The organism is Chryseobacterium sp. B21-037 (genome assembly GCF_028570785.1).
Taxonomy (GTDB): domain Bacteria; phylum Bacteroidota; class Bacteroidia; order Flavobacteriales; family Weeksellaceae; genus Chryseobacterium; species Chryseobacterium proteolyticum.
The window spans coordinates 4,727,670-4,843,012 of the sequence record NZ_JALGCB010000001.1; the positions used below are offsets into that span (position 1 = coordinate 4,727,670).

Consider the following 115,343-nt stretch of genomic DNA (forward strand, 5'->3'; position numbering starts at 1 on the left):
TGTAAAAGATACACCAACGATTTTCTGTTCGGATTCATTTGTAGCCTCGTTTTTCTGGCAAGGCTGGATCATATTTTTATCATTATTCCTTTAGGCTTTCTTTATTGGAAACACCGGGACTGGAATTTTCAAAGCATTTCTAAAGTAATTTTAGGATTTTTAATTTTGGCGGGACCTTATTTATTTTCCAATCAGTATTTGTTCGGAGATATGGTTCCTGTCAGTGGCAGAATAAAAAGTTCCTTTCCTAAAGCTAATCTGGATGATCCTTTTGGTTTACTCCCTGATTTATTCTTATTTGTGGGTTCCGCATATTTGATATTTTTGATTTTTACTAAAAATATACACTACCGCTCTGTCAAAATTTTATTTATTAGCGGAAGCTTTATTCATTTATTGTATAATGTATTTTTCCAGTCATATACAGGACAGTGGTATTTTGTATCACAATTTATTTTTTGTGGCTTTTTTATCAATGATATTGTTGAAAAATTTCAATTGAGAATAGTACCTGCGAGATCCAAGTTTATAATTTATTCTTTGGGTTCAACATTTTTCTTATGTACAATCGGGATTTTGAAGCTCAAGACCAACCTAAGCATATTTCATAACGTTTTTGATAACAAGTCAAAATTTGAAAAGAAAACAAAGGATATGGTAAAGAATTTGGCAGAAGATCTGGTTAACGTAGTTCCCCGAAAGTCTCGAATATATGTTTATGATTTTCCGGGTAAATTTGCTTTTTACTCCGATTTTAATTTTATACCGGCAGATGCTTTGGTAGCCAACTCTACTTTTTTTAATGAAATAAATACGCTCCGTTTTAAAGATTATCTCAAAAAAATAAAATTAACTATATGCTCTTTCCCAGTCAACTGGAAAAAGGAAGGAACTCAATCACTTTTATGGGCATGGATGTTAAAAAGAAAAATAATCGTAATATGTTTTACTTTAGGAATACTTTAAGTAAAAAGATCATAGACAGTCTTGATGAAAATGAGTTAATTAAAGTGAAAACCTATTTAAATCCTGCAAAGACCTGGCAGGCGCAGTATGACTCGGTGACAATTTACAAGCTAAAAGAAAAATAACGAGAATAAAAAAGCTTTCAGGAATAACCCTGAAAGCTTTTTTTTATTTTTTCCTAAAGAAACTTTTATTTTTTGGCTTTTTGAAACCAATGTCTTTCTTCTGAGTAGGTTTAGGTTTTCCCTGTCCCGGATTCATAGGTTTATTATTTGAATCCCTTTTTTGTGCAACCAGGTTTTCGGTGTGGAACGGGTGGTCTTTAACCACTGGAATTTTAAGTCCGATAAGTTTTTCCGTATTTCTAAGGTTCAGCAAATCCAGACCATCTACAAAAGATAAAGAAGTCCCTTCCGAACCCGCTCTTCCTGTTCTTCCGATTCTGTGAACATAGGTTTCGGAAACATCAGAAAGCTCGTAATTAATTACATATTTCAGCTCATCAATATCAATTCCTCTTGCTGCAATATCTGTAGCAACCAATACTCTGGTTTTTCCGGATTTGAAGTTGTTTAGCGCATTTTGACGTGCATTTTGAGATTTATTCCCATGAATCGCTTCCGTTGAAATGCCATTTTTTTGTAATGTTCTTGCAATCTTATCAGCTCCGTGCTTGGTTCTTGAAAAAACCAAAACAGATTCAGAGATATGATTTTTAAGAATATGTGTAAGTAATCCCAATTTATCTTCTTTCTGAACAAAATAGACAGATTGTTTAATGGTTTCAGCTGTCGAAGAAACAGGCGTTACTTCTACCTGTACCGGATTGCTGAGGATGGAATTGGCAAGCTTTTGTATTTCAGGAGGCATAGTTGCAGAGAAAAATAAAGTTTGCCTTCTCTGTGGTAAAAGCTTAATAATTCTTTTAACGTCATGTACAAATCCCATATCCAGCATTCTGTCAGCTTCATCCAGAACAAATATCTCCAGGTTTTTAAGACTGATAATTCCTTGTGCAATGAAGTCAAGGAGTCTCCCCGGTGTTGCTACAAGAATGTCTACTCCTTTTCTTAAAGCTGCTTCTTGTGAGCCCTGTTTTACACCTCCGAAAATAACTAATTTTCTTAATGGAAGATTTCTTCCGTAAGCATTAAAGCTTTCTTCAATCTGAATAGCCAGTTCCCTTGTAGGCGTTAAAACCAAAGCTTTGATCTGATTAGTCTTTGGACGTTCTGAAAGGTTCTGGAGAATGGGAATAGCAAAAGCTGCAGTTTTACCGGTTCCGGTTTGCGCCGTTCCCAGTAGATCTTTTTTCTCTAAAATAGAGGGAATAGCCTTTTGCTGTATAGGAGTTGGTTTTTCATAACCTTCCTGTTGAAGCGCATCTAAAATGGGCTTGATGATTTTTAAATCTGTAAATAACAAAATATATTGCGTATTAAAAATAATGCGGTCGAAGTAGTATACTTCATCATTTTTAGCGAATCTGCTAAAATTGATTAACAGAATTTTTAAGTAAAATTAATTACCGAAAGGGCTGAGAATGCCGCGAAATATGCTACAAAGGTAGTTAAAATATTTGAAGTTTATTATTTTACTTCCATACCTGCGCAATTAAGGTCTGTTATCGATATTTTTAATCTTTGAAATGTACAGAAATAGGATCAACGAGTATCAGATGATCGGGGGACTTAATGTTTTATCTTCTTCCATTCCTGATTGAATCTTAGGTCGAACAGGGTTTTATAAAGAGTTGTTAATCCATAACTTCCAACTAAACCATAATCTTTAATCTTTTTGATCTTCCCGTTGTCATAGGTAATTGTTAAAGTTGACAACTGATCATCGGTCCAACTTACGGAATAATCATCTTGAAGCTCCGGAAAATTAATATAGCCAAGAATTGTTTCAATTTTTTGAAAATCCGATGCTTTTATTTGGGTTGTAAATTTTCCTTCACCTTTTTCAAAAGTTTTACGGGATTTCCTTTCTATTTTTTCAAAGGAATCATTACGGTTGATAAAATTGTAAGTCTTGGCAATAAATTGAGAGGTGCCGTTTTTACTCAATTCAAGCGTAAACACCGGACAGGTTCCAAAACAGGGCTCTGTTTCAAAAAATATTTTTTCAATAGTATACTTTTGAGGTTCCGGATTATACTCTACGAAATTATCAAATTTATAAGTCAGAATCTTATTGACGATTTTGTGGTAAAAATTGTATTTCTCAGAATTAAAATCTTCGGTAACTTCATCGTAGAAAACAGAGATATAATCTTTGCCATTTATGGTAGACAATTTCGGGATTACAAAATCAAAATGATTCAGAAGTAAACTCTTGGTCATATACTTATTGTCTATATCAAAAATAACCTTTACAACTGCACTACAACTGCCTCTGGATGATTGACAGCTGTTGTCATCCCCGATAAATAATAAATCCGTTTTCCCATTATGATCAAAGTCTCCTTTATAAAAACTTTTGTCAACACCCAGACTATCAGCAGTCCTTTTTATAAGGGGTGACAAATTATCATCTTCAAAGCTCCTGATCGTTTTTAACGTAAACTCAGATAAAAAATCATCTTTTGATTGTGAACATGACCGTATAAAATTGACAGCCTCAATGTCTGTTTTGAGGCTGTCAATTTTTGATAAAGTCTTACTGCTTTGTGAAAAACAAAATTGGTAAAATAAAACTAATATGAAGAACAGTGTTCTATCCATGTAGTTTTTTCCAGATAACATCCTTAAGTTCCGTAAGTCCTTCACCGGTTACACCCGAGAAGAACAGCGGCTGCCTGTTTTCAGGAAATTCTGCTGAAATTTCTTTTTTCAGTTCATCGTCCAGAAGGTCTGCTTTTGAAATGGAAATAATAAAGTCTTTATCCAATAATTCCGGATTGTATTCTTTAAGCTCATTTTCAAGAATTTTAAACTCCTGGAAATGATCTTCAGAATCTGCCGGAATAAGGAATAACAAAATTGAATTTCTCTCAATATGTCTTAGGAATCTATGGCCAAGGCCTTTTCCTTCAGCGGCTCCTTCTATAATCCCCGGAATATCAGCCATTACAAATGATTTGTAATTTCTGTAGTCTACGATTCCCAGGTTAGGCGTCAAAGTTGTAAATGCGTAATTGGCAATTTTAGGTTTTGCCGCGGATACGGAAGCCAACAATGTTGATTTTCCGGCATTCGGGAAACCTACAAGCCCTACGTCAGCTAAAATTTTAAGCTCAAAAACCACATAACCTTCCTGTCCCTCCATTCCCGGCTGTGCGTAACGTGGGGTCTGGTTTGTTGAAGATTTAAAGTGCTCGTTACCAAGTCCTCCTTTTCCTCCTTCCATCAGGATGATTTCCTGACCATCTTCTAAAATTTCACCGATGATTTCACCCTCTTCATTTTTGGCAATGGTTCCGATAGGCACCTCTATATAAACATCGGCACCATAAGCTCCTGTTAACTGATTTTTTCCTCCGTTTTCTCCACGCTCCGCTTTCACGTGACGGGTATAACGGAGTGGTAGTAAAGTCCATTCCTGAGCATTCCCCTTCATAATAACGTGGCCTCCACGACCTCCGTCTCCACCATCAGGGCCACCTTTAGGAATGTATTTTTCACGGCGAAGATGCGCAGAACCTGCACCTCCATGACCGCTTTTACAATGAATCTTTACGTAATCTACAAAATTTGACATAATTTTAATTCAAGGTTTAATGTGTAAGGTCCAAAGTTTAAACCTTGAATATTTAACTTTGAACCTTGAATCAAAAATTTATTTTTGAATTTTTTCTACTTCAGCAAACAATTTCTCAGAAATCTCATTGATCTCACCAACTCCGTTTACCTCTACATATTTTCCTTGTTGCTTATATAATTCAGCTACTTCAGCTGTTTTCGCATAATATTCTTTAATCCTGTTCTGGATGATTTCTTCGTTGCTGTCATCAGATCTTCCACTGGTTTCTCCTCTTTTCAGCAATCTTTCAACCAAAATTTTATCTTCAACGATTAATGAAAGACAAACATCAATCTCGTCATTCAGTTCCTCTTTAACGATTTTTTCCAAAGCCGCTGTCTGTACTGCTGTTCTTGGATATCCATCGAAAATAAACCCTGCCGCATCGGTTGGTTTTCTCAATTCGTCCACCAACATGTCGATTGTCACCTGGTCCGGAACCAATTCTCCCTTATCGATGTAAGATTTAGCTAATTTCCCAAGTTCCGTGTCATTCTTCATATTGAATCTGAATAGATCACCTGTAGAGATTTGCTTTAAGTTAAATTTTTCGATGAGATTCTGAGCTTGTGTTCCTTTTCCACTTCCTGGAGGCCCGAACAGAACAATGTTTATCATTTTTATTTAATTAGATATTTTAAGTTTAAATTTCAGGTTTTGAAATTAATGGTTGATTTTACCTTCTTCTAACTGATATAAATCCGAAAGATTTCTTCCCAGTTCATCGTAATCTAATCCGTAACCCAGAACAAATTTATTTGGAATTTCCTTTCCAATATAATCCAGTTTAAAATCCTTCTTGTAAACCTCAGGTTTTAGTAAGAAAGAAGCCAGTTTTACAGATTTTGGTCGTTGTGTTTCTTTGAAATATTTGAAAAGGCTTTCAACAGTATTTCCTGTATCTACGATATCTTCAACCAGAATAATATGACGGTCCTTAACATCTTTCGTCAGCTCCATCTTCTGGTAAACAATTCCCGTAGATTCCGTTCCTACATAAGAACTCATCTGGATAAAAGCAATCTCACAGTTTCCCGGATAATGCTTTAAAAGATCTGAGAAGAACATGATAACTCCGTTCAAAACTCCTATGAAGACAGGAACTTCATCTTTGTAATCCTCATAAATTTTCAGCGCTGTCGCTTTTACTATTTCCTGAATTTCCGCGTCCTTTAGATAAGGAACAAAAGTTTTGTCGTGAACTTTAATGCTTTCCATAAAAAATTTAGTAGTTGGCAAAGTTACGGATTTTTGATTTTTGATTAAAATGTTTTTATGTTTAATCTATTATTTGCATTATATTTGCATACACAAAACCTAAAAATACGCTCATGTAGGATATAATTTCTTTCAGATTTGATCAGATGATAATCCCCTTGGATTATTGATGTTTAACTTTAATTAGAAAGAAATCATGATTTTTCTACAAAATATATCCTATAGGTTTCCCAACAGAGACCTGCTTTTTAATCATATCAATGTAACGATCCCAACATCTTCAAAACGGCTTTGGTCGGAAGTAATGGCATGGGAAAATCTACCCTGCTTAAAATTATAGCAAATGAAATCCAACCTTTGGAAGGGAACTTACATATTGAAGGAAATTTATATTACGTTCCGCAAATGTTTGGAAACTTTAATCATCTTACCATTGCAGAAAGCCTGAAAATTGACCAAAAACTAAATGCTTTACAGAAGATTAGCAGTGGCGAAGTAGACGACATTTATTTTGATATTCTCAACGATGATTGGGATATTGAAGATCGTTGCCAAATGGCTTTACAATACTGGCAGCTTGAGAACCTGGATTTAAATCAAAAACTAGAGGGCCTGAGCGGAGGACAGAAGACAAAAGTCTTTCTTGCAGGTTTACAGATTCATCAGCCGGATATCATTTTGCTGGATGAACCCACTAACCACCTCGATCTTGAAGGACGGAGTCTTTTATATGACTATATTGCGAAAACAAGTGCTACAATAGTTATTGTGAGTCACGACAGAACTTTATTAAATCTGGTTGATACGATTTACGAATTGAGCAATCAAGGCATTTCAACGTATGGTGGGAATTTTGATTTTTATGTTGAACAAAAGGAAATAGAGGAGGAGGCATTGCATCATGACATTCATGCCAAGGAGCGGGCTTTGAAAAAGGCAAAGGAAAAAGAAAGGGAGACCTTGGAAAGGAAACAAAAATTAGATGCCCGGGGAAAGAAAAAGCAGGAAAAATCAGGAGTTGCAAGAATTATGATGAATACCCTCCGGAATAATGCCGAAAAGAATACCTCCAAACTCAAGAATATTCACGCTGAAAAGATTAGTGATCTTTCCGCAGGACTTAGGGGATTGCGTTCATCTGTGAAAAATACAGAACAAATGAAAGTAAATTTCAACGATTCTGATCTTCACACAGGGAAAATTCTTATGACAGCGGATGATATTAATTTCAGATATCATGAAAAACTCTTATGGGCTAAAAATCTGGATCTCGAAATCAGAAGCGGAGATCGTATTTGTGTGAAAGGACCGAACGGCTCCGGAAAAACGACTTTAATTAAACTTTTAATTGGTGATTTGGATGCTTCCATTGGAACTATTTCAAGAACTGATTTTAATAGTATTTATATTGATCAGGAATATTCGTTAATTGCTCAGGAAGCAACCATTTATGAATTTGCCCAAAGGTTTAATGATAATGCGTTACAGGAGTCCGAAGTAAAAACCATATTGTCCAGATTTTTATTTGGAAAAGAAACATGGGATAAAAAAGGAGAAATGTTAAGTGGAGGAGAGCGCCTTAGACTTTTATTGTGTGGGCTTTCAATCAGTAATAGGGCTCCCGATATCATTGTTCTCGATGAGCCCACAAATAATCTGGATTTGCAAAATGTAGAGATTCTTACCAACTCCATTAAAGATTATAAGGGGACGTTATTAGTGATTTCTCATGATGAAATCTTCCTGGATGAGATTGGTATAGAAAGTGAAATTGTGCTGGATTAATACAGCGATAAGTATTTTAAAAATGATACTTTTTAAGTTGCGGGGATTTTAGGGTCGATAATATTTTGGAATAATCATTCCGAAGGAGTCTAACTGTTAAATGTGAATAATGGCTTTGGAATCCTTCGGAATGATAATTTAGCACCTATTTTATTTCAATTTTCGGTAATTGATAATTTCCAACTACTTCTATTAATTTGGAAGAGTTATTTTTCAAATTATTGAAGAAACTTTCTATGTTTTCTTTATATCCCCTTTCACTAACGCCGAAAAGTAGGACTCCTTTACTTTTATTGTTTGAAATAAGTTTATAACGGTAAACATTTCTTTCTGCGATGAGTATTTCTTTCCCATCTTTCGAATTCTCAGTAATGAGAAAATCTAAGATATATTCTTCGCCGTTTTCATAGATTTTGTAATTGACGACCGGATTGGATTTTTTCAGGTTCTCAAGTTCTGTTACTTTTCGATTAATTACATCTTCAATTTTAAGAGTTCCCTGAATATAATCGATCATAACTAATGTGCCGTATTTTTCGATTTTCTCGGTTGGGCTTAGGTATTCTTGTTTGTAATAATTCTCATTAGGATGAGAGCTCCAGATTAGATTATAGAATGTATTATCAATTTTAATAGGTCCGGGAATACTCAGATACTCATTAATTTTATTTTGTGCGTCTAAAGAAAGAGAAGAGTATAGAAACAGGATAATAAGAAGGAGTGATTTTTTAGGCATGTTTGCTTTTAATTTTGTGTTGGTATTGATGATCAAATATACAATAATCAAAATACCTAAAATGAAAGAGTTATAAGAATATTTGTTACAAAAGTTTCTCAATCCACTTGTAAATATCATCCAGAACCTCTTTCCGGATTTCCTCATTCATAATTTCATGCCTCATTTCAGGATAGATACTGTAATCCACCTTAATGAATCCATTCTGTTTTAAATTATTTACTGTTTGCATAACTCCTTTTCCAAAATTCCCGATAGGATCGTTTTTTCCACTAACAAATAAAAAAGGGAAGGATTTGGAAATGGGATTTGCCCAGTTTCTTTTGGTTGCTTTTTTATACAGTTTGAATAATGCATAAAATGCATTGTTGGTAAAAGGAATTCCAGAAAGTTCATCCTGAGTAAAAGCATCTCTATTGGCTTCATTGAGGCTTAGCCAGCTTGTGTCGCCAAAATTTTTATCTTTTCTGAAATGGTTGTTGTTTACGAAATTAAAAAGTGAATTGAAAAATGTTTTTTGTTTAGGTGCTATTTTATTGGCGATTGAAAAATAGGTATTCAAAAGACTGATACCCGCTAAAGTACCTCCGGTGCCAACGATGATAGCTCCTGTAAGCCGGGTGCTAATTCTTTGAAGAAGACACCGTGTAACAAAAGAACCCATCGAATGACCGAGGACAAAATGTGGTACATCAGGATATTGATAGCTTAGGTGATCACTCATCATTTCCGCATCATCGATCAATTTTTTATCCGGTCGGTTCAATTGAAAAAATCCGATATCTTTTTTTTCTTTCACTGATTTTCCATGTCCCAGATGATCGTAAGTGATTACAGCTAATCCGTGACCGGCAAAATATTCTGCTATTTCATTATATCTTCCGCTATGTTCCTGCATTCCATGGATAATTAAAAGACTTGCCTTTATCTCATTCTTCTCAGGGGTAAATACATTGTAAAAAAGTTGAGGCTGATCGCTGGTATTTTTAGACAAGTATCCTGTTTGATGTAATGTTCTCATATCATAAACTATCTTTATTATTCTCAAACGCTACTCAAATATACACATAAATAAAAGATTTTTGGTTTGATGATAGATCAATGATGTCGTAAAAAATGCTTGTAATTCTATGATTTTAAACTAGAATGAAAATAAATTTTCCACATAATTTGCCCACCCTATTTTTTCAGAGTAATTTTGCATGAATCTAAAAACAATAGTAAAATATGTCAACTTACGTAGTTGTAGGTCTTCAGTACGGAGATGAAGGTAAAGGGAAAATCACGGATGTTTTATCCGCTAAATCGGATTATGTAGTACGTTTCCAGGGTGGAGACAATGCAGGTCATACGGTTTATGTGGGTGATGAAAAATTTGTTTTACACCTTCTTCCTTCAGGAGTTTTGCAGTGCAAAGGAAAATGCATCATTGCCAATGGAGTAGTGGTGAATCCTAAATCTTTCATCAAAGAAGTTAGCCAGATTGAGAGCAAAGGTTTAAGAACCGACCATATCTTTATCAGCAGAAGAGCGCATGTGATCATGCCTTACCACATTCTTTTGGATACTTACCGTGAAGAAGAGCATGGAGGAACTCAGATCGGGACCACTAAAAAAGGAATCGGACCTTGTTACGAAGATAAAATTGCAAGAGTTGGAATCAGAATGATAGATCTTCTGAATCCTGAGATTTTAAGAGAGAAAATAGAGAAAAACCTTAAAATTAAAAATTCTCTTTTTGAAAAATACTACGGAAAACCGACTTTAGACGTAGAAGAAATTTACAACGAATTTTTAGAGATAGGAAAACAGCTTCAGGACAGAATTGTAGATACAGAAGTTGAATTGAATGAAGCGATCAGAGATGGTAAAAACGTTCTTTTTGAAGGGGCTCAGGCATTGATGTTGGATATTGATTTCGGAACGTATCCATACGTTACTTCATCTTCTCCATCTACAGGAGGAGTTTGTACGGGAGCCGGTGTTCCGCCAACTTCACTTCAGAATCTTATTGGAGTTGCCAAAGCATACTGCACAAGGGTTGGAAACGGACCTTTCCCATCTGAATTGGATAACGAATTAGGAGAAAAAATCAGACAGATCGGTGGTGAATTCGGAGCGACTACCGGAAGACCAAGAAGAACCGGATGGTTGGATCTTGTTTCGTTGAAACATGCTTGTATGATCAATGGTATCAATAACCTTGTAATTACTAAACTTGACGTTCTTACAGGAATTGAAAACCTAAAAATTGTAACTCAGTATAAAACAGAAGATGGTAAAGTAATCGATTACTTCACTTCTTCTACAGAAAAATTATACAATTATGAGCCTATCTACCAGGATTTACCGGGATGGAGTGAAGATCTTACGAAGGTAAGAAGCTATGATGAACTTCCTGATAACGCTCAGAAATATATCGAATTTATCGAGCAGTATTTAGGAATCAATGTGTACTTGGTTTCTGTTGGACCGGAAAGAAGTCAGAACATTATCAGAAAAGAATTATTCTAATACTATAGAATATCATTTATAAAAAAAAGAGACTGTCACATGTGATGGTCTCTTTTTTTTGTGATCCATAAGGTTTATTCTTGTCTCTGTGAGGATTATTTGTGGTAAAATAATTTGTCACTCCATGTATTGTTGTTACATTTTGAATGTTAACTTAAATTATATATTGAAAAAAACTCCCACAGATTTCATCAATTAATCCGAATTTTTTTCTGTGAGAGTTTCAATTGCAGAACAAAGGGAACTTTTGAAATCGGTGTACTGCTTTTAACCATCTAATTCAAATATTTTGCATAAGCCTTAGCAAGCTTTTCATCGTATTTATTCTGCTTATAACCCGTACCATTATAGCCTTTTGCAAAATTGCCCCAGTTTTTATTTCTTAAGTGAACCAAAAGTCCATTTTTTTCTAAAAACTTTCCAAAAGCTTTCAGGTGTTCTCCTTCATTGATCTCCATTTTGGACACAAAATCATTAACATCGGTATAACCTAAATTTTTAGCATGGAATCCCATGATCTGAAAGCTTCCCCAGGATGCTGAAGATAATGCGGCGTCTTTAAATTTAACATCAGTCCCTAAACTTATAGCCTCATTTAATCGGTCATATTCTCTCACCCCACCCAGGTAATAGGTTCTGGTCCATTTAGGATAAAGAATGTCTTTACTTGAGTCGTTGTAATAAGAGTTTGGATTAATTCCTCGCTTTTCGAGTTCATTCCAGAAAATATGCCCTTCAAAAAGAATCTTAGGTTTATTGTTGATTAAAAAACCTTTTCCACTGCTTTCAATTTCATTAACGGCTTTTACAGCTGCTAATTCAAGATCGTACTGATCAGCAAAAGAGATAAGGTCACTTTCTTTAAGGAATTTATCCGTTGAGATAATCGGATTAGAATTTTTCTGCAATAATACTGCCCATGTTTTTATTCCGACAATTCCGTCTATTACTAAAGCATTTTTGCTTTGGAAATCTTTAACTGCCGCATCTACTTCCAGGCTGAAAGAATCTGAAATTTTAATAGGATATCCCAACTTATAAAGAAGCTCACATAATGTGAGAACTTCAGGCGCTTTCGTATTGTATTTTAAGAGTTTCATGGTGTTTTTTTGTTTATTAAAGATTAAACTATTTTTGAGTAGGGTTCGTCCATATATTCACAAAAGTTAGCTAACGGGAATCTTTGGCATCTTCTCACAAATCATTCCGATCAAGAAAAATGACTTGAATTTAACTTCCTCTCTCTGAAGTTTGTATTCTAAATTAATAGGAGTTGTACTTGTTACACTGAAGTTTTGGTTCAAAACTGAGTAATCATCTATTCTCAGCTCAATACTGTATTCGCCTAATGCGATAACCTGATTGACAATTCCTGCTTCGTTTGTTTCTATTTCATAAATCCTGCTGTTGTTGGTTCCTTTAATGGAGATTGAACATTTATAAACAGGATCGTTATTGATTTTATCCAGGACCCTGAATTGTATATTCGCTCCTGATGATGGAACCTGGATAGGGTATTTTATGGGGACAAAGATTCCTGTATTTCTAATGGGGATTACAGGTTTTACTGGTGGAGCCGGAGTTATGGGTTGTGGTGTTGAAACGGGAGTAACCGGTCTTACATTCCTTACACTATTGAGAACATTCATATTAATTCTGTTGAATGCAGGGATCGGATGTACTTTGGCTGTTTCCGCAACAGGTTCAGATTCAGGTTTTGTTATGAATTCTGTGGCAGTAATCTTTGAGTTTTCATAAAGGGCTGTTTTTCTGGTTAAGTTGCTGAGCTGGTCGGATTTAATGGTTTTTACATTTGTAATGGCCTTTAAGAACTTTTGATTATTGTTTTTATTGACAAAAAGCTGCTGCTTCATGATCAGAGGACCAAAATAAATAAGTTGATCCGGGTTGTTGATTGCATCATTTGTAATTGAAGGATCTAAAATTATTTTCAGATTCTTTATTAAAATCATGGTCTTGGGAAAAGCGGGTAGTTTAAAATCACTGGAAATTGTTTGTCCGTCCGATATTTTTTTTGGCTCATTCCATTCAAATAGTTGCGAAAGCATAAAGTTTTTGCTGAACCAGTTTCTTTTTAAATGCACAAAAGAATAATCCAGTTCGACCGCCTGAATAACGCCCTCGTCATAGTCAATCGAAAGAATTTCTGAGGGGAGGTTTTCGTGGGAGCTTTTTGCTTCCGTATATAAGGTTTCGAGTTCCTTTTTTTCAATTCTTATATTGTTCCATCCTGATTCATTTTCCATGAAATCATACGGGATAAAATTAATATCATGAATAGAGGCATTAGTGATTACGTCGGTTTTCTCAGCAGCTTCAAAGGTGTTTTTAGCATTTTGGGCCATTGCGAGATAGACATCTGCATCAGAAGCTTTGTTGATTCTTGTCAATTCCTTATCGATGTTATCTTTATTTCCTTTTATTTTCCAATCTGAAAAGGCGATCTCTTTTGTTCCGTTTAAATGAGTAAGCTGATCATTCCAATTGTTTCTTTCCTCATCGCTGTCCAGATCGTCAAAAAGCTCGAGATGAGCTGTGATCTTATCAATTACCTGCTCATGAGCCAGCCTGTATTTTTTGTAAGCCTTAAATTCTTTAGTGTCATTCTTTTTAGCATCGAAAAGGATGGAACTTTCAATTGCCAGTGTCTTATCAAGGCTTTCTTCAAGATTTTTTAAATTGTTTTTATCTAGAATATCACGATAAATGTCAAACAGGGAATTGTTAGGATTCAGGTCCCAGAACTGAGAAGATATAGGAACTGAATTAAGTTCGTAGGCCATATTCTGCTTTTTAATGATAGAAAGGGCTTTTTTCTGATCATCGTTGAGCTGGTTTTGTGGCTTTAAAAGCTCAAGTTCTTCATTTTCATATACCCTGAGGGAAGGACATATCATGGGAAGGTCATTTTCCATCGAGCTTTGGGATAGATAAGTGTTTTTAAGTTTCTGGTAGACGGCAATAAAATATTTCATGGCATTAGTTTTTGTTTTTTAAATAACCGACAGAAAAAATCTGCCGGCTATTCTTGATGAGAAGGGTATTATGATTTTCCGTCAGTCCATTTTTTGATCTCCGGATTTGGATCCGGTGATTTCGGAATGACATGGCATTTATAACCGATAATGTAGATTCCGTCAGAATTCAGTTTCTTTCCATTCCATTTGGCATTGGATTGTACATCCTGGTTATCGTAACTGTAGCTTCCGCCGAAAACGAACGGTCCTATTCCAACAGCAGCCCCCGCACTGACAGAGTTTTTAACATCCGTAAAAGCAGTACTGTTGTTTGTAAAATCAAGGCAAACGTCTTTGGCAATGATAAGCTCGGTAATGATAGAAGGCATTAACCCTTTTCCTTTTCCATCGCTGATGACATCGCCACTTAAAGTTTGAGGAGATTGTTCATGTAGTTTCCAGTATTTGGATTCAATAAAGTTTTGATTAAGCCATCCTCTTTCCACTCTTACTTTTCCAAGCTTGAAAGAGACCTTCATATTCGTATAATCTGTATTGATCTTTGTTTTTTCGTGCTTTCCGCCACCTTTTGCACCAATAGAGAAAATGCCCATGCTAAATCCTGCGGCTGCACCCCAGTTGTGAACTGATTTTGAATAATCATAATTAGATTCACCTTCTACGATGGTAACTGTGGGCCATCCTTTAGACTCTTTTAATGCATTAGCGGCAACCGGAACGGATGGTGAATAATTTGTATAGTCCAGAACCCTTGTTCTCTGACTGTTTCTGAACTCAGACTCCATCCTTTTTTTGATGACGAGCATGTTTTTCTGCTCTACCTCACTTAAATAATTTTGTATTTTCTCGACGGCTTCTTTGTATCCAAGAGATTGCCACGCTTTAAGGGATGCATCTTCTCTTTTTTTCATGTTCTTGCCATCGATCGATAATTTGGCCATTGCTTCCGCATCTCCGTTATCGGCAGCAGTTCTGATTTCATTATTGGCGTCTACGATATCGTAATATTTCATCTGATATTCTACATATTTAGAATACATCGGAGAAACGAAAGTGTGGAAGATCTCAGGTTTGTTTGTGTCGTCTATAGGTGAATTAGGATCAAAGTCTGTGTTTTTTACCTTCTTAATTTTGAAAAGCTTATCCCTTAACGTATTCAGCTTTTTTTCTACTTTTTCATCAAATTGAGTATCAACGACTACGGACCATTGCAAAAGATCTTCATATACTTTAGATACTCTTTTCTGGGAATCGTTCATAATGCTCATGATCGACATTACCCTTCCGTTGCCTGAACTGGTAAGCGGAGGAAGCTGAGAAGGAATGACATCCACCATTGCAGCAAATTGCTCCATTTGAAGATATTTTCTGAATTTACTGTTTGACAGGGCGTTCTGGTAAGCCTCCATGTCAATTTTCGGATTTCCGTTAGCATCCAGGATAGGTTCTCCTTTAGCGTCCAGCATTGGTTTTGGTGACGGGGCGTCCCCAAATAGTCCGTTGAGTGCGTAATCAAAGGTGTCTTCCGATAGAGTAATCCCTACCGGGTCAAATGAAATGAAATCATTAGGTCCCAGAGAGTCCGGGTCTCCACCATTGGTTACGGTGTCATACACTTGTTTTAAAAGCATGCTCATTAATGAGTTTGATTTTGCTTCTTGAGTTAAAGTTGGCATAATTATTAAGTTTTTGTTTTTTTGCTTACTCTTTTCGGTTTTCAGCATCCCCGGTTTGGTATGGTACAAATGTATTTTGACTCTGGGTTCAATATCTCAGTATTTTTCCTGTTTTAAGATGTGGTTTTTACTATTTTTAAAATATTAATGAATTTAATTAGTTAAAAATATAATATTGTTGAATAATTTCAATATCTATAATGGTATTTTTAATGCTTTACTATTGCTTGCATAGTTAATTTTATTGACTGTCATAAATTTTTTTAAAATATTAATGTTTTGTCAATAAAATGGCAAATGTTTTGATGGTGTAACATTACTTATCGATAAGTGCTATAAAAACTAATAATCAGATTTTTTATTAACCGTTTAAATCTTTTAAGTGATGAAACACCTACACACTAATCAGGAATTTCGCTTCAATGAAGTTCTTTTCGAGCATCGTAACAAGGAATATGGCGCTTATGTTTTGAGAAATGAGTCCGATAAAATACTAACAAAGGCACTGTTTGTAGGTGTAAGTTTGTTGGCTGCGGTTTCCATTACTCCACTGATCATTTCAGCATTTAGTAACAGCACTCCGGTACATGTGCCTGTTGATGGGCCGCCAGTAGTTATTAAACTCAAAGACCCCGCTACTCCTGAACAAACTCCACCAGTGCAGATCGTTAAACCTGTAACCCCTCCAAACACTAAACAGTATGATAGCCAGATACCAACACCAGCAGCGCATGCAATAGAGCCTGTAAAAGTTGAAAAGCCTGCCGATGCAGCTCCGGGTTTGGTTAATAATCTTGATGGGGAGTCGATCAAAAATACTTATATACCGCCGGCACCCCATATCGGAACAGGTCCTGCTGCTCCGCCGGCAAACCCACAGCCTGTACAACCTGCAAATCCCGGGAATTCTATAGTGGGTGCAGAAGCGCTTAGTGTTGAAGCTAATTTCGTAGGTGGAATCGATTCCTTCAGAAATAAAGTAATGAATAACTTTGATGGCTCCGGATTTGAGAGCGACGGAGTCGTGAAAACAACGATCACTTTTATTGTTGAAATTGATGGAACTATTTCCGGTATCAAAGCCAATGGAGGAAATGCAGATTTCAATAGTGAAGCAATCAGAACAGTAAAATCGATCAGAGGAAAATGGATTCCTGGAAAAAATAAAAAAGGTGAAGCCGTAAGAAGTTATTTCAAATTTCCGATTTCTATGAAGTTTGAATAATCTATATCAAACAAATCTTGACAGTTATCCACAAAATACTATTTTTTGTGGATAATTTTTTTTAGGGTTAATTTCCTTATTAACAATATTTTAACTCATTTTTACTTTTCATCATTCATTAAGAGCAAAGAAAAATGTGTATTTTTGAGGCTTAAAGTTCTAATAATGGGAAAAATCATAGGTATCGCTAATCAGAAAGGGGGAGTTGGAAAAACGACAACAGCTGTAAATCTTGCTGCGGCATTAGGGGTATTGGAAAAGAAAATATTAATCATCGATGCCGATCCTCAGGCTAATGCTACTTCAGGATTGGGTGTGGAAGATGTCCAGTATTCTACGTACAATCTTTTAGAACACAGTGTGGATACTGCCACTTGTATTAAAAAGACAGCAACACCAAATCTAGATATCGTACCGTCTCATATAGACCTTGTAGCAGCTGAAATTGAATTGGTAGACAAGGAAGATCGTGAGTATATGCTGAAAAAAGCATTGGAAAGCGTAAAAAATGAGTATGATTTTATCATTATTGACTGTGCTCCGAGTTTGGGATTGATTACTGTAAATGCGCTTACAGCTGCTGATTCTGTAATCATTCCGATCCAATGTGAATATTTTGCATTGGAAGGTTTAGGAAAACTTTTGAATACCATCAAAAATGTTCAAAAGATTCATAACAAAGATCTGGACATTGAAGGTTTACTTCTAACGATGTATGATAGCAGGTTAAGATTATCCAATCAGGTGGTGGAAGAAGTAAATGCACACTTCCCGGAAATGGTTTTTGAAACCATCATCAGCAGAAATGTGAGATTAAGTGAAGCACCAAGTTTCGGAGAAAGCATCCTGAATTATGATGCCGAAAGTAAAGGAGCAATTCAGTATATTCAGTTAGCAGAAGAAGTTCTGTTGAAAAATGAAAATTTAGTAAAGAATTAATTAAGAGTAAATAATAGATAATTGCAATGTGGAGCAGCTGATCTTGGTTGTAATTGTCATCATTTATCAAAAATATCTATGAAGGACAAAAAAAGAGCTATGGGACGTGGTTTGGGTGCTATTTTAAGTGCTGAATCCAAAGCTACAGTGAACTCTGCTACTGATGAGGGAGCGGATAAGTTTGTTGGAAATATCGTAGAAGTAGCGATTGAAGATATTTATCCCAACCCAACCCAGCCAAGAACTTATTTTGACGAAAAAGCACTCAATGAACTCGCTCAGTCTATAGAAAATTTAGGGGTGATCCAACCGATCACTCTTAGAAAAGAAGGCGAGAGATTTGAAATTATATCAGGGGAAAGACGTTTCAGAGCGAGTAAAATTGCCGGACTAACTTCTGTTCCTGCTTATATCCGTTTGGTAAACGATCAGGAGCTTTTAGAAATGGCTCTTGTTGAAAATATCCAGAGGGAAGATCTTGATTCTATTGAGATTGCATTGACGTATCAAAGACTTTTGGACGAAATCGGAATGACTCAGGAAAACCTTAGCCAGAGAGTAGGAAAAGACAGAAGTACGATTACCAATTCTATCAGGTTATTGAGACTAAGCCCGGATATTCAGAATGCTATCAGAAGTGGTGAGATTTCTGCAGGACATGGCCGTGCTATTATCAGTATGGAAAATGAGGAGCTACAACAAATTTTGTTTGACCTTATCATTAAAGAACAGTTGAATGTACGTCAGGCTGAACAGGCTGCTACAGCTTTAAAAAATCCAAAATCACCTGCTGCCAAAAAGGTAAAGGCTGAACTTTCCAATAACTATAAGAGAGCTCAGAAAACAATTGCTGACATTTTAGATGTAAAAGTGGAGATCAAAACCACCGGAAATGGTAAAAAAGGTAAAATTGTTCTTGACTTTAAGAATGAGGATGAATTGGAATATATTCTATCCCACATTAAATAAATGAAGAAATTATTGTTCACTTTTTTCTTGTGCCTGTATGCTGCTGCTTACTCACAAGTAAATCCTAATGATACCATTCGGGTAGAGCACTACCCGAAGGATAGTATCCCTGCCGCAAAGCCTCAAAAGTCTGAAGCTAAAGTGGTGGCTGATCTGGAAAAGGCCAACGGTCCCACAGCAAAAACATTAAAATTAAATCCAACAAAAGCGGGTTTATACTCGGCTGTTTTCCCTGGACTAGGGCAATTTTACAACAAAAAATACTGGAAAATTCCTATCGTTTGGGGTGCTGTAGGTACCGGAGTAGGAATAGCCATGTGGAATGATAAACAATACAAGAAGTACAGAGAGTACTATATTGCTAAATTGAACGGAACTCCTAATGAATTTATCGATAGTCGTCCATGGCTTGATAAAGTTGCACTGGCGAACGTTCAGGACAGAGCGAAAAGACAAAGGGACTATGCAATCGCAATTACCGGGCTGATCTATATCCTGAGTATAGTAGATGCTGTTGTAGATGCACACCTTTATGAAAGCCGCCATGACCCTGATTTAACTTTTAAACCTACAGTTATTCAGGACCAGTTTAGTATCGAACCTCCAAAGACCGGATTAAGTCTGAGTTACAGGTTCTAGATCGTAAGTAGGTATATCTAAAATAAATTACATGAAAATAGCATTAGTTGGATATGGAAAAATGGGCAAGATCATTGATGAGATTGCAACAAATAGAGGACATGAAGTAGTTGCCCGCCTTAAAGAAACTCCAACTGCTGAAAACCTTAATAATCCAGATGTTGTTATCGAGTTTTCGTTACCTGAAGTAGCTTTTAATAATATAAAAGCATGTCTGGAAAATAAAATTCCAGTGATTTGCGGTACAACAGGATGGTTAGAGAAAAAGGCTGAAGTAGAAAGAATTGCGGTGGAAAATCAGACGGCATTTTTATATGGTTCCAATTTTAGTTTAGGCGTTAATTTATTCTTTGCTTTAAATGAAAAGCTGGCTGATCTGATGAAAAATGTTAACGAATATTCTTGTCAGTTGGAAGAAATTCACCACATTCATAAACTGGATGCTCCAAGCGGAACGGCAATTTCTCTGGCCGAAGGAATATTTAGAAATAATCCCAAATTTGATGCCTGGAAGCTTGAAGAAACTCAGGGGAATCAGCTGGGTATTTTCGCTATTCGTGAAGATGAAGTTCCGGGAACGCACAGTGTCTTTTACAGGAGTGAAGTGGATGAAATTGAAATAAAGCATACCGCATTTAACAGAAACGGTTTTGCATTAGGGGCCGTAGTAGCTGCGGAATGGATTAAAGACAAGAAAGGAAACTTTACAATGAAAGATGTTTTAGGGCTTTAACTTGTAACAAATGCTCCAAATAGTAAACTAATAAAAACAGTTGCTCAACACAAATCAATAGAATAAGGCACGAAATTTATGAATTATTTTTTAACTTATACAGTATACGTTCTCATTTTATCCGTATTAATGGGGATTTCAACATGGAAGCTGTTCAAAAAATTAGGGTATAGCCCTTTATTTGCTTTTATACCTTTTTACAATTATTTTATTGTTTTAAAAGAGACCAAACACCCTAGATGGTGGGCTATTTTATCCTATTTGCCGATCGTAGGTCCGATTATGATGTCGGTTTTTCATATTTATCTTATGAAAAAGTTTGGAAAAAATCTTTTCCAGCACCAGCTTCTAACTGTTATTTTGCCGTTCATTTACATGGCTACGGTCAATTATTCTAAAGATACAGAAGTAGAAGACGAAAATGAGCTATTCCTGACGGATGAAGAGAAAAATGCCAAAAAGAAAGATTCCTTCATCGGTTCAGTGACTTTTGCTGTTGTATTTGCAACGATTATTCACGTTTTTGTAACACAACCTTTCGGTATTCCTACAGGATCAATGGAAAGAACCCTTTTAGTAGGAGATTTCCTTTTTGTAAATAAATGGAGCTATGGGTACAGGTTGCCGATGCGTCCGCTTGCAATTCCTTTCTTACAGGGAACAATCTTTGATTCCGGAGAAAAAGGAAACCCGAAGGATGATCCCAAATCTTATGTTGATGGAGTGACGCTACCTTACGCCAGAATAATGCAATTCAGCAAACCTCAGAAAAATGATGTCCTTGTTTTCAACTATCCTCAGGATTCAGTGCATACAGCTATTGACAGGAAAGACCCTTATGTAAAAAGATGTGTGGCAACTGCCGGCGATACTTTTGAAATGAGAGCTGGAAGACTTTTTGTAAACGGAAAACCAGAAACGGTGTTAGGGGATCAGGAAGTTCAGCACGCATATACAGTTAACACAGGTACTCAATTGGATATTCCAGGATTATACAATACGTATGGATTCTTACCGGTACGGGAAATGCAGACGGATAAAGGATTTGTATACATGTTCCAGGGATTAACCGATAAAACGGCTAAAGAGATCAAAGCATTGCCGAACGTAATTGATATGGAAGAAAGTATTTTTCCTAAAGACTCAGCTACGGTTCAGCACAAGCTTAACGCCGACAGAACGGCTTACACAAAAAGTATCGATACCACTCAATCTATATTTCCTATCAATAAGCCTTGGAATCAGGACTGGTACGGACCTCTTAGAATACCTAAGAAAGGTGATGTGGTCGCAATTAATAAAGAAACGCTTCCGATGTATCAGTGGATTATTTCGGAGTATGAACACAATAGCCTGGAAAATAAAGACGGAAAAATTTTAATCAATGGTAAGGAAGCCAATCAGTATACAATACAACAGGATTATTATATGATGGTTGGAGATAACAGAGATGCTTCACTTGATGCAAGATTCTTTGGTTTTGTTCCTGAAGAAAATATTGTAGGAAAGCCAATGTTTACATGGATGAGTCTGCAAGGTGTTTTCAAAGATGCCAGCTCTACATATCAGGCGCCTTTCAAGATCCGTTGGGAGAGAATGTTTAAAGCTACAAATACAGGAGAAGCCAATAAAACTTCATACTGGTGGATTGCAGCGATGATTCTTATTCTATTCTTCGGATGGGACTATTTTGTTAAACTATTCAGAAAGAAAAAAACTGAGGAGGATTTATAAAGTAAAATAAATTTTAAAATAGAATGAAGTATTTGAAAAAATACTTCATTTTTGTATTATGAATATGAAGAATGTATTATTACCGGTGTTTTATTTACCACCGATTTCCTGGTTTTCAGTGTTTTTAGATCCTGAAAATGAGGTTACTTTTGAACAATTCGAAAATTTTCCCAAACAGACGTACCGAAACCGGGCGAATATTTATGGGGCAAACGGAAAACTTTCTTTGATCATCCCGATCAGTCATACGGGTAAAAGACAATTCAAAGAAATAGAGATCTCCAACAGGGAAGATTGGAGAAAGCTCCACTGGAAATCTATCAAGACAGCTTATCAAAGTTCTCCTTATTTCGAATTTTATGAAGATAAACTGATCAGATTATTTGAATTAAAAGAAAACTATCTTTTGGATTTCAATCTTAAAGGTTTAGAGATCATACAACAAATCCTAAAAACGGAAAAGGCATACTCTTTGAATGAAGAGTATATCAAAAATCCTGAAGAAGTAAATTTCAGAGAAAAATTTTCTGCAAAATTTGCTTCCGAATATAAAATGGATGATTACTATCAGACATTTTCTGATAAAATGGGATTTTTAAGTGATCTGTCAATTTTGGACCTTATTTGTAACAAAGGGCCTGAATCTTTGACTTATATAAAAAATATTAAACAATCATACTAGTATGAAAAAGGTATTATTAGCTGCTGTCTTTTTAGCAGGCTTTAATTCTGCTTTTGCACAGGAAGCACAGGCGAAGAGCGTTGACCCGAAAGAAAATAAAGATTTAATGACCTGGTACCATAAAGATTTTGGAACAACCAAAGTATATGGTGTCAATACAGAAAATGCATATAAATATTTAGAATCTAAAGGTCTGAAGCCTAAGACTGTTGTTGTAGGTGTTCTGGACAGTGGAGTGCAGGTGGATCATCCGGGACTGATCAAAAATATCTGGTCAAACCCGAATGAAGTTCCGGGTAACGGAAAAGATGATGACGGTAATGGCTATATCGATGATGTTCACGGATGGAATTTTATCGGAGGAAAGAATGGTGATGTAGACGTGGATAATATGGAGGTGACAAGGGTCGTAGCTAAATATAAGCCTGTATTCGAAGGAGATGATTCTACTAAGAATAAAGCCAATCAAGCTAAAATGCCTGAAGAGTTTGCCATGTATATGAAGGCTAAAGAACTTTTCACAAAGAAAAGTGTTGAAGCTAAGCAAAGTCTCCAGCAATACACAATGATCAATGATCTGATTCCGAACATGATTAAATTGTTAGGAGGGAAATCAGTGACTTCTGAAAATATTGCTGCTATAAAGGCTCCAACAGAACAAAAAGATGCAATTGCACTTAATATTCTGACTCAGGTTGCCCATAGTCCTGAATTTGCAGGGAAATCTTCTGCAGATTTCGAAACTTCAATGAAGAAAGAAATGAAAGGCGCTATCGATCATTTTGCTCCTGCAGCAAAACAATATGATCTAAGCTATGATACAAGAGCCGAAATTGTTGGAGATAACTATGATGATTATTCTCAAAAAAATTACGGTAATAATCATTATCAGGGGCCTGATGCAGAACACGGGACTCACGTTGCGGGTATTATTGCTGGATTACCTCAGGGGAAAGAAGTTCAGTACGGGGTAGCTTCAAGAGTAGCAAAAATTATGTCCGTGAGAACTGTTCCTAATGGAGATGAGAGAGATAAGGATGTTGCTAACGCCATCAGATATGCTGTAGATAATGGAGCTAAAGTATTAAATATGAGCTTTGGAAAACCAGTGTCTCCCGGTAAAAATGTTGTTTGGGATGCATTCAAATATGCCGAAGATAAAGGAGTTCTCCTTGTAAAGGCAGCCGGAAATGAAAATGAAGATGTTGCTGAGCATCTTGCATATCCTACCAACTTTAAAAATATTACAGACGAAAAACCTTTCGTAAATAACGTGATTGTTGTTGGAGCAAGTACTAATAGAAACAATGAGTTGAGAGCGAGCTTCTCTAACTTTAACAAGAAAATGGTAAATGTTTTTGCTCCGGGTGAAGAGATTTATTCTACGGTTCCAACGAGTGAATATGAATATCTTCAGGGAACTTCAATGGCATCACCTGTTGTTGCCGGTGCTGCTGCGGTTTTATTAGCGTATATGCCTAATTTAAGACCTGACCAGATTATTGAAGCTCTTGTAAAGTCAAGTAATCCAAGTACGGAAAATGGATTTGCCGACCTTTCTCAAGCCGGAGGTGTTATCGATCTAAAGAAGGCTGCTGAATATGCTTATACTAACTTCTATAACGGTAAGGCATCAGCTGTAAAAAAGGCTACGAAATCCGTAAAAAAGGCCGTTAAAAAATAATATATTTCACTGTATTACAGTGTATGTGATAAAAAGTCCGAATTTTTCGGACTTTTTTGTTTTTATTTTTCAATTTTGGCACGGTTTTTTGTAACTTTAATGTAACAAAAAATAAACGACAAAATGAAAAAGTTACTACTTGCAGGAATGTTGGGAACATCACTTTTTGCAGTGTCTTGTTCCTCAGTGAAAAATGCACAAACATCACAAAACCAAAAATCTGATTTTTTAAAGATTAAAGGAGATTGGGAGATTGTTAGTATCGATTATGATAAAGGATTTAAAATTAAACCGTTTGATGAAGGAGCAGATGCACAATGTTTCGTAGGAAGTCATTGGAGATTGATTCCCAATAACTACACAGGATCTTATACCTTAAATGGAGGTGGAAGTTGCCCTAGCATTACACAGCCAATTAAATTTGAAGTTAAAGGTGGAAATACTTTTATGTTTAAGAAAATTGCTGAAGGAACAAAAGCTAAACAAAATACGGTTGGTTATTCTTTAAATTTGATCAACCAATCTACAGATCAGTTTTCACTTGAACAAAACGTTCCATTTGATGGAAGCACAGTGAGAGTGGTATACAATTTCCAAAGAACTGGAATGAAATAATTTATAACAAGAAAAAATTAAAAAGATGAAATTTAATAAAACATATATCGCAGGTATTTTCCTATCATCAACTTTATTATTGACAAGTTGTGAAGCAGTTCAGAATTCTAACCACCAGCAAAGAGGTACAGCAGTAGGTGTTGCATCGGGAGCTGTACTTGGAGGTATCTTAGGTAATAACGTAGGTAAAGGAGGAAACGGAGCATTAGGAGCAGTATTGGGAGGTATTATTGGAGGTGTTGCAGGTAATGTTATCGGTAACAAAATGGATAAGCAGGCTAAAGAAATTAAAGAAACTTTACCTGGTGCTGAAGTAGAAAGAGTAGGAGATGGTATTAAAGTGACGATGAACGAAAGTATAGTAAACTTTGCATTCGATTCATCTAACCTTACCTCTGTAGCTCAGACCAACCTTGATAAATTAGCTCAGGTATTGGCCAATAACCCTGACACGAACATCAATATCTATGGACACACAGATAGCGTTGGTAAAGATGCTTATAATATGGCCCTTTCTCAGAGAAGAGCAGATGCGGTTAAAGCATATTTAGCAGGTAAAGGAATCGCTTCAGGAAGAATGTTTACGAAAGGAGAAGGTAAAAATATGCCTGTAGCTAGCAATGATACGGAAGAAGGAAGAGCAAAAAACAGAAGGGTAGAGTTTGCCATTACAGCCAATGAAAAAATGATTAATGAAGCCAAACAAGGCAAGTAATTAATTTAATATATAAATATTTTCTTAAAAGACCGCCACGGCGGTTTTTTTTGTACTTTTATGCTACTCATCTTGAAATTACTATTTTTGCAATTGAAATAACATAAATGAAGAAATATCTTAAACTGCTGCGTGTAGAACAATGGGTAAAAAATTTATTTGTTTTTGTGCCATTATTTTTTTCCGGCAATATCAAAAACCTTGATCTGCTTACCAAGAGTATTTTTGCTTTTGTTATCTTTTCGCTTGCTGCCAGCATGGTTTATATTCTGAATGATTACAATGATATAGAGGCAGATCGCAGGCATCCTGAAAAAAGAAGAAGACCGCTGGCGAGTGGTGCTATCTCTAAATCAAAAGCTATAGGAATTTTAATAGGACTCGCAATTACAGATATTTTCCTTGTTCTTTTTGCTCAGTTCTATTTCGAGCAACTTCTCTGGAAATTTGCAACCATTATTGCATTTTACTTTGTGATGAATCTTGCTTATACATTCAGGTTGAAGCATGTTCCTATTATTGATATTTTTATCATAGCCACAGGGTTTGTATTAAGGGTTCTTGCAGGAGGTTACATTACCGGAATAAGTATTTCACAATGGGCTATACTGCTTACATTTGTTCTGGCATTGGTATTGGCAATAGGAAAAAGAAGAGGTGAATTAATCAATGCGCAGGTTTCGGGTAAGACAAGACGTGCTCTGGATGGTTATAACGTACAGTTTGCCGATATAGCACTGTCTATTTCTGTTACATTAGCCATTATGTGTTATTTAATGTTTACCCTGTCACCAGAGGTGCAGGCAAAATTTCATGAAAGGGTTTTTTATACCGTTATTTTTGTAGTATTTGCCTTTCTCAGATACCTGCAGCAGACTCTAGTGTATAACAGAACGGAATCCCCTACAAAAATAGTGTACAGGGACAGGTATATACAGGTTACCTTACTATTATGGGTTGCAACATTTTTAATTCAAATTTATTTTAAAAAATGAAGCCGAATTTCATACAAAAAGTTACCAATTGGGGCAATTTTCCTGTAGTGGAAAAAGAAATGAAGTCTGAAGACAGCTTCAGAAATATAAGGGAATTTGTATTGAACCATAATGAAGTGATCGCAAGAGGGAATGGGAGATGTTATGGAGATGCTTCATTAGGGGAACATATATTTTCGACAAAAAAACTCAATAAATTTATCAGCTTTGACCGGTTGAATGGTATTATAGAATGTGAATCCGGAGTGCTGCTTTCAGATGTTTTGGAAATAGCTGTTCCGCAAGGATACTTTCTTTATGTAACTCCGGGAACCAAGTTTGTTACTGTTGGAGGCGCCATCGCATCAGATGTACATGGTAAAAACCATCATTCAGAAGGTTGTTTTTCAGAATATGTCATTGAGTTTAAACTCATGAATGAAAATGGGGAGATCATAACATGTTCAAGAGAGACGAATTCAGATAAATTCTGGGCAACTATCGGCGGAATGGGACTTACGGGCATCATTCTGACGGCAAAGTTTAAGCTTAAAAATATAGAATCAGCTTATATTCGCCAGGAAAGTATTAAAGCTGAAAACCTTGATGAAATATTCAGGCTTTTTGAAGAAAGTGAAAACTGGACATATACTGTTGCCTGGATCGATTGCTTACAAAAGGGTAAAAATATTGGAAGGAGCATTTTGATGAGGGGAGAACATGCTTTTCAGCATGAACTTCCTCAGAATATGGCAAAAAGTCCTCTACGGCTAAAGAAAAAGTTTCAACCAACTGTCCCTTTTTATTTTCCGGGCTTTGTCCTGAATGCTTTAACGGTAAAAATATTTAATCTGCTGTATTATAAAAAGCAGTCTAAAAAAGAAGTTAAAAGCTTTATAGATTATGAAACATACTTTTACCCTCTGGATTTTGTTACCGATTGGAATAAAATTTATGGTAAATCAGGTTTTATCCAATATCAGATGGTAATTCCTAAAGACTCCGGAAAGGAGGGGATGAAGAAGATCCTGGAAACCATTGCCAATAGCGGAAATGGATCCTTTCTGGCTGTTTTAAAACTCTTTGGAAAGAATAACGAGGAAGCTTACAACTCATTTCCTATAGAAGGGTACACTTTGGCACTTGATTTTAAAGTAAATTCGAAACTTAAAAAGCTGGTAAAACAGCTTGATGATATTGTTCAGGAATTCGGAGGTAGAATTTATTTGACCAAAGACAGCATGAGTAAATCTTCTTTGACGAATTACCTTAAAAATATTCAAAATCCTAAATTTGTGTCGTTACAGCACAAAAGAATCATAAATAATAATTCATAAATGATAGTTCTGGGAAGTACCTCTGAAGTAGCACAAGCCTTTGTTGAAAAGGCTCTGCAGGAAGGTGAAAAATATGAGAAAATCTATCTTCTGACCTCAAATAAGGAAACCACGGAAAGGTTCGCAAGACATATTGATGTTAAATTTCTGCAACAGGCTGAGGTGATTGAGTTGGATTTAATGAAAGAAATAGATTACACCCGATTTGATCATGTCAATTCAAATGTATTATTTTGTGCAACGGGATATTTAGGAGATGGAACAGAAGAAGGTTTGTATGATAATAAAAATACGGAAAGAATAATTAATATCAATTATTCAAAACTGGTTCCTGTGATGAATTATTTTGCCCAGAAATTTGAAAGCAGAAGATCAGGTACAATCATAGGATTGTCATCTGTGGCAGGAGATCGAGGGAGGCAGAGTAACTTCATTTATGGAAGTGCAAAAGCAGCTTTTACAGCCTATTTAAGCGGGCTACGGAATTATCTGTTTGATAAGAAAGTGCATGTGCTGACGATTAAACCAGGGTTTATGGAAACTAAAATGACAGAAGGGCTTCCGTTAAATCCAAGGTTAACGGCCAAGCCAAAACAGGCTGCAGCTTCCATTTACAATGCGTATAAAAAACAAAAAAATGTAGCTTATGTATTGCCTGTCTGGGGAATTATTATGATGATGATCAGGAATATTCCTGAATTTGTATTTAAAAAATTAAAGCTCTGATAAAATGAAAAAATTGTATTGTTTTGATTTTGATGGAACGATTACCTATAAGGATACAATGTTTATGTATCTGAAATTTTATGATTCTACGAAATACCATATACAATTTTTGAGACATGTTCCTCTGTTTATTTTATTGAAATTAAAACTGGCGGAAACGGAAAAGGTCAAAAAAAGCTTCATCGGTTCAATACTGAAAGGACAATCACAAGAAAAAATAGAACGAAAATCGAGACAGTTTTTTGAGCAGCACTATCCTAAGATTGTGCGTGAAAATGCACTCGACTTTATTAAAAATATAGATCGTAATAATACTCAGAGTCTATTAGTTACGGCTTCTCTGGATATCTGGGTAAAACCATTTGCAGAGGAATTGAAAATGCAGCTGGTTTCCACGCGTGCAGAGTTTAAAAACGGTATTTTTACAGGGAATTTTATAGGGAAAAACTGTAACGGAAAAGAAAAACTCATAAGAATCCAGGAGCAGATCAACAATTCAAAATACGATAAAATAATCGCTTTTGGCGATACTTCAGGAGATAAGCAAATGCTGAAATGGGCAAATGAAGGACATTACCAATTTTTTCACTAATTTTGGGAGGTAAAAATGTAACAATGAATAAACTGTTTATTTGGTTCCTTGCTTTTTTCATGAGCTGTACAAGTGCACCGTCTTCAGTATCTAATGATACACAAAAAGGAGGTGAAATCCTTGTTTCTGAATCTCAGGGTGGCACTGAAACCGCTGGCTTCAAAATTCTTAAAAGTGAAGAAGAGCTTCAGAAAATTATAAAAGGTAATTCCAGCCTTGCTGAACTAGGACAGGATGCAGCAATTAAATACCCTGCCTTTCCAAAAAATCAAAAAGCTGTTTTATACAACCTTGGAACTTTTAGGTCAGGAGACCATAAGATCAGTGAGATAAAAAGTCTTTCTGTGAAGGATAATATTTTGTATGTAGAAGTTCCACAGCGTGAGTCCGGAGGAATGGAGATCCAGGTGATATCCAATCCTTGGGTGGTTTTTACAGTTCCTTCCAATTATCAATTCAATTCCGTCGTATTAAAATATTCAAAATAAAATGAATAAAGTATATTTAGATAACGCAGCAACAACACCCCTTTCAGAAGAAGTTATTGATGCAATGGTAGGTACCATGAAGGTAAACTTTGGAAATCCTTCTTCTACACATAGCTTTGGGCAGGAAGCTAAAATCCTGATCGAAAATGTGAGAAGGCAGGTGGCTGATTATCTACATGTAACGCCCGCTGAGATTATTTTTACATCATGTGGGACAGAGTCCAACAATATGATCATTAAATCCAGTGTGGAACACCTTGGAGTACAAAGAATCATCAGCTCTCCACTGGAACACAAATGTGTTTCAGAGAGTATAATCGATATGAAGGCAAGAAAAGGGGTAGAGGTCGTTTATATCCGTCCGAATGAAAAAGGAGATATCGATCTTAATAAATTGGAAGAACTTTTAAAGGCATCAGATAAAAAGACCCTTGTAAGCTTAATGCATGCCAATAATGAGATCGGAAATATTACCAACCTTAAAAAGATGGCTGAGATATGCAAAGCAAATAATGCACTTCTGCATTCTGATACTGTTCAGACCATGGCGCATATCGATCTTGATTTCTCTGACATTCCGGTAGATTTTGCTTCATGCAGTGCACATAAGTTCCATGGACCAAAAGGAGTAGGTTTTGCCTTTATCAGGAAAGCGACAGGCCTTAAGGGGATTATCACAGGAGGACCTCAGGAAAGAAGTCTGAGAGCCGGTACTGAGAATGTTGCAGGTATTGTGGGGCTTGGAAAAGCTTTAGAGCTTTCTCTTAATCATATGGAAGCATACACCCATCATATTAAGGAAATAAAAAATTATACCATTGAAAGATTATCTGCTGAAATAGCAGGGATTAAGTTCAATGGAAGAAGTGCTGAAACTGAAAATAGTTTATACACTGTTTTAAGTGCCCTTTTACCATATAAAAATCCGCTAATAGGTTTGCAGTTGGATATGAAAGGGATCGCCATTTCTCAGGGTAGTGCTTGCTCGTCAGGAGCATCAAAACCTTCAATGGTTATGATGATGGTTCTATCAGAAGATGAAATGGATAATTGTACACCTTTACGTATTTCATTTAGCCATATGACCACAAAAGCGGATATTGATGTTTTCGTAAATGCCCTGAAAGAAATTTCAGATGATTTGGTTATAGAAAAAACAAATGTTCAGCATAGATAACCTTATTGCTGAAAAGTAGTAATTTTGATGATCCAATTAAGGATTAAAAAAACAATAGAATATTAATTTAAATAAAATAAAAAAAATGGCTTTAGAAATTACGGATAGCTCATTTCAGGAAACGGTTTTGAAATCTGATAAACCAGTATTGGTAGACTTTTGGGCGGTATGGTGTGGACCTTGTAGAACACTGGGACCAATCATTGAAGAAGTAGCAACAGATTTTGAAGGAAAAGCTGTAGTAGGAAAAGTAGATGTAGACAACAACCAGGAAATCTCTATGCAGTATGGCATCAGAAATATCCCTACAGTTCTTATTTTTAAGAATGGTGAAGTTGTTGATAAATTAGTTGGAGTAACACCAAAAGAAGTGATCGCAGAAAAATTAAGCGCACACTTATAAAAAAAATAACTTTGATAATGAATGCCTTCCGCTTTTGGGAGGCATTTTTTTAACAAATAATTTGCAGGTAATTAAAAAAGGTGTAATTTTGCAATCACAAAAAAGAAACAAGTTCTTTAACAAAATTTGATCCGGTAGTTCAGTTGGTTAGAATGCCGCCCTGTCACGGCGGAGGTCGCGGGTTCGAGTCCCGTCCGGATCGCAATCAAATTTATTTGAAATTATAGAACTACTGATCCGGTAGTTCAGCTGGTTAGAATGCCGCCCTGTCACGGCGGAGGTCGCGGGTTCGAGTCCCGTCCGGATCGCAATCAAATTTATTTGAAATTATAGAACTACTGATCCGGTAGTTCAGCTGGTTAGAATGCCGCCCTGTCACGGCGGAGGTCGCGGGTTCGAGTCCCGTCCGGATCGCAATATAAAATGCTGTAATATTATTTACAGCATTTTTTGTTTTTAAAGTAAATATAATCGGAAAGATTTCCTTTTTACTTTTGATTTACTATATAGATATTTGTGGTTGGCATAAAGAAAGAATGTGAGCTTATAATGGAGTTCTACAACACAAAAACTACTTCCCTGTCAATAATCAGAAATTTCATCTTTTGTGATAGATTGATCATGCTATCTAAGTATAATTACTTTTTAATTTATCCTTACTCGAAGTAATATCAAATATACATGAGCATTTTTTACTTTTCTTTTTAAAGGATAGTATTAGCATAAATTTCAGCCTTACTTTATGTATGTAAAGTTTTTTTATCATTCAATTCCGTTTATAAAGAATCATGTAAATGAAATCTATTTTATACGATGTGAAAACATAAAATATTGAAATAAATCAGAGATAAGTAACAGTTTCTTTTGAACTTTATGCTTTAAAAAGCAAAATACATATTTTAAACTCCTTCCTAATTATATTATTAGTTTGTGTTTGTAAATTATTGATAATTATATGATTAAATCTCGATTGCATTATCCGTACGTATAAATTTCTTATAATAACTTACCCCAGATTTATAAATCTAGATATGCTTTAGTTGTTAACTGTGTAAAGCTAATGCATCTTTGCTCTACAGATAGAAGAAGTGTGAACATATCTACTAACGTTTTATTTCATGGTAAGGAAAAGTAGAAGTATTGCAAATGTCTTTTTCTGTTATTTCATGTCCCTTATAGTTTTCAAGAAAAATTTAAGTTAACAGGTGTGACTTGAAAGGAGAAGATGTAAAATGATTATAATTATATAGAAATGAATTTCATGAAAGGATGGTATGTTATTTATACCAAATCACGTTACGAAAAAAAAACTGCTCAAATCCTAACTGAGCAAAATTTCAAAGTGTATTTACCTCTCAATAAAACAATCTCTCAATGGAGTGATCGTAAAAAGAAGGTTGAAAAACCGCTTTTTAGTTCTTACGTTTTTATTTATTTAGAAACAATAAAAGATTACTTACGAGCTCTTGCGATTGAAGGTGTGGTCATATTTATCAAGTTTGGAAATCGACTGGTTCGTGTTCTTGATGAAGAAATAGATAGAATAAGAGTATTTCTTAATGAATTCTCAGATGTTGAACTTAGAAATTCATTAGATATTAAAGTTGGTGAGAAGAGGAGAATCGCTTCAGGGCCTTTTGAAAATTATGACTGTGAAATAATAAAAATAGATAACAAGAAAAAAATCTGTGTAAGAATTGAATCATTAAAGTATAGTATTTTAGCTGAAATGCATTCTTATCATTTAATTTAAGATCTATAATGGAGTTATAAGGATATTAGCTTAATTATTAGAGAAATAAAATATATTGTATGGTATATTCTTATACTATACAATGTATTTATATAATGTTATCCTTTTGTTAGTTACTTTCCACCATTTGCCTTAAGGTCAGCTTTACAATTATTATCCAATTGAGGAACATTTCCATTTATAATAAAGCCTAAAATATCTGTGGTTTCAGAAGCGTAGTACATCAGACAATTTTGATTATTACAATGGTTTCCATTGGAAGAATCTTTGTGATCTGTCTGCATCGGTGATCCTAGATTTACTAATCCCATCAAATGTCCCAGTTCATGCTCAAGCACTGTAGCTTCAAGTTTTGTTCTGCTGGTCTGCCCAAATCCTCCGGAATTTTCCTGAATTGTTTTTCCGAATAAAGCAATTGAAGTATTGCGGTATGCAATTCCTAACGTATTAGAATTGCCGCTATATTTCCCGTTGGTATATAGAATGTTTACTGCAAGAGTTGATCCGTTGGTAAATACAGTTCGGTTTGTATTCTCAATTTGTCTTATATCATCCGCAGATAAAGTGGAGGAGGACGTTCCCGGAATTTCTCTTTGAATAACGGTTATACCACCATCTTTGCGGAGAAAAGTGGATAGGAAGTTTTTCACATGATCAACAGCTTGCGAATTCGGGGCATATCCCGGCATATACTGAATTTCGATCAATAATGAATTATACCGGTTATTGCTTAATAGGTCGTTGGCTGACGCGCCAACAGGACGCGTGTGGTTGTAATCTGATGATCCATTGCTGAATTCATTATCTCTGCTACAGGATATTAGTAAAAATAAGTTTTGTGGTAGCAATATCACAGTAATGTATTTGTTTTATATCTGTTTTTATGTTGAATTCATTTCTCAAACCCGGCGGGTTTGTTTTTATTAATGAAAACAAATTGATTTTTCATAGATAATGATAGTGTCAGTCAGCTTTTATACTGATACTTTAATCGTTCTTAACCGTATTTTTACGATATTTTTAACCATCATTATGATTATTCCGTTTTAGGTCTGATATTTGTACTGAGTAGCAAAACTAATCGACCTTTTAAATTTATGAACGTAATTGTGAAAAAATCTTTTTTATACAGTCTTATACTGGTTTTATTTTTAGTATCATGTAAAAAGGAAATTGAAAAAATAAATGATACTTTAGGAACCGATACAACTACCACAGAAAGTCCAACGGAAAAAACTGATTCAATAAAAAAAGATTCAGTGGTTAAAAAGGAATCTGTACCTCCGGCAATGCAGGAAACCGGCTTTTATAATGCTTTTGTACTTCCAAAAGATAAAAAGCTTAGAGATTCTGTATATGCTGCATTCAGCAAAAAATATAATGAAAGAGAACGGTATGCTATTTTAGCACTGAACAGATTGGATTCTAAAAATAAATGGAATTCTGATACATTGGTAGTTCCGACCAAAATAGATACCACACTGATGGCTTATTCACCTTTTCCAATGCAATTGGATGTATTGAGTAATGTAAAGAAATTTGTTATTTTTTCTTATCCGATTCAGGCGTATGGAGTGTATTCCAACGGGAGTCTTGTAAAGTGGGGACCAACCAGTATGGGAAAAAAAACCGCACAGACCACAAGAGGATTAACTTTTGCCAACTGGAAAAAGAAGCTTTCCATTTCGACGGTTAGTAGTGAATGGAAATTACCTTATAATTTCAATATTTTTAACACAGGAGGAATCGGATGGCATCAATATGACCTACCCGGCTATCCGGCATCGCATTCGTGTCTACGGCTATTGAAAAATGATGCCCAATGGTTATATTCTTATGCAGATACCTGGATCCTGAATCCGGGAGGAGCCACCACTAAAGCAAAAGGAACTGCAGTAATGGTTTTTGGTGATTACAAATGGGGGCACAGGAAACCGTGGAGAAATCTGTTGGATGATCCTAATGCAAATAATATTTCTGTAGAAGAAATGAATAAGCTCATAGAGCCCCATATTGAAAAAATAATAAAAGAGCAGGAGAACAGGGAAAAAGTAGCAGATTCTATCAAGGCAGCGAAGGCTGTTGAGATTCAGGAACCTGCAGTGAAGCCCCAAGTGCTTGCACCTTAAGACTTCTTTTCAAATTGTAAAGTAGATTCTTCTGCAAATTTTCTGAGCTTCTGCATTTCATCTTTAGCTTTACTTTGTCCGAATCTGGCCGCAGCATATGTTGCGGCAATACAAAGCAACATGATAAACGAGGCATTGAGTGCCCAAGGAAATTCATTGCTTTTGATTTGTTTTTCTACATAGTACATGGTGAAAAAGGTCATCCATAAAATCGAAAAAGAGAAATAGAGAAACATAAAGAAGGTCCACACAGCCGAGCTTGGCCCGAATACTCCACGGATCACAATATCATCATCTTCTGCCTCCACGCGAAGAGAAAGTCTGGGTTTCCAGTAATTATCATAAGGTGTTTCTACACAGATGGTAGCTACCTCCTTATTGACATTGCCGGAAAATTCTCCTTTGTGTTCCTTGAGGTATTTGTTAAGGTTTTCAGCATATTCTTCCTTACTGAGATGGGTAAACATTTTAAACCTCGGTCGTGTGCGTATCTTATCTAATGTGGTTTCTTCTGTTTTCATATTATTCCTGATAGGGGATTGGGTCTTCCAGAGTAAAGCTCAGTGTAAGTTCCTGGTCTTTCCTTTTTATAAGCATGGTAATGGTTTTTCCTTCTTCAGATTTCATCAGTTCCATAATGTATTCCAAAGTCATGTCAAGGGTTTTTCTACCATTGATTGTAATAATCCGATCGTCTTTTTTTAGTCCTGCTCTATCTGCGGGAGAATCTTTACGTACACCTGCAATAGAAAATAAAGGCTTTAGTACAAATTTGTACTGTAAGTTATTATTAATCACCTCGATTTCATTACTTGCCTTTTTTGCACCGGTTTCAAGGGCTACAAAATCTTTTTCCCAGGATAATCCATCCTGTTGAAAATCAAGACCACTCATATTAAAATGGAAGGGGTCGTCATAATTTTTATTTTTCTTTAAGTAGATTTTCTGGTTAGGATAATCAAAAATGATAGTAAATCGGCGGAGAATTTCTCCTCCCACTGAACCCCTTCTGTTTTCAACAAGATTTACATGCTGAATAGAAAACTCATCCGGCATCGCGGTAAGAGGTTTTTCAAATTTAAAATCCCCCAGATAAAAGTTATGAATACGGCTTCTTTTTCCGTATACATCTCCGTTAAATCCTCTGCCTAAAAAATCATCAATATTAGGACGGTTGTACACAAAATTCTTTATAAGAGTAGGAAAGAGCCATATAGGATCGCTGTTTCCTAAGTCTATAAGAAGTTTGGATGTCTTCTTTTCATTGGTCATTTCAACCTCTGCTTCAATATACGGTTTATTTTTTTCAATAGAAATGGGAAACTCCTCAAATCTTTTGGTTTTTTTCCTAAGCAGTTCAATATCGTTGTAGATGGTAATCTTTTTGGAAACGTAATCTATAGAAACAGCATGATCTTTAAAAAAATGATATCCTATGATCCCGTTAACAGGGATTCCTACATGAGAAGAAATATTAAATTCCTGATTAACGATAATAAAAAGGCTCAGAGATTTATTGATGAAATTTTTTCCTATTGTACCTGTATTATTATCGGAACGAAATCCATCTATACTTGCGTTCCCACCCAAACCTGAAAATTTGATCTTTTCAAGTGTTGTTAGTTTTACTTCTTTGTTTTCGAGGCTGAAAATTGATGTTTCAGCAACTCCTGTATCTAACAAAAAGGTTAGATCTGCTCCATTAATATTGACCGGAATGAAAATCAGATTATTAATCAGCTTAAATGGAACTACCGTCTTTTTAGCATCTTTAATCTCAAAAGAGTTCTGAGCATTGATAAAAATGCTAATCAATAAAAGCCAGATAAAACATCGATATTTCATTTACTGAATATAAGCAATTTATCGCTATGTAAAATAAAAAACATTCTCTATTTTGAGAATGTTTATGTAATTTTTAATGTTTTGTCTGATATGTTTTATTATCCGTAAATTATTTCGAAAAGAAATCCATAAGGTCAATATAATTTTTTTGATTTACTCCATGTCCACTCATGTATTCTCTGAAAGTAAAATAACAACTCAATTCATACAGCAGATCTGCAGCCTTTCTTCCCCATTCTAATGGAATTACAGCATCATCGGTTCCATGGGATACAAAAAATCTAAGCTTTTCCAATTTCTTTTTATCTCTAACGATATCACCTAAGATTTTCTCTTCAGGATAGCTGCTCAAACACGCCACATAATTAAATAAATCAGGATATTGTAATGCCAGGGCATAGCATAAAATTCCACCCTGACTGAAGCCGCATAAATGGGCCCTGCTTTCAGTAATTCCGTATTGATTAATTATTTTTAGAATATTCTTCAGAACACTGTTCAGAGATTCTTTTGCCTGATGGACATCTATAAAGTTTTCTGGATTATTAAAATCAATGTCATACCATGAATATCCCTCGAATTGAGTATTCTTTGGAGCCCTGAAACTAACGATGATCCAGTCGGCGGGGAGGGTTTCCCTGAAACTAAAAAGATCCTGTTCATTGCTTCCATAACCATGAAGCATAAAAAGTATTGGAGTAGAAGAAGTAATATTTTCTGGTTCTCTTACAATATAATCTAAATTCATACTACAAAGATAAGTAATAAATCAAATTGCTAAATTTTTATGTTTTGAATAATCACGGCTTTAATTTTAACTATAAAATATGAATAATGCTTAAAATCAGACATAAATATTATTTTTATTGATTTGATATTGTTTGGAAATCTTTATTGGAAATTTTTCATAAAAGTTATTTTTATATTGATAAAAAACCTATATTTGAAACATTAAAAAATCTATTTGGAGAAATGAAGCAATTTTACAAATCAAAAAGTTTATTAAGACTTTCTTTTTTATTCATCGTATTATTTTCGGTAATTTCTATATTAAATTCTTGTAAAAAAGATGATGACGATGAAGACTTTAAAGATCATATCGTACAATTTGAAGTAAAGGGGAGTACAGGTGTTATTTCAAAAACCATCGTTACTCAGGTTGGAACTACGGTAAATAATATGTATAATACTACATTGACTCCAATTACCCTTCCTTGGTCAAGCGGCGAATTTTTGTTAACTCCAGCCAGGCCCAGTTAAATCTTTCAGCTAATGCCACGATGCCTGACGATGATTCTAAACTCATTGTGAACATTTGGATTGATGGAGAAGTGGCAAAGAGTGATACCGTTGTTGGTAAAGGTGTTTTAAGTGCTGCTGTTTTTCACAGCTTCTTGGAATTATAAAAATCAAATTTACAAATAAAGAACAAACCGCTTATTTTTAGGCGGTTTTCTTATTTTCAGATAATATTTTTTGTAGCTCTGTTAAACACTACGTGCATGTTGGGAATTAGTATTTTTTATTACAGAATATTTGATTTGGATAAAAAAATATTATAAGTAAACTACAACATTGAGCTCTTTATTGTTGAAGAAAAATGGGTATCAAACTTTTTATTGCGGTGAAAGAATATAAAATTAAAGAGCAAAACCATATTTAAATTTAACCTTTTATAGAATAAAAATTTCTTTCTAAGTATTACGATTACTGAGCATAATCATATTCTAATTTTGGCAGAAAAAAAAAGAATTTGTTATATTGGTCAGATAATCAATAAAATATAATCCCATTAAAAACGTATAAAATTAATTCAAAAATAAAACAAGATGAAAAAAAAACTATTTTTAGTAGGAAGCTTTTGTATATTTAATATCACAATTGCTCAAGTAGGGATTAATACTTCCAATCCTCAAGCAATTCTCCATGTTGATGGTGGGAAAGATAACGAAAAGACTGGTGTTCCTACTGTTACTCAGCAAGCTAATGATTTTGTAATAACTTCCGGAGGAAATGTAGGTGTGGCTACTATTACACCAGATCCGTCTGCTGATCTTACATTAGCGAGTGATAATAAAGGTTTTTTAGTAAATAGGGTAGCTCTTAAATCAACAACAGACGCTACTACCATTTTAAATCCTGCAACAGGTCTATTGGTGTACAATACAGGTGCAGGGGACCTAAAAAGAGCTGGGTTTTATTATAATTCAAATACACCTGGAGCTCCGGTTTGGTCTTACTTTCAACCCCAAACCAATACAAGCGGCAGTGAAGTGAAAAAAATAATTTTTACGAAAACGGCACCTTGTACAGCTGCTTTAACAGATGGGGCAGTAGAAATTGATCAATTTAAATTTTATTTTAGAAGTAGAAATGGAGACAATGTAGGAGGTTGTAAACCTTATTTGGCGCTAACAGATAACCCAGGCAATGACAAGATATTATTTTTAGGAATCAATCAACAATATGCAGGTGGTGGTTTTGAATATGATAATAAATCAATTACTTACACTAATACAAATTTTTCAACAGGCCAATTCTTAGACAAATCTAATACGGATTCGATTGCCAATAGCGAATTAAATATCATCCACATTGTAGATGCTTCTGTGAATAAGTATTATCGCGTTACATTTTATATCTCGGGCGGAGGCAATACTTATACTTATATGATTATTGCAGAGGGTTTTTAATAAAACACGCATATACATAATGTAAAGTTAAAAAAGACTATCTTGAGAAAGATAGTCTTTTTATATATTTATATATGATTTTGAATTATACTACTTTTACAATAAAATAACTCTTTTTACCTTTTTGCAGTAATAAAAATTTACCATCGATCAGGTCACTTTCGTTTGCTGTAAAAGTATCATTTATTTTTTGCTTGTTTACGGAAATTGAATTTCCTTTGATCTCTCTTTGGGCCTCACTTTTTGATTTTAAAAATCCTGATTTTTCTGAAAGAAGATCAATAATGTTGATTCCCAATACATCTGCTTTTGCTACTTCTTTTTGTGGAACTCCGTCAAAAACTTCAAGGAAAATTTCCTCATCCAGACTTACTAAATCTTCAGCAGTGGAGCGGCCGAAAAGAATTTCTGAAGCCTTTAAAGCCTTTTCATATTCTTCTCTTCCATGAACCCATACGGTTACTTCTTCAGCTAATTTCTTTTGAAGCTTTCTTTCATGTGGAGCTGTTTTGTGCTCTTCTATTAATGCTTCAATTTCTTCTTTACCCAGGAATGTATAAAATTTAATAAATCTTTCGGCATCAGCATCGGTTGCATTCAGCCAGAATTGGTAGAATTTATACGGTGATGTTTTCTTCTTATCTAACCAGTAATTTTCACCACTCTCGGATTTTCCGAATTTGGAGCCATCTGCTTTCGTGATCAAAGGAACCGTTAATGCAAAAGCTTCTCCTTGTGCCTTTCTGCGGATCAGTTCTGTCCCTGTAGTGATATTTCCCCACTGATCAGAACCTCCCATTTGTAACTTTACATTATTATTCTGGTACAAGTGCAGGAAATCATACCCCTGAATCAGCTGATAAGTAAATTCAGTAAAACTCATTCCTTCAGCTCCGGCTTCCCCTGAGAATCTCTTCTTTACGGAATCTTTAGCCATCATATAGTTTACAGTGATGTTTTTTCCCACATTTTTGGCAAAGTCTAAAAACGAGATGTTTTTCATCCAGTCGTAATTGTTTACCAACTCAGCCTTATTGGCTCCATCTCCATCAAAATTCAGAAACTGAGAAAGCTGATTTTTCAAACAGTCGACATAATGTAAAAGTGTTTCCTCATCCAGAAGATTTCTCTCCGCAGACTTTCCTGAAGGATCGCCGATCATCCCGGTAGCACCTCCTACTAATGCAATAGGCTTGTGGCCATGCTGTTGAAAATGAGCTAAAATTTTAATTTGAATAAGACTTCCAATATGCAAAGAATCAGCAGTTGGATCAAAACCGATATACGCAGTAGTTACCTCTTTATTCAGTTGTTCATCGGTTCCTGGCATCATATCAGCAAAAAGACCACGCCATTTTAATTCTTCAATAAAGGAATTCATATTATAATTTTTCTTTAAAATTTAACTGTGCAAAGATAGTAAATTCAGAAGTACGGATGGTAAAGTGTGAGGGCTAAAAAGCGAAAAGCCAAAAAACTGAAAGACAAGAATCCCATACTATATGGGTCAATTTACCTTTCATGATTTCATGATCACGGCATAATCATTTTATCATGTAAAAGCTGTCCAGGTAACTGTTTTACGAATCCTGGATTTTGCGATTTTGCCATTCAGCCATATTGTCATTTCCCCGAAAATAAATTATATTTGTTACTAATGAACGACGAACAGTTATTTTCACTTATTCAGAAAGCTAAAGAAAAAGACCAGAAGGCCCAGACAAAACTCATTAATGTTTTTTGGGTGGATGTCTTTTCTTTTGTGATGAAAAAAGTCCGTGACGAAAATGATACAGATGAAATTACGGTCAATGTTTTTTCAAAGGTGTTATCTAAACTGGATATGTACGATCCTCATTTTCAGTTTAAAACATGGATACTGACAATTGCTCAGAATACGGTTATTGATTTTTGGAGGAAGAGAAGCCGTGAAAATCAGGATCCGACAGAAAACCTGGATGAAGTGAAGAACCAGTTTGCCAAATCTCCGGAAGAACTGATGATTTCTGACGAAGAGCAAAAGAAAATCATTAAAACAATTGAATCCTTAGATGCCAATTATCAGGATATCATAAAACTTAGATTTTTTGAAGAGAAAAGCATAAAAGAAATAGCTGAAGAGTTGGGAATTTCTGTTGCAAATACCAAAGTAAGGGTAATGCGTGCTAAAAAAGTCCTGGCTGAGCTTCTCAAAAACAATGAGTTTGATGAGGATTGATAAGCCTTAAGCATTAAAATATCTCAGAAGTTTCAAAAGATATGACTACAAATGAAACTCAGCTTTTGTTTTTGGAAACTTAAAGGTTCTTTCTTCTGAATTTCTGTTTTGTAAATTAATCTTCCAGTCTTTTTTTATGACGGTTTCTTTTTCAGATTTTCCGTTGTCTGGGTTATCTTTACCTTCTACTTCTTTAGAATATACCAACTGTCCGGTGGAAAGGTTATAATCAATATCCGCCCAATAGTCTCCCGGTCTTCCGTAGCTAAGGGAATAACCAATCAGTTCGAAATGTCCGTTCTGAAAACGGTATTTATCCGTGTATCCCCATTTCCAGCTGCTTCCACCAGCCTGAGTAATTTCTAAAATTCCTTTTTTAATGGCCATACTCTGATAAGGATCTCCCATCATTCCTCCATGATTGCTTTCGAGGATGGCTTTTCTTGATTTTTCTAAAATGCCCCACTTACCATTTGTTTTTTTTAGAATCTGGATTTCACGGATATTTCCCATATCCGTAGTATCTTTCGTATTGTAGATAATTACTTTTTCTGGGATTTTATCGCCGTCAAGATCGCCATCTACGGTTTCTATAATCTCAGATCCCACAGGTTGAAATTCTTTTTGGGCAGAGCAAATGATACTGAAGAATAGAGATAAAAGGAAGAAGGTTGTTTTCATGGAAAAAATTTGGTGATCTAAATTACAATTATATTTTTAATTATGTGTTCCATCAATTTCTGCATTAGATGGTTTCCATTAAAAATTCCTTAACTTTGAAGTTCAATTTTAGAAATGGAAAATTTAGTTCAAGACACTACCGTTCAAAAACCAAAGTGGATTCGTGTAAAACTGCCTACCGGAAAGAATTACAGAGAACTGAGAACCTTGGTTGATAAATATAAATTAAATACAATTTGCCAGAGCGGGAGCTGCCCGAATATGGGGGAATGTTGGGGTGAGGGAACTGCAACTTTCATGATTCTGGGGAATATCTGTACGCGGAGCTGTGGATTTTGTGGTGTAAAAACCGGAAAACCTATGGATGTAAACTGGGATGAACCCGAGAAGGTAGCACGTTCGATCAAATTAATGAAAATTAAGCACGCAGTACTTACTTCAGTGGACCGCGATGATCTGAAGGATATGGGATCCATTCTGTGGGGGGAAACTGTAAATGCGGTACGAAGAATTTCTCCGGGAACTACAATGGAAACATTGATTCCTGATTTCCAGGGAATAACAAAGCACCTTGATCGATTGGTGGATGTTGCTCCGGAAGTGATTTCTCATAACATGGAAACAGTAAAACGTTTAACAAGGGAAGTGAGAATTCAGGCGAAATATGAAAGAAGCCTTGAAGTATTAAGATACCTGAAAGAAGCAGGACAGAGAAGAACCAAAACGGGTGTTATGCTTGGTTTGGGAGAAACAAGAGATGAAGTTTTCCAGACGATTGAGGACATCAGAAATGCAAACGTGGATGTGATTACCTTGGGGCAGTATCTTCAGCCTACTAAAAAACATCTTCCTGTAAAAAAATTCATTACACCGGAAGAATTTGATGAATTCGGTGATTTTGCAAGAAGTTTAGGTTTCAGACATGTTGAAAGTTCACCACTTGTAAGAAGTTCTTATCACGCAGAAAAACATATTCACTAAAAATACAAATCGCTCCAACACGGAGCGATTTTTTTTATTAGAAAAGGGCAGTTGATATGTAAATCAGCAAAACTCAATTTAGCTATTTAGCCTTCATCATCCCTCAATTTTAGCCAAATGCTTTTTCCTGAACTCTGATGGTGTTTCACCTACATGCTGTTTGAATAGCTTATTAAAATACGACAGACTTTCAAAACCTACCTGGAAACAAACTTCCGTTACGGACGAATCCTTTAACAAAAATATCTTTGCCTGATTGATCCTGTAGTTGTTTACAAAATCAGTAAATGTCATATTGGTTTGCTTTTTAAAATACCGGCAGAAAGCCGCAGTACTCAGGTTTACTGTTGCTGCAATGTGATTGACATTCGTTTTTTTATCATAGTTTTCATGAATGTAATCGTAAATTGTTCCCATTCTTATTTTATCGTTAAGAAACCATTTGATCCGGGTATCTTCGTTATTCAGTTCTTTTACTTCATTTGAGTTGGCAAGGATCTGTAGGATTTCAATTAATCCGATGAGGGAATCAAAATTTCCTGTAGTCATGAGGCTATGCATTTTTTCAACGACGATCCGCTTTGTGTCTCCGGAGAAAGATAGTCCAAGATAGGAACGTTCCAGAAGATGTCTGATATCGTCAAATTCGGGAACCGGATCAATAATATCCTGTAAAAAATTTTCTCTCATCTGGAGAACCATCTGTCTGCACTCTGTTTGGATTTTGTAATCGAAGTTGAGATGTGGAACATTAGAGCCAATCAGTAAAAGGTCACTATTAGTAAAACCGGAAATATCTTTTCCTATATGGCGGATTCCATTTATGGCTTCAACATAAACCAATTCTATTTCAGGATGATAATGCCAGAAAAAGCAGTCTTTCAAGGAAGGAGAAAAAAGCTTGAATGATTTTCCTTTTTCGAAGTCAATAATTTCTTTCTGGATTTTCATTTGGTTCTATCTTGATTACTTTGAGATTTAAAATTAAATAAAAAGGTCAATACGGAGCAAATTTTTATCATTTGAGTGGAAGCAGAATTGAAAATTTCTATCGATTTTTGCACTTTCAAATAATAGGATTGCTTTTACTATCTCTAAAACAAAGAAGCAATTGAAAGAAACAAAATGATATGGGAATGATAGATAAGAGGATTATACCACTGGCCATTGGTGGTTTGGGGATTGGAACAACAGAATTCACCATTATGGGCTTACTGCCCGATATTGCTAAAACTTTACAGGTAAGTATTCCCGAAGCCGGGCATCTTATTTCTGCATATGCACTAGGAGTCGTTATTGGGGCTCCGATATTAATCGGTTACTCTGTGAAGTTTCCACCTAAAAAAGTATTGATTGTTTTAATGATGATTTTTACTTTGTTTAACGGTTTATCAGCGATAGCACCAGATTACACATCAATGCTCATTATCCGGTTTTTGTCTGGCCTGCCACATGGAGCATTTTTCGGAGTAGGGACCGTAGTGGCATCTCGGCTGGCAGGAAAAGGCAAGGAGGCATTCTATATTTCTTTAATGTTCACCGGGCTTACTATAGCGAACCTGGCAATGGTGCCCCTGGTCACTTATATAGGACATACCTTCCACTGGAGATGGTATTTCGTGATTGTCGCGGTAATTGGATTATTTGCCTTATTGTTTTTAAAGTTCTGGCTTCCTACCATGGAAACAAAGCAGGATACACACTTTCTGGAGGAATTAAAATTTCTAAAAAATAAACAATCCTGGCTGGTATTATTAATTACCGCAATAGGATTTGGCGGACTATTTACCTGGTTTAGTTATATTACACCACTAATGACCATCATTGCGGGCATTAAGGCAAGTCAGATGGCATATGTTATGATTTTGGCGGGAGCAGGAATGGTAGTGGGAAATCTGGCTGGAGGTTTTTTATCAGATAAATTAGGGCCCGAAAAAACATGTTCTCTTTTATTACTTCTGATGATGTCGTCATTGGCAGGTGTATTTTTCTTTTCAGAAAACAGTATTATTGCTCTGGTACTTACTTTTGTATGTGGTGCGTTATCAATGTCTGTGGCTGCCCCGATTAATATTATGATGATGAAAGCCGCTCCAAGAAGCGAAATGATGGCTGCGGCCTTTATGCAGGCTGCTTTTAATATTGCCAATGCAATGGGAGCATTTTTAGGTGGAATTCCTTTAGAACATGGATTTTCGTTTAAATATCCTTCTTTGGTGGGTGTCGGAATGACGTTTATAGGACTGATGATCAGTATACGGTATATGTATTTATACAGATCTTCAAAACTTATAACAGAAGAAATAACAGTGGAATGTATTCCGGGAGATCAATAAAAAAAAGAGGCATTTGCCTCTTTTTTTAATCCTTTATGCTTCAACTTCATTACCGTTCTTACACCAGTAAAGGGCATTGTATACATTTTCTTTAGGAAAAGACTTGAATTCACCGGGCATCAGGACACTGAATATATCGGTGAAATTCTGAACACCTGTGCTATCCGTCACAATAGCTGTACGATTCCATTTAGCAAGGTTTTTTAGTCCCAAAAGTGCGTCTTGTAACCATGCTCCCATGGTAAAATTCTCCAGATCCGTATCTAAATACAACAAATAATTAAGTTCATCAAACTGATCGACCTTTTGTTTTACATGGGGAATAACAAGGTTTTCAAAGTCCTCTCGGGTCACTTCTCCCGTTGCGCTGAACGCCGCAACATTCTCCGGGGCATCTGGAATAATAGTAATCATAGTATATTTTTTATGGTTTGGTGGTATTTCACCAACAATAATTACACCAATAATCGTCCGAAAATCGTTAAAATACTCACAAATATTAGTATTTTAGTTTAAAATATTAATATGGATTTAAAATCGAATGAACCATTTTGGTTATTAAAGAATGGATTGACAGCCTCTTATCCTTCTTTAAAATCAGATGAAGAATGTGATGTATTGATTATCGGGGGTGGAATAACGGGAAGTCTGATTGCCCACCAGATGGTAAAAGATGGATACAGGACGATCCTTATTGATAAACGGGAGATTTGTAACGGAAGCACCTCAGCCACTACTTCTATGCTGCAATATGAAATTGATATTCCACTTTTTAAACTGATTGATCAGATCGGGGAAAAAGGAGCTGTTGAAAGCTACAAAGCCTGTTCAGATGCTATTGATATAATAGAACAGCTTACAAAAGAATTAAAATCAAAGGCCGGTTTTAAAAGAAAAAGATCTCTGTATTATGCGTCAAGAAAAAAAGATATACAGTGGTTGCAGCAGGAATTTGAAGCCAGAAAAAAATACGGATTCGAAGTGGAATGGCTTGATGCTGAAGAAATTCAAAAAGAATTCGGATTTCAAAATACATTTGGAGGAATTGTTTCTAAGCAGGGAGCAAGCGTAGATGCATTCAAATTGGCCCATGAATTATTGGAATTTAATCATAAGAAAGGACTTCTTGTATTTGATAAGACAGAGATGAAAGCGGCAAAGAGTTACAGAGGATATAATCTTGTAAGCACAATAAACGGACCTCAGATCAAAGCTAAAAAGATCATTTATTGTATAGGCTATGAGAGTAAAAGTCTGATCAAAGAAAATTTTGTGGATCTCAAAAGCACATATGCTCTAGTTTCCGAGATTGATGATGATAAATTTAAAAATATCTCCAGTACACTGGTCTGGAATACAGATGAACCTTATATGTATATGAGGACTACTGATGACGGAAGGTTACTGATCGGAGGAGGGGATGAGGATTTTTATGACGCGAAAAAGCGGGATGCATTGCTGGATAAAAAAGAAAAACAGATTCTGAAAACATTAAAAAAGATCAGGCCCGATTACCATTTTTATACAGATTTTGTATGGGCTGGAACCTTCGGGGAAACTAAAGACGGGTTACCTTATATAGGTGAACATGAGAAATTCAATAATTCCTATTTTGTGCTTGGTTTTGGTGGAAACGGGATTACTTTTTCAGTTACAGGAATGGAAATGACATCCCTTTTTATGAAAAATAAAAAACATCCCTTATCGAGATATTTTAAGTTTGAAAGATAAAACCAGATGGTTATGAAACATCATCCACCTGGTTTTATCATTACTATATTGGTGGCTTCCAAGCTGCCAATATTATATAGTATATCCGCTTTTTCTGGCCAATTCCAAGATTGAAGTTTCGATAGCTTTGCCCAGATCATCAGAGTCTGCATTTCCTCTTTTTTTCATTTCGTTATCGATATAGTCCTGTCTTTTTTTGGATAGCCCCTCAATTTCTTTTTGAATCTTTTCCCGTTCGGCAGATTTCTCCGTTACCAGCCTTTTTACTTCATCTTTAGTTTTGCCTTTTAATTCAGCGGGGAGTTCACTTTCTTTAACAGTTGTTATAAAGTTGACATCCTTTTCCGCTTTGTCTACGAGGTCCCAGTGATCATTCTTATATGCATTCTTTTTACTTTTGGCTACCGTTCTTTCCACCGCATTGGAAACAGACTGAACTGCTGCATTTTTATCCTGCATGATCTGTTTGCTCTTGGATTCGGAACCATGGCTTCCGTAATATACATAAGTGTCATTGAGTTTCGTGTTATACTCTGAAATTTTAGCATCATATGGTGTTTCCACATAGATTACCTTTCTGTCACTATCGATATTAAAGTACTTTCCATCACCTGTAACAGCTCCATTTTGCCAGAATGACTGGATGCCTTCATTTCTGTCACCACAAAATATAGTATTCGTATAGATTTTTTTTGCCTTAGCAGATGAAATAACTTCCTTGTAGTTAATTCTTCCCTGATCAAACGGCTCATTACCGGCAATGTAGATAAGTTTCATACTTTTATCATTTTTATCCCAGTTCAGATTCATAGCCGCATCCCGGATCACGGCACCGCAGTATTCACTTCCACCATTGGTTCTTAATCCGAATAATTTTTCTGAAACCAGATCCAGATCCTGTGTTAGGGGAGTTACCTGGCGGATGAAATTTTCATCGCGAATTCCGTCATTGCCATATTCGTATAATGCAATTTCTATTTGTGGTGCTTTTCCTTCATACTTTAGTGTAGTCAGTGTATTTACAATATTCCAGAGTCTGGATTTAGCCTGATCGATTAATCCGTCCATGCTGTTCGAAGTATCCAGTAAGAGGGCAACCTGAATTTTGTTATCCCCTGATGATGGTTGTGCAGTATACAAAGAAGGTCTTTGTCTTGTAATGTGCTCAATTACCGAAGGATTGCTTTTTCCCATACAACCTGTCTCTGTAAGGCTATTAGAACTTAAAAAAGCAGCACCTATACTCAATGTTAAAATTTTTAAAGTTGTCATTATTTATATTTTTAATTGGTTTATTTTCTGTACTATCGAATCTGCAATGTTTTGGTATTTTAAAGGAAAAATTGATGACTCCTTAGTTTGAACAAAGGCAGCTGCGGAGAGCTGCCTTTAAGTATTTTAAAGTATCTCGTATCTGGTTTTAATGCTGTATTTCAATTTGATATTTTCAATATTGTCAAATGAATAATCAACTCCTGCATCAGCTTCCATTTGTACATTACTGGATTTTCTCATGTAGGCGGACATTGGCATAATAGTGTCACTTGTATAATCCTCGATCTCTGTAATTTCTAAAGGAGCTCCGGTTTTTTTACCCATGCTTTCCAGTAAATAATCCGCTTTTTCTTTAGCTGCCTTTAATGCATTTATTTTTACGGTTTTTCTGAAATCTGCAATTTTGGTATTTTTTACCTCTGCAATATTCAGGCTGCTTACCCACTTTTGATTTAGCCCTTCGAATACCTTACTGAGGTTGGTCTTAGCATTTACTTTAAACTGAAAACTTTTGGTGAACTTGGTTGTTTTTGAGTAAAGATTCTGATACATTGATTTGAAGGTGATATCCTCATTCTTTACCTCATTGCTTATTAAAGTTTCAAATAATTTCTTTTCATTGTCTGCCAGTTCATTTTTGTTATCGGCCTTTATTCCGATGTTGAAGATGATTTCGTCAGGCTCTACTTCCATTTCAGCAACTCCCGTTACCTCAATTGCATTTTTCTTTACTTCCTGTGCGTTTATTAAACTTCCTGCTGTAAGGAATCCGATTAATAAAAAATGTCTCAATTTCATAATTTCTTGTTTTAAATTCTGAAGTAAAATTAGCTCGATTGTAAACCTGAAATGGAGAGACTTGGTGAAATGAAGTTTTCACTTGGTGAAATGACAAAAAAAAGACAGTTCACTCGAACTGTCTTTTTATTATAGGTATTTAAATTCTTTTTAAGGCAAGAAAAAGACCTTTGAAATCTTATTGTCTTTTATTTCATAGATGGCAGTTGCTTCTACTTTTCCGTTTTTCCTGATTCCTGAAACACTTTCTTTATCCACGACAAAATTCCCTTTGATTAGCCTATTGGTAATTTCACAATGAAGATCCGGTAATTTGTCAAACATAGCGCTGTAGGTTTTTCTCATGGCATCTTTTCCCTTGCTTATTAATTTATCAGGGAAAGTATAGAGTTCGACATCGTCGGCATAAGGTTCTAGAAATGCATCTATATTTCTGGCATTGTATCCGTTTACCTGTTGCTGGACAAGGATTTCTGGGGTAATTTTTAAAATTTTATCAGGCTGTATTGGCTGTCCGTTTTTGAAAATCATTTCTATCTGGGTAAGATGATCCAGATTTTCAGTGGGATCTGCGCGTAAAAGAACCATATCTGCTACTTTACCGGTGTTTATACTTCCCGAAATATTTTCTTTATTAAAGATCTTGGCTGGATTAATTGTTGCAGACTGAATGATCTGCCAGTTGTTCATTCCACTTTCTTTCATTGCTTTTAGCTCGGCAAGAAAGGAAGTAGCATGTTGTGTGGCAATGTTTCCCGCATCTGTTCCCGCTGCAATGGTTACTCCTCCGTCCGAAAGTCTTTTTAGATTAATGATTCTTACAGAATCTTTCTTTCTGGCGTAAGCGTTCAGCTGAGGTAGGTTGAAACGCTTTTTCATCTTATTGATCGTTGTGGAGTCTGCAGAATCTGCTAAATGTTGAAGATCATAGATAGATCCTACTGTTTGTGGATTCGAATTCTCCAGTTCATAGGTATTGTATTTCTTTTTCTGGGCATAGGTTTTAAAGTAATTATCCATCACCGTGAGTGTCGGGCTGAGTACTACTTTTTTTGATTTAAGAAGTTTGATAAAGTCATCCGGTACAACTTCATCTTCCACATCATGCACTAAAAAGTCGGCTCCATTTTGTACGGCAATCTGTGCGGTAATTCTTTCCGTAGCATGTACTGCAACTTTAAGGTTGTTTTTGTGAGCTTCTTCAATAATAGTTTTAATAATAGGCTCATATTTTCTTGCCATGGCTTCTATTTCTTTCGGGTCTGCCATAACGATATACCATATTTTGATAAAGTCGGGTTTATACGGAAGTTGCTCCTGAACCATTTTGCATCCCTCTTCACTGGTTTTAACCAATTTGAAAGGCTCATTTTTATCCAGGTTTTTAAAAGCTTCGGGCTCGTAGGTTGTAATGAGTGGCCCTGTCATATAAACAGAAGGCAGAGTAGGATTTTTTGCAAATGAATCTCTTAATTTCAGAAAGTTGAAAGTAGCCCCGGCATCGATGACGGAAGTAATTCCATTTTTAAGATAACGCAGTAAAAAATCTTCCATATTCTGATGTACCCAATCTATTTCTTTTTCATAAGGGATCTGCTTTCTGAGATCAAATGCATCCGGTCTCGTATATAAGCCCCCGCTCTGGAAGAAATGAACGTGGGCATCCGTCATTCCCGGCATCAGAAATTTACCTTTTCCATCTATAACCGTCGCATTTTTAGGGATTGTTATTTTATGCCCCGGTTTGATTTCAGAGATCATGTTTTTTGTAACCACTACGGTTTGATTGGGAATCATTTTTTTATTCATCACATCCACAACCGTTACATTCTGAATGTAGGTTTGTGCATGAATTGTCTGGGTAAGAAAACACAGAAGGGACAGTAAATACAAATAGGTTTTCATGAGTTTCTTTTAAGAGATTTGTAATTCACAAATATATGAAAACAGGTGTATTGATTATTATTTCTTTTAAACTTGGTGAAATATACGTTTCACTTGGTGAATGGTAAGAGACGATACCTAAAGTTTTACTTACTTTGCATAATAGATTTGGATACAAGTGAAATTACTTTTTAAAATTATATTACTCATTACCTTGGCAATTGGAAGTTCTTCTTTTGCCCAGGATTCCATGAAGGTTTCTAAAGTACTTAAGTCTGCCTCCAAAATTAGAAAAGCGGTTGATAATAATGATAATAAAACGGTCGCGGATACCTATGTCGGTATGGCAAATGATTATTACGGGCAGGGAAATTATGCAAAAAGTGAAGAATACCTTATAAAAGCAAGGAATCTATACCAAAACCTAAACGATAAAAAGAACCTCGAATTTGTAACCCGAAAGCTCGCGCAGTCCCAGGAAAAACAAAATAAAATAAGTCCGGCCATCCTTAACTACGGCAGAGCAGCTGATATCAGCTACTCAAAGGAAAACAAAAGCATCAATACCAACGATGTTACCAGGCTCTCGTCACCTTCTAAGGAAGAGAGGGCGGAAGCGATCCAGAGCAATATTGATATCAGCAGGAAAGACAATGAAAAAGCAGATCTGGCAGCCAGTTACAGTCAGTTAGCTGATGTAAACATCCAGCAAAACGATATACCTAAAGCTGAAGCGAATCTTAAAAGTGCTTACACAATTTCCAAAAAGCAGATGGAACCTCAGCAGGCTCTGGAAATTAATCAGAAGCTGACCAATTTTTATGTTGAGAATAAAGATTTTGATAAAGCCATTGAAGCCAAGAAGAAAGTTTTGAAAGAGGACTTTGTAAAAGATAATTCTCAGAAAAAAGTAGAGCAGATCCAGGAGCTCGCTGATATTTATATAAAAAAAAATGACACAAAAAGTGCTATTGAAACATTGAAAAATGCCTACAATATTGCACTGGAAAAAGGACATACGCTGGAGGCCCAGAAAAGTGTAAAAAGATTGGACAGTTTGTACAGTGTTTCCGAAAATACGGGTGAATCGGTAAAGCTATACAGGGATTTTCTCGGACGATTACCTGATCTTGTTTCAAAGGACAGAAGTCTTGTTGATAATAAAATTCTTGAAGACACTGAACAAAGAATAGCACAATTAGAAAAAGAAAGGGAATTAAAAGATGAGCTGATCCGCAAAAAGAATGCATTTAATTATAGTCTTATAGGAGCCTTGGTTGTATTGGCAGGATTGGCAGGCTTCATTTTATGGACATTAAAGAAAGTTCAGATCAAAAATAAAAAAATAGCTTTACAATCCCTTCGCCGGGAAATGAATCCACATTTCATTTTCAACAGTTTAAATAGTGTGAATCAATTCATCGCCACGAATAATGAGTTGGAGGCGAATCAATACCTGACAAAATTTTCGAAACTGATGCGCGGTGTTATGGAAAACTCAGCAGAGGATTTTATTCCTTTCCAACAGGAGCTTGATCTGTTACAGAACTATCTGGCCCTGGAAAAAACACGGTTTGCAGATAAATTTGACTATGAAATCAAGGTGGATGAAAGCCTGAATTTACAGAGTCTACTGATACCCGGCATGCTGATCCAGCCTTTTTTGGAAAATGCGATATGGCATGGGCTACGGTATCGTCAGAACAAAGGATTTTTACAACTGAATTTTGAGAAGCAGGGTCAATATATGATAATAACCGTTGATGATAACGGAATAGGTATTGAAGAAAGTAAAAAATTGAAAACAGAACATCAAAAATCAAGGCAAGGAAGGGGGATGAAAAATACGATGGAAAGAATTACATTGTTAAATGACCTTTATAAACAGGACATCCACTGTGCCATAACGGATAAAAAGAATGAACAAGGTGTAACTGTACAGATCCGCTATAAATTATAACTTTTTCAGGATTATCTTATCTAATAGACGTTTGTATTTCAACTAAATATTATATTTTTACATGTAAACCGGACATTATCCGGATCTGTATCAATGAAAATAAAAGCTGTTATCATAGATGATGAGGTTATTGCAAGAGAGGTTCTAAGGAATTATCTTACAAAATATTGTCCTCAGGTAGAAATCCTCGGTGAAGCCGAAAATATAAAAGATGCCGTTCCTCTGATCGCTGAGAAGCTTCCGCAGCTTGTTTTTCTGGATGTGGAAATGCCATTCGGGAATGCTTTTGATGTCTTGGAAGCTACTAAGGATTACACCTATGAAACGATCTTTATAACTGCTTTTTCTCAATATTCCTTACAGGCTCTTAATAAGTCGGCCAGCTATTATATTTTAAAACCTATAGATATCCAGGAGCTGATTCTTGCCGTCAATAAAGTAGCAGAAAGCCTTGAAAAAAAGGAAGAGCTGAACCGGAATAAAATACTGTTGGAAAATCTCAAAGTAAAACCTGATAAGCAGCAACTTATCCTGCCGACATTACAGGGATTTGATGTTGTGAAAACTGAAGAAATAGTAAGACTGCAGGCAGATGGAAATTTTACCCTCGTTTATCTTACAGACGGAACCAAAAAGATGGTATGCAGATTTTTAAAACATTTTGATGATCTTCTTGAAGCTCCCTTTGTCAGAGTTCATCGTTCACATATCATCAATACAGGTTTTGTTAAATCATATCACAAAAGCGGGACTGTTACTTTATTGGATGATGCTGAGATTGAGGTTTCAGGGACATTCAAAGAAGCTTTTCTTAAAACCTTTTCTTAGCTTTATGTTAAGGGGAACCTAAAGGCATCATTTTTGGACTTTTTCATAACCACAAACTTATATTATTATGAAAAATTTTCAGAAAATAGTTATTCCTGTCTCGATAGGAGTTTTAGGATTTCTCATTTTTAATCAATGTTCTGTAAGGGTACCAAAAGGTGCTATGCCTGTCACCCGTTTTGATTCCGGAAGATACCTGGGAAAATGGTATGAAATTGCCCGCTTCGATTATAAGTTTGAGAAAGACATGGACAATGTTACGGCAACCTATTCCCAAAATCCCGATGGAAGCATCCGGGTAGATAATAAAGGGTATAATTATGTGAAAAAAGAATGGAAAGAGTCCATAGGAGAGGCAAGGTTTGTAAAAGATAAAACGGAAGCCCGCTTAAAAGTTTCTTTTTTTAAACCCATTTGGGCAGGCTATAATGTGATTGATATCGATGAAAACTATCAGTATGCCTTAGTAGCAGGAAACAGCTTAAAATACCTGTGGATATTATCCAGAACGACTGAAATTCCGGAAAGCATAAGATTACGGTTTTTAGAAAAAGCAAAGAGAATAGGATACAATACGGATGAATTGATCTGGGTGAAGCATAATTAGCAAAAAGGCTGATTTGCCTAGAAAGATTTCTATAATAAACATTGCCGAGGCCACAGATTTTTCCGTCATTTGTATTAGATTTTTTTTCAAGAATGTACAATATGGAAAATGCTGTTCTCATTACTATCGGAGACGAGATCCTTTCAGGAAATACAATAGATACCAATTCTAATTTTATTGCTACTGAACTTAAGAATATAGGGATAAAAGTTTCACAGATTTTCACGATTTCTGATGAAATTGAAACTATTAAGGATACTTTACATGCTGCTTTTGAGATAGGAGACCTTGTTATTACAACAGGTGGGCTGGGCCCTACAAGGGATGACAAAACTAAAAAAGCGCTTGCCGATTTTTTTAATGATGAAATAGCTCTGGATGAACCGACTTTCGAACATTTAAAAAAATATATGGAAAAAAGAGGCCGTCTGGAAATTCTGGAAAGAAACAGAGAACAGGCTTTTGTTCCTACTAAATCTACAGTTTTCCAGAATCAGTATGGGACTGCTCCATGTATGATGATGAAGTATGGTGATAAACTGAGCTTTAGTCTTCCCGGAGTGCCTTATGAAGTAAAGCCCCTGATCAAAGACCAGATTATTCCTTACCTAAAAAATACTTTTAGCTTACAATATATCACCACAAGAATTGTTTCCGTAGTAGGAATTCCTGAAAGTATTTTAGCGGATATCATTGAGGATTGGGAGCTTTCGTTACCTGAGAATCTGGCTTTATCCTATCTTCCGGTGGGAACCCGCGTGAAGCTTCGCCTTACAGCATCTGGACATGATGAAAATATTCTGAACAGACAACTTGAGGAAGAGATTCAAAAACTCTTTCCATTGGTAGGTGAAAATATTATCGCTACTACTGAGGACAAAATTGAGAAAATATTAGGGGAACTTTTGGGTGAGAAAAAACTTACGCTTTCCACGGCCGAAAGCTGTACGGGGGGAGAATTGGCAAAAATGATCACTTCGAATTCAGGAAGTTCCAAATATTTTATAGGTGGAATTGTTCCCTATGCAACAGAAAAAAAAGTTGAAATTTTAAAAGTTTCTCAAAGCACGGTGGACGAATTTACGGTTGTAAGTGAACAGGTAGCTGAAGAAATGGCAAAGGGATGTCAGCGCTTATTTGATACGGATATTTCCATTTCTACAACTGGAGTTGCCGGACCGGGAAAAGGAGAGGATGGAAAGGATGTAGGAACCGTTTTCTATACAATCAGGATTCATGATCAGGCTCAAAACTTCAAACTTTATATGCCACATCTGGAAAGACTTGACTTTATGAATTTCGTTTCACAGAAAATTATTCAGGATTTGGTGAGCTTGCTTGTAAATAATTAGTTAAACTTTTCTTTTTTTTAATTTTTTTTTAATTTTAAATACAACAGTTTTTCACACTTTTTGAATCTTCAGCCGAAAATATCAAAACGTGGAAAATTCAAAACAGGTTTTTCAAACAACTAATAAAAAACGCTGGAGAAATGTGCAGTGGGGATCCCGCATTTTTATCTTTGTCGGGATATTGCTTTTCCTGGCGTTGGCACTCATGATGAAACTGGATAAAAGTCCCAAAATCCCTTTTCATGAAGATTACAAAACCGTTATCACAGCAGGAAAGCCTTACCTTCAGGAGAATAGAATCTCAAAAGAATATAAGGGATTCAGAAGCTTTATTTCTGAAAAGACGATTCGTACCAATGTTTCCAAAATTGAGGAAGCAAAAGCAGAAAGATTAAAAAACCAAAACAGGAACTGGGCTCAATTTCCAGGAGGGATCCGTTCTGCTTTCTATGTAGCCTGGGACCCTCAATCCCTCATGTCCCTGAAAAGGAATGTTAAGCACATCAATTTGGTCTTTCCGGAATGGTTTTTCCTTGATCCTAAAACAGGAAATCTGAAAACCAATATCGATCCTGAAGGATATAAGGTTATAAAAAGAACGGGAGTTGCTGCGATGCCGATTCTCAGTAATAACTCAGACAGAGAATTCCGTGCTGAGGGTTTGGCAAAAGTACTTAACGATCCGTTAAGAAGAACCAAACTGATCCGGAAGCTTGCGGAGGAATGCGTAAAGTTTCATTTCAAAGGAATCAATATTGACTTCGAGGACATGAATTTGAATTCTGATGAAAATCTTATTGCTTTTATGAAAGAGCTTTCAGATAATTTTAAACAGAATAAGCTACTGGTGACCATGGATATTATGACGGATAATGACGATTATAATATTCAAAAATTAAATCCTTACGTAGACTATTTTGTGTTGATGGCATACGATGAATATTCAGCTTCGGGGGATGCAGGACCTATCTCTTCTCAAAAATGGATTGAAGCGCAAACCGGGAAAATTTTAAAGAAAACAACGGCAAACAAGATTATTCTAGGTCTTGGGGCTTATGGATATGACTGGAGCTCAAATCCGGATGATAATATTTCGGTTTCCTATATGCAGGCTATTACTAAGGCCAGTGCAAGTAAATCGGTTATCAATTTTGATGACAATACTTTTAATCTCAACTATTCATACACAGATTTTAAGAATAATACCCATACGGTATTTTTTAATGATGCGGCATCGATTTTTAATACTATGCGCTTTTCTTCGGAATATCCTTTGGCGGGAACAGCACTTTGGAGATTGGGAAGCGAGGACAGCAGAATCTGGAATTTTTATGATAAAGATCTCACTTTTGCCGGCCTGCCTAAGCTTGATCTTAAAAAACTGGAGAATGTAAAAGGCCAGACCATGGTAGATTATATCGGAGATGGTGAAGTACTGGATGTCCTGAATACACCCCATGACGGGAAAATAGCTCTTGAAATAGATCCTAAAGAAAAAATTATTACGGATGAGAACTATATCACGTATCCAAGTTCTTATGAAGTGAAAAAATATGGTTGGGCACCACAGAAAGAACTGGTACTGACATTTGATGATGGTCCGGATGAAACGTATACTCCTCAGGTCCTTGATATCTTATCAAAATATCACGTTCCGGCTGCATTCTTTTTAATCGGCCTGAATGCTGAGAAAAATCTTCCTCTGGTAAAAAGAATCTACAGAGAGGGACATGAAATAGGAAACCATACTTTCACTCATGAAAATGTGGCCAAAGTAAGTCCGGAGAGGGCTTTATTAGAGATGAAACTGACGAGGCTCTTATTTGAATGCATAACCGGTCATAGCACGATCCTGTTCAGAGCACCTTATAATGCAGATTCCGAGCCTACAACCTCTGAAGAGATTATTCCCGTTGCCCTGGCCAGACAGCAGAATTATCTCGATATCGGTGAAAGTATAGATCCCGAAGACTGGCAACCTGGTATTAAAGCAGATGAGATCGTAAAACGTGTAATGCAGGGTATCAAGCAGGAGAGAGGAAATATTATTCTACTGCATGATGCTGGAGGAGACACAAGAGAAGAGACGATCAAAGCTCTGAAAATTTTAATTCCTACTTTGCAGAAGCAAGGTTATCATTTCACGAATCTGGCAAGCATTTTACATAAAAGTAAAAATGAGCTGATGCCTGCGGTTCCAAAAACCAAGTCGTATTACATTATGCAGCTGAATCTTGTATTAGCGACTGTAATTTATGGGATTAGTCATTTTCTGGTGGCTTTATTTACCATCTTCATTATTTTAGGAATTATCCGTTTGTTATTTATGGTGTACTGGGCAATTAAAGAAAAAGGAAAAGAGAAAAAGCTTTCAAATTTTCCCGTATTGGATACCTATCCTAAAGTATCTATTATTGTTCCTGCCTATAATGAGGAAGTTAATATTGTATCCTCTTTGCATAATTTATTAAAACAGTCCTATCCTAATTTTGATGTTATTCTTGTAGATGACGGAAGTAAAGATCTCACTTATACAAAGGCCAGGGAAGCATTTTCTGAACATCCTAAACTCAAGATTTTCACGAAAGCTAACGGAGGAAAAGCAACCGCTTTAAATTTTGGGATTTCACAAACTGATGCTGAATATGTTGTTTGTATCGATGCCGATACCAAACTGCAACAAGATGCTGTGAAGTTTTTGATTGCAAGGTTTTTGAATGCCTCTGCTGAAGAGAAGATTGCAGCAGTTGCGGGAAATGTAAAAGTTGGAAATCAGGTCAACTGGCTTACAAATTGGCAGGCTATAGAATATACAACCAGCCAGAATTTTGACAGGTTAGCTTATGCGAATATTAATGCAATTACAGTAATCCCGGGAGCAATCGGAGCGTTTAGGAGATCCGTAATTGATGAGGTAGGTGGATATTCTTCGGATACACTGGCTGAAGATTGTGATATTACGGTAAAAATTCTTAGAGAAGGATATACTGTGGCTAATGAAAACAATGCTGTTGCCGTAACAGAAGCTCCGGAGACGGTAAAACAGTTTTTAAAACAACGTTTCCGATGGACCTATGGAATTATGCAGATGTTCTGGAAGCAAAAACAAACCTTCTTAAACCCTAAATATAAAGGACTGGGACTTTGGGCAATGCCAAATATTTTATTGTTTCAATATATTATTCCGTTCTTTTCACCTTTTGCAGATGTCATTATGTTTTTTGGGATCTTATTTGGAAACGGAGAAAAAATATTTATATACTATTTACTTTTTCTTTTGGTTGATGCTTCCCTTGCAATCATTGCGTTTTTGATGCAAAAAGAAAAGCTGATCAATCTCGTGTATGTGATTCCGCAAAGATTCGGATACAGATGGCTGATGTATATTGTATTGTTCAGAAGCCTGAGAAGGGCCCTGAAAGGAGAAATGCAGTCCTGGGGATTTCTGAAAAGGACAGGGAATGTAAAGGAGATAACAACTTCTTAATATTTGTTTAAATTTGTTTTTGTAAACGTAACATATGTTACAATATAAAGACATATTATATAAATTGTTATTATAATGAAAAAACTAACGCTTTCTTTGTTTTTACTAGCGGGAATTTGCTCACAGAATACAGTGAATGCTCAGGCTAAAACAACTAAAACAGTAATGAGTACAACGGATAAAGGTTTAGACCTTAGTTTAATGGACAAATCTGTACGTCCACAGGATGATTTTTACAACTACGTGAGTGGAACGTGGATGAAAACGGCCAAAATTCCAGCTGATAAACCAACATGGGGAAGCTTCAATAAACTGGCAGATGATACTGACAATAATTCAATGACGATTTTGAATTCTCTTTTGAAGGATAAATTTGCAGAGGGAAGTGAAGGTAAAAAAATCCAGGATCTGTATGCTACTTATATGAACATGCAGAAGAGAAATGCTGATGGTATCAAACCTATCCAGGCTAACCTTAGTAAAATCGATGCTATTAAAAACCTTGCCGATCTGCAGAATTACCTGATCTCTGTAACTAAAGAAGGAGAGAATGTGTTATACGGATGGGGCGTAGATGCTGACCTTAAGGATTCTAAAATGAATGCGATCTATCTTGGCGATGCATCTCTTGGTTTAGGAAGAGATTATTATCAGAAAGTAAATGAAAAAAATACGGAAGCGATTGCTGAATACCAAAAGTATGTGGCTTCTATGTTAAAAGAATTAGGGTACAAAAATGCTGATGAAGCTGCAAAAGGAATTGTTGATTACGAAAAAAGCATTGCTAAAACTTATCTGACAAACGAGCAGATCCGTGATTCCAATCTTCAATATAATCCGAAGACGATGTCTGAACTTTCTGCTTTAGTAAAAAATGTTGATCTACCGGCTTACCTTAAAAAAGTTGGAGTAAATTCAGATAAAGTAATCATTGGAGAACTGGGTTATTATAAAAACTTCGACCAATTGGTAAATGCTAATAATCTTCCGGTTATCAAGGATTATCTGAAATTCCACCTGATCAACGGAAGCGCATCTTATCTGAGTGAAAACCTTGGGAACATGAGATTTGCTTTCTATGGAAAATACCTTAGAGGTCAGCAGGAACAGAGAGCTTTAAACAAAAGAGGATATGAGCTGATCAACAGTTCTCTGGGCGAAGCTTTCGGTAAATTATATGTTGAGAAATATTTCCCGGCTGAAGCTAAAGCTCAGATGGTTGAATTGATCGATTATTTAAAGAAAAGCTTTGTGGTTCACATCAACAATTTAACATGGATGTCTTCTACAACAAAAGAAAAAGCATTAAACAAGCTTAATAAATTCACTGTAAAAGTTGCTTATCCGGATAAATGGAAAGATTATTCCAAATTGGTTATCACTCCAGAATCAAAAGGAGGTACTTTATACCAAAACCTTCAGAATGTTTCAGAATGGCAGTATAATAAAGATTTAGCTAAAATTGGAAAACCGGTTGATAAAACTGAATGGGGAATGACTCCACAAACGGTAAATGCATATTATAATCCGGTAAATAACGAGATTGTATTCCCTGCAGCTATTCTTCAGCCGCCGTTCTTTAATCCTCAGGCTGATGCTGCTGTGAACTTCGGTGGAATCGGAGCTGTTATCGGTCATGAAATGAGCCACGGATTTGATGATTCAGGAGCTCAGTTTGATGCAGACGGAAACCTGGTAGACTGGTGGACACCTGAAGATAAAACGAACTTTGAAAAAGCAACAAAAGCCCTTGCTGCCCAATATGATAAATATGAGCCGGTAAAAGGAACTTTCGTAAACGGAACCTTTACAAATGGTGAAAATATCGCAGATTTAGGAGGTGTAAATATCGCTTATGATGCATTACAAATGTATTTGAAAGATAAAGGAAATCCTGGAGTGATCAGCGGATACACACAGGATCAAAGATTCTTCTTAAGCTGGGCAACAGTATGGAGAACATTATCAAGTGAAAAGTACATGATCAATCAGGTGAAAACAGACCCGCATTCTCCTGGATATTTCAGAAGCTTCGGTCCGTTAACGAACGTTGACGCATTCTATAAAGCATTTGATGTAAAACAGGGAGACAAACTGTATAAAGCTCCTCAGGACAGAATCAAAATCTGGTAATAATAAATGAAGCCGCTCAGAAATGAGCGGCTTTTATTTACTTGCTGAGCAAATCATGTACAGTAGTTGGTAAATCTCAATCGGAAGAAATGGGTCTATACTTTTATTTCAATAATCGGTATTTTTTCTCTAATTTCAAATCCTGGAGCTTATACTCTCTTAACCTGATTGCCATATTCCTCAACTTTTAACAATTTCTCAATTCTACCATCTTACATAATGAAAATTCGTATATTTGGTAAGTTTGTGTAAAATCAAAAAACGATCTTTAATGAAAAAGCTAAATATTGGGATACTTGCCTTTTCGGGTATGGTATTTTTAAATTCTTGCGGAACAGCAAAAACTGCAGAAAAAACTACTAAAACAGAAACTCCGGTGGCAACTACACAACCCGTAAAAGAAGAGGTGAAAGAAGAAGGGATTACCCTTTCTTACATGGATAAAAGTGTTCGTCCTCAGGATGATTTCTTTAATTACGTGAACGGAAATTGGGTGAAAAATACACAGATTCCGTCTGATAAAGCAAGCTGGGGTTCCTTCAATGCATTGAGGGAAAATGTGGATGATGCTTCCCTTGATATTTTGAATAAAATCTTATCTGAAAAATATTCTGATGGTTCGGAAGGGCAAAAAATACAGAATTTGTATGCATCTTTTATGGATGTAAACAAAAGAAATGCTGATGGATTAGCTCCTATTAAAGGTGATCTGGCTAAAATTGATGCCATTAAAAACCTTAATGATCTACAAAAATATCTTTTGGATGCGACAAGATTAGGTGACAATTCGTTCTATGGATGGAGAGTAGGTGCAGATATGAAGAATTCTAAAATGAATGCTGTTTATCTTGGTGGACCGGATCTCGGATTAGGAAGAGATTATTATCAAAAAGTAAATGAAGCCAATACCAAAACTTTGGGTGAGTATACTACTTATGTAGGAAAGCTATTCGGAGTATTAGGATATAAAAACTCTACCCAGGCTGCAGAAAATGTGGTTGCCTTTGAAAAACAATTGGCAAACTACCTTTTAACCCTGGAGCAGAACAGGGATGCCAATTTAAGATATAATCCTAAAAATGTTTCTGAGCTATCAGGATTGGTTAAAAATGTAAACCTGGCTAAATATCTTGCAGATGCCGGAGTAAAAACAGATAAAGTTATTGTAGGTGAATTGAAATATTATCAGAATATGGATCAGTTCATCACACAGAAGAATCTTCCATTATTGAAAGACTATTTAAAATATCATGTCATTAATGGTAATGCAAGCAACCTCGATGATGGTCTGGAGCAAATCCGTTTTGATTTCTACTCCAAATATCTTCAGGGTCAAAAAGAACAACGTCCGATGAATAAAAGAGGGCTAAGCCTGGTGAATGGCGTTCTTGGTGAAGCTTTTGGAAAATTATATGTTGAGAAATACTTTACTCCTGAAGCAAAAGAGCAGATGGAAACTTATATTGATTACATTCTGAAATCGTTCAAGACGCATATCAATGAAATGGATTGGATGTCTCCGGAAACAAAAGTTAAAGCGCAGGAAAAACTTTCTAAGTTCACCGTAAAAATTGCTTATCCGGATAAGTGGAAAGATTATTCTGCATTGAAAGTAGAAGCACCATCTAAGGGAGCAACGTTATATTCTAACTTACAGAATGTTGCCGCTTGGCAATACCAGAGAAGTCTGGAAAAAGTAGGCAAGCCTGTTGATAAAACTGAGTGGGGAATGACTCCACAAACGGTAAATGCGTATTATAGCGGTTCAAATAATGAGATTGTATTCCCTGCCGCTATTCTTCAGCCTCCTTTCTATAACCCTAAAGCGGATGCTGCCGTTAACTTTGGTGGAATAGGAGCTGTTATCGGCCACGAAATTTCTCATGGTTTTGATGATAGTGGTTCCCGATTCGATGGAGATGGAAATCTGAATAACTGGTGGACAGATGCCGACCGTAAAAACTTTGATGCAAAAGTAGGACAGCTTGCAGCTCAGTATAACGGATATGAGCCTGTAAAGGGAAGTTTTGTAAACGGTAAGTTTACAAGCGGTGAAAACATTGGCGATCTTGGTGGAGTGGCGGTAGCATATGATGCATTGCAGATGTACCTTAAAGATCATGGAAATCCGGGATTAATCAGTGGATTTACCCAAGATCAGAGATTCTTCATGAGCTGGGCAACAGTTTGGAGAACTAAGTCTACGGATCAGTATATGGTAAATCAGGTGAAGACCGATCCGCATTCTCCTGGATATTTCAGAGCCTTTGGCCCATTGGTGAATCAGGATGCATTTATCAAAGCATTTGATATAAAACCTGGAGATAAGCTGTACAAAGCACCTCAGGATCGTATAAAAATTTGGTAATTCAACCGAAAATTGTTAGAAAAGAAAAAATCCGTCTCTCACATTAGTGGGGACGGATTTTCTTTAATATGCATTTTTATAATTCCGGATCACAAACTTTATTCCGGTTTCTATAATGTCTCCCATGGTTTTACAATATTTGAAATTTACATCGTAAGTGAGTTTTTGCAAAGCCGTCTTTAGTTCTGTAACATTGGCTTCCGGTGCGAGATCTTCTTTTTTCATAATAGAAATGAGTTCATCAAATCTGTTTTTACTGCTGGTTACCCTTTTTACAATTTGTGAACGTACTTCTTTACGGTACTGTTCTATGGAACTGGGTTTCAGTTTTTCCAGTACCATATTGACCATTTGACTGTTTTCTTTAAAATATTGGGGGAGGTATACCTTCAGATTTCCTTCATAAGTTTGTTGGTCAAAGTCAATGGGGCGGATTCTGTAAATAACCTGGTCAAAATCATGTATTGGAATAATGACATAGTTATAAGAGCGCATGTCACCAAGGAGCCCAATAAGACAGCGTTCATTGAATTTTACAAACTCCTTGGAGATCTGAGCTTTTTCGGGCTCCGTACAATTGGGTAAGTGCTTCTTAATAAAAACATCACCGGGAATTCCTAAAATATGCTCTTCTATTAAAGTGTTTTTGTAAATCAGAAAGTTAATTCGATTAGGAGAAAGCAGATCCTCAAGCTCCAGTCCATAAATACGGGAAGCATCTGCCTGCTTAATATAAAAGTTAGTGTAATTGTCATTCAGAATATTTCTCACCCGGATTCGAAAAGGTTTAGAATTTCCGAAGGTGCAAAAGTCGATTGTATCCACTTTCAGGTAGGGTAAAGTAGCCTCATCTCCGTCAGAATGAAGAAGAGTATAGATCTTGTTTAGATTAGCTTCTATTTCTTTAAACTCATGTTCAGAATACAATACCCCAAGCCACAAAGTATCTTTACCATCATTATCCAGGATACTTACGCTGTCACTAAATCTCAGGAGGTCTTCATACAGAAAATGAATCTTGGTTATTCTGTTGTGTTTTTTCAGATATTGCTGTAATGCTTCTGAAACAGGAAATATTGGTTTTCTAAACGCTATCTTTACATCTTTCATAATTCTGTTTCTTTGTTTAAATATAAAGAATATTTTTTTCAGTATTTTTTTCAGATATAAGAAGAATTTTTATTTTGTCCCGGATTTAACATCTTTGCATAAGAGCAAAGTACACCAGGATTTTATTTTACCTCTTTATAGCTTATTTTTATTTATTTTTCATAGTTTAGTGAGGTGAAAATGACATATTTAAGTGTCACAGACCAAATAGGATTAAATAATGTAAGAAAAATCTTAACAAAATTTTGTATGTTGGAGTTTTTTTTTAAATTTAAACATTGGATTGGCGACTTATTCGATTCGTCGGGTAAAGCCGGTTCTAACCAAAATCAAAAATCTCAAAATAATAATAATATGGCAATGTTTAATTATGGTGTTGGCGGAAACGAGATAAAAGTAGACGCTAATGAGGCTATTCAGGAAATCCAAGAGAATAAGTCATTAATTGTAAGCCAGCTTACTACCGATGAATCTTATACCCCTGAAATTGTAACAGGATTAAAGACTGTGGATGACGTCTTCAAACATTTTCAACCTTCGATAAGTGTACAACATGAAACGGAAGATGGTAGTGTAATCAATGAAGAATTCCGTTTTCAAAATCTGGGAGACTTCACTCCTAAAAGCCTTACGCAAAAATCAGATTATTTACAGCAACTTAGTATGGAACAGGAACAATATAATAAAATTGTCCGCCAGCTAAAAACCAATAAGGTTCTACGCAGTATGCTGGAAAATGAGCAGACAAGAGCTGCATTTGTGGAAGTGTTGAAAGAAGTGGCACAAGAACTTGAAAAATAACCTAAAGACTTTACATTAAATCATGGATAGTAAATTACAGGCAGCTGAAAGCCAACAACAAGGCCAGCAGCAACATTCGGGACAACCGAAAGGTAATCCCCTTGCCGAACTCAATAAAATTGGTGGTTTCGGTTTTGTAGAATCTGTTGTTGACGGCATCGCCAACATGAATCCTACCAGAAAAGCAAGAAAAGAAATATTTCTCACCGATAATAATAAAGGAGATGAAAGAAAAGAATTGCTACAGAAGATTAATCTTTGGGTAAGCCTTCTGGAAGGGAACGAATCTGCAGATAAAATGGCAGAAGTGTGCAAAAATAAAGCACAACAGGCAGAAAATAGTTTAAAAACAAATTTAAAGAACACTCTGGATACGGTTCGTCAGTTAGAAACATCTTATCGTACAGTAGCACAGTTCTATAAAAATACCGAACTTGATAAGGTTGATAATGTAAGTATTGTGAATGCAAGCTTAGATCAACTATCGGATCTTGATAATCCGCTTTTCATCGATGCTATTGCTGAAGAATTCAAGAGTTATTATGATCGTCTGGATCTTAGAGACAATTATTCCCTTTTAGCCATTCCTGGTTATTTAGGATCAAATAAAGTAGTCGAAAAATGGGCAAAGATCTGTAATGAGAACAAAGTAATGTTGGTTACCGATTTTGCTAATCTTGACAAACCGGATGACGTAGTGGATTTATTTCATTCTGCGAACCTTACCGGTGGAGAACTTCACAGAAGTAATGTAATCATGACCTGCAACTGGCTTGTAGGACGTGGAAGAGCTGAAGAAGTGGGTGAAGAAGAAAATGTGGAACTTCCACCTTCTACTTCATTGGCCGGTAAAATCCATAAAACATTAATGTCTCAGGTAGCGGCCGGTAAGAAACATGGTAACATCAACGAAGTAGATGCCGTAAAATTCGAATTGAAGAAGAGTGAAATTTCTCAGTTGGAAAAAATGGGATTGGTCCCAATGGTTAATGAATATGGCAAGATCATGGCCTTCTCTGCAAAAACGTTGTTTACAGGAGATAATATCGGTCTTCAAACCTATTCCGTAGTTCGTGTATTCGATTATGTAACCAAAGTTTTGCTGGATTTCCTTAACAGAAGAGCATTTGAAAACTGGACCGCTAAAAATGAAGATGATCTGAGAAGACAGATTGTAACCTTCCTTGATGGTATCAAAGGTCCGGATAAACTGATTGAAAAATTCAAGATCGTTCGTTTCGAACAGGATAAAGTAAATAAAGACAGGGTATGGCTTGATATCCGTTTAACGCCTTATTTCCCAACAAAGAGTTTCGTTATTAAATTGGACGGACATAAAGGGGATGATGGTAACGAATGGGAGTCTCAATATACTCAGGACTAATATATCCTTACCAAATAATAAAAACCGATGCAATTTTACATCGGTTTTTTTCTACCAAATTTATATGAAAATTAATATGTTTACATCCAGGTTTGCCTATTGCATACCCGTTTTCCTGATGCTTTTTATAGGCTGCGAGAAGAAATATCAAAGCCCGAATTACTATAAAAAAGATCTTTTTGAAGATGAGAGACAGGAAGGGAAAGCTTATATTATGAATAAAGAAGAATGTATCGACGGTAGTGATATGGTTCTTGTCAGTTCAGATATAAAGCTCGTAGACAGCTCATCCGGTCGCGGGAGACCTATTTTTATTTACAGACTTACTTCCGGTGAGATAGAAAAAACGACAAGAGACTCTGTGGTCACCTATCCGTTCCAGTTTCTATCCAACCAGAGGCTAAAGCTTAAAAAAGATTCCATGTATGTTTTTCTGAAAAAACTTAACGGATACCGTTTTATTGCAGAAGAGAAAAAGCTTAAGTATCAATGGCTGAAATCCGCTCCAGTATATACCGTAGGTACAGAAAGTAAATAGTTCTATCTTTGCAAATGCTTTTATTTATTTCATATCCTATTTGTGAAATGATGTAAAAGGCAGGTTGAATTATTTAAACAGAGTCACTTTTTGGAAAAGAATTTTAAGGATTCGGACTTTCTTCATGTCGGAAACAAGCTGTTAGGATGGTACAAGGAAAATGCCAGAGATTTACCATTCAGAAAAACAAAAGATCCATATAAAATATGGATCTGCGAAATTGTTTTTCAGCAAACCAGAATTGCTCAGGGGCTTAACCATTATAATAATTTTATCAGACGATTTCCGGATGTGAAATCCCTGGCGTCAGCAGAAGAAGATGAAGTCTTGCTTCACTGGAAAGGCTTGGGGTATTATTCCAGAGCAATCAATATCCATAAGGCAGCCCAACAGATCATGACAGATTTTGATGGTATTTTTCCTGCCCGGTATGAGGATATATTACGGCTAAAAGGAGTGGGGAAGTATACTGCAGCTGCAGTTTCGAGCATTTGTTTTAACGGACGCATGCCTGCCGTTGATGGGAATTTCTACAGGGTATTAAGTCGTGTTTTCGCAGATGATTTTGATATTTCAGGTTCAAAGGCCTTTGCTTATTTTTCTGAATTGGCGTCATTAGTTATGCCGGAGAATGTAGGAGATTTTAATCAGGCCATGATGGATCTGGGATCTGAAATCTGTAAGCCCAAAAATCCTCTGTGTGAAAAATGTCCTTTAGAAGATGATTGCCTGGCCTTTGCTTTGAACAAGGTTTCAGAGTTTCCGGTTAAAACAAAAAAAGTAAAAACAGAAGACCTTCATCTGCAGTATTATTTTATTCATTACAAAGGCCAATTTGTGATCCAACAAAGAAAAGATGATTTTATCTGGAAGAAACTTTTTGAATTTCCGTCCTCTCTTCCTAAGGATTTCAAGATATTTATAAAAAACCTTAAAACAGTTCAACATAAGCTCACCCATAAGAATCTTACCATAGATATTTATAATGTTGAAATCCCTTCAAAAGCTATCTGGGAGGATTTTACAGTAAATAATCTATATATTGTAACGGACTACCGGGGATCACAGGATAAATCTTTTCCCAAGCCTCTGGAAAGCTATATCCAAAACTCGTTGAAAGACTGAAATTTGTCTTCCTAAATCTGAAATCTAATTTGTACTTTTGCAAAATGATTAAAAAAGTCATTTTTATATTTGCTTCATTGCTTTTAATTTCATGTGGAAAAGATCCAATCCCAAAACCATACGGAGAACTGCGTTTGGAATATCCCACACCAAAATATCAAAAATTTGATCCTGACTGTGCTTATAGTTTTGAATACTCGGATTTTGCAATGATCACAAATGCTAAAAGGCCTTGCTGGTACTATCTGAATTATCCTAAAATGAAGGCTAAGGTTTTTGTTACCTATTATCCGATTCAGAATGATTTTGCCGATCATATCAAAGAAGCTGAAAAGATGGTGTATGAGCACACCATTAAGGCCAGTGCCATTGACACTAAGTCTTTTGAATATCCCGAAAAGAAAGTCTACGGGAATTTTTACGAATTAAAGGGGCAGAGTGCTTCCAATCTTCAATTTTACATTACAGACAGTACAAAACACTTTGTAACTGCTTATCTATACTTTAATACAAGACCGAAACCGGATTCATTGGCTCCTGCAGTAAATTATATCAAGAATGATATGAAGCATCTGCTGGATACTTTCGAATGGAAAAAATAAATCAGTTTAAAATACATTGAAAAATATATGAAACTTTTAGTTGTTGGAAGTGTTGCATTTGATGCAATTGAAACACCGTTTGGTAAGACAGATAAAATTTTGGGAGGTGCCGCTACTTATATCGGGATCACTTCATCTATCTTAGGCGTAAAATCAGGGATTGTTTCTGTTGTTGGAGGGGATTTTCCACAAGAGCATCTTGATATGTTTACCGACAGGGATGTAAATATCGAAGGAATTGAGATCGTGAAAGAAGGAAAAACATTTTTCTGGTCAGGAAAGTATCATAATGATTTAAATACAAGAGATACCTTAGCTACAGAAGTAAATGTTCTGGAAAATTTTGATCCGAAAATCCCGGATTCTATGCAGGATGCAGAGATTTTGTTGTTAGGAAACCTTCATCCGGGGGTACAGCTGTCCGTTCTGGAAAAAATGAATGAACGTCCAAAGCTTGTTGTCCTGGATACCATGAATTTCTGGATGGATACTGCGATGGATATTTTAATGGATATGATCGCCAAAACAGATGTGATTACCATCAATGACGAAGAAGCCAGACAGCTTTCAGGAGAATACTCTTTAGTAAAAGCGGCAAAAAAGATCCTTAAAATGGGACCTAAATATGTGATCATTAAAAAAGGGGAACACGGAGCATTACTGTTCAATGAAACTCAGGTGTTCGCTATTCCGGCCCTTCCGTTAGAAGATGTTTTTGATCCGACCGGAGCAGGAGATACTTTTGCAGGTGGTTTTGCTGCCTATTTAGCCAAGAAACAGAAAATCGATTTTGAAACGATGAAATCAGCATTGATCGTTGGTTCAGCAATGGCCTCGTTTACTGTAGAGAAGTTCGGGACCGAAAGAATTGAAGAAGTAAGTGAATCGGATATGTTCAGCAGACTGAGACAATTCAAAGAATTAACAACATTTGACGTTGAACTACAATAAATAGATGTTTTTAAGAAATATTTATAATAAAAAATTTAGTGTAATTCGTTAAGAATTCTAAATTTGCAACTTGTTTAAAATACTAAAATGATAAATAAACTAAAGATCACTTTTCTTTTTGGAGTTTTTGTGATGCTGTTTGCTACTAACATGAAGGCCCAGTTAAAACAAGGGGACCTGGTGGATGGTATTGCTGCTGTAATCGGAGATGAAATTGTGTTAGAGTCTGACGTTAATGAACAGATGAATTATGCAAAACAGCAGGGCGCTTCCAACACAGATAAGTGTGAGTTTTTGGAGAATCTGATCAACAATAAACTTCTTGTATTCGAAGCAAAAAAGGATACCTTGATTGAAAACAGATCGGCTGCTATTAAAACTCAGGCTAATGCAAAGTACAGCCAGTTACTTTCCCAATTTCCTGACGAAAAATCAATGTTAGCCGCCTACAAGTTCAGAACTGCTTACGAAATGAAGAATGCTATCGAAAAGATAGACACGGATACCTATTACGGGCAGGCAAAATATCAGAGAGTTACTGATAAGGCCGATGTTACGCCAAATGAAGTAACCGATTTTTATAATATGTATAAAGCTCAGTTACCTGAAATTAAGGATGAAGTAACTTTAGCGCAGATCATGATGTATCCTAAACTTACGGAAGCCCATAAAGATGAGCTGATCAATAAGTTAAAAAAGATTAAACAGGATATTGCAGGTGGAGAATCATTTGAAAGCCAGGCGAGAATCTATTCTGAGGATCCGGGTTCTGCATCTACTGGAGGTTTAATGAAAAATATCTCTAAAGGACAGATGGTAAAACCATTCGAAGCGGCTGCACTAAACCTTCAGGAAGGGGAAATTTCAGACCCTGTAGAATCAGAATTTGGGTACCATATCATTCAATTGGTGAAAAAATCAGGAAAGATATATGATGCAAGACATATCCTTTTGATGGCTACTCCTACTGAAGACGAAATTAAAACAGCTAAAAAGAAATTAGACAGTATTAAAACCCTTATTACAGAAGGAAAAATTACATTTAAAGATGCTGCCTTTAAATATTCAGATGATAAAAGAACAAAATTCAATGGTGGGGTAATTTCCGGATCTGATGGTTCTAATAAGATCGAAAGAGAAACTATTCCGGGAACTATCAGCTATGAATTGGCAGGTCTTAATAAGGATGATATTACCAGTGCTTTTGATGATGAAGACGAGAGAAAAAGAAAAGTAGTGAAAATTGTGAAGATCGAAGATGTGATTCCTTCTCACCAGATCACTCTGGAAACCGATTATGACAGAATAAAGCAAATGGCACTTAATAAGAAGCGAAATGAAATGGTTGAAAAATTTGTGAACTCCAAATTACCAACAACATTTATATCGATAGACAGCCGTTACGATTCCTGCAAGTTTAAAGGAAACTGGAAAAAAGAGGCTTTAAAGAAATAATAGAAAAACCTTCAGATCATCTGAAGGTTTTTTTTATAGATGGCATCCGGGATAATTAAAATTAAAAAGAAAATTTATCTGAATATTCTTCAAATAGAAAGGGATGAAATTTTTGTTTTTTAGTATTTTTACAGCATGAGTAATTTTATAGATTTTAGTGCGGCTAAAAAAATTTATGGGATGGAATCAGAACAAAACAGGATTACCAGACTTTTTGATATAAAATATCCGATCATTCAGGCAGGAATGATATGGCATTCCGGATGGAGACTTGCTTCAGCAGTTTCCAATTGCGGAGGGCTGGGATTAATCGGTGCAGGAAGTATGTACCCCGATATTTTAAGAGAGAATATTCAGAAATGCAAAGCAGCTACAGACAAGCCTTTTGGCGTAAATGTACCTATGCTTTATCCTAATATCGAGGAAATTATTCAAATCATTTTGGAAGAAGGAGTGAAGATTGTTTTTACCTCAGCAGGAAATCCTAAAACCTATACAGAAACTTTACAGAAAGAAGGTATTAAGGTGGCTCATGTTGTTTCGTCTACAAAATTTGCCATTAAATGTGAAGATGCGGGAGTAGATGCTGTGGTAGCGGAAGGCTTTGAAGCAGGAGGACATAACGGAAGAGATGAAACTACGACCTTCTGCCTTATCCCTAATGTAAAGCAACACATTTCTAAGCCCTTAATTGCAGCTGGAGGGATTGCTTTAGGTTCTCAGATAAAAGCGGCTATGATTTTGGGAGCAGATGGTGTACAAATAGGGTCCCGGTTTGCGGCAACCCATGAAGCCAGCGCCCACGAAAACTGGAAAAAGAAAATTACAGAGCTGAATGAAGGAGATACTCATCTTACCTTAAAAGAACTGGCTCCGGTAAGGATGGTTAAAAATAAATTCTTCAATGAGCTAGAAAATATTTATCAGTCCGGGAGAGATGCGGAAGCTTTAGCGGCGTCTTTGGGTAGGGCAAGAGCAAAAAAGGGGATGTTCGAAGGAGATCTGGAAGATGGAGAACTGGAAATAGGACAAGTGTCTGCATTGATCAATGACATCCTACCTGTTGAAACTGTTTTTGCTAACCTTCTGAATGAATTTGAAGAGGTAAAAATGCCTAAATTTTAATGAAGCAATAACTTGAATGTCGGTTAATTTAGCAAAACCCCAAATAAAAAATCTTTATATAGAATACGATAATTCACTGGGCAACAGGCCTACATTGGTTTTTCTTCACGACTCCCTTGGATGCACCCAATTATGGAGGGATTTTCCCCAAAAACTTTCCGAAGCTTCCCAATGTAATGTTCTGGTTTATGATCGTTTAGGATATGGTAAATCAGGTCCGATGCTTACATACGAAAGACCCGATAATTATATGGAGTTGGAAGCAGATCTTCTGAATGAGTTGTTGCAGGAGCTTAACATCAAAGATGCTATTTTATTCGGGCACAGTGACGGAGGAACCATAGCTCTTATCACTGCCGGTAAATATCCCGAAAGAATAAAAGCCGTTATTTGTGAAGCAGGACATATTTTCGTTGAAGATGTTACGCTGAAAGGAGTGTACGATGCATGGGAAGCTTATAAAACTACGAATCTTCCTGAGCGCCTGCAAAAATACCACGGAGATAAAGTAGAAATGCTTTTCAAGGCCTGGACAGAAACCTGGACTCGGGAGGGATACAGAAATTGGAACATCGAGTATATATTGAAAGATATTATATGTCCATTACTATTTATTCAGGGAGATGCTGATGAATATGGAACTTTAGATCAGGTAGAAAAAACAGTAGGACAGATGAGCGGATTCTCAGAGAAATATATTATACCAGGGGTAGGACATACACCACACAAAGAAGTACCTGAAATTATATTGGAGAAGGCGAAAGAGTTCATAGAGAAACACATTTAATAAGGTTGGTCTATAAATTTGTTAATTCATACTCTATATTTTTTCTGGCCTGATGTTCATATTTATTCTTAAAATAGTCAGTTTTAAAAATATAATCCGACTCCAGAAAATGCAGAAGTACTTTTCTTCTGCCAGGTTTATATAGAAAGTCAGGATAGATAGAGTATTCTCTTCTGATCATTTTAGTATATTCCAGATAGGTTTGAGGGTCTTGTCCTAAAATCGATAAGTCAGCGTCTAAAAGATAGTTGGTGTCATTATCTGGGGATTTTTGATGCAGTTGAGTTGCCAGAATCTGTTGAAATATATTATCTACGGACTTTTTATCTACCTTAATTTCACTAAGCCTTATTTTCGCCAATTCAGCACTTTTTTTCTCATTAGCTTTTGAGGAAGCATCATAAATAATATCGTGATAAAATACTGCAAAACTTATCACCTGAAAATCTGAAATATCACTTTTTATCTTTTCTAGCTCCGAAAATAAAGCAGTCAGATGTTCCAGATTGTGATAAAATCTTCCTTTTTGGGAGTATTGGGTCTGTATTTCCTGCCACAATTTATTAATGAAATACTGGTCCTGTGTGTAAGGAAGGAGATTCTGAGCTAATCTTTCTTTCAGATTCATATTATTAAAAGGGATAAAAAAAGGAACTTAAAAAGTTCCTTGATTTGCTTCGATTGTTGCTTTCAGGTCTGCCCAGCCACCGCCGTTATAACCGTCCTTTAATCCCTGGGAATTTAAATATTCCAACGCTTTTCCGCTTCTGTTTCCACTTCTGCAGAAAATTACAACTGGTTTTTCTATCGATAGAATTTCTTCTTTTCTATCTTCAACTTCACCTAATGGAATATTTTGAGCTCCTTCTATATTACCATCCATTTCCAGTTCCATTGGTTCGCGAACATCTATTAATTGATAATTTCCGGATTTTAATACATCTGCTAATGACATAATTGTAAATATTTAGTGTTAAAAGTATAAAATGGCTGTCTGAAATATTTCACACACCCAAACTCCAACAAATTTATAAAATAATCTTAGTTTTGCAATGGGAAATCATGAATTCAACTGCTGAAAAATATTCTGAACTGATAAAGTCCAAGGCACAACGTTTTGGATTTCAGAATTGTGGTATCTCCAAAGCTGATTTCCTCGAAGAAGATGCCCGTCATCTGGAGAAATGGTTAAAGAATAACTTCCATGGGGAAATGAAATACATGGAAAACCATTTTGATAAAAGATTAGATCCCCGATTACTGGTAGAAGGCTCGAAGTCAGTGATTTCATTATCCTATAACTATTTCCCTGAAGAGAAACTTTCAACGCTGGAAAACTACAAGATCTCAAAGTATGCATACGCCGAAGATTATCACGAGGTAATTAAGGAAATTCTTCGTGAAATGGTGACTGAGCTGCAGGAGGAGATCGGGGAATTCGGATTCAGGGTTTTTGTAGATTCTGCTCCCGTACTTGAAAGAAGCTGGGCCCGGAAATCCGGAATTGGATGGGTAGGGAAAAACGCCAATCTGATCACGAAACAAAACGGCTCCTTTTATTTTTTAGCGGAGATTATTTGCGATCTTGAGCTGATTGCAGATCACGAAACCACCAACCATTGCGGTACCTGCAGAAAATGTATCGATGCTTGTCCTACAGATGCTATCATCTCGGATAAAATCGTTGATGGAAGCAAATGTATTTCATATGCTACCATTGAATTGAAAAGTGAAATTCCCGATTATTTCAGGGATAAAATGCAGGATTGGATGTTTGGCTGTGATATCTGTCAGGATGTTTGTCCTTGGAACCGGTTTTCAGTTCCGAACATGCAGAGCAAATTCAAGCCTAACGATAGCCTTAAAAATTTTAAGAAAGGTGAATGGAAAGAGCTTACGCAGGAATTATTCTCTGAAATCTTCAGGAAATCGCCTGTAAAAAGAACAAAATATGCAGGCCTGAAACGAAATATTGAGTTTTTGGAAAAAGGTAGTGATCCAGAATCTTAAAAAAGAAGCCTACCTTTCGGTAAGCTTCCCTAAGAAAAAATTAAATTGGTATATATTATTTTTTTATAATATCGGGGGGTGCAACAGGATTCTGATCCCATCCGCCACCAAGTGCCCTGTAAATGGCAACACTTGCTTTTAACTGATTCACTTTCTTTTCAACAAGTTCAAACTTGGATTCCAGCGCATCCCGTTGGGTCAGGAGGACCTCCATATAATCTGCACGGGCATATTTAAAAAGATCATTGGAAATATCAATGGACTTTGTTAAGGCATTTACTTCCTGATTTTTAATGTCAAAACTATTTTCCAGATTATGAATCTTTGATAATTGGTTGGCTACCTCAATATAAGCACCCAGTATAGTTTGCTCATAATGGTAAACAGCCTGCACCTGTTTTGCATTGGCATTATAATAAGCTGCCTTTATTGCATTTCTATTGATCAGTGGGGCAGTAAGCTCTCCTGCAAGAGAATACAGAAAGGACTGAGGCTTGACAATGTACAGAGGGTTAAAAGCCTGAAATCCTACTCCCGCAGCAATATCAAGAGAAGGATAAAACCTTGCTTTTGCTGATTTTATATCCAGCTTTGATGCAGCAAGCTCATATTCAGCCTGTTTAATGTCAGGTCTGTTTTCCAGTAGCTCTGAAGGAATTCCTGTATATACCGGTTGTGGAACGAGGGTGTCAAAAGTATTGCGGGTTCTTTCCACAGGCTGTGGAAATCTTCCGACAAGGTAGTTGATCCTGTTCTCTGTTTCCACAATTTTCTGCCTGATATCGTACTGCATTCCCTGGGTTTTTAATACCTGAGCCTGAAAACGTTGTACGGCAAGTTCATTGGAACGGGCAAATTTTTTGAGATCTCTTACAACCTCTAAAGCATCATTCTGAATCTTTATATTCTGCTGTAGGATATCCAGTTCATTATCCAGAGCCAGCAGTTCATAGTAAGAATCAGCAATTTCAGCAATAAGATTCGTGGTCATAAAATTCTTTCCCTCTACACCTGCAAGGTACCTCTGTACCTGAGCTCTTGTGGCATTGTGCAGTTTACCCCAGATATCAGTTTCCCATTTTGCCTGGGCTCCTACGGCAAAATCAAATAAAGGATCCGGCATTTCTCTGCCCGGTTCAATTTCAGTATTCGCTTCCATTGCGCCGATATTAGTGTATCTGCTTACTTTATCCATACCGGCTCCGGCTTTCAAACCTACTGACGGCAAATACTCTCCCTTACGGGCCTTGATCTCATTTTTGGAAATTTCTATTTCCTGGAGAACAATATTCAGCTCCTGGTTATTCTTAAGAGCTTCATTGATCAGTGCCTGGAGATTTGGATCACTGAAATATTCATTCCATTTGATCTTTCCTGTATTGGAAGAACTATTATCATCAGTTCCGTATTGTTCAGGAACTGTTTTATTTTCGGCACGCTGTTCTATTTCTATAGGTTTGCAGGCAGCAAGGCTCAATAGGACCAGTGCGATCCCTGCATATTGATATATTTTATTCTTATTCATAGTGTATCATATCTTCGCTTAGCGGTGATTCATCTTCGTCTTTGATCATTTTTTTGCCATCAGACCATTTGGCAAAAATGTAATAGAGGCCAGGAATAATGATGACTCCTAAAATAGTTCCCACGAGCATTCCTCCTAATGCAGAAGCTCCAATGGTGTGATTTCCGATCGCTCCGGCACCTCCTGCAAAAATTAAAGGAACAAGACCTGCAATAAATGCAAAAGAAGTCATCAGGATCGGACGGAACCTGATCCTTGCACCTTCCACGGCTGCTTCAAATATGGAATCCCCTGACTGTCGCCGCTGTACGGCAAACTCAACGATTAATACTGCATTTTTACCCAGAAGACCTATTACCATGATCAGTCCTACCTGAGCATAGATGTCATTTTCCAGACCCATTGCCTTAAGGAGAAGGAAAGATCCGAATACCCCCACAGGAAGCGAAAATAAGACAGCGAATGGAATGACAAAGCTTTCATACTGCGCCGCAAGTACGAGGTATACGAATACAAGAACAACCAGGAATACATAGATGGCTTCATTTCCGCGTTGTGCTTCATCATAAGACAATCCTTCCCAGGCTACTTTGTATCCGTGAGGTAAAGTTTTAATTGCTGTTTCATTAATCGCATTAATTGCATCGGCAGTTGTATACCCGGCAGCCGGTAACCCCCGGATCGCAGCAGAATTATACATGTTGTAGCGGGTAATTTCATTAGGCCCCTGTGTTTTTTTCAGCGTCATAAATGCTGAATAAGGAACCATTTCATCACGGTCATTCTTTACATAGAGCTTCATGATATCCGAAGGAAGTCTTCTGAATTCAGGAGAAGATTGTACATATACTTTAAAGAACTGCCCGAATCTGATAAATCCTTGCTCATAGGTACTTCCGATCAGGATATTCAGGTTGTCCATCGCCTTACCGATAGAAACCCCTTTCTGCATGGCGGCATTATTATCAAAAACAAGCTCATATTGCGGATAATTGGCTGCAAAAAAGGTGAATACCCCTGTTAATTCCTTGCGCTTTTTAAGGTTGGCAATAAATTCCTTGTTTACCTTATCGAAATCCTGATAATCTGTGGTTCTGTTCAGATCCAGCAGTCTCATGGAAAATCCTCCTGAAGATCCAAATCCGGGAACAGCCGGTGGTTCAAAAAACTCAATGGTTGCTCCGAGATCTTTTGATTTTTCTTCAAGTTCTTTCATGATTTCTTTTACAGAATGGTCACGGGCACTCCAGGTTTTAAGGTTAATCAGACAAGTTCCGGCATTAGAACCACGCCCTTCCGTCATAATTTCGTAACCCGCCAGTGAGGATACGGATTCTACACCGTCCACACCCTGACAGATCTTCTGTAATGCTCTGGAAACCTTATTGGTCTGTTCCAATGTAGAACCCGGAGGTGTCTGAATAATGGCATAAATCGTTCCCTGGTCTTCATTGGGGATGAAGCCTCCCGGAAGCGTTTTGTTGATGATAAAAATTCCGGCTGAAAATAAAATCAGGATTCCCCAGGTTACCACTTTTCTGTTAACGATTTTTCTCAGAAGCAATGCATACTTACCGGTTACTTTATCAAAACCTTTATTAAATGCATCCAGTGATTTTGTAAAGAGATTGGCTTTTTTAGGTTTTCCATGATTGTTTTTCAGCAGCATTGCCGCTAAAACAGGCGTTAATGTAAGGGCAACTACAGCAGAAATCACGATGGAACTCGCCATTGTAATTGAAAACTGACGATAAAAGGTTCCTACCGGCCCTGTCATAAATGAAATAGGGACAAATACTGCCACCATTACAGCAGTAATTGCGATAATAGCGCCTGCAATTTCAGCCATTACTTCTTTCACAGCTTTATAAGGTGAAATGTTGCTTTCTTCCATCTTGGCGTGTACAGCCTCAATAACCACAATCGCATTATCCACAACGATACCGATAGCTAGAACAAGGGCAAATAAGGTTACCAGATTTATGGATAGGCCAAAAAGCTGAATAACAAAGAACGTTCCTACTAAAGAGACGGGAACGGCAATGATTGGGATCAATGTTGACCTCCAGTCTCCAAGGAAGATGAAAACTACAATGGCTACAAGAATAAAGGCATCCCTCAATGTGTGGACCACCTGTTCGATGGAAGCATCCAGAAACTGGGATACGTCATAGCTGATCTTGTAATCTACTCCTGGTGGGAAGCTACCTTTCATTTCCTCAAGCTTTGCTTTCACATCTTTTATTACGTCATTCGCGTTACTTCCATAATTCTGCTTCAGGACTATAGAAGCAGAAGGATGTCCGTCGAGATTGGAATAAATATCAAAGAATTCGCTTCCCAGTTCTACCTTAGCTACGTCTTTAAGCTTAATATTTTCCCCCTCAGCATTGGAACGGACAATGATGTTCTCATACTCTTCAGGTTTGTTATATTGTCCTTTATAGGTAAGAACATATTCAAGGGACTGCGCTGCAATTCCTGAGCTCTGACCGATTCTTCCGGGACGCCCGATGATGCTTTGCTCACCAATAGCCTTCATTACCTCATCCACAGAAATAGAATAAGCACGCATACGATCGGGATTCAGCCAGATTCGCATTGCATATCTTCGGCTTCCCAGGATCTGTGATTTTGCAATACCGTGAATACGGTTGATTTCAGGAATGATGTTTACGGTTGCATAGTTGTAAAGGAATTTTTCATCCATGCTCTTGTTGGTGCTGTATAAATTGACATACATCAACATACTGGGCTGAATGGGATTTACTACAACCCCCTCTTTCTGTACAAGTTCAGGTAAAAGGGGCATCACCTGGTCTACTCTCGTTTTTACAAGAACAACGGCAGCATTGGGATCTGTTCCGGGATCAAAAACAACGTTTACCGTAGCTTCTCCGGCACTGGTCGCATCGGTGGTGATGTAACGCATTCCCTGTACTCCATTGATGGCATTTTCAATGGTAATCAATGAGGATTTCACCAGTACATCGGCACTCGCACCCGGATAAGCAATGGATACGGCAACCGTAGTAGGTGCGATTTTTGGAAATTGTTCGGTAGGAAGCTGTTTAATGGCCAATCCACCGACAAAGAGGATGATGACCGATATTACGATTGCGAATACCGGCCGGTGTATTACTTTTTTAAACATAATTCTGCTTTTTAATTACTCAGCATAGAGATCCAGGTTCGACATCACTTTTTCAGGCTTCTGATAGCGGGTGGAAATTTTTTGATTTTCCTGTACCATTCGAAGCCCGTCCAAAAGAATTCTTTCATCTTTTCCAAGTCCTGACGCCACTACATAAATATGTGGTAATTCAGCAGCAATTTTTATTTCCCGTGCTTTTACTTTGTTGTCTTTGTTGATTACATATACATATTTCTTTTCCAGCTCTTCAAAAGTTGCTTTCTGAGGAATCAGCATAGCGTTGGCATAGGGAGCTGTAATCTGTATATTTCCGGTTTCCCCATATCTGAGAAGACCCTTAGGGTTAGAAAAAGTTGCTCTATATGCAATATTTCCTGTTTCATTATCAAAATCAGACTCGATGGTTTCCACAATACCATCCTGGCTGAATGTTTTTCCATTGGCCATTTTTAAACGGACATGCATAGGATCATTGTCCTTTCTGTCACTCATCTGATTCAGGTATTCAGCCTCCGGAACATTGAAGTATACCCACATCTTGCTGTTATCCGAAAGTTCTGTGATCAGCTCGCCTTCGTCTACCAGACTTCCTTTCCGTACATGCAGACGGCCTACAATTCCGTTAAAAGGAGCCCTGATCTCAGTAAATTTCAGGTGTGTATTCATTGACGAAAGCTCAGCCTGGGCTTTTTCATATTTCGCCTTAGCCATTGCCATTTCCTGTGGAGCTACAATATCTTTATCTGAAAGATTTTTAGTGTTCTGGTATTCTATCTGAGCATATTTTGCTTCTGCCTTTGCCCTGTTAACATCAGATTCATAAAGGTTGGGCATAATTTTAAATAGCAGTTGTCCCTTTTTTACATATTGACCTTCATCTACATATAAGGTCTGGATATAACCTTTTTCCTGAGCACGGAGTTCTATATGGTTAATGGATCGGATTTGTGCTACATAATCTTTGTCGATTAAAGTATCTTTCACTAGCGGGCTTGTTACATTGAAAACCGCAGCTTCTGCTTTTTCTTTTTTCTCTGATTGACAGCTTATGCATAGCAAAATAATGCACAGGTTTATATACATGAGACTTTTCTTGACCATGATAATCATTTTATAGTAAATTTTTTTAATTGAAAAAATAAGGTTGCAGGCTCTCAGTATGAGAACCTATAAATTTTCCGTAAAAATATACTAAGATCACAGCCGGATGACCCTGTACTGGATGTACAGGTCATCATTGAAATATTTTAGATGTTCTGAATTAGCAAGTGAAACAGCACTCTGTCTGTTATGGAATTTCGTAACGAAATCAGGTTTCAGATGTCCGATGTCAGTCCCTAAACAGATTGGAGGTCCCGTAAAACCGGATGTCTCTACATTATCATCGTTTTCATTATCGCTTTCGGAAAGGTTTGCTCTAAGCTTATGGTAGGGCAGGTGTGAAACAACATATTGATCATGAAGTTCATGGTCCCTTAGAAAAGCATAAGAATGTTTTATATTGTTTTCCGAAGAATCATCACTTACGGATTTTGAATTGAAGTTGACATCAAAATCGGGATACTCCGGTATCTGACCAGAGTACAAACCTAAAACAGTGAGTAGTGCAAATAAAAAGGTAAACAAATATTGATGAAATCTTCCCCGCATCCAATGACAAAGGTAACTAAACTTGAAAATTGAAACAAAACGTGGGGATTAAAAATGTGTTAAAAAAATGATAAAAATGTAAAATATAATTACAATAAATGCCTGATTGCAAGTTCTTGATGAGAATGTATCCAAAAAAAAGGGGAGATTGAAGGGGATATGGTGGTGAGAAACTGAAAAATTGAGTTTCGTATGAGGAGTTAAGCGTTAAATTTTTGGTGATAAACCCTCGTTTGGAATTTCTGCTGTTCCAAATTAAAGAGGGTAGTCGACCATTCCTTAAATTTAGCGGTTTAAGGAGGCAAAGATTTTGTGAATAAAAATTCTCTGAAAAGCCTTTCCTAAAAAGAAAAATTGACTTTCAAAAAGATAAAATCTTTTAGAAAATCAACGTTTTTTTGTATTCTTTTCGGAGCTGTTTTTACTCTTATTTTAAATCTTTTTGGGATTTAGTGTTTTTACGCATATTTGTGACTATTTCATACTTAAATGTACTGATTTTTCCGATTAAAACAAATATTTTTGTTATAAATTAAAAATTAATTTTACGTAACCTTATAAGACATATCTGTGAAAAAAATACTTATTATCGTTTTAAAAGCTTTAGGAATCATCCTCGGGATCGTTGCTCTTTATGTTGTTCTTGCCCTGTTAGTCCCGTTTATCGGGGTTTCAGCGAAGGATGACGGTGAAAAGAAAGAGATTCCAATTTATATTTATACCAATGGAGTACACACGGATATTGTAATGCAGGTAAAAAACGATCTGCAGGACTGGAGTACAAAAGTTCCTTTCTCCAATACCACTTCAAAGAGAACTGATTATCAATATATAGGAATCGGATGGGGAGATAAAGGTTTCTACCTGGACACTCCGACATGGGCTGATTTAAAATTTTCAACAGCTTTCAAAGCTGCTTTCTGGTTAAGTGAATCTGCAATGCACTGTACTTATTATAGTACGATGAAAGAAGGAGAAGACTGTAAAATGATTATGATCAGCAGGTCCCAGTATAAAAAATTAGTTGAATTCGTAGAAGCCAAATTCGATAGAGATAAGAATGGTAATTTTATTCTCATCCCGACAAATGCTGTGTATGCTGATAATGATGCCTTTTATGATGCTAAGGGAAGCTACAATTTCACGTATACCTGTAACACCTGGACAAATGATGCCCTAAAAGCTGCGGGACAAAAAGCAGCCCTGTGGACGGCTACAGATTTTGGAATATTCAGGCATTATAAATAATTTTTAGTCAGAAAAAATATAATCCCTTAACTGATGATAACTGAAATTGAACAACAGACCCTGGACATTGATTGGTTTCTCACGGATGGCAAATACATTGGATTTATGGCTTCTGCAGGAGGAAAGTTACCTGATTCTGTAGCTAAATCAGCAGAAAATCATAAGAAATTAGTACATTATTTCAGGAATTTGCCTGTAGTATCAGATTTTACAATTAATCCCGAATTAAACTCGGTCTTAATTGAAATATATCGTAGTAAAGCAGATGAAAGATATCTTGAAGATTACATTTCAATGGCAAAAAAAGGTTTGTATTCATTTGATAAAAGTAACTTTAATCATTTTCTTGATGGTAACTACCACCTGGTAGCGAGCCCTGTGAATCCTCTAACATTAGAAGATTTACCTGTGGATATATCGGAGATCCTTATAGAGACCCAATTTCAGGATAAAATAAACCAAATGCTGAAAATGGACATCTCAAGTTTATAAAATTGGAATTTTCCAAAATTAACTTTTCAGATGCCTCATTGAACATTTTTCCACCATTCGTTAAACTTCTGATTTGTTTGGTCTAAATGAACTAATTCGCCGATCATAGGAGTTGCTAATCGATAAGTTTGGTTCTTAGAAAGAGCAGTGATTTTTTCCAAAGGTTCTTTCCAGGGATGGTTGGCCAGGGTGAATTTAGAATTATGCACGGGTAATAAATTTTGGGCACCCAGCTCTTTTGTTCCCAAAGCAACTTCTTCCGGAAGCTCATGTACCGATTGCCATGCTTTATTATATTGCCCACATTCCATAATGGCCCAATCAATTTTTCCGTATTTTGAACCTATAGATTTAAATCTATCATCACGACCTCCGTCTCCGCTGTAGTACACTTTCATAGAAGGTGTCTGAATCAGGAAAGAAAGCCATAATGCCTGTCCGCTTCTGAATCCTCTTCCGGAATCATGATGTGTAGATTCCGTAAATATGATAAATTCTGGCTTTACGTTTACGGATTCGTACCAGTCTTTTTCTATAATCTGATCGGGTGTATATCCCCAGCGTTCAAAATGAGCTCCGTTCCCTAAACCACAGACTACATGTTTTGTCTTTTTTTGCAGTTCTTTTACGGTTTCGTAATCCAGATGATCATAATGATCATGCGATAAAAGTAGGTAGTCGATTTCAGGCAGGTCTGCTACCGTATAAATATCACTTCCTTTATAAGCCGTAACACTTCCAGGGATAGGGGAGGCTTTTCCACTGAATACAGGATCAACAAGGATCTTTACGCCATCGAGCTGAAGAAAAAATGAAGAATGCCCAAACCATACATACGCGTTATCATGAATATTCAGTGCTTTTAAATTGGTCTTTATGGATGGTAGCGAATCTACGGGGCTTCGGTGTGGAAATTTTGTAAACAGGGTTTCGTACAATACACCCGGCATCGAGTAGCCTTTAGTAAGCGTTGGCCTCTCCACAATATTCCTGAATCTGCCATCTTTATAATGGGAAGAAGCTTTTATCAGTTCAAGACGTTTACCCTCCGGCAGGGCTCCGAATTCCTCCCGCCTCATATAGAAAAAGGTAATGATACCAAGAACAGTGATAATGAGGACCAGCAGGATCAATATTTTCCGGAATACTTTTACAATTCTTTTCAAGGTGATTGATTTTTTACTTCAAAATGTTTTTAGATGTCCAGATCACCCGGAACATCAGTGATGTGTTTTTATTACATAAAGATAATACTTCCCAATAAAGTAATGATGGGTTTATTATTTATAGGACGATCGACTTTGGATTATACTTTATCTGGATTTATTTGAAATAAAAAAAAGACCCCAAATGGGGCCTTCTGTGTGATTTGATATTATCTTATCGGAAAATATCTGGAAAACTATGCAAGTTTTACGTTTACTGCGTTTAATCCTTTTTCACTTTTTTGTACTTCAAAAGTTACTTTATCGTTTTCACGAATAATTCTTGTGCTTAACCCTGAAGCGTGTACAAAGATATCCTGTCCTCCGTCTGCTGGAGAAATAAATCCGAAACCTTTTGTTTCGTTAAAAAATTTTACTGTGCCTTCTTGCATTGTAATTGTTATTAAAAATTGTTGTTATTTATTATTTGATCAGTTGAATATCAATAGCAGAAAATCCTTTCGGAGATCTCTCTTTTTCAAATGATACTTTATTTCCTTTCTTTACGGGTTCCGCACAGTTGTTGGAATGGAAAAATACATTTTCCTTTGTTTTATCTTCTGTAATAAAACCATAACCTTTTTCACTGAAAAAAGTAATAATTCCTGATTTACGGATTTCCTCTTCAGGAATAGGAGCAGCTCCCAGCTGAATATCATCAAGGTTAATTTCTTGCGTCTCTTCAGGTGGAGTAGAAGTAAGTCTTCCGTATGAATCCACATACGTTAGCATTTCATCAAGTCCCTTTCCTTTATTGTTATTAGTTTTTCGTTCTTCACGGCGTAAAGCCTTTTCTTTTTGTTTTTGAATTTTTTTCTTGAAATTTTCTTTTTTAGAGAAAGAATCTGCCATAAATTAATTTTATTATTTAGTTATTATATTAAAGTACTGGAGCGGATCGGCGTTATAAAGCCTGTCCGTTTTTTCTTTTTTTCCTACGGGTATCACTGTATGATCTGCATTTTTTTCTATAGGTGTAGGTTTAATCTCCACCGGGTTGCTTAGCAATGGATCAGCAAATCTTTTAACCTTGTCTGATATGACCGAAGAAAAAAGTAAGGTTTGTCTTTTATGAGGAAGAAGTTTAATAACTTTCTTCACATCATTCACAAAATTCGTATCGAGCATTTTATCTGCTTCATCTAAAACCAGGATTTCAATCCTGGAAAGACTGATAGGTCTCTGATTGATTAATTCAAGTAAAGCAGCAGGAGTTGTTATAAGAACGTCCACTCTTACTCTTAAAGCGGCAAGCTGATTTCCTTGTGATGTTCCATCATGAATGGTCAACTGGGATAAAGGAAGATATTTACTGTAAATTCTGAAATCTTCTTCAATCTCCACTGCTATTTCTTGTGTCGGCGTTAATACCAGTGTCCGTATTTCTTTATGTTCCGGTGCGCTTTTCTTCAACAGCTGAATAACAGGCATGGTAAATGCTGCTGTTTTTCCAGGTTCCTTAGGTCCAAACCCCAAAATATCTCTACCCATCAAAATCTGCGGAATAACATCCGCCTGTATTTCTGTCGGTTTAGAATATCCTGTCTCTGTAGCGGCGCGGATAATGGGATTAATTAAATTTAAATTTTTGAAATTCATTGATAAGGTTTGCCGAATCTTCGACCTTTGACCAATTCTTTATCAGGAATTGAATATTTATTTTATTGTTGGTGTATCGGAAAAAAATAATTTTTCCCGTTGTTTCATTTGCTTTGTTCACCAATAATCTGAATAAATAAAGATCGTTGCTGAGTTTGCAATAGCGTGGCATGCCTCACATTAAATGAGCACCTCTATACGCCCGTAAACCCTGGAGCCTGCGTAATGGTCTTCTTTTGTAATTTCTACTGAGAGTAAATCTCCTAAAGGAGTAAAAGGATCTTCAAATTGTTTTTCTATTCTTTGTTTTTTAAAGTTGCCTGTATATATATTCATTCAAGAAATAAATAAGGGTTAATTTTTGGCAGCTGAAAAAGCAAAAACTGAAAGAAAAAAATAAGTATTCTAAACTGTAACAGATAGCAAAGGCAGAGGCCTGGTTATTTATTAAGTGCAAAGATACGAAAAAATAAGGGATAATCGATGTTTTAATTAATTGATTTTCAAAAAATTGTTTAAAAACAGCTTTTAGCCATAAAGAATCGGGCTTCTGTTTGTAAATATAAGGTCAAAATCTTTTGTAATGGGTTGTTTTTTTAATTAATGTATTACATGATCCTGTCAGCAACATTATATCTGCTAACAGGATCTGTTTGTTGAGGTTGCTTTTCCTCCTCTAAGCTAAGAAAATTAAAATATTGTCCACATCTGTTCCAAAAAATAACAATGTAAATATGTGAAAGGAATAGTCTTATTTACTTCAGCTTCAGTTCGTATATTTTTGCAGGGAGTGAAAATGCTTTCAGTGTGGTCGTTTTTATAAATTCAAATCCAACCGAATTGAAGAATGAGAGCATGGGATCATCTTCAGTTATGCTGATCCAGATACGATCTGTAAAAGTAATAGCTGATCTGCTTTTGTTCCATAATGATTGTCTTATTTCAGGCTGATCATATTCAGGAAGGATAGAAAAATCAATTATTTCCGTCATTCTCTCCCCTTCATTTGCTTCCGGATATAATGATCCGCTTTTAAAAAGGCAATAACCGACGGGTTCATGATCTGCAAACACCATAATGAGCTGGGTGGATAAGTCATTCAGGATATTGATCATTTTCCTGTATTCTACATTTTCGGCAAGGTATTCTTCAATTTTTTCCGATGAAACTTTTCCAGAATAGGTATTTCTGATATATGGTCTCATGACAGCAAAAAGGTGATCGATTCCCTGGTCTGATCCTACGGTAAATTTGGATATAATTTCCATTATGATTCTTTTTTACCCAAAGCTAATGGATTATTAAACTGTTGTATGAGTACAGTTGAGTACAATTGAATCAGTACAGTTGGTTTTTAATCATTTGTGCGAACACATTTGTACATTTGTTATGAAAAAGATGAAACGCCATGAAGACGTACAGATATGAGATTTTTACCACTACTATTGAAGATAAAATAAAGACTGGAATGTTAAAGCCCGGCACCCGTCTACCATCTGTGAGAGAGATTAAAGAAAATTATCATCTGAGTACAAGTTCGGTTCAAAGTGGTTATGATCATCTGGTGATGAAAGGATGGGTGAAAAATATTCCCCGCTCCGGTTATTTTGTAGCAGATGATGTTCCACAAATAAGCAGTGAAAACTTACCACTTTACCCGGTCTCAAAAAATGAAGTTTTCAATAAAAATGTTGCTCTGATTTCATCAAGAAATAAGCCCTCCGAATATGCCTCATTTAATTCGGCGGCACCTACGGATCTATTGATTCCGCAAAAGCTCATTTTAAAAAAAATGCAGAAAGTGATCCGCGAAAAAGGGACTTCACTTCTTCGCTACTATCCTGCTAACGGGTCTTTAGAACTAAGAGATCTTATCGCTAAACGTACTTCTCAATATGGATACACATTGCATCCTGAAAAATTAATCATTACTGATGGAGCATTGCAGGCACTTTACATTGCCCTGGCATCTGTGACGAATGCCGGTGACCTCATTGCTGTTGAAAGTCCGTGCGTTTTTTCTGTTTTGGAAGTAATTGCCAATCTGAAACTTAAAGTCATAGAAATTCCTGTCCGGGATAGAAATGGTTTTGATACGGCATATTTAAAAAAGATATGCGCGGATCATGATATCAGATCTCTTGTAGTTACACCTAATTTTCACAATCCTACAGGAATTCTGATGTCGGAAACTGTAAAAAAAGAACTGCTTTCCATTGCGGAAGAATATGAGTTTCCGATTATCGAAAATGATATTTACGGAGACCTTTATTTTGGCAATGAGAGACCTTCGGGGATCGGGAGTTTTGATACCGGTGGTTGGGTAATAACTTTTTCTTCTTTTTCCAAAACATTGGCTCCCGGTATTCGCCTGGGATGGATGCATTCGGGAAAATTCCATGCGGAAGCAGAGAGAACCAGGTTTGCCTTAGGAAGATCTGTTGCTCCGGTATATCAGGAACTGGTCATTAAACTGCTTGAAGACCATAGCTATGATAAACATTTGCGTTCATTTCGTAAACAGCTATATAAGCAGGCCAAAGATGTGTTAGAGATATTAAAAAGCCATTTTCCGGATGGGGCTTATTTTGAAGATCCTCAGGGTGGATACAGCATTTGGGGAAGTTTGCCTGAAGGAGTGGATATGGAGAAATTTTACGCTTATTGCGAACAGCAAAGAATATTATTTACTCCCGGAGAAATTTTTAGCCTTACCGATCAGTTCAGGTACCATTTCAGGATTATTTTTGCAGAACGTATCACATCCCATAGCCTGTTGGCTTTGCAAAATATAGGTGAGAATTTGAAACAGATATTGTGAGTGTTTTTCAGGCTTTTATCTGTTAATTCAGAATCATATTTTCATATTGAGAGCATATGCTTTTCTCAATAATCGTGTTTGTCGGATTTTTTTGCAAGTGATTTTTACATAATCAAGATCATTTTAATTATGATTTTGAAAATTGAAAATATATTTATAATGCCTATTTTCAAAGAATTACGAATTCCTAACTGTTGTTCGTAAATAATTATTTTCGTGTTTCAATAAAATACCTATATTTACCACCAAGGAGTTCATTTATACTTCTTTATCAACCGGAATTGGTTACACTTAGCTGTGAATTAAAAGGGAATCGTGTGTGAATCACGAACTGTCGCGCAACTGTAAGTAACACTCAAAAGGTTTTTATCAATCAGGGTTCACTGTTCTTTTTTTGAATGGGAAGGACGATAAAAATTGTTACAAGTCAGGAGACCTGCCTATTTCGAATTGACGATGCTTTCGCGATCTGAAGCTTATAGTCAGGTATGATACGATGTGATAACAGTGCCCGATATCTTTTTGTGTACATTATCATTTTTAAGAAATGGTTTACAGGTTTTGCTTTTCAGGGCTGTATCATTTCTACAGCTTGCTCGTATTAGTCCCTTTCCATAATTTTCTCTTTTACAAAGTATTGTGAAGTTTTATCAGCACCTTTTATATTGATTTATAAGCATTACAGGCTGATGGCAGCAATCTTTGACCGGATTGTTATTACATGAAAATGTAATGAGGCTGTTCAACCATTCATTAAGGTTTATAGGTCGTTTAATTATTTTAATCATTTAAAGAATAATCTTTCTTTAAATTGTTGGAAGAATGTGAGTTAAAATACATCAAAACGAACAATAATATTAAAGATGAGTAAAAATGTAAGTCTAGAGTCTGCCGGATTACGTTTCCGGGAGACGATGCAAAAAGAAAACCCTCTTCAGATTGTCGGGGCTATCAATGCCAATCATGCATTGCTGGCGCAGCAAGCAGGATTCAATGCTATTTATCTTTCCGGAGGAGGAGTTGCTGCAGGATCGTTGGGAATTCCGGATCTGGGAATTACGACCCTTGAGGATGTTCTGATCGATATTCAACGAATAACCAATGTATGTGATTTACCTCTATTGGTGGATGTAGATACGGGGTTTGGTCCTTCGGCATTCAACGTAGCAAGAACTGTAAAATCATTAATTAAAGCCGGAGCAGGTGCTTTGCATATTGAAGACCAGGTGGGAGCGAAACGTTGTGGGCACCGTCCAGGTAAAGAAGTGGTAAGCAAAGAGGAAATGGTAGACCGTTTGAAGGCTGCTGTTGATGCTCGGACGGATGAAAATTTTGTGATCGGGGCACGTACTGATGCTTTTGCCAATGAAGGGCTTGAAAAAACATTGGAAAGGGCTGTTGCCTATAAAGAAGCCGGAGCAGATTTCATCTTTGCGGAGGCTGTTCCTGATTTAAGCTATTATCAAAAGTTTGTAGACGCTACAGGTATTCCTGTACTGGCCAATATTACAGAATTCGGAATGATTAAAATGTATACTGCTGATGAACTGAAAGATGCGGGAGTCGGTTTGATTTTATATCCCCTTTCTGCTTTCCGGGCGGCAAATAAGGCAGCACTGAATGTTTACGAGCATATCCGGAAAGATGGAACCCAGGCTCATGTAATTGATACCATGCAGACCCGGGAAGAACTTTACAAAAGTATTGGATACCATGATTACGAACAAAAATTAGATAACCTATTTAAACAGAACAAGAATGTCAATGAATAACGAACCAACATTTAAGCCTAAGAAAAGTGTAGCGCTTTCCGGGGTTGCCGCAGGTAATACTGCACTTTGCAGTGTAGGAAAAAGTGGAAATGATCTCCATTACAGAGGTTATGACATTTTGGACCTCGCAGAAAAAGCAGAATTTGAGGAGGTAGCCTATCTTCTTATTTACGGACAGCTACCAACAGGAGCCCAGTTAAAAAACTATAAAGCCAAATTGAAATCACTGAGAGGATTACCACATTCTGTAAGAAATATCCTGAAAAGTATTCCTGCAGCTGCCCATCCGATGGATGTAATGCGCTCCATGGTTTCAGCAATTGGAAGTATTCAGCCTGAAAAAGACGATCATAATGTGGCGGGAGCAAGGGATATTGCAGACAAATTACTGGCATCATTCAGTTCCGGACTTTTGTATTGGTATCATTATACGCATAACGGAAAAGAGATTGATGTAGAAACTGATGATGATACTATTGGGGGCCATTTTCTTCACCTGTTGCATGGTAAAAAAGCACCCGATTCCTGGGTGAAGGCAATGGAAATCTCTCTTAATCTGTATGCAGAGCATGAATTTAACGCTTCCACTTTTACTGCGCGTGTTATTGCGGGAACCTCTTCAGATTTTTATTCCTGTATAACGGGAGCTATCGGCGCTTTAAGAGGTCCTAAACATGGTGGGGCGAATGAAGTGGCTTTCGAAATTCAGAGTCGTTATAATTCCCCGGATGAAGCGGAAGAGGATATCAGAAGGCGTATTGGTAACAAAGAAGTAATTATTGGATTTGGACATCCGGTGTACACTATATCGGATCCGCGAAACGTAGTGATAAAAAAAGTAGCGAAAGAACTTTCCGAAGAGGCAGGAGATATGTTGCTTTATCATATTGCTGAAAGGCTGGAAACCATAATGTGGGAAGAAAAGAAAATGTTCCCTAACCTGGATTGGTTCTCAGCGGTTTCGTATCATCTGATGGGAGTACCAACCCTTATGTTCACTCCGTTATTTGTTATTTCAAGAGTCACCGGATGGAGTGCCCACATCATTGAACAAAGGCAGGATGGCAAAATTATCCGTCCAAGTGCCAATTACACCGGGCCTGAAAATAAAGAATTTGTTCCTATCACAAGCAGATAATACAATCAATTTAAAATATAAACTAATTAAACTTAAAACAAAAAGATGTCATCACACATTTCAAATGAAAGACCACAACCGGATCAGGTATTAACAGATATTGCAGATTACGTATTGAACTTCGAAATTAAAAACGACCTGGCCTGGAAAACGGCCCACTACTGCCTTTTAGATACTATTGGATGTGGATTGGAAGCTTTAACTTATCCTGCATGTACGAAATTATTGGGACCTATTGTAAAAGGAACTGTTGTTCCGAATGGTGCAAAAGTGCCGGGAACTCAGTTTCAACTGGATCCGGTTCAGGCGGCTTTCAATATTGGAGCTATTATTCGTTGGCTGGATTTTAATGATACATGGCTAGCTGCAGAATGGGGACATCCTTCTGATAACTTAGGAGGAATTTTAGCAACCGCTGACTGGTTGTCCAGAACCCATATTGCAGAAGGAAAAGCTCCTTTGAAAATGAAGCAGGTGCTGGAAGCCATGATCATGGCGCATGAAATTCAGGGAGTAATTGCTCTTGAAAATTCATTCAACAGAGTAGGTTTAGATCACGTTTTATTAGTGAAGTTGGCTTCTACGGCCGTTGTAGGGAAATTAATTGGATTAACCCGTGATGAGCTGATCAATGCGATCTCATTGGCCTTTGTGGACGGACAATCTTTAAGAACATACCGTCACGCTCCTAATACAGGAAGTCGTAAGTCATGGGCAGCCGGAGATGCCACTTCCAGAGCTGTGCGTTTAGCATTAATTGCCAAAACCGGCGAAATGGGTTATCCTTCGGTACTTACGGCTAAAATATGGGGATTCTATGATGTTTCATTTAAAGGAAATGAATTCAAATTTCAGCGTGAATACGGTTCTTATGTAATGGAGAATGTATTGTTTAAGATCTCTTTCCCTGCTGAATTCCATTCACAAACAGCCGTGGAAGCAGCTATGACATTGCACCATCAATTAAAAGGGATGGGTAAAACAACTGAAGATATTAAAAAAATTACTATTCGTACGCATGAAGCGGCTATCAGGATTATCGATAAAAAAGGTCCCCTGAATAATCCTGCAGACAGAGATCATGCGATTCAATATATGGTAGCGGTACCTCTTATCTTCGGAAGGCTGACTGCTGCCGACTATGAAGATAATATTGCTTCAGATCCAAGGATTGATATTCTTCGTGATAAAATTGAATGTATCGAGGAGGTTCAGTTTACCACTGATTACCATGATCCTGAAAAACGTTCCATTGCCAATGCATTAACAGTAGAGTTAAATGACGGAACTGTTTTGGAAGAAGTAAAAGTAGAGTATCCTATAGGACATAAACGAAGAAGGGATGAAGGAATTCCTGAACTGATTAAAAAGTATAAATTGAATCTCGCCCGTATATTCCCGGAAAAGCAGCAAAGACTTGTATTGGAAAATTCTCTGGAGTATGATAAGCTGGTTAACCTCAATGTTAATGAGTTTGTGGATCTTTTGATTGTTTAATTATCTGAAATTCAATAAATAATTTCAGAAAAATAAAATAAATACTGACTTACCAAACACCTTAAAACAGATATTTGATTTTTTTTCAAAGCCTGAACAATCGTGAAGTTCAGGCTTTGATATGTAATAACTTTTTATTGAAAATAAAATTGAAATTGTATCGAAGAATACCTACGTTTTGATGACTCCTATCAAGCCTGCAAGGATAGCCATTCCGAATAAAAGATAGAACACTTTCGTTGGAACATTTTTCCCACTGTATATTCCGCAAAAAGTTGAAACTCCTAAAAACAAAAATGATTTTGGTATGATCTTATACAAATTGATGTGAGGGTATTTCAGGACGACAAGGAGAATTCCTGTTAATAAAATGGTAACTCCAATAAGAATGTTTTTTTTATGAAGGACCTTATTCTGTTGAGGAAATAATATGGCAAGCTGAATAATAAATACTAAGAATGCGATGAAATGTAAAACCAGAACGATATTAAATAAAATCATGATAGTATTAGTTTATGGTTTTGTAAATAATAAAATCCACACGACAGACAAATGATAACGGCGATCAGGTGGGAAAGTAAATGACCGGCTGTGGAGCCAGGATGTGATAGTACGACGAAGAAGTCTGTAGCTGGAATGATAGTTCCTAAAACCAGGATAACACCTAATGCGAAGAACTGTTTTTTCCCTAAAAGAAGGATAATGATCAATCCAAAGAAAAAATCACGGATTCCTTTGATATACTGAAAAGAAAAATCCCCATTGGTAACAGTACGGATACCATAATCTATTTCAGCACCAACAGGATTAATAAAAAAGCGGATTCCAATGTAAAGTAAACCAATACCTGAAATGAGGCTAAGCCAGAATGATGTTTTTTGTTGTAAACGTTTCATAAGAACTTTATTTTGTTGATACAAAATTCTTCAACGTTTAATAGAAATTGATGCACCCAGGTTAATAAATCATAAAAGTGATATTCTTTTTCTGATTCTGCTCAATGATTGTGGCTTTACTCCCACATAGGAAGCAATATAATATTGAGATATCCTTTGTTGCAGATCAAAATGCTCCTTAATAAATTTTTCGTAGCGGGATTTTGGAGAATCCGTATAAAATGAATTCCTGTCTTTTAATGTTTTGATAAGAACATACTCAATAGATAGCCGTCCAAATCGCTCTCCATTTTTTACCTGTTCATACAGCTTCTGAAGATTTTCATAGCTGATGGTCCAGATCCGGGTATTTTCTAAAGCCTGAATGAGTTGCTTAGATGGTGTCTGCGGGCCAAAGCTTTCAAAATTACAGGTAAATTCATTTTCTTTTGAGAAGCCATAAGTTCTTTCTTCCCCATCATCATTGATGTAATAACGGACAAGACCATTTTCAATAAAGCCGACATATTTGCAGATTTCACCTTCCTTAAGGAAAAAATCTCCTTTTTTATATTCTTTCAATCTGAATAAGTTCTGAATTATTTTTTCTTCATCATAACTTATTTCTACTATCTTTTTTATAGCCACAAGTAAAGCATTATCCATTCTAAAACAATTTAGTTAGCGGTAAAACTTATATCAACAGTATAATTTTGATAATATGGAAAGTTACGGCTTTCAATTAAAGAATAATAAACTTTGCGCTCAGTATTTTATTGAGCAGATTACTGATATTGGTATTCGATATTACTCCACAAAACAACATCACCGGATTCGGTCATTTCTGCTGGTTTATTAAAAGCACTTTTACCGAAAATAGTTTCATATTGTGTAACACCAAAAGTGTTCGTTTGTGAAATCAGCATGGGTCCGAAATCAGTTCTTGGAACTTTTTTTACATACCGTAGTGATCTCTTTAATGTAAATGAAGATTTTTCTCTGTTAAAATTACCGATATAGGTCAATTCGTTATGATCATTGATAAATACAGAATCCTTGTCCATTGTAATGGTATATTTTATGCCGGCTGATGTTTCGGAAATCAGCTGTAAAGAGCTGTTTTTTATGTCAAGACTTATTTTCCTCCATATTGGTTCCTGATAAGTTCCCCAATAAGCAGTCAGATAAGATTCGCCGGGATCAGATTCCTGGGCAATCGGTCCTTTATAAAGAGTAACATTTTTTACAAGATAATTTTTATATTCCAGGTTATATAATGTTTTTTCCGTTGGTTTTGGTTTTTCAGAAATATCATCATTTCCCGCACATGAAATGAGTAATGTCGAAACTAAAAGAATATTGAGAATAGGTTTCATTGCAATTTAAAATTGTATCGTCAGGATAGTTTTTACGTATGTTTAATTCACGGTAAAGATACTTATTATTGTATTAAATCTCCTCAAATACTTTATATATGGGCTTTTTAATAATTGTTAAATTTGCAATGAGCTAGTTTTTAGTAATTTAATTTTTGACAGTATTCATTAAATTGCGTCAAAAATGTGATGGAAAAAATACTTTCTTCAATTCTAATAAGGTTGACTGTTTAATTTAATAAGCCCTTTCAATATTGATTTCTTCATAAGTGTCCCACATATCAGTAGTGATTTTCGTTACCGTTAGTTCATTGCCATTTATTGAAGCTTTGTAATTGACAAAATTAAGGGTCATATTTGAAGAGGAACTGTTATAATATCCCTTTTGTATTTCATATTTTTCGCAGTTTATGTACGATACAAAAGTTGCAGGAGTAGTATCGATAAGCTGATCGATCTGGTAGTATGATTTTGCAGCACAGGTACCATCATGCGATACGGTAAAGGTTACCACCCCATTTTTTTTCTTAAACGACTGGTACAAATAGTATCTGGTAGATTTTTTAGATGGGGCAGGAGAAGTATAATCCGAATCACTTATGCAGGAAGTAAGAAAAAGAATTGATAAGACCAGCAGGAACACTTTCATAATTTGATGTTTTTGCAAAGATATACTTTGATATTATATAATGCTATTACTTTCATTAATGGATATCTTAACATAGCTTTTGATATATACATTATAGAAAAAAGTGAAAATTTAAATATACAAGTCTGTCTATTTAATTTATATCTTTGTACCATGAAACAAAGAGGACAAGTTGTAACCGACAGGATATTGGATACCGCCGAACGTTTATTTTATAGACAGGGTTATAGTAATACCGGTATCAATCAGATCATTCAAGAGGCTGATATTGCCAAGGCATCTTTGTATAAACATTTTGAAACAAAGACGGACCTGTTGATCGCTTATATCCGCCGTACGCATGAGCTATGGTTCAGCAGGCTGGAAAGCAGTGTCAACAAAGTTAAAGATCCTAAACAGAAACTACTGGCACTTTTTGATCATCACACCGAACGTCAGAAATTCAGGCAGTTCGGAGGCTGTCCGTTCATTAAAGCAAATGATGAAGCAGGGACAAGTGATCCGGAAGTTTTAGCCGAAATACAATCAGCTAAAGTGCACAGTAAAGAATTTATAAAAACCCTTGTTGAAAATTCCGGACATAAGAAAATATTGTCTGATGAAGAGCTGGCAGAAACAATCTACGTTATGCTGGAAGGCGCTATTGTTACCGCCTCCGTCTTTAAAAAACCTGACGAAATTCATTCTGCCAAAAAAATCATTGAAAAACTGATCTAGAATGAAAGATATAAAAAATAAGTGGCTGGAGCTGATCATTGTATTGGCTGCACCTTTACTTTCTGTAATTGATGTATTCATCATCAACGTGGCGATACCTACCATTAAAAAAGGAGTTCATGCGACTGATGGCGAAATGCAGTTCGTTATTGCGGGATACTTGCTTGGTTATGCTGCTTTTCTTATTACCGGAGGTAGAGCGGGAGACCATTTTGGAAGAAAGAAAGTTTTCTTTTGGGGAATGTTTGCCTTTACAGTTGCTTCATGCTTATGTGGTCTTTCGCAATCCTCTTTTCAGCTGAATGCAACCAGGATACTCCAGGGGCTCAGTGCATCATGTATGGTTCCGCAAACCATAGCGTTTATACAAGTTCTTTTTACTGATACTAAAGAGCGGGCAAAAGCATTTGGCCTGTATGGTATAACACTTGGAACTGCTGCAGCCATCGGTCAAATGCTGGGAGGATACCTATCGGATACCCATTGGTTCATAGAAGGCTGGAGACTCGTGTTTTTTATCAATCTTCCTATCGGGATCGTTACACTTTGGGCAACTCATAAATACCTCACGGAAACCCCGAAACATGAGTCTACAAAATTCGACTATACAGGAATATTGATTTTAACACTGGCATTATTTTCCCTTATTTATCCCCTGATCCAGGGTCGTGAATCAGGGTGGCCGGTGTGGAGTTTTGCATTGCTTATTTTATCAGCCATTTTGTTTACATTTTTTATTTATAATCAGAAAATTAAACTTTCCAGAAATGGAAACCCTTTGATTGATGTAAGATTATTTAGAATAAAAGATTTCAATATCGGTCTGGTTGCGGTATTATTTCATTTTATGCTGCATACGGCATATCTTTTACTCAGTGCCGTTTATTTACAAAATGGATTGGGTATCTCAGCAATGGATAGCGGATTGTACTTTGTTGTTCCCGGGATTTTATTTATCATATCATCTCTTATGGCGTCGAGGCTGATTGTTATATTTGGAAAAAGAGTATTACAAGTGGGAGTGGTTATTCTGTTTATGGCATTTTATCTCCAGATGACACTTTGGAAACCCGGGATCAGTACCTCGCTGATTATCGGTCTAATGGGAATGTGGGGACTCGGAAACGGATTGGTCCTTCCTTCATTATTAAATGTTGCTCTGAAAAATGTACCTTCACAGTATGCAGGTGCAGCTGCTGGAATCTATTCAACTTTTCAGCAAACAGCATCGGCACTGGGAGTAAGTATCATTGGAGGTGTGTTCTTTTATTTTTCAAAAGACGGCTGGCAGGAGGCTTACCATTTCGGGGTTATCTGTCTGTTGATTTGCGTTGTAATCGTAGGGCTGATGTTACAGTTACTTCCCGGAGCAAAATCGGTAAACGAAACTAATGGAAAAGTACTTAAAACATGAACCATGGATGATAAAAGGCTAGTATACAAAGATGTTTCTTCTCCTGTCGGATTAATCAGGGTAATCGCTTCAGATGTGGGGCTTGTGGCTATAATCTGGGAAGGCGAAGATTATAAAAGAACCCAACTTTCTATTCCGGAAAGGGAAGATCTGCACCCTATACTTTTACAGACGGAAAAAGAGTTAAAAGAATATTTTGAAAACAGCAGAAAAGTCTTTGATGTTCCATTGGATCTGGAAGGAACGGAATTTCAGATTAAAGTCTGGAAAGCTTTATTGAAAATTCCTTATGGTATGACAAAAACCTACGGGGACCTGGCTAAGATTCTGGGAGATACAAAAGCAGTACGTGCAGTAGGCGGTGCTCTAAATAAGAACCCCATCTCAATTATTGTCCCTTGTCATAGAGTAGTAGGAGCGTCAGGGAAATTGGTGGGCTTTGCCGGAGGGTTGGAAAACAAATTAATTTTACTTGATCTCGAGAAAAGCTTCAGAATGCCGTCTTTATTTTAAATTTAATATAAAAAAAACAGATTGTATGGAATCAACATCGGAGACCAGAGTTTTTAACCTTGAAAATTTCCATCAGCTATGTGAGCATTTAGCAGCTCATGATCAGGATTTAAGGGAAGTTTTAGAAAACCACGGTTACCCGCCGATGTGGACCCGTGAGAACACTTTTGAAACACTAGTCCATATTATTCTGGAGCAACAGGTTTCATTGGCTTCTGCTTTAGCTGCCCTCAATAAACTAAAAGAAAAAATGCAGGAGATTACTCCTGAACATATTCTCAAACTTACGGATGAAGAGTTGAGAAAATGCTATGTAAGTCGGCAGAAGATTGTATATATCAGAGGTCTTGCAGAAGCCATTATAAAAGGTGAAATAGATCTTGAAAAGCTATCGGAAATGTCGGATGACGAAGCACGTAAAACATTAGTAAGCCTAAAAGGAATAGGTAACTGGACAGTTGATGTTTATCTGATGTTTACCCTTCAGCGGGCAGATATATTCCCGATTGGGGACCTGGCTGCGGTCAATGCTTTAAAACGTTTGAAACAACTTCCGTCCAAAGTTGCCAGAGAAGAAATACTTGAAATCAGTGAACAGTGGAAACCCTTCAGGTCTGTCGCTTCTATGATGCTCTGGCACTATTATTTGTCTAATGCGAAAAAGAGGACCGGATGAAAACCATTATTGAATCGTAGTTTTACGTAAAGATAATCTCAAAAATTATTCTTCTTTCAACTCTTCAAAATAAAGCATTACTTTTTTTCAGTTTCATCTTGTAAGATTATGTTGTTGCCGAAGAGGACGTTCCTTAATTTCCGGTATAATAAAACTGAATGGTGGAGGCATTCCAATAATGAGTGCCGATTGTATTGTGGCAGGGTAAGTTTTAAATCTTCAAGATCTTTAATATCCAGATCTGTTTCTACTTTTCTTACACCTCTCGGTAAATTATTGTTTTTGATATGGAGGAGTGGTCCAAAGACACTCATCCTCAAAAAACCTAAGAAGTCAAAGGCTTCAAAATACTCACCTCGACCCACCTTCAGTAAAGCGTAATGTATCCATATCCAAAACCGGTCTTCAATCCACTGATAGTCCGGATACGGAAAACTGGAGACGGAATGGTCGATAACTTTCTGAAGTCTGCCATTTTTGTCAAGAAGAATGGTGGGTGTTTCAACTCTTTCATGAAATTCCTCCAAAGTGACAAATTTTAGATCTACATGCAAGAGAGGGTTGTCATATAAACAAATTAAAAGCCTTGGTTCCCCAACATGCTCACCTGTAAATGCTGAAAGGAAATTACCCAAACGTTTTGCATAATCAATCATCACATTTTTGTCTCCGGTAACTTTTTGTTCGGTTACAATAATCAAATCCAGATCAGAAAATTCATCCATCTGATCTGATATCCATGAGCCTCCGACAGCCAAACCAATGATGGTCTCATCAGTTTGCAGAATCTCTTTAGCCTTGTTTGCAAATTCAACCTGTATCATTTCGACGTTTTAATAGCGGTATTGTTTTTATATGTCAAGAAGCCTAAATTATAAAAAATAACAAATAGGTGAGCTAATATATTTTAAAGCCATTACCTCGTCGAACCATTTGAGATATTAGAAGTAGGAGCTAAAGATTTCTTTGACTGTTTAAAACGGGTTAAAGAATTTGAATATTAAAAATTTTTGATTTTGTTAGTAAATTATACCAAAAATAAAAACCTCCGAAAATACTTTCAGAGGTTTTTTGTACCCGTAACCGAAGAAATATCGAAACATTTGGTGCAAGATTTGGAAAGAATTTTAGAAATTAATAATCCAGTTATGTGAGCTTGATGGGATTATCTTCAAAACAATTTCTTGCTAATATTGATCGAATTTTAAAAAGTATTAATGATCTGGAAACCAATAGTACCGCCCAAGTCTTAGTAAAGTAAAGGATAATATTAAATTGACACGTAAAATATCTACGGGAGATAGTCCTTTGTGGAGTTTTCAGTGGAAAATAATTAGATGTAATTTTAGGATATATATGAATAAAAAGGATATCTAGGACGGGCTTTTTCTAACTGTAGAAAAGCATTTATAATCAGCCACTTCTTTAGATAAAGGATAGTAAATATTACAGAGTTACCTACGGAAACAGTTACCATATCAATTGTAAGAGGCAAATCTACGTTATGCTTCTACTAATTAGAATAAAAAATAAATAAGTCCAACGGCCGCAACTGTCATAAGTATAAATGTTAGCACACCTAAAATATTTGATAACCTTGTATTGGTATGTTTACCCATAATCTTTTCATTATTTGCAATATGCATAATGACAGCAATCATTACGGGCGCCGTTAGTCCGTAAACAATTGCTGTATACAGAAGTGCTTTAATGGGACTTACACCAAAAAAATCGAGTGATAGGCCAATAAGTAACGATATAATTATGGATCCGTAGAAGGGTTTCGCCTGTGAAAACTTCTTATCAAGACCTGCTTTCCATCCGAATGTCTCTGCAAGCATATAAGATTGGGAGCCTGCTAGCACCGGAATAGCCAGCATTCCTGTACCCAAAACTCCAGAGGCGAAAATAAAATAGGTAAGTTTTCCTGCCAACGGTTCAAGAGCCTTTGCTGCTTGATCCACAGTATCAATCTTGTGAATTCCGCCATTGAACAGCACAGTGCCTGTTGTAAGAATCATAAAAAACATCACCATGTTGGAAAGTAACATTCCTAAGTTTACGTCAGTTTTCATTTCACTCAATATACTTTTATCTACGAAAACAACGCCCTTATGCTTTTGATCTTCTGCTTCCATAGTAGTTTGCCAGAAAAAAAGGTACGGTGAGATTGTTGTACCAAGAATTGCTACTATAATTGAAAGAAATTCTTTATCAAATTTAATTGTTGGTATGAAGGTTTTTTTTGCAACCATTGCCCAATCTTGCTCCACTAAAAAGGGAACAATAATGTAAAGGAGTAAGCTAAGGCATAGCCATTTTAATATCATTGCTATTTTCTGGTACGGATATCTGATGATTATAAAAAGTAGAAGAGTTGTTAGAATCACACAAAAAACCGACACGGGAATTGCTGGACAGATCATATGAGCGACAGCTCCCATTCCCTGTATATCTGCACCAATATTCAAGGTTATTGCAGGAAAGCTAAATATGAGCATACCATACAGTATTGGTTTAGAATAGTTTTTTTTCAGTGTAACTGTAAGACCTTGCGCTGTAACAAGACCAATTCTTGCACACATGCCTTGTATAGCTGCCATGAGAGGGAAAGTTAGTAAGGCGGTCCACAATGTTGAAAGACCAAATTGTGCACCTGCTTGGGAATATGTTGCAATGCCTGAAGGATCATCATCGCTGGCACCAGTTATTAAGCCAGGCCCCAATTTCTTGAAAAAAGCAAGAAGTTTTGAATCATTTTTGTTATCTGCCATAGGAGTATTTTTTTAATTTGATCCATAACCAGCCCTCTCACGAAATAACAAAATCCAAGCCATTACATACTTTTAGCCATTAAATCAACTATTTTCTGTTACTAATAAATAAGTGAATTTTATATGCTATAGCTTTTATAGTAGTTGTGATTTGGTTCTTTGCAAAAGAAGCTTATGAACATTCATAAATCTATTATTAAAATTTATCGTTCCGTACAACGTTCTCACTTAAAATCATAAGTCTTCAATTTCAAACTTTCTTTTTTAATTATTGTATAAAATAAATAACACGTAACGGCGTAATATTTGTATTTTTTTTAATCACCAAATGTAAATCACTTAAAATATTAAACCATGACAGACGATAAATCCAAAAAAGGGAAAAAAGACCGCAAACAGGTAAGTGGTTCAGAAAATTATGAAATCCAGTATTTCAAGGAAAAAATGGGAGTAACCTCACAAGCCGTTGTCGGTGCTATAAAAGCAACCGGTTCTAATGACCGAAAAACATTAGAAGATTACTTAAGGAAGCGTCACCAAAAATAGCAATACTTGCATCATTAGAGTATCAGCCGTGCATTTGTTAAGTGCGGCCAAATTTTTAGATTCTAAAATCCATTAACTTAAAAAACAATTGGTATGGCTTTAGAAAAATATCGTGAAAAGCGGTCAGAAGAAAAGACTCCCGAACCCTTTGGGGGTAAGCCATCTGGCAAAGAATTGAGGTTTGTTGTTCAGAAACATGATGCTTCCCATCTTCATTACGATTTTCGTCTTGAAATGGACGGAGTGTTAAAAAGTTGGGCGGTTCCTAAAGGACCCTCCCTGGATCCGAATATTAAAAGACTTGCTATGATGGTTGAAGACCATCCATATGATTACCGGGATTTTGAAGGTATTATCCCAAAGGGACAGTATGGTGGGGGTACGGTGATTGTTTGGGACGAAGGTACTTATGAACCTTCGGAGCCAGTGGAAGGAGATTTGAAAAAGCAGGAGGAAAATCTATTGCACCAACTTCATGCCGGTAAGTTGAAAATAAAGCTAAATGGTAAAAAACTAAAAGGAGAATTCGCCTTGGTAAAAGCTTATGGTAGGGGCGAGAATAGCTGGCTTCTGATGAAGCTTGAAGATAAATACGCAACGACCAGGGATATTACATTAAAAGATAAATCCGTGATTTCCAAAAAGACAATAGTCCAGATGGAAAAATCTCCAGATAAAGTTTATGGAAAACCTAATGTAAAAAAGGAGAGTAGGCTCAAAGATAAGACTACTGAAAAAAAAACGACTCCAGAACTCATTGAGGAACAATTAAGCTCAAACAGATCAGAGAAGGAGGATATTGATGTGGATAAGATTTTAAAAGGCGCGCCAAAGAAGGCTTTTTACAATCATGTACAACCAATGCTTGCTACACTTGTGGATAAGCCCTTTGAAGATAAAAATTGGCTCTATGAAGTGAAATGGGATGGGTACAGGGCAGTGTCCTTTTTAAAAGGGGGCAAGGTTGAGATCAAATCTCGTAATGACAAAAGCTTTAACGAGAAATTTTATCCGGTATATGATTCGCTCAAGGCGCTTAATCTTAATGTTATCTTGGATGGAGAAATAGTCGTTGTAGGGGAGGATGGCAAGGCTGACTTCGGATCATTACAAAACTGGCGCAGTGAGGCAGACGGAACTTTACTGTACTATGTCTTTGACATTATATGGCATGATGGAAAGGACCTTACAGACCTTACCTTATGTCAGCGGAAGGAAATTCTAAAAGAAATATTAGAGGAGAATGATATAATAAAAATCAGTACACCATTTTATACTTCCGGGATAGAATTTTTGGAAGCTGCAAAGAACATGGGACTTGAAGGCATAATGGCCAAAAAGAAGGATAGTTTGTACCATGTACATGTAAGGACAAAGGACTGGCTTAAGATCAAAGCCAATAAAAGACAGGAAGTGGTTATTGGAGGTTTTACGTTGAATGATGACTCCAGAAAATCTTTTAGCAGCATCCTTGTAGGAGTTTATGAAGGTAAAGATCTTGTGTATAAAGGAAAAGTGGGCACAGGATTTAATGACAAGTTGCAGAAGGAGATGATGGAACAATTTAAACCACTGTTCACTAATAAGCCTCCTTTTTCTGAGGAGCCTGATGTCAACAAACCTTCCCGATTTCGGCCTAATCCCCCTCATGCTTCCGTTACATGGCTAAAGCCTAAACTTATCTGTGAAATAAGTTTTACAGAAATGACCAGTGATGGAGTCATGCGTCACCCTTCCTTTGAGGGGATGCGGGAAGATAAAGACCCAATGGAAATTATTCTTGAAAAAGAAATTGATACAGCTCAGATTACTGATGAACATCATGAAAAAATAATAAAACCTGCTGGCAAAATGAAAAGGAAAACCTTATTGAATCCTACTGAAAAGACACAGGTGAAAACCGTCAATAAGCACGAACTTAAATTTACAAACCTGGATAAGGTTTTTTGGCCAAAAGCAAAAATTACTAAACGCGATTTGATCAATTACTATTACCAGGTAGCACCATTTATTCTTCCTTATTTAAAGGACCGCCCTCAGAGTATGAACCGATTTCCCAATGGTATTGAAGGTAAAAGCTTTTATTTTAAAAATGTGACAGATACAGCACCGGACTGGGCTGATACTTTTTTGTATAGGAGTGAAACAGATAATGAGGACAAGCACTACCTTGTTGGGAAAGATGAAGCAACATTGTTATATATGGCAAATCTTGGCTGTATAGAGATGAATCCCTGGAATAGTACAATAAAAAAACCTGAACATCCGACATACTGTATCGTAGACCTCGATCCTGATAAAAACTCTTTTGATCAGGTAATCGAAACCGCACAGGTTACAAAACAGATTTTAGATGATATGGGTATAGATTCTTACTGCAAAACAAGTGGATCGACCGGTCTTCATATCTATATTCCGTTGGGAAATAAATATACATATGAACAGTCCAAAGAATTTGCTCGCGTAATAGTCACCTTGGTACATCAAGAACTTCCTGATTATACAAGTTTGGAACGGGTCATTAAAGACCGTAAGGGAAAAATGTATCTTGATTTTTTACAAAACAGGCCTCATGCAACTATTGCATCGGTGTATTCTGTGCGACCAAAACCTGGGGCGACTGTTTCTATGCCTCTGCATTGGGATGAAGTTAAAAAGGGACTTAAAATGAGTGATTTTCATATTTTCAATACGTTGGAGCGATTGCAAAGTGAAGGCGATATATTTAAGCCAGTGCTAGGAAAGGGAATTGACCTTAAAAAGATAATTGATAAATATGCTGGGAAATGAAAAATGCCAGCAAGTCAAAAATAGAGGATACTAACCTAATAAAAAATAATATCATGAACGTCAAAAGAATTTTTGGGACAATATTAACCCTACTTGGGATAGGTGGCCTTATTTATGTAGGAAATGGCTTAATCACCAAAGGTGTAGCCAATATGCCGATTATCGTGGTGGGAATTATCGGTTTACTTTTCTTTTTTGCTGGAATCAGCTTAGTCAAGAATACAAAGGATGAGAGCTAAGCCAGGAAATAGTAATGAAGAAATTATATAGTTCAGATTCTCCGGACTATTACATCAGTAAAAGATTTAATATTCTGTGGTGTCCAGAGATGGACTACAGAATATAAATGTTATTGACAATGTTATCCTTTTTTAATTAGTAAGGCTATTAATGACCGACAATAAAAAATCAATATACAGTGCTCTTGCAGCAAACCTTCTAATCGCACTAACAAAATTTATTGCAGGGGCATTTACAAACAGCTCTTCCATGATCTCCGAAGGAATCCATTCAACAGTTGATACCGCTAACCAGCTGTTGCTTCTTTATGGACTTAAGAGGAGTAAAAAAGCACCTGACGTGTCTCATCCATTTGGATATGGCAAAGAACTGTATTTCTGGTCTTTTGTCGTATCTATCTTAATATTTGGACTGGGTGGTACCTTGTCTATATACCAGGGAGTTTCACATATCATCGAACCTGAACTGATGAAGGATCCATTTTGGAATTATATTGTATTATTTCTATCGTTGATCTTCGAAGGAACATCTTTAATTATCGCTGTAAAAGAATTTAATAAGGTCCGTAAAGGACTTGGTTGGTGGGAGGCTATTATTAAAAGTAAAGATCCCTCAAGTTTTCTTGTAGTTTTTGAAGATGGAGCAGCAGTTGCAGGTTTAATTATTGTGATAATTTTAATGAGCCTAAGCCACTCACTGCAAATTCCAGCATTGGACGGTCTGGCGTCGGTACTTGTAGGGCTGATATTGGTTTTTGTTTCTTTTATTTTAGCCAGAGAAAGCCGAAGCTTATTGATGGGAGAAGGGATTGCTCCCGAAACAAGAAGAAAAATTTCCCAGCTCGCAGAAATGGATGTTTCGGTAGTGAAAACAAAAAATATCCTTTCGACCTACCAATCTCCAGAGGAGGTAGTCCTTATGCTCATTATAGATTTTAAAGATCACCTCGACACAGAAGAAATCACTGAGGCAATACGACGTTTACGCACCAATATAAAAAATGAGTTTAAATTTGTACACTTTGTAATTATTCAGCCAGAATAGATCGCCGAAAAGATATGAAATTTTAGAGAGTATAGATTGAAGTAGAATTTGGTGTTAACTATATTTTATACATGGCAGAATATCTTTTGGATAGGTGACCTTTTGTAAAATCCATCGGTAAAAGATCAATGGGCGACTTTATACGGCTATTGGTAAAATTTCTAAGTTTTTAACGGTAATTATTTAGTTATAAAAAAGCTCTTCAATTAAAGACTCCAATATTAATGTATTTGAAATAAAAAGCTTCCCGGTAAAAGAGTACCACAATAAAATGTTGAAAGTTATTTTAAAATATTTTCACACAAATTTATTGATTTAAGTTTTAGTAGGTCTATGACCTTAATCACAAAGGTAAGTACAGTATTTTTCCTTTCTCAGAATCAAGAATTATCAGATTTTATCTTTTTATAGTTGATGTAATAGACTTTCATTAAGTCAAAAATTCTATTCTGCCAAAACATAAGATGTTGCAACCAGTCTTAATAATCGCACCCATTAGATAGGTCTATCCTGTAATAATAATGATTCTCTCACACGTTATCCGTTATTTTAAAAATTGTCATGTGTTTCCCTCGTGGAAGCCACAATTTGATGATTATTATTCTTTTATATTGATTATAAGTTAATTTTCATCCTAATTATAATGTATTTGAAAAAAACGTAACTTTATAGTCAATGTATTTGTTTCTAACAATAACATTGCTGTTTCTCTAGCCTGTCTTCGGACAGGTTTTTTCTATATATAGCAAAAATCTTTAACGAATTTTATAAATGCTATTTTACTATGTGAACAAGTTTAATTATTATTTATTAAATCAAGTCTTTTGTTTTTAAGTAAATATACCTGTTATCATTCCATGGAGGTCAAATATTCCTGAACAGCTCTCTCGTAGTATATAACGTACAAAACATTGCAAAAGGAGTTAATGCAGTTAACATAAGTTAGTTTAATTATTAATTAGCAGGCAACTAAAAATGTTTTCTAAAATTTTTTTGTTCAATAAAACAAAAGCAAATTATATTTTTATAAGTATATTAATTATTTAAGTGTAATAAAATCAATACTAAAATTTATATACCAAGGCATTTATATTCATACCAGCTCCAACAGAAGCAAATAATACGATATCATTCTTCTTTATATAATGATCTTGAAGTTCGTTATTTAAAATCATTGAAAGTAGTGTTGGTACTGTTGCCACACTACTGTTTCCAAGTTTACTTATGATCATAGGCATAATATCTTTAGGAACTGGGGTATTATATAATTTGTAAAAACGATTTACAATTTCTTCATCCATTTTCTCATTAGCCTGATGAATAATAATTTTGTTTAATTCCCCAATCTTATATCCACTCTCGTCAAGACACTTTTTCATGGCTTCCGGTACATGCAAAAGAGCAAATTCATATATTTTTCTACCGTTCATTTTAATGAATTTAGTATCTGACGAATTTGCACAATTATAAGATCTTCCAAAATAAAGATAATCCTTCTCTTTTAAAGTGTAAGAAGCAGAAACATGTGACTTAATACCAGAATCGGTCTCTGTCGCTTGAAGAATTACTGCCCCTGCACCATCAGCATAAATCATGCTATCCCGATCATGAATATCAGATACTCGAGATAAAGTTTCAGCCCCTACAACCAAACAAGTCTTAGCAATACTGGCTTTAATAAATGCATTAGCCTGGATTACTCCCTCAATCCACCCAGGACATCCAAATATCAAATCATAGGCAACACAATAATTATTTTTAATTCCCAATTGATGTTTAATTCTTGACGCTAAACTGGGAACAGCGTCAGATTGGATCTCCCCATAAGGGACATCTCCAAAATTATGAGCAAATATTATATAATCTAATGTCTCAGGGTCAATCGTAGAATTTGTTATCGCTGTTTTTGCTGCAATAAGACCTAGATCTGAAGTAACCAATTCCTTAGATGCATACCGTCTTTCTTGTATACCCGTAATCTCTTTTAGTTTTTCAGCAATTGTAGCATTATTATGTTCCAATCTCTTACCTTTTTCATCAAAAAAAAGATTTCCATAAAAAAATAAATTATCAATAACCTCTAAGGGTATATAATGTCCAGTACCAATTATTTTACTTGTCATGTAATTTAATTTTATACGAATTTATTTATTTCTCATTCAAAAAGGATGCTAATATATTATAATTAATTTAATTGGAATAATTGTTTTTAGAAGAATATTAATGTATTATTCTTAAATGATTTGAATAGTAAATTTCCTCGATCGATGAATTTACCACAAAATATTTAAAGTTAATCTTAGAATATTAAATTCCAAATTTAGTGCCTTGTGTTTATCCCTTTTGTGATCCCAAGTACAAATATGATAAGTAGTCATAGAAGAACAATTCTCGAAACATTTTTGTGAGGATCTTGATAAGCTAATAGCTTTTAAACATTAAAAGAGAATCTACAACATAGATTAATTGTTAGAGGATTCTATTAAATAACATTTATATTGTTTATACAAAAAATGCCCCGAAGATAGTCGAGGCTCTAAATGTTTTCACAACGGAATAATCCTTATTGTGAATTGCTTTTCAAAATTATATCACAAATATAGAAGAAAAAATTATATTCTCGACTACGGAAAACCGTAATTATTTTATAAAAGTTAACTTTAAATTTATAAGCAAGGCAAGGACTCCAATTTGGAATCCTTGAAATTTTGTGAAGCAATTCACAACACTCTACAAATAATTAAATAAAACAATTATTTAATTATAAAGAGTTATGCTGAAATAAGTATCCATACTTGGGATATTGATAAATTGGGGTTGGAATCCAAAAATAATTCTTCGTCAAGAAAAATCTTATTTCTGGGACAAAGATAATTAAAATATGTATATATTTATAGAGTTAAATTGAAAAAATAATAAAAATGAAAATACTTGGATTGGATTTGGGAGTTTCATCAATTGGCTGGGCGTACGTTGAAGAGGATTCTAAAAATTCTGAAAATAATAAAATTATCAAACTTGGAGTTCGTGTAAATCCATTAACTGTTGATGAACAGTTGAATTTTGAAAAAGGAAAACCGATTACGACCAATGCAGGAAGAACTTTAGCCAGAAGTGCGAGAAGAAATCTTCAAAGGTTTAAGTTAAGAAGATCCAATCTTATTGACGTTTTAAAGAAAAACAATATTTTAAAAGAAACCGACCTGCTTGCAGAAGTTGGCAAAAACTCAACATTTCAAACTCAGGAATTAAGATCAAAGGCAGCAAAAGAAAAAATAGAACTTTCAGAATTTGCCAGAGTTCTGTTTCTTATCAATAAGAAAAGAGGATATAAAAGCAGCCGTAAAGCCAAAAATGAAGACGAAGGACAGATTGTAGACGGAATGGCGGTTGCCAAAAAATTGTATGAAGAGAGTCTAACACCCGGAGAATATTCATATCATCTTTTACAACAGGACAAAAAGCAACTGCCTGATTTTTACCGTTCAGATTTACAAGCAGAATTTGATAAAATCTGGGATTTTCAGAAACAATTCAATCCTGAAATTTTCACAAATGAGCTTTATGAAGGACTTCGGGGTAAAAATAGAAATGCAACCTGGAAAGAATTAGAGATTCCATTTTCTCTTGTAGGCATCAAGCAGATCGGAACAATGCAGGAGAAAAAAGTAAAAAAGTACTTTTGGAGAAGTGAAGCGGTAAAAAAACAATTGGATTTTGAAAGTCTGGCTGTTGTATTTCAGGAAATCAATAGCAACCTGAATAATTCCAGTGGTTATTTGGGAGCAATCAGCGATCGAAGTAAGGAGCTGTTTTTTCATAATCAAACGGTTGGAGAATATTTATTTCAGCAGTTGAAAGTGAACCCTCATGCCAAGCTTAAAAACCAGGTTTTCTACAGACAGGATTATTTGGATGAATTTGAGAAAATATGGGAAACTCAATCGAAGTATCATAAAGAACTAACGAAGGAGTTAAAGGAAGAAATTCGGGATATTGTTATTTTCTATCAAAGGAAGCTCAAATCACAGAAAGGTTTAATCAGTATTTGCGAGTTTGAAAACAGAGAAATTGAAATAAGCGAAAACGGAAAAATCAAAAAGAAAATAGTTGGGCTAAAAGTGGCCCCAAAGTCTTCTCCTTTATTTCAGGAAGTTAAGATCTGGCAGGTTTTGAATAATTTACAGTTTCAAAATATAGAAACAAAAGAAGTTTTCCCAATAGATTTAGATTTTAAACAATCCATTTTTGATGAAGTAAATATCAAAGGAAAATTTTCTGCAAAGGATGCTTTCGATCTTGTTGGGTATTCAGGAAAAGAATGGAAAACTAATTTCAAAGAGATTGAAGGAAACTATACCAATGAAAATTTATATACTGCTTTTCTAAAGATTATTGCCAGTGAAGGAATAGAATTCCCAAAAGAATATAAATTAACCACTGATGACGAAATTAAAGTTTATAAAATAAATGCTTCTGGAGAAATCATAAAATTATTTGTTAAAGAAAAGCTGTCAGGATTAGGAATTAATACTTCTATTCTGGATTTTAATGCGGAGTTGGAAGGAAGTGATTTTGAAAAACAAGCTTCTTATCAACTTTGGCATTTGTTGTATTCTTATGAAGGTGATGATTCTCCTTCCGGAAATGAAAAATTGTATGAATTATTGGAGAGGAAATTTGGATTCAAAAGAGATCATTCCAAAATATTAGCTGAAATTGGTTTTCCTCAGGATTACGGAAGTCTGAGTTCTAAGGCAATGCGAAAAATTTACCCTTATATTAAAGAGCATAAATACAGCGTAGCTTGTAATTATGCAGGTTACAATCATTCTAAAAATTCATTAACCAAAGAGCAGTTGGAGGGTCGAATTTTAAAAGAGCAATTGGAAATTCTTCCCAAAAATTCTTTGCGAAATCCTGTGGTTGAAAAGATTTTAAATCAAATGATCAATCTTGTGAATGAAATTTGTAAAGAGTACGGAAAACCTGATGAAATAAGAATTGAATTGGCACGAGAACTCAAACTTAATGCAGAAGAACGTGCTGCAATGACTTCTGAAATTAACAAAGCCACCATACAGCATCAGAAATATACGGAGATTTTGCAAAGAGAATTTGGTATAAAAAGTCCGTCAAGAAATGATATCAGCCGATATAAATTATACTTAGAATTGGCAAATAATGGCTTTAAGGATTTATACACAGATGTTAAAATTGAAAGAGAAAATTTGTTTACCGATAAATACGACATCGACCATATTATTCCGCAATCCCGATTCTTTGATGATAGTTTCTCCAATAAAGTTTTAGTTCCAAGAGGTGCTAATCTTAAAAAAGGAAATTTTACGGCATTCGATTATCTTGAGATTGAAGGAAAGGAGAAGTTAGAGAAATTCCTCAATATTATAAAAGATCTCTATGACAAGGGAGTAATTACTAAAGCGAAATATGAAAAACTACAGAAAAAAGGTTCTGAAATAGGAGACGGTTTTATTGAAAGAGATTTACGAAACACACAATATATTGCGAAAAAATCGAAGGAAATACTTTTTGGAATTACCAATTCTGTAGTTTCCACGTCGGGAAGGATAACAGATAAACTTCGGGAAGACTGGAATCTCGTTAACACAATGAAGGAACTTAATACGGAAAAATACAGAAAATTAGGTCTTACAGAAACGGTTATCAATTCAAAAGGGGAGGAGAAACAGAGAATCATAGACTGGACAAAAAGAAACGACCATCGTCACCATGCAATGGATGCCTTAACGGTTGCTTTTACCACCCATAATCATATTCAGTATTTGAATTATTTAAGTGCAAGAAAAAATGAGGAGCATAAAGAGCATAAAGTAATTTCAAATATTGAAAATAATATTACAGAAGTTATTGAAAAGAAAAATGGTTCAAAGGAAAGAAGATTCAAAGAGCCTGTTAAAAATCTTAGAACAGTAGCCAAGAAGCACTTGGATGAAATATTAATTTCTCATAAAGCCAAAAATAAAGTAGTTACCAAAAGCATCAATAAAATTAAGAGAAAAGGAAGTGTAATTGCAAAAACAGAACTCACTCCAAGAGGGCAACTACATAAAGAAACAATCTACGGAAGTTCAAAATTTCTTACAACAAAAGAAGAAAAAATATCAGGAAAATTCGACGCTGAAACTATTCAGAAAGTTCAAAATGAAAAATATAGAAATGCTCTGCTAAAAAGATTACAAGAGTTTGGTGGGGATTCTAAAAAAGCATTTTCAGGCAAAAATGTTATTTCTAAAAATCCAATATTTCTTAATGCTGGAAAAACGGAACAATTACCTGAAACCGTAACTTTAGCCTGGTATGAAACCGGTTATACGATTAGAAAAGCTGTTAATCCTGATAATTTTAAAGATTTTAAAAATATTGAAAAGGTTATTGATAGGGGAGTTCGTGATATTCTAACAGAAAGATGGAAACAATTTAACAGTAATCCTAAAGAAGCCTTTTCTGATTTGGAAAAGAATCCAATATGGCTTAATAAATCAAAAGGAATTTCAATAAAGACGGTTACTATTACAGGGATTAATAATGCCGAAGCTTTACATTATAAAAAAGATCATTTAGGAAAAGAAATTTTAGATGAAAACGGTCAAAAGATAGCCGTTGACTTTGTGAGTACAGGAAATAATCATCACGTTGCAATTTATGAAGATAGTAATGGCAACTTAAAGGAGAAAGTTGTGAGTTTTTATGAAGCCGTTGAAAGAGTGAATCAAAATTTGCAAATTATTGACAAAGAATATAATTCAGAGTTAGGCTGGAAATTCTTATTTACATTGAAACAGAATGAAATGTTTTTATTTCCATCAGAAGATTTTGATCCGAAAGAAGTAGATTTATTTGATAAAAAGAATCTGAGCTTGATTTCTAGGAATCTTTATAGAGTGCAGAAATTTGGAGATATTTCTACATCAGGTATTTGGTTTAGGCATCACTTAGAAACAAACGTAGAGACAAATGCAAAATTAAAAGATATTACATTCAAGGTTATTCAAAGTACAAAAAATTTAAAAGGCCTTGTAAAAATTAGACTCAACCATCTGGGAAAAATAGTTCAAATTGGAGAATATTAAAACTTTTACAAAATGATTACCCGTTCTATCTACATCGGAAATCCCGCTTATCTTAAGCTCAAAGACGAACAGATGAAAATCCTATGTCCGGAAACCAAAACGGAAAAGGGTAGTGTTCCTGTGGAAGATTTAGGCTTATTGATGCTGGATCATTATCAGATTACTATTTCGCACAATTTGATTCAGAAAATGATGGGAAATAATGTTATAGTAGTGAGTTGTGACACGCATCATCTACCGCATGGAATAATGCTTCCGCTGTATGGACATACCGAACATTCAGATCGGGTAAAAGA

Annotated in this window: 103 protein-coding genes, 3 tRNA genes and 1 riboswitch (2 of these 107 cut by a window edge); of the genes, 64 read left to right on the forward strand and 42 right to left on the reverse strand. The window is 36.0% G+C overall.

What is annotated here, in order from left to right:
* Positions 1-966, forward strand: partial view of a hypothetical protein gene (locus MTQ00_RS21275; RefSeq protein ID WP_273650914.1) — the 3' portion only. 87 nt of this gene lie to the left of the window's left edge; the window shows 966 of its 1,053 coding nt (coding positions 88-1,053); its start codon lies off the left edge, out of view; it ends in the stop codon at positions 964-966.
* Positions 967-1,134: 168 nt separating this feature from the next.
* Here the strand turns inward: MTQ00_RS21275 and MTQ00_RS21280 are convergent, their stop codons facing one another.
* The 5 genes from MTQ00_RS21280 to MTQ00_RS21300 form a co-directional block, all read right to left on the reverse strand.
* Positions 1,135-2,391, reverse strand: a complete 1,257-nt coding sequence (locus tag MTQ00_RS21280) for a DEAD/DEAH box helicase (protein ID WP_172276605.1) — start codon at positions 2,389-2,391, stop codon at positions 1,135-1,137.
* A 266-nt stretch (positions 2,392-2,657) separates the two neighbouring features.
* Positions 2,658-3,692, reverse strand: a complete 1,035-nt coding sequence (locus MTQ00_RS21285) for a DUF6438 domain-containing protein (protein ID WP_273650915.1) — start codon at positions 3,690-3,692, stop codon at positions 2,658-2,660.
* Positions 3,685-4,668 carry a GTPase ObgE gene (obgE, locus tag MTQ00_RS21290; RefSeq protein ID WP_172276611.1) on the reverse strand — a complete coding sequence of 328 codons (984 nt, stop codon included), beginning with the start codon at positions 4,666-4,668 and terminating at the stop codon, positions 3,685-3,687. Before obgE ends, MTQ00_RS21285 begins: the two co-directional genes overlap by 8 nt.
* 78 nt (positions 4,669-4,746) lie before the next feature.
* On the reverse strand, positions 4,747-5,328 hold the full coding sequence (locus MTQ00_RS21295; protein ID WP_172276614.1) for an adenylate kinase: 582 nt from the start codon (positions 5,326-5,328) through the stop codon (positions 4,747-4,749).
* Positions 5,329-5,373: 45 nt separating this feature from the next.
* Positions 5,374-5,928, reverse strand: coding sequence for a phosphoribosyltransferase (locus MTQ00_RS21300; RefSeq protein WP_172276617.1), 555 nt, complete (start codon positions 5,926-5,928; stop codon positions 5,374-5,376).
* A 309-nt stretch (positions 5,929-6,237) separates the two neighbouring features.
* On the opposite strand from MTQ00_RS21300, the gene MTQ00_RS21305 reads away from it, so the two are divergent.
* A complete protein-coding gene (locus MTQ00_RS21305) occupies positions 6,238-7,713 on the forward strand; it encodes an ABC-F family ATP-binding cassette domain-containing protein (RefSeq protein WP_337249975.1) in 1,476 nt (491 codons plus the stop codon).
* 145 nt (positions 7,714-7,858) lie between these two features.
* Here the strand turns inward: MTQ00_RS21305 and MTQ00_RS21310 are convergent, their stop codons facing one another.
* A complete protein-coding gene (locus MTQ00_RS21310; RefSeq protein ID WP_172276623.1) occupies positions 7,859-8,449 on the reverse strand; it encodes a hypothetical protein in 591 nt (196 codons plus the stop codon).
* Between the two features lie 85 nt (positions 8,450-8,534).
* Positions 8,535-9,470: an alpha/beta fold hydrolase gene (locus MTQ00_RS21315; protein ID WP_273650916.1), complete on the reverse strand. Its 936-nt coding sequence runs from the start codon at positions 9,468-9,470 to the stop codon at positions 8,535-8,537.
* Positions 9,471-9,676: 206 nt separating this feature from the next.
* Here MTQ00_RS21315 and MTQ00_RS21320 point away from each other — a divergent pair, with 206 nt between their 5' ends.
* A complete protein-coding gene (locus MTQ00_RS21320; protein WP_172276629.1) occupies positions 9,677-10,963 on the forward strand; it encodes an adenylosuccinate synthase in 1,287 nt (428 codons plus the stop codon).
* 275 nt (positions 10,964-11,238) lie between these two features.
* Here the strand turns inward: MTQ00_RS21320 and MTQ00_RS21325 are convergent, their stop codons facing one another.
* From MTQ00_RS21325 to MTQ00_RS21335, 3 genes are all read right to left on the reverse strand, one after another.
* Positions 11,239-12,063, reverse strand: coding sequence for an N-acetylmuramidase family protein (locus tag MTQ00_RS21325; RefSeq protein ID WP_273650917.1), 825 nt, complete (start codon positions 12,061-12,063; stop codon positions 11,239-11,241).
* 66 nt (positions 12,064-12,129) lie between these two features.
* The gene (locus MTQ00_RS21330; RefSeq protein ID WP_273650918.1) at positions 12,130-13,959 is read right to left on the reverse strand and encodes a hypothetical protein; all 1,830 of its coding nucleotides are present in this window, start codon (positions 13,957-13,959) and stop codon (positions 12,130-12,132) included.
* A 68-nt stretch (positions 13,960-14,027) separates the two neighbouring features.
* Positions 14,028-15,638: a hypothetical protein gene (locus MTQ00_RS21335; RefSeq protein ID WP_172276639.1), complete on the reverse strand. Its 1,611-nt coding sequence runs from the start codon at positions 15,636-15,638 to the stop codon at positions 14,028-14,030.
* A gap of 385 nt (positions 15,639-16,023) precedes the next feature.
* Between MTQ00_RS21335 and MTQ00_RS21340 the strand changes: the two genes are divergently transcribed.
* The 21 genes from MTQ00_RS21340 to nusG all read left to right on the forward strand — a co-directional run bounded on the left by MTQ00_RS21340 (position 16,024) and on the right by nusG (position 33,023).
* Positions 16,024-16,863 (forward strand): energy transducer TonB, encoded by an 840-nt coding sequence (locus MTQ00_RS21340; RefSeq protein ID WP_273650919.1) that lies wholly within the window; start codon positions 16,024-16,026, stop codon positions 16,861-16,863.
* Positions 16,864-17,028: 165 nt separating this feature from the next.
* A complete protein-coding gene (locus MTQ00_RS21345) occupies positions 17,029-17,802 on the forward strand; it encodes a ParA family protein (protein WP_172276645.1) in 774 nt (257 codons plus the stop codon).
* 78 nt (positions 17,803-17,880) lie between these two features.
* Entirely contained in the window at positions 17,881-18,771 is an 891-nt protein-coding gene (locus MTQ00_RS21350) for a ParB/RepB/Spo0J family partition protein (RefSeq protein ID WP_172276648.1), read from the forward strand.
* The gene (locus tag MTQ00_RS21355; protein ID WP_172276651.1) at positions 18,772-19,410 is read left to right on the forward strand and encodes a DUF5683 domain-containing protein; all 639 of its coding nucleotides are present in this window, start codon (positions 18,772-18,774) and stop codon (positions 19,408-19,410) included.
* A 31-nt stretch (positions 19,411-19,441) separates the two neighbouring features.
* Complete coding sequence (dapB, locus tag MTQ00_RS21360) at positions 19,442-20,143, forward strand: 4-hydroxy-tetrahydrodipicolinate reductase (RefSeq protein WP_172276654.1); 702 nt, start codon at positions 19,442-19,444, stop codon at positions 20,141-20,143.
* A 78-nt stretch (positions 20,144-20,221) separates the two neighbouring features.
* Positions 20,222-21,877 carry a signal peptidase I gene (gene lepB / locus MTQ00_RS21365; protein WP_273650920.1) on the forward strand — a complete coding sequence of 552 codons (1,656 nt, stop codon included), beginning with the start codon at positions 20,222-20,224 and terminating at the stop codon, positions 21,875-21,877.
* A 58-nt stretch (positions 21,878-21,935) separates the two neighbouring features.
* Positions 21,936-22,559, forward strand: a complete 624-nt coding sequence (locus tag MTQ00_RS21370) for a WbqC family protein (protein ID WP_373428002.1) — start codon at positions 21,936-21,938, stop codon at positions 22,557-22,559.
* Between the two features lies 1 nt (position 22,560).
* Entirely contained in the window at positions 22,561-24,243 is a 1,683-nt protein-coding gene (locus MTQ00_RS21375; protein WP_172276663.1) for a S8 family serine peptidase, read from the forward strand.
* A 123-nt stretch (positions 24,244-24,366) separates the two neighbouring features.
* Positions 24,367-24,858 carry a lipocalin family protein gene (locus MTQ00_RS21380; protein ID WP_172276686.1) on the forward strand — a complete coding sequence of 164 codons (492 nt, stop codon included), beginning with the start codon at positions 24,367-24,369 and terminating at the stop codon, positions 24,856-24,858.
* A gap of 25 nt (positions 24,859-24,883) precedes the next feature.
* Entirely contained in the window at positions 24,884-25,573 is a 690-nt protein-coding gene (locus MTQ00_RS21385; protein ID WP_172276689.1) for an OmpA family protein, read from the forward strand.
* Between the two features lie 107 nt (positions 25,574-25,680).
* The gene (locus tag MTQ00_RS21390; RefSeq protein WP_172276692.1) at positions 25,681-26,568 is read left to right on the forward strand and encodes a decaprenyl-phosphate phosphoribosyltransferase; all 888 of its coding nucleotides are present in this window, start codon (positions 25,681-25,683) and stop codon (positions 26,566-26,568) included.
* Entirely contained in the window at positions 26,565-27,884 is a 1,320-nt protein-coding gene (locus MTQ00_RS21395; RefSeq protein ID WP_172276695.1) for an FAD-binding oxidoreductase, read from the forward strand. Before MTQ00_RS21390 ends, MTQ00_RS21395 begins: the two co-directional genes overlap by 4 nt.
* The gene (locus MTQ00_RS21400; protein ID WP_273650922.1) at positions 27,885-28,610 is read left to right on the forward strand and encodes an SDR family NAD(P)-dependent oxidoreductase; all 726 of its coding nucleotides are present in this window, start codon (positions 27,885-27,887) and stop codon (positions 28,608-28,610) included.
* 4 nt (positions 28,611-28,614) lie between these two features.
* Positions 28,615-29,202, forward strand: coding sequence for an HAD family hydrolase (locus MTQ00_RS21405; protein ID WP_172276701.1), 588 nt, complete (start codon positions 28,615-28,617; stop codon positions 29,200-29,202).
* 23 nt (positions 29,203-29,225) lie between these two features.
* The gene (locus MTQ00_RS21410; RefSeq protein ID WP_172276704.1) at positions 29,226-29,690 is read left to right on the forward strand and encodes a hypothetical protein; all 465 of its coding nucleotides are present in this window, start codon (positions 29,226-29,228) and stop codon (positions 29,688-29,690) included.
* A gap of 1 nt (position 29,691) precedes the next feature.
* Entirely contained in the window at positions 29,692-30,867 is a 1,176-nt protein-coding gene (locus MTQ00_RS21415; RefSeq protein ID WP_273650923.1) for a cysteine desulfurase family protein, read from the forward strand.
* A gap of 85 nt (positions 30,868-30,952) precedes the next feature.
* Positions 30,953-31,270: a thioredoxin gene (trxA, locus tag MTQ00_RS21420; protein ID WP_034682284.1), complete on the forward strand. Its 318-nt coding sequence runs from the start codon at positions 30,953-30,955 to the stop codon at positions 31,268-31,270.
* A 128-nt stretch (positions 31,271-31,398) separates the two neighbouring features.
* Positions 31,399-31,472: transfer RNA gene (locus tag MTQ00_RS21425), tRNA-Asp, on the forward strand.
* Positions 31,473-31,504: 32 nt separating this feature from the next.
* Positions 31,505-31,578 (forward strand) — tRNA-Asp (locus MTQ00_RS21430).
* Between the two features lie 32 nt (positions 31,579-31,610).
* A tRNA-Asp gene (locus MTQ00_RS21435) sits at positions 31,611-31,684 on the forward strand.
* Between the two features lie 847 nt (positions 31,685-32,531).
* Positions 32,532-33,023 (forward strand): transcription termination/antitermination protein NusG, encoded by a 492-nt coding sequence (nusG, locus tag MTQ00_RS21440; RefSeq protein ID WP_273650924.1) that lies wholly within the window; start codon positions 32,532-32,534, stop codon positions 33,021-33,023.
* A gap of 113 nt (positions 33,024-33,136) precedes the next feature.
* Here the strand turns inward: nusG and MTQ00_RS21445 are convergent, their stop codons facing one another.
* Complete coding sequence (locus MTQ00_RS21445; RefSeq protein WP_273650925.1) at positions 33,137-33,877, reverse strand: M12 family metallo-peptidase; 741 nt, start codon at positions 33,875-33,877, stop codon at positions 33,137-33,139.
* Between the two features lie 255 nt (positions 33,878-34,132).
* Here MTQ00_RS21445 and MTQ00_RS21450 point away from each other — a divergent pair, with 255 nt between their 5' ends.
* Positions 34,133-35,152 (forward strand): L,D-transpeptidase, encoded by a 1,020-nt coding sequence (locus tag MTQ00_RS21450; RefSeq protein WP_273650926.1) that lies wholly within the window; start codon positions 34,133-34,135, stop codon positions 35,150-35,152.
* On the opposite strand, the gene MTQ00_RS21455 is transcribed toward MTQ00_RS21450, so the two are convergent.
* The 3 genes from MTQ00_RS21455 to MTQ00_RS21465 all read right to left on the reverse strand — a co-directional run bounded on the left by MTQ00_RS21455 (position 35,149) and on the right by MTQ00_RS21465 (position 37,745).
* On the reverse strand, positions 35,149-35,673 hold the full coding sequence (locus tag MTQ00_RS21455) for a hypothetical protein (protein WP_172276716.1): 525 nt from the start codon (positions 35,671-35,673) through the stop codon (positions 35,149-35,151). The two genes, MTQ00_RS21450 and MTQ00_RS21455, sit on opposite strands and share 4 nt — an antisense overlap.
* Before the next feature lies 1 nt (position 35,674).
* The gene (locus MTQ00_RS21460; protein WP_172276718.1) at positions 35,675-36,997 is read right to left on the reverse strand and encodes a PDZ domain-containing protein; all 1,323 of its coding nucleotides are present in this window, start codon (positions 36,995-36,997) and stop codon (positions 35,675-35,677) included.
* Positions 36,998-37,106: 109 nt separating this feature from the next.
* The gene (locus MTQ00_RS21465) at positions 37,107-37,745 is read right to left on the reverse strand and encodes an alpha/beta hydrolase (RefSeq protein ID WP_273650927.1); all 639 of its coding nucleotides are present in this window, start codon (positions 37,743-37,745) and stop codon (positions 37,107-37,109) included.
* Positions 37,746-37,969: 224 nt separating this feature from the next.
* Between MTQ00_RS21465 and MTQ00_RS21470 the strand changes: the two genes are divergently transcribed.
* The gene (locus MTQ00_RS21470; RefSeq protein WP_273650928.1) at positions 37,970-38,257 is read left to right on the forward strand and encodes a hypothetical protein; all 288 of its coding nucleotides are present in this window, start codon (positions 37,970-37,972) and stop codon (positions 38,255-38,257) included.
* A 569-nt stretch (positions 38,258-38,826) separates the two neighbouring features.
* Positions 38,827-39,690: a hypothetical protein gene (locus MTQ00_RS21475; RefSeq protein ID WP_273650929.1), complete on the forward strand. Its 864-nt coding sequence runs from the start codon at positions 38,827-38,829 to the stop codon at positions 39,688-39,690.
* An 85-nt stretch (positions 39,691-39,775) separates the two neighbouring features.
* Here MTQ00_RS21475 and tyrS read toward each other — a convergent pair whose 3' ends face one another.
* Positions 39,776-41,071, reverse strand: a complete 1,296-nt coding sequence (tyrS, locus tag MTQ00_RS21480; RefSeq protein WP_273650930.1) for a tyrosine--tRNA ligase — start codon at positions 41,069-41,071, stop codon at positions 39,776-39,778.
* Between the two features lie 276 nt (positions 41,072-41,347).
* On the opposite strand from tyrS, the gene MTQ00_RS21485 reads away from it, so the two are divergent.
* Entirely contained in the window at positions 41,348-41,908 is a 561-nt protein-coding gene (locus MTQ00_RS21485; RefSeq protein ID WP_273650931.1) for an RNA polymerase sigma factor, read from the forward strand.
* 45 nt (positions 41,909-41,953) lie between these two features.
* Here the strand turns inward: MTQ00_RS21485 and MTQ00_RS21490 are convergent, their stop codons facing one another.
* Positions 41,954-42,589: a hypothetical protein gene (locus tag MTQ00_RS21490; RefSeq protein WP_273650932.1), complete on the reverse strand. Its 636-nt coding sequence runs from the start codon at positions 42,587-42,589 to the stop codon at positions 41,954-41,956.
* Between the two features lie 114 nt (positions 42,590-42,703).
* On the opposite strand from MTQ00_RS21490, the gene lipA reads away from it, so the two are divergent.
* Positions 42,704-43,570 carry a lipoyl synthase gene (gene lipA / locus MTQ00_RS21495; RefSeq protein WP_172276733.1) on the forward strand — a complete coding sequence of 289 codons (867 nt, stop codon included), beginning with the start codon at positions 42,704-42,706 and terminating at the stop codon, positions 43,568-43,570.
* A 96-nt stretch (positions 43,571-43,666) separates the two neighbouring features.
* Here the strand turns inward: lipA and MTQ00_RS21500 are convergent, their stop codons facing one another.
* Positions 43,667-44,521, reverse strand: a complete 855-nt coding sequence (locus MTQ00_RS21500; RefSeq protein ID WP_273650933.1) for an AraC family transcriptional regulator — start codon at positions 44,519-44,521, stop codon at positions 43,667-43,669.
* Positions 44,522-44,709: 188 nt separating this feature from the next.
* Here MTQ00_RS21500 and MTQ00_RS21505 point away from each other — a divergent pair, with 188 nt between their 5' ends.
* Positions 44,710-45,906: an MFS transporter gene (locus MTQ00_RS21505; RefSeq protein ID WP_442868078.1), complete on the forward strand. Its 1,197-nt coding sequence runs from the start codon at positions 44,710-44,712 to the stop codon at positions 45,904-45,906.
* Positions 45,907-45,939: 33 nt separating this feature from the next.
* Here MTQ00_RS21505 and MTQ00_RS21510 read toward each other — a convergent pair whose 3' ends face one another.
* Complete coding sequence (locus MTQ00_RS21510) at positions 45,940-46,320, reverse strand: STAS/SEC14 domain-containing protein (protein ID WP_273650935.1); 381 nt, start codon at positions 46,318-46,320, stop codon at positions 45,940-45,942.
* A 111-nt stretch (positions 46,321-46,431) separates the two neighbouring features.
* On the opposite strand from MTQ00_RS21510, the gene MTQ00_RS21515 reads away from it, so the two are divergent.
* Entirely contained in the window at positions 46,432-47,637 is a 1,206-nt protein-coding gene (locus MTQ00_RS21515; RefSeq protein ID WP_273650936.1) for an NAD(P)/FAD-dependent oxidoreductase, read from the forward strand.
* Between the two features lie 72 nt (positions 47,638-47,709).
* On the opposite strand, the gene MTQ00_RS21520 is transcribed toward MTQ00_RS21515, so the two are convergent.
* The 3 genes from MTQ00_RS21520 to MTQ00_RS21530 form a co-directional block, all read right to left on the reverse strand.
* On the reverse strand, positions 47,710-48,909 hold the full coding sequence (locus tag MTQ00_RS21520; protein WP_273650937.1) for a vWA domain-containing protein: 1,200 nt from the start codon (positions 48,907-48,909) through the stop codon (positions 47,710-47,712).
* Positions 48,910-49,035: 126 nt separating this feature from the next.
* The gene (locus MTQ00_RS21525; RefSeq protein ID WP_273650938.1) at positions 49,036-49,710 is read right to left on the reverse strand and encodes an SIMPL domain-containing protein; all 675 of its coding nucleotides are present in this window, start codon (positions 49,708-49,710) and stop codon (positions 49,036-49,038) included.
* A gap of 150 nt (positions 49,711-49,860) precedes the next feature.
* Positions 49,861-51,615, reverse strand: coding sequence for an amidohydrolase family protein (locus MTQ00_RS21530; protein WP_273650939.1), 1,755 nt, complete (start codon positions 51,613-51,615; stop codon positions 49,861-49,863).
* Positions 51,616-51,772: 157 nt separating this feature from the next.
* Here MTQ00_RS21530 and MTQ00_RS21535 point away from each other — a divergent pair, with 157 nt between their 5' ends.
* The 7 genes from MTQ00_RS21535 (at position 51,773) to MTQ00_RS21565 (ending at position 64,329) form a co-directional block, all read left to right on the forward strand.
* Positions 51,773-53,554: a tetratricopeptide repeat-containing sensor histidine kinase gene (locus tag MTQ00_RS21535; protein WP_273650940.1), complete on the forward strand. Its 1,782-nt coding sequence runs from the start codon at positions 51,773-51,775 to the stop codon at positions 53,552-53,554.
* Positions 53,555-53,647: 93 nt separating this feature from the next.
* On the forward strand, positions 53,648-54,382 hold the full coding sequence (locus MTQ00_RS21540) for a LytR/AlgR family response regulator transcription factor (protein WP_172276757.1): 735 nt from the start codon (positions 53,648-53,650) through the stop codon (positions 54,380-54,382).
* A 67-nt stretch (positions 54,383-54,449) separates the two neighbouring features.
* Positions 54,450-54,989 (forward strand): lipocalin family protein, encoded by a 540-nt coding sequence (locus tag MTQ00_RS21545; RefSeq protein ID WP_273650941.1) that lies wholly within the window; start codon positions 54,450-54,452, stop codon positions 54,987-54,989.
* A 101-nt stretch (positions 54,990-55,090) separates the two neighbouring features.
* Entirely contained in the window at positions 55,091-56,341 is a 1,251-nt protein-coding gene (locus MTQ00_RS21550; RefSeq protein ID WP_273650942.1) for a CinA family nicotinamide mononucleotide deamidase-related protein, read from the forward strand.
* An 88-nt stretch (positions 56,342-56,429) separates the two neighbouring features.
* A complete protein-coding gene (locus MTQ00_RS21555) occupies positions 56,430-59,828 on the forward strand; it encodes a polysaccharide deacetylase family protein (RefSeq protein ID WP_273650943.1) in 3,399 nt (1,132 codons plus the stop codon).
* 75 nt (positions 59,829-59,903) lie between these two features.
* Entirely contained in the window at positions 59,904-61,961 is a 2,058-nt protein-coding gene (locus MTQ00_RS21560) for a M13 family metallopeptidase (RefSeq protein ID WP_172276769.1), read from the forward strand.
* A gap of 271 nt (positions 61,962-62,232) precedes the next feature.
* Positions 62,233-64,329 carry a M13 family metallopeptidase gene (locus tag MTQ00_RS21565; RefSeq protein WP_273650944.1) on the forward strand — a complete coding sequence of 699 codons (2,097 nt, stop codon included), beginning with the start codon at positions 62,233-62,235 and terminating at the stop codon, positions 64,327-64,329.
* A gap of 63 nt (positions 64,330-64,392) precedes the next feature.
* Here MTQ00_RS21565 and MTQ00_RS21570 read toward each other — a convergent pair whose 3' ends face one another.
* The gene (locus MTQ00_RS21570) at positions 64,393-65,439 is read right to left on the reverse strand and encodes a hypothetical protein (protein WP_172276775.1); all 1,047 of its coding nucleotides are present in this window, start codon (positions 65,437-65,439) and stop codon (positions 64,393-64,395) included.
* Between the two features lie 354 nt (positions 65,440-65,793).
* Here MTQ00_RS21570 and MTQ00_RS21575 point away from each other — a divergent pair, with 354 nt between their 5' ends.
* From MTQ00_RS21575 to MTQ00_RS21615, 9 genes are all read left to right on the forward strand, one after another.
* The gene (locus MTQ00_RS21575; RefSeq protein ID WP_228456922.1) at positions 65,794-66,240 is read left to right on the forward strand and encodes a type VI secretion system contractile sheath small subunit; all 447 of its coding nucleotides are present in this window, start codon (positions 65,794-65,796) and stop codon (positions 66,238-66,240) included.
* Positions 66,241-66,262: 22 nt separating this feature from the next.
* Positions 66,263-67,624 carry a DUF5458 family protein gene (locus MTQ00_RS21580; RefSeq protein ID WP_172276781.1) on the forward strand — a complete coding sequence of 454 codons (1,362 nt, stop codon included), beginning with the start codon at positions 66,263-66,265 and terminating at the stop codon, positions 67,622-67,624.
* A 64-nt stretch (positions 67,625-67,688) separates the two neighbouring features.
* Positions 67,689-68,162: a hypothetical protein gene (locus MTQ00_RS21585; protein ID WP_273650945.1), complete on the forward strand. Its 474-nt coding sequence runs from the start codon at positions 67,689-67,691 to the stop codon at positions 68,160-68,162.
* Between the two features lie 90 nt (positions 68,163-68,252).
* Positions 68,253-69,287: an A/G-specific adenine glycosylase gene (gene mutY, locus MTQ00_RS21590; RefSeq protein ID WP_273650946.1), complete on the forward strand. Its 1,035-nt coding sequence runs from the start codon at positions 68,253-68,255 to the stop codon at positions 69,285-69,287.
* Between the two features lie 44 nt (positions 69,288-69,331).
* Entirely contained in the window at positions 69,332-69,889 is a 558-nt protein-coding gene (gene gldD / locus MTQ00_RS21595) for a gliding motility lipoprotein GldD (protein WP_273650947.1), read from the forward strand.
* 27 nt (positions 69,890-69,916) lie between these two features.
* Positions 69,917-70,840 carry a PfkB family carbohydrate kinase gene (locus tag MTQ00_RS21600; protein WP_273650948.1) on the forward strand — a complete coding sequence of 308 codons (924 nt, stop codon included), beginning with the start codon at positions 69,917-69,919 and terminating at the stop codon, positions 70,838-70,840.
* Between the two features lie 87 nt (positions 70,841-70,927).
* On the forward strand, positions 70,928-72,295 hold the full coding sequence (locus MTQ00_RS21605; RefSeq protein ID WP_273650949.1) for a peptidylprolyl isomerase: 1,368 nt from the start codon (positions 70,928-70,930) through the stop codon (positions 72,293-72,295).
* A 180-nt stretch (positions 72,296-72,475) separates the two neighbouring features.
* Positions 72,476-73,420, forward strand: a complete 945-nt coding sequence (locus MTQ00_RS21610) for an NAD(P)H-dependent flavin oxidoreductase (protein WP_172276796.1) — start codon at positions 72,476-72,478, stop codon at positions 73,418-73,420.
* A gap of 16 nt (positions 73,421-73,436) precedes the next feature.
* Positions 73,437-74,207, forward strand: coding sequence for an alpha/beta fold hydrolase (locus MTQ00_RS21615; RefSeq protein WP_273650950.1), 771 nt, complete (start codon positions 73,437-73,439; stop codon positions 74,205-74,207).
* Positions 74,208-74,217: 10 nt separating this feature from the next.
* Here the strand turns inward: MTQ00_RS21615 and MTQ00_RS21620 are convergent, their stop codons facing one another.
* Both MTQ00_RS21620 and MTQ00_RS21625 read right to left on the reverse strand, forming a co-directional pair.
* Positions 74,218-74,835 carry an HD domain-containing protein gene (locus MTQ00_RS21620; protein ID WP_273650951.1) on the reverse strand — a complete coding sequence of 206 codons (618 nt, stop codon included), beginning with the start codon at positions 74,833-74,835 and terminating at the stop codon, positions 74,218-74,220.
* A gap of 27 nt (positions 74,836-74,862) precedes the next feature.
* Positions 74,863-75,162, reverse strand: coding sequence for a rhodanese-like domain-containing protein (locus MTQ00_RS21625; protein WP_172276805.1), 300 nt, complete (start codon positions 75,160-75,162; stop codon positions 74,863-74,865).
* Positions 75,163-75,269: 107 nt separating this feature from the next.
* Here MTQ00_RS21625 and queG point away from each other — a divergent pair, with 107 nt between their 5' ends.
* Positions 75,270-76,217 (forward strand): tRNA epoxyqueuosine(34) reductase QueG, encoded by a 948-nt coding sequence (queG, locus tag MTQ00_RS21630; RefSeq protein WP_273650952.1) that lies wholly within the window; start codon positions 75,270-75,272, stop codon positions 76,215-76,217.
* 55 nt (positions 76,218-76,272) lie between these two features.
* Here queG and MTQ00_RS21635 read toward each other — a convergent pair whose 3' ends face one another.
* The 4 genes from MTQ00_RS21635 to MTQ00_RS21650 form a co-directional block, all read right to left on the reverse strand.
* Positions 76,273-77,742, reverse strand: coding sequence for a TolC family protein (locus MTQ00_RS21635; RefSeq protein ID WP_172276811.1), 1,470 nt, complete (start codon positions 77,740-77,742; stop codon positions 76,273-76,275).
* A complete protein-coding gene (locus MTQ00_RS21640; RefSeq protein WP_172276814.1) occupies positions 77,735-80,896 on the reverse strand; it encodes an efflux RND transporter permease subunit in 3,162 nt (1,053 codons plus the stop codon). Before MTQ00_RS21640 ends, MTQ00_RS21635 begins: the two co-directional genes overlap by 8 nt.
* 15 nt (positions 80,897-80,911) lie before the next feature.
* Positions 80,912-81,997: an efflux RND transporter periplasmic adaptor subunit gene (locus MTQ00_RS21645; protein WP_172276817.1), complete on the reverse strand. Its 1,086-nt coding sequence runs from the start codon at positions 81,995-81,997 to the stop codon at positions 80,912-80,914.
* A gap of 96 nt (positions 81,998-82,093) precedes the next feature.
* Positions 82,094-82,522, reverse strand: a complete 429-nt coding sequence (locus MTQ00_RS21650) for a hypothetical protein (RefSeq protein ID WP_273650953.1) — start codon at positions 82,520-82,522, stop codon at positions 82,094-82,096.
* Positions 82,523-83,116: 594 nt separating this feature from the next.
* Here MTQ00_RS21650 and MTQ00_RS21655 point away from each other — a divergent pair.
* A complete protein-coding gene (locus tag MTQ00_RS21655) occupies positions 83,117-83,794 on the forward strand; it encodes a TIGR02117 family protein (RefSeq protein WP_273650954.1) in 678 nt (225 codons plus the stop codon).
* Positions 83,795-83,827: 33 nt separating this feature from the next.
* Positions 83,828-84,286 (forward strand): hypothetical protein, encoded by a 459-nt coding sequence (locus tag MTQ00_RS21660; RefSeq protein ID WP_273650955.1) that lies wholly within the window; start codon positions 83,828-83,830, stop codon positions 84,284-84,286.
* Positions 84,287-84,321: 35 nt separating this feature from the next.
* Here MTQ00_RS21660 and MTQ00_RS21665 read toward each other — a convergent pair whose 3' ends face one another.
* The 6 genes from MTQ00_RS21665 to MTQ00_RS21690 all read right to left on the reverse strand — a co-directional run bounded on the left by MTQ00_RS21665 (position 84,322) and on the right by MTQ00_RS21690 (position 88,358).
* Positions 84,322-85,452 carry an MBL fold metallo-hydrolase gene (locus MTQ00_RS21665; protein ID WP_273650956.1) on the reverse strand — a complete coding sequence of 377 codons (1,131 nt, stop codon included), beginning with the start codon at positions 85,450-85,452 and terminating at the stop codon, positions 84,322-84,324.
* A gap of 236 nt (positions 85,453-85,688) precedes the next feature.
* On the reverse strand, positions 85,689-85,883 hold the full coding sequence (locus tag MTQ00_RS21670) for a cold-shock protein (protein WP_089029390.1): 195 nt from the start codon (positions 85,881-85,883) through the stop codon (positions 85,689-85,691).
* A 31-nt stretch (positions 85,884-85,914) separates the two neighbouring features.
* Positions 85,915-86,343 carry a cold shock domain-containing protein gene (locus MTQ00_RS21675; RefSeq protein ID WP_172276829.1) on the reverse strand — a complete coding sequence of 143 codons (429 nt, stop codon included), beginning with the start codon at positions 86,341-86,343 and terminating at the stop codon, positions 85,915-85,917.
* A 12-nt stretch (positions 86,344-86,355) separates the two neighbouring features.
* A complete protein-coding gene (locus MTQ00_RS21680) occupies positions 86,356-87,090 on the reverse strand; it encodes a DEAD/DEAH box helicase (protein ID WP_273650957.1) in 735 nt (244 codons plus the stop codon).
* Between the two features lie 180 nt (positions 87,091-87,270).
* The gene (locus MTQ00_RS21685) at positions 87,271-87,426 is read right to left on the reverse strand and encodes a hypothetical protein (protein ID WP_273650958.1); all 156 of its coding nucleotides are present in this window, start codon (positions 87,424-87,426) and stop codon (positions 87,271-87,273) included.
* Positions 87,427-87,845: 419 nt separating this feature from the next.
* Positions 87,846-88,358 (reverse strand): hypothetical protein, encoded by a 513-nt coding sequence (locus MTQ00_RS21690; RefSeq protein WP_172276838.1) that lies wholly within the window; start codon positions 88,356-88,358, stop codon positions 87,846-87,848.
* A gap of 140 nt (positions 88,359-88,498) precedes the next feature.
* On the opposite strand from MTQ00_RS21690, the gene MTQ00_RS21695 reads away from it, so the two are divergent.
* The 4 genes from MTQ00_RS21695 (at position 88,499) to MTQ00_RS21710 (ending at position 94,318) form a co-directional block, all read left to right on the forward strand.
* Complete coding sequence (locus MTQ00_RS21695) at positions 88,499-89,911, forward strand: aminotransferase-like domain-containing protein (RefSeq protein ID WP_273650959.1); 1,413 nt, start codon at positions 88,499-88,501, stop codon at positions 89,909-89,911.
* A gap of 265 nt (positions 89,912-90,176) precedes the next feature.
* Positions 90,177-90,369: riboswitch (cobalamin riboswitch) on the forward strand.
* A gap of 405 nt (positions 90,370-90,774) precedes the next feature.
* A complete protein-coding gene (gene prpB, locus MTQ00_RS21700; protein ID WP_273650960.1) occupies positions 90,775-91,683 on the forward strand; it encodes a methylisocitrate lyase in 909 nt (302 codons plus the stop codon).
* Positions 91,676-92,821 carry a bifunctional 2-methylcitrate synthase/citrate synthase gene (gene prpC, locus MTQ00_RS21705; protein WP_273650961.1) on the forward strand — a complete coding sequence of 382 codons (1,146 nt, stop codon included), beginning with the start codon at positions 91,676-91,678 and terminating at the stop codon, positions 92,819-92,821. Before prpB ends, prpC begins: the two co-directional genes overlap by 8 nt.
* 45 nt (positions 92,822-92,866) lie before the next feature.
* The gene (locus MTQ00_RS21710) at positions 92,867-94,318 is read left to right on the forward strand and encodes a bifunctional 2-methylcitrate dehydratase/aconitate hydratase (protein WP_273650962.1); all 1,452 of its coding nucleotides are present in this window, start codon (positions 92,867-92,869) and stop codon (positions 94,316-94,318) included.
* A gap of 171 nt (positions 94,319-94,489) precedes the next feature.
* Here the strand turns inward: MTQ00_RS21710 and MTQ00_RS21715 are convergent, their stop codons facing one another.
* From MTQ00_RS21715 to MTQ00_RS21735, 5 genes are all read right to left on the reverse strand, one after another.
* A complete protein-coding gene (locus MTQ00_RS21715) occupies positions 94,490-94,819 on the reverse strand; it encodes a hypothetical protein (RefSeq protein WP_172276853.1) in 330 nt (109 codons plus the stop codon).
* Entirely contained in the window at positions 94,816-95,214 is a 399-nt protein-coding gene (locus tag MTQ00_RS21720; protein ID WP_273650963.1) for a DUF4267 domain-containing protein, read from the reverse strand. Before MTQ00_RS21720 ends, MTQ00_RS21715 begins: the two co-directional genes overlap by 4 nt.
* A gap of 69 nt (positions 95,215-95,283) precedes the next feature.
* Complete coding sequence (locus tag MTQ00_RS21725) at positions 95,284-95,859, reverse strand: Crp/Fnr family transcriptional regulator (protein WP_172276859.1); 576 nt, start codon at positions 95,857-95,859, stop codon at positions 95,284-95,286.
* Between the two features lie 119 nt (positions 95,860-95,978).
* Positions 95,979-96,569 carry a hypothetical protein gene (locus MTQ00_RS21730; protein WP_172276862.1) on the reverse strand — a complete coding sequence of 197 codons (591 nt, stop codon included), beginning with the start codon at positions 96,567-96,569 and terminating at the stop codon, positions 95,979-95,981.
* Between the two features lie 235 nt (positions 96,570-96,804).
* Entirely contained in the window at positions 96,805-97,218 is a 414-nt protein-coding gene (locus MTQ00_RS21735) for a hypothetical protein (protein ID WP_273650964.1), read from the reverse strand.
* A gap of 153 nt (positions 97,219-97,371) precedes the next feature.
* Between MTQ00_RS21735 and MTQ00_RS21740 the strand changes: the two genes are divergently transcribed.
* Genes MTQ00_RS21740 through MTQ00_RS21755 form a run of 4 tightly spaced genes read left to right on the forward strand, consistent with a single transcriptional unit; the run spans position 97,372 to position 100,538 of the window.
* Positions 97,372-97,935 (forward strand): TetR/AcrR family transcriptional regulator, encoded by a 564-nt coding sequence (locus tag MTQ00_RS21740; protein ID WP_273650965.1) that lies wholly within the window; start codon positions 97,372-97,374, stop codon positions 97,933-97,935.
* Between the two features lies 1 nt (position 97,936).
* Entirely contained in the window at positions 97,937-99,349 is a 1,413-nt protein-coding gene (locus MTQ00_RS21745; RefSeq protein ID WP_273650966.1) for an MFS transporter, read from the forward strand.
* A 3-nt stretch (positions 99,350-99,352) separates the two neighbouring features.
* Positions 99,353-99,862: a methylated-DNA--[protein]-cysteine S-methyltransferase gene (locus MTQ00_RS21750; protein ID WP_273650967.1), complete on the forward strand. Its 510-nt coding sequence runs from the start codon at positions 99,353-99,355 to the stop codon at positions 99,860-99,862.
* 25 nt (positions 99,863-99,887) lie between these two features.
* Positions 99,888-100,538: a DNA-3-methyladenine glycosylase family protein gene (locus MTQ00_RS21755; protein WP_273650968.1), complete on the forward strand. Its 651-nt coding sequence runs from the start codon at positions 99,888-99,890 to the stop codon at positions 100,536-100,538.
* 77 nt (positions 100,539-100,615) lie between these two features.
* Here MTQ00_RS21755 and MTQ00_RS21760 read toward each other — a convergent pair whose 3' ends face one another.
* Positions 100,616-101,362 carry a nucleotidyltransferase domain-containing protein gene (locus MTQ00_RS21760; RefSeq protein WP_273650969.1) on the reverse strand — a complete coding sequence of 249 codons (747 nt, stop codon included), beginning with the start codon at positions 101,360-101,362 and terminating at the stop codon, positions 100,616-100,618.
* A 693-nt stretch (positions 101,363-102,055) separates the two neighbouring features.
* Positions 102,056-103,312 carry an NRAMP family divalent metal transporter gene (locus MTQ00_RS21765; RefSeq protein WP_273650970.1) on the reverse strand — a complete coding sequence of 419 codons (1,257 nt, stop codon included), beginning with the start codon at positions 103,310-103,312 and terminating at the stop codon, positions 102,056-102,058.
* Between the two features lie 354 nt (positions 103,313-103,666).
* On the opposite strand from MTQ00_RS21765, the gene MTQ00_RS21770 reads away from it, so the two are divergent.
* From MTQ00_RS21770 to MTQ00_RS21785, 4 genes are all read left to right on the forward strand, one after another.
* The gene (locus MTQ00_RS21770) at positions 103,667-103,858 is read left to right on the forward strand and encodes a DUF3606 domain-containing protein (RefSeq protein ID WP_273650971.1); all 192 of its coding nucleotides are present in this window, start codon (positions 103,667-103,669) and stop codon (positions 103,856-103,858) included.
* Positions 103,859-103,951: 93 nt separating this feature from the next.
* Entirely contained in the window at positions 103,952-106,648 is a 2,697-nt protein-coding gene (ligD, locus tag MTQ00_RS21775) for a DNA ligase D (protein ID WP_273647681.1), read from the forward strand.
* Positions 106,645-106,887 (forward strand): hypothetical protein, encoded by a 243-nt coding sequence (locus MTQ00_RS21780; RefSeq protein ID WP_273647682.1) that lies wholly within the window; start codon positions 106,645-106,647, stop codon positions 106,885-106,887. The genes ligD and MTQ00_RS21780 overlap by 4 nt, the downstream gene beginning before the upstream one ends.
* Before the next feature lie 151 nt (positions 106,888-107,038).
* Positions 107,039-107,932: a cation diffusion facilitator family transporter gene (locus MTQ00_RS21785; RefSeq protein WP_273650972.1), complete on the forward strand. Its 894-nt coding sequence runs from the start codon at positions 107,039-107,041 to the stop codon at positions 107,930-107,932.
* Between the two features lie 1,064 nt (positions 107,933-108,996).
* On the opposite strand, the gene MTQ00_RS21790 is transcribed toward MTQ00_RS21785, so the two are convergent.
* A complete protein-coding gene (locus MTQ00_RS21790; protein WP_273650973.1) occupies positions 108,997-110,055 on the reverse strand; it encodes a 3-oxoacyl-ACP synthase III family protein in 1,059 nt (352 codons plus the stop codon).
* A 798-nt stretch (positions 110,056-110,853) separates the two neighbouring features.
* On the opposite strand from MTQ00_RS21790, the gene cas9 reads away from it, so the two are divergent.
* Together cas9 and cas1 are read left to right on the forward strand one after the other, a co-directional pair.
* Positions 110,854-115,047, forward strand: coding sequence for a type II CRISPR RNA-guided endonuclease Cas9 (gene cas9, locus MTQ00_RS21795; RefSeq protein WP_273650974.1), 4,194 nt, complete (start codon positions 110,854-110,856; stop codon positions 115,045-115,047).
* Positions 115,048-115,059: 12 nt separating this feature from the next.
* On the forward strand, positions 115,060-115,343 hold the beginning of the coding sequence (gene cas1 / locus MTQ00_RS21800) for a type II CRISPR-associated endonuclease Cas1 (RefSeq protein ID WP_273650975.1). It continues 610 nt past the right edge of the window; only the first 284 of its 894 coding nucleotides appear in the window; its start codon is at positions 115,060-115,062; the stop codon falls past the right edge of the window.

Coding starts and splice junctions, on each gene's coding strand:
- MTQ00_RS21285 (WP_273650915.1), bottom strand. CDS start 3,692: ATGGATAGAACACTGTTCTTCATATTAGTTTTATTTTACCAATTTTGT.
- obgE (WP_172276611.1), bottom strand. CDS start 4,668: ATGTCAAATTTTGTAGATTACGTAAAGATTCATTGTAAAAGCGGTCAT.
- MTQ00_RS21295 (WP_172276614.1), bottom strand. CDS start 5,328: ATGATAAACATTGTTCTGTTCGGGCCTCCAGGAAGTGGAAAAGGAACA.
- MTQ00_RS21300 (WP_172276617.1), bottom strand. CDS start 5,928: ATGGAAAGCATTAAAGTTCACGACAAAACTTTTGTTCCTTATCTAAAG.
- MTQ00_RS21305 (WP_337249975.1), top strand. CDS start 6,238: ATGGGAAAATCTACCCTGCTTAAAATTATAGCAAATGAAATCCAACCT.
- MTQ00_RS21310 (WP_172276623.1), bottom strand. CDS start 8,449: ATGCCTAAAAAATCACTCCTTCTTATTATCCTGTTTCTATACTCTTCT.
- MTQ00_RS21315 (WP_273650916.1), bottom strand. CDS start 9,470: ATGAGAACATTACATCAAACAGGATACTTGTCTAAAAATACCAGCGAT.
- MTQ00_RS21320 (WP_172276629.1), top strand. CDS start 9,677: ATGTCAACTTACGTAGTTGTAGGTCTTCAGTACGGAGATGAAGGTAAA.
- MTQ00_RS21325 (WP_273650917.1), bottom strand. CDS start 12,063: ATGAAACTCTTAAAATACAATACGAAAGCGCCTGAAGTTCTCACATTA.
- MTQ00_RS21330 (WP_273650918.1), bottom strand. CDS start 13,959: ATGAAATATTTTATTGCCGTCTACCAGAAACTTAAAAACACTTATCTA.
- MTQ00_RS21335 (WP_172276639.1), bottom strand. CDS start 15,638: ATGCCAACTTTAACTCAAGAAGCAAAATCAAACTCATTAATGAGCATG.
- MTQ00_RS21340 (WP_273650919.1), top strand. CDS start 16,024: ATGAAACACCTACACACTAATCAGGAATTTCGCTTCAATGAAGTTCTT.
- MTQ00_RS21345 (WP_172276645.1), top strand. CDS start 17,029: ATGGGAAAAATCATAGGTATCGCTAATCAGAAAGGGGGAGTTGGAAAA.
- MTQ00_RS21350 (WP_172276648.1), top strand. CDS start 17,881: ATGAAGGACAAAAAAAGAGCTATGGGACGTGGTTTGGGTGCTATTTTA.
- MTQ00_RS21355 (WP_172276651.1), top strand. CDS start 18,772: ATGAAGAAATTATTGTTCACTTTTTTCTTGTGCCTGTATGCTGCTGCT.
- dapB (WP_172276654.1), top strand. CDS start 19,442: ATGAAAATAGCATTAGTTGGATATGGAAAAATGGGCAAGATCATTGAT.
- lepB (WP_273650920.1), top strand. CDS start 20,222: ATGAATTATTTTTTAACTTATACAGTATACGTTCTCATTTTATCCGTA.
- MTQ00_RS21370 (WP_373428002.1), top strand. CDS start 21,936: ATGAATATGAAGAATGTATTATTACCGGTGTTTTATTTACCACCGATT.
- MTQ00_RS21375 (WP_172276663.1), top strand. CDS start 22,561: ATGAAAAAGGTATTATTAGCTGCTGTCTTTTTAGCAGGCTTTAATTCT.
- MTQ00_RS21380 (WP_172276686.1), top strand. CDS start 24,367: ATGAAAAAGTTACTACTTGCAGGAATGTTGGGAACATCACTTTTTGCA.
- MTQ00_RS21385 (WP_172276689.1), top strand. CDS start 24,884: ATGAAATTTAATAAAACATATATCGCAGGTATTTTCCTATCATCAACT.
- MTQ00_RS21390 (WP_172276692.1), top strand. CDS start 25,681: ATGAAGAAATATCTTAAACTGCTGCGTGTAGAACAATGGGTAAAAAAT.
- MTQ00_RS21395 (WP_172276695.1), top strand. CDS start 26,565: ATGAAGCCGAATTTCATACAAAAAGTTACCAATTGGGGCAATTTTCCT.
- MTQ00_RS21400 (WP_273650922.1), top strand. CDS start 27,885: ATGATAGTTCTGGGAAGTACCTCTGAAGTAGCACAAGCCTTTGTTGAA.
- MTQ00_RS21405 (WP_172276701.1), top strand. CDS start 28,615: ATGAAAAAATTGTATTGTTTTGATTTTGATGGAACGATTACCTATAAG.
- MTQ00_RS21410 (WP_172276704.1), top strand. CDS start 29,226: ATGAATAAACTGTTTATTTGGTTCCTTGCTTTTTTCATGAGCTGTACA.
- MTQ00_RS21415 (WP_273650923.1), top strand. CDS start 29,692: ATGAATAAAGTATATTTAGATAACGCAGCAACAACACCCCTTTCAGAA.
- trxA (WP_034682284.1), top strand. CDS start 30,953: ATGGCTTTAGAAATTACGGATAGCTCATTTCAGGAAACGGTTTTGAAA.
- nusG (WP_273650924.1), top strand. CDS start 32,532: ATGAAAGGATGGTATGTTATTTATACCAAATCACGTTACGAAAAAAAA.
- MTQ00_RS21455 (WP_172276716.1), bottom strand. CDS start 35,673: ATGAAAACAGAAGAAACCACATTAGATAAGATACGCACACGACCGAGG.
- MTQ00_RS21460 (WP_172276718.1), bottom strand. CDS start 36,997: ATGAAATATCGATGTTTTATCTGGCTTTTATTGATTAGCATTTTTATC.
- MTQ00_RS21465 (WP_273650927.1), bottom strand. CDS start 37,745: ATGAATTTAGATTATATTGTAAGAGAACCAGAAAATATTACTTCTTCT.
- MTQ00_RS21470 (WP_273650928.1), top strand. CDS start 37,970: ATGAAGCAATTTTACAAATCAAAAAGTTTATTAAGACTTTCTTTTTTA.
- MTQ00_RS21475 (WP_273650929.1), top strand. CDS start 38,827: ATGAAAAAAAAACTATTTTTAGTAGGAAGCTTTTGTATATTTAATATC.
- tyrS (WP_273650930.1), bottom strand. CDS start 41,071: ATGAATTCCTTTATTGAAGAATTAAAATGGCGTGGTCTTTTTGCTGAT.
- MTQ00_RS21485 (WP_273650931.1), top strand. CDS start 41,348: ATGAACGACGAACAGTTATTTTCACTTATTCAGAAAGCTAAAGAAAAA.
- MTQ00_RS21490 (WP_273650932.1), bottom strand. CDS start 42,589: ATGAAAACAACCTTCTTCCTTTTATCTCTATTCTTCAGTATCATTTGC.
- lipA (WP_172276733.1), top strand. CDS start 42,704: ATGGAAAATTTAGTTCAAGACACTACCGTTCAAAAACCAAAGTGGATT.
- MTQ00_RS21500 (WP_273650933.1), bottom strand. CDS start 44,521: ATGAAAATCCAGAAAGAAATTATTGACTTCGAAAAAGGAAAATCATTC.
- MTQ00_RS21510 (WP_273650935.1), bottom strand. CDS start 46,320: ATGATTACTATTATTCCAGATGCCCCGGAGAATGTTGCGGCGTTCAGC.
- MTQ00_RS21515 (WP_273650936.1), top strand. CDS start 46,432: ATGGATTTAAAATCGAATGAACCATTTTGGTTATTAAAGAATGGATTG.
- MTQ00_RS21520 (WP_273650937.1), bottom strand. CDS start 48,909: ATGACAACTTTAAAAATTTTAACATTGAGTATAGGTGCTGCTTTTTTA.
- MTQ00_RS21525 (WP_273650938.1), bottom strand. CDS start 49,710: ATGAAATTGAGACATTTTTTATTAATCGGATTCCTTACAGCAGGAAGT.
- MTQ00_RS21530 (WP_273650939.1), bottom strand. CDS start 51,615: ATGAAAACCTATTTGTATTTACTGTCCCTTCTGTGTTTTCTTACCCAG.
- MTQ00_RS21540 (WP_172276757.1), top strand. CDS start 53,648: ATGAAAATAAAAGCTGTTATCATAGATGATGAGGTTATTGCAAGAGAG.
- MTQ00_RS21545 (WP_273650941.1), top strand. CDS start 54,450: ATGAAAAATTTTCAGAAAATAGTTATTCCTGTCTCGATAGGAGTTTTA.
- MTQ00_RS21550 (WP_273650942.1), top strand. CDS start 55,091: ATGGAAAATGCTGTTCTCATTACTATCGGAGACGAGATCCTTTCAGGA.
- MTQ00_RS21560 (WP_172276769.1), top strand. CDS start 59,904: ATGAAAAAACTAACGCTTTCTTTGTTTTTACTAGCGGGAATTTGCTCA.
- MTQ00_RS21565 (WP_273650944.1), top strand. CDS start 62,233: ATGAAAAAGCTAAATATTGGGATACTTGCCTTTTCGGGTATGGTATTT.
- MTQ00_RS21570 (WP_172276775.1), bottom strand. CDS start 65,439: ATGAAAGATGTAAAGATAGCGTTTAGAAAACCAATATTTCCTGTTTCA.
- MTQ00_RS21575 (WP_228456922.1), top strand. CDS start 65,794: ATGGCAATGTTTAATTATGGTGTTGGCGGAAACGAGATAAAAGTAGAC.
- MTQ00_RS21580 (WP_172276781.1), top strand. CDS start 66,263: ATGGATAGTAAATTACAGGCAGCTGAAAGCCAACAACAAGGCCAGCAG.
- MTQ00_RS21585 (WP_273650945.1), top strand. CDS start 67,689: ATGAAAATTAATATGTTTACATCCAGGTTTGCCTATTGCATACCCGTT.
- gldD (WP_273650947.1), top strand. CDS start 69,332: ATGATTAAAAAAGTCATTTTTATATTTGCTTCATTGCTTTTAATTTCA.
- MTQ00_RS21600 (WP_273650948.1), top strand. CDS start 69,917: ATGAAACTTTTAGTTGTTGGAAGTGTTGCATTTGATGCAATTGAAACA.
- MTQ00_RS21605 (WP_273650949.1), top strand. CDS start 70,928: ATGATAAATAAACTAAAGATCACTTTTCTTTTTGGAGTTTTTGTGATG.
- MTQ00_RS21610 (WP_172276796.1), top strand. CDS start 72,476: ATGGAATCAGAACAAAACAGGATTACCAGACTTTTTGATATAAAATAT.
- MTQ00_RS21615 (WP_273650950.1), top strand. CDS start 73,437: ATGTCGGTTAATTTAGCAAAACCCCAAATAAAAAATCTTTATATAGAA.
- MTQ00_RS21620 (WP_273650951.1), bottom strand. CDS start 74,835: ATGAATCTGAAAGAAAGATTAGCTCAGAATCTCCTTCCTTACACACAG.
- MTQ00_RS21625 (WP_172276805.1), bottom strand. CDS start 75,162: ATGTCATTAGCAGATGTATTAAAATCCGGAAATTATCAATTAATAGAT.
- queG (WP_273650952.1), top strand. CDS start 75,270: ATGAATTCAACTGCTGAAAAATATTCTGAACTGATAAAGTCCAAGGCA.
- MTQ00_RS21635 (WP_172276811.1), bottom strand. CDS start 77,742: ATGAATAAGAATAAAATATATCAATATGCAGGGATCGCACTGGTCCTA.
- MTQ00_RS21640 (WP_172276814.1), bottom strand. CDS start 80,896: ATGTTTAAAAAAGTAATACACCGGCCGGTATTCGCAATCGTAATATCG.
- MTQ00_RS21645 (WP_172276817.1), bottom strand. CDS start 81,997: ATGGTCAAGAAAAGTCTCATGTATATAAACCTGTGCATTATTTTGCTA.
- MTQ00_RS21660 (WP_273650955.1), top strand. CDS start 83,828: ATGATAACTGAAATTGAACAACAGACCCTGGACATTGATTGGTTTCTC.
- MTQ00_RS21670 (WP_089029390.1), bottom strand. CDS start 85,883: ATGCAAGAAGGCACAGTAAAATTTTTTAACGAAACAAAAGGTTTCGGA.
- MTQ00_RS21675 (WP_172276829.1), bottom strand. CDS start 86,343: ATGGCAGATTCTTTCTCTAAAAAAGAAAATTTCAAGAAAAAAATTCAA.
- MTQ00_RS21680 (WP_273650957.1), bottom strand. CDS start 87,090: ATGAATTTCAAAAATTTAAATTTAATTAATCCCATTATCCGCGCCGCT.
- MTQ00_RS21685 (WP_273650958.1), bottom strand. CDS start 87,426: ATGAATATATATACAGGCAACTTTAAAAAACAAAGAATAGAAAAACAA.
- MTQ00_RS21690 (WP_172276838.1), bottom strand. CDS start 88,358: ATGGAAATTATATCCAAATTTACCGTAGGATCAGACCAGGGAATCGAT.
- MTQ00_RS21695 (WP_273650959.1), top strand. CDS start 88,499: ATGAAGACGTACAGATATGAGATTTTTACCACTACTATTGAAGATAAA.
- prpB (WP_273650960.1), top strand. CDS start 90,775: ATGAGTAAAAATGTAAGTCTAGAGTCTGCCGGATTACGTTTCCGGGAG.
- prpC (WP_273650961.1), top strand. CDS start 91,676: ATGAATAACGAACCAACATTTAAGCCTAAGAAAAGTGTAGCGCTTTCC.
- MTQ00_RS21710 (WP_273650962.1), top strand. CDS start 92,867: ATGTCATCACACATTTCAAATGAAAGACCACAACCGGATCAGGTATTA.
- MTQ00_RS21715 (WP_172276853.1), bottom strand. CDS start 94,819: ATGATTTTATTTAATATCGTTCTGGTTTTACATTTCATCGCATTCTTA.
- MTQ00_RS21720 (WP_273650963.1), bottom strand. CDS start 95,214: ATGAAACGTTTACAACAAAAAACATCATTCTGGCTTAGCCTCATTTCA.
- MTQ00_RS21725 (WP_172276859.1), bottom strand. CDS start 95,859: ATGGATAATGCTTTACTTGTGGCTATAAAAAAGATAGTAGAAATAAGT.
- MTQ00_RS21730 (WP_172276862.1), bottom strand. CDS start 96,569: ATGAAACCTATTCTCAATATTCTTTTAGTTTCGACATTACTCATTTCA.
- MTQ00_RS21735 (WP_273650964.1), bottom strand. CDS start 97,218: ATGAAAGTGTTCCTGCTGGTCTTATCAATTCTTTTTCTTACTTCCTGC.
- MTQ00_RS21740 (WP_273650965.1), top strand. CDS start 97,372: ATGAAACAAAGAGGACAAGTTGTAACCGACAGGATATTGGATACCGCC.
- MTQ00_RS21745 (WP_273650966.1), top strand. CDS start 97,937: ATGAAAGATATAAAAAATAAGTGGCTGGAGCTGATCATTGTATTGGCT.
- MTQ00_RS21750 (WP_273650967.1), top strand. CDS start 99,353: ATGGATGATAAAAGGCTAGTATACAAAGATGTTTCTTCTCCTGTCGGA.
- MTQ00_RS21755 (WP_273650968.1), top strand. CDS start 99,888: ATGGAATCAACATCGGAGACCAGAGTTTTTAACCTTGAAAATTTCCAT.
- MTQ00_RS21760 (WP_273650969.1), bottom strand. CDS start 101,362: ATGATACAGGTTGAATTTGCAAACAAGGCTAAAGAGATTCTGCAAACT.
- MTQ00_RS21765 (WP_273650970.1), bottom strand. CDS start 103,312: ATGGCAGATAACAAAAATGATTCAAAACTTCTTGCTTTTTTCAAGAAA.
- MTQ00_RS21770 (WP_273650971.1), top strand. CDS start 103,667: ATGACAGACGATAAATCCAAAAAAGGGAAAAAAGACCGCAAACAGGTA.
- ligD (WP_273647681.1), top strand. CDS start 103,952: ATGGCTTTAGAAAAATATCGTGAAAAGCGGTCAGAAGAAAAGACTCCC.
- MTQ00_RS21780 (WP_273647682.1), top strand. CDS start 106,645: ATGAAAAATGCCAGCAAGTCAAAAATAGAGGATACTAACCTAATAAAA.
- MTQ00_RS21785 (WP_273650972.1), top strand. CDS start 107,039: ATGACCGACAATAAAAAATCAATATACAGTGCTCTTGCAGCAAACCTT.
- MTQ00_RS21790 (WP_273650973.1), bottom strand. CDS start 110,055: ATGACAAGTAAAATAATTGGTACTGGACATTATATACCCTTAGAGGTT.
- cas9 (WP_273650974.1), top strand. CDS start 110,854: ATGAAAATACTTGGATTGGATTTGGGAGTTTCATCAATTGGCTGGGCG.